Source organism: Anaerosolibacter sp. (assembly GCF_029240175.1).
Lineage (GTDB): Bacteria > Bacillota > Clostridia > Peptostreptococcales > Thermotaleaceae > Anaerosolibacter.
The window spans coordinates 1-115,343 of record NZ_JARBTM010000011.1; the positions used below are offsets into that span (position 1 = coordinate 1).

Sequence of the window (115,343 nt, forward strand, 5' to 3'; positions counted from 1 at the left end):
GTTGTAGAAACAGAGAACCATGGAGCAAAGAGTATAAAGTATGAAGTTAAGTATGGAGAAGAAGGTCAATGGGAAGTAGCAGACGAGTTTGATATATCTTCCAACGAGACTACATTTGTAAAAGTTACCAATACCTTTAGGAGTGATGGCGGCAACACCGATGACGATGATGACGATGGGACACCAAGTAAGCCAGAGAAGCCAGATAAACCTAAAACAGATCCACCAGTCATTGTAACCGAACCAGTTGAACCAAAGCCAGCCATACCAGCTGTAGAAGAGCCTGTAATACCAATCCCATCAATCCCTGCAGTAGAACCACCACAGCAGATGCCAGACTTACCAAATACAGGCGGGCCAGTATCACCAGATGCCCTTGTAGGCGGATTGGGATCATTATTGATCGCCGTGGGTGTTCTTTCTAGAAGAAGAAATAAATAATCTAAGTTAAATGGGAGTTGACCGAAAGCAACTCCCTTCTTTTCTAATAAGTGAGGGTGAGGCGGAGTGCTGAAGTTTATTAAATATAAGTGGAGAACAATACTTATCGTGCTAGGGAGTGTACTTCTGATCTACGCTGTTATTTCAGTGCATCAGTGGAGGATTCTCCAAACTAGATTAATTGAGGAAAAAGAAAAGGTTGGGGAGACACCTATCATTTCAGAGGAGCCTGACATACCAGTCTTGGAGGCCGAAAAGGAAGAACAAGAAACACCAGTATCAAATCAAGTACAGGAAGCCAAGCAAATAAAAAGGGGAGATTATCAACGGGGAGAAATGGTCATCCATATACCCAAAATTAACGTGAATGCTGCTGTCATGGAGGGGACCACTGGGACAATGCTAAAAAAAGGCCCGGGATTATATGAAATCAGTCCATTACCCTCTGATGACAACGGCAACGTCTGCATCGCTGGCCATCGAACTACCTATGGTGCATGGTTTCGTCATGTGGATCAGCTTGAAAAAGGTGATGAAATAGCATTGCAATTAGAAGGTCAGACCTATCTTTATAAAGTAGAGAAGGTATTTATTGTGGAAAAGAACGATTGGTCTGTAACAGAACCTACGGGATATGCAGTACTGACACTGACCTCTTGTCATCCGCTGCGATCCTCTAGACAAAGAATTGTTGTTCGTGCGAAGCGAGAGAAAGTTACTACTAATAGTCAATAAACAGATACTCCATTTTGATGGAGTTATTTTTTTGATTCTATAGTACCAGAAGCAAAAACATTACTGACATATTCAACAATAAAGTCTAATAAACTAACAAAATATATGGAAAGAAGAACAAAAAAGACAAGCTGTTATTACAAATTATTTTCCTTAGACCATTTATAATTTATGATATAGGTTTGACTGAGTAACAAAAGAAAACTCCATGACGGGGTATGGGGAGGATCACTATGTTCAAAAAAGTAGTTACTACAATGCTCATTAGCTGTCTAACATTCGTTATTTGCCTACCTATAGAAGCTACATATGCTGCACAGAATAATTCCGTTTTAAGCCTTGAAAATTCAAAACCCGTAAAAATTGCACATGTGCTCAACAAACTAGCCGAAAGGAAAAGTTATTTAGAAGAAGCAGAGAAGAAAATAATAGAAAATATCGTAGGACTTGAGTTGTATGAAGAACCTTCAACAGGTAATGATATAACTTCTGCTTTGCAGAAAAAATATTTCTTAGACTATGAACTAAATATGAAGTTGTTTACCTTAAGAGGCAGAGGAAAACATGTAGAGATCTGGGTGGCGAACGATTTATCTTATTCAGAAGGAGATGTAAGAAAAAGTGACGTTATCTCAGATGATGAAATAAAGAAAATAGAGAAGTATTTTGAAGATACAATTTACTCGTCTTTAAAGGGACAACATGAAGAAGTACAACTCCTTAAAGGAGGAAATTCATGGCTTGTGGAACAAGGATTTTTGCCTGAAAATTACTATGTTTCAGATTCAGATGAAGCAAGAACTATGATTTTGATCGATAACATAAAGGATGAATGGTATTATAACGAAAATCAAGAAACATTTATATCCGCATATTATTGGAATATACATAATAAATACATCAATAGAGATATCATTATGCTCAATAGTAAGGAATGGAAAACAAAGTTTGAAAGTGTATATTTGCCTGCGCTGCAAGAAGAATTTGCCGCATTGCTGGAAGACAACAAATAAGGCAAAATGAATAAGTGTTATAGACATTAACACTATCGGTATAAATCCTATAGTCTTCTTTTTTCTATGGTTTGAATATAGATGGATCAGGGTATTTCTAAATAGCATGGATATACTACTAATAGGGGCAAAAATATAAAAAAAGACATAAAGGTAGTCGGAGGGAATATATGACGCAAGATAAATTCATAAAATCGGACAAGATTGAGTTAAAGAAGAGATTGACCCCTATTCAATACAGGGTAACCCAGGAGAATGGTACAGAACCGCCTTTTCAAAATGAATTCTGGAATCATAAAGAAGAAGGAATCTATGTAGATGTCGTCACGGGAGAACCTTTATTTACTTCGAAGGACAAATTTGATTCAGGCTGTGGCTGGCCTAGCTTTACAAAACCCATAGAGCGGAGCATCATCAAGGAAAAAGCTGACTTTAGCCATAACATGCACAGAATAGAAGTGCGAAGCAAAGAAGGGGATTCTCATTTAGGCCATGTATTTAACGATGGACCAAAGGAGAAAGGCGGACTGCGGTATTGTATAAACAGTGCTGCTTTACGGTTTATTTCTGTGCAAAATTTAGAGAAGGAAGGATATGGAGAATATTTAGAGTTGTTTTCAGTGAAAAAAGATGAATAAACGAACTGTTATTGAAGAAATACTTTGAAAACATGAATTATCATAACAATCGAATGTTTTAGTTTCTTTAAGAAAGTGTAACAAATTCCATATATTATTGACTGTAAGTTGTCAGGGCTTTAGAATGAATAAGGCAAATAAATTCGACAAAAAAATAATATGTGGATGAAAATTATTGGAGATATTCTTTAGAATAACCGTAGGAGAAAGGGATAGATAGAGCTGACTATTTATCGCGAAGCTTTCAGGTCTGGTACAATAATTTGACACAACCCTGGAGAGACTGCAAAGGCGGCATCAAAGGAGCAACCTAATCAACATGTTAGGGAAACTTTCAGATAAAAGGACAGGGAGTAGACAGCGTGTTTTTGACATGCATTCTGCTCTCTGTTTTATATTTATACGATAAATGCTTTAGAACAGGTGGTGGTGAAACACTTAATAATCGTCATGCATTCGTGCAAATAGAAAAAATTGTTGTCTAAATATGGAGAGGATGGAGAAAAAGATGGAATCAATTAGCAAGTCTAAAATACGAGTAAATGATACAGTGAATGCTAGTGAGATAAAAGGACTAAAGAAGGAGATTGGATTGTTTGAGGCAATCGCCATCGTCATAGGCGTAGTGATTGGATCAGGGATATTTTTCAAAGCGTCCTTTGTTTTTAAAAATGCTGGATCACCAATGATGGGCATCATGGCTTGGATTGCAGGTGGGGTCATTACCATGGCGTCAGGACTTACAATTGCTGAGATTGCAACAGCCATACCGAAAACAGGGGGCGTATTTGTATATTTAAAGGAATTGTATGGGGAAAAGTGGGCTTTTCTATTTGGTTGGGTGCAATCAGTAATCTATGTACCAGGTGCGGCTGCTGCATTGGCCATTGTTTTTGCAACACAGGCAACCACATTTGTACCGTTAAATGATTTACAACAAAAATTACTAGCTATTGCAATGATACTTATCATCATGATTAGCAATGTGTTATCAACAAGGTTAGGCAGTAAGGTACAATTTATTTCTACCATCGGAAAGCTTATTCCTATCTTTATCATTATTGGATATGGATTGACAAAGGGCACTGCCCACGGGATTGTGGGGGCCACAACTAGTACAGTTACGATTACAGGCTTCGGTACAGCTATACTTGGAACACTCTGGGCCTATGATGGATGGGTAGGGGTAGGTAACATTGCAGGAGAGTTAAAAAATCCTAAAAGAGACCTTCCAAAGTCAATCATTTTTGGTGTAACGATGATTATTGCAGTATATGTTTTAATTAATCTCGCAATTATCCAAGTTATACCTGTAGAGGAAGTGATTGCTTCCAGCAAGCCAGCTTCAGATGCTGCAACTGTACTATTTGGCAGCGGCGGTGCGGCATTAATATCTGCCGGTATCTTGATTTCCATTTTTGGGGCATTGAACGGTTACTTATTGACTGGCGTAAGGATTCCTTTTGCCATGGCTCAGGACGGACTTATGCCTTATGCAAGTTTCTTCGGAAAAATTAATGAAAAATATCAAACTCCATTAAATGCATTTGTTTTAGAAGTAATTCTTGCTTGTATCTATGTTTTTTCTGGATCTTTCGAGATGTTGACCAATTTGGTGACTTTCATATTATGGATATTCTTTACCATGGCAGTTGCAGGGGTCTTTATCTTGAGAAAGAAGCATAAGCACATAGAAAGACCATATCAAGTGCCGCTATATCCTATTGTACCGATGGTTGGAATTATCGGAGGTCTTTATATTATTGTAAACACACTATTTACAGATACAACCAATGCACTATATGGTTTAGCTATTACAATTATCGGTCTCCCGGTATATATATACATTTCTAAGAAAAAAGAAATGATGAAACAATTTACAAAGTAAATACTCCGAAAAAGTCCTGTAATGAACGTAAAATAATTACAGGGCTTTTTTGCAGGAACAAGTGGAGTTATATAGAAATAAATATAAGGGAATGGAAGAAAGATTGACCAAGCATGATTTAGAGGGGGAACGATGAATGTTAAGTCAAAAGATGGAAAAAGTTATCTGTGAAGCACAAGGTAATATTGCTGTCGTTTTAAAAGACTTACAGAAGGATCAAAGGATTTATGAATATAGAGAAGATACTCAAATGCCTTCTGCGAGTATTATAAAATTACTAATCATGGTTGAGGCCATGAAACAGGTAGCTGAAGGGCGATTTGAGCTTGAACAAAAAATTACCATTCATCCGAAAGACAAAGTTCCCCATGGTGTCTTAACTGATCTTACAACCCAATCTTATACATTCTTGGACTTGATTATGCTGATGATCATTGTCAGCGATAATACGGCAACCAATGTGATTATCAATTTACTAGGGTTTGATCACATTAATCAATTGGCATGGACGTTAGGGTTAAAGAAAACAGTACTGGAACGAAAAATGATGGATACTGAGGCGGTAAAGAGGGGAAAACAGAATAAAACAACCCCTGGTGATATGGTACTCCTGCTAGAAAGCATCTATAGAAAGAAGATCCTGAAGCCAGAGCTGTGCGAATTGATGCTGGATATTATGAAAAGGCAAAAAGATCTTGCCATGTTGAAAAGATATTTACCAGAAGATCTGCCAGTTGCCCATAAAACAGGGAATCTTTTGAATTTAAATCATGACATTGGAATTTTCTACCTTCCTATGCATACATATCTTTTGTGCGTGTTTATAGCCGATGCTGAGAGCAACCTAAAGGCAAAACAGCTCATTGGAAAGATATCAAAATGTGTTTACGATCATTTTCAAATAGAAGAAGCACTTTAATTCTAGGGAGGTATAGTGTATGGATAGTCAAGTCAATGGGATGGCGATTTTAAAGAGTACAATTGTTCCAATTCTGAAGAATCCAAATTTTCAAAGTGAAGTAGCTGATGAAGGTCTCTATGGCATGGTTGTGAAGATTCTACAGGAAGAAAATGAAGATTGGGTTTATATTGAGACCCACTATGGGTACCATGGATATGTGCACAAAAACCATTTGATCTTTGGGTCTGATGCTGCCGTAACATGGCAGAAGAAAGCCCGGCATGTAATCATTCATCCTATCGTAGATGTCATGGCAGAACCTAAGTATGCAAGCTATTCTATTGCACTACTTACGAGAGGTGCAATTATTGTGAGCAGTGAAGAAATTGAAAATGATTGGATTCAAATTATCCTTCCCCAGGGTGAAAAAGGCTGGATAAGAAAAACATTTATTCAGAAGATGGAGCATATTTCTCCGAGGGAAGATGAGGATACTTTGAGGAAGAAGCTGGTAGAGTCAGCTTTATCGTATATGGGTACCCAATACCGTTGGGGTGGGAAGAGTCCCTTAGGAATAGATTGTTCTGGATTGTGTTCTATGGCCTATATGCTAAATGGGGTGATCATCTATCGAGATGCGGTACTGAAAGATGAGTATATGAGAAATATTGATAGAGCGCAGATGAAACCGGGAGATTTGTTATTTTTCCCTGGCCATGTTGCCATGTATATAGGTGAAGATCGTTATGTCCATTCAACGGGCAGAGAAGGAAGAGTGTTGGTCAACAGTCTAAATTCAAATCATGATGATTATAGAGAAGATTTAGAGAAAACCATAACCGGCATTGGAACAATATTTTAATTCATAAAAAAGACCCATGATAGGGTCTTTTTTACGTTCTACTCGTATTCGTTGGTTTTGGATAGCTTTGTTCGGTGCTCTGCCAAGAGAAGATCAACCATTCTTCCATAGCTATGAACCCCATCCTCTTGCATATTGGATTTTAAATATACATCATTCATTTTTGTATGAACTCTTTCAATTGGCCCCTCATATTGTTTCCAGTAGACAGTGACATTGGCTAGATCGCGCTGAAGTCCTTCATCGTATAAAAGCTTCAGTTTTTTATAGCTCGCAGAATCATGGGCGTATAGGGCATTCATGGAGTGAAGTAGAGCCAAAAGCACACCAGAATATTGAAAATCTGCATCAGGATGAATCGTTGAAGCTAGATATGCAATGTAATTGGCTTCATCTTCTCGTGCGAAACCTCTTTGATGAGCCATTTCATGGCAGGCTGTGCTAGGAATCATGGCATCGGGAATATCAATATTTACGTTTGCTTCGGCAGTAAAGGGGAAAAAAATACCTGAGATTCCCATGTAGGACATAGCTTTTGAAAAAATAACACCTTTCGGGCGACCATAGTTACCACCCAACGCAGGTATACTATGAGACACATTCATGAAACCTAGATGGGTTCTTGAAAATATATCTGATTTGTTTTTTGATAATTTCATAATCCCATCTTGATCTTCAAATGCCCTTTCCCGCAATGCGTTTGCTCGATCAATAAGGGAAACGCATAAGATGTTCAGTTCTTTAACAGAAGAAGGCTTCACATCAAGTCCAGCGATATGTGAAAAAGGCATGCGGTGATAATTAAGCCCCCAAATAAAAATAAAGACAAAATAAAATAAACTGATATGGAGAAGCAGGGCCTTTGAATAGCCAAGAATTGTTTCACGTCTATTTTGTTTTTCCCTAGCAACATGATATAGAAAAGAAATTATGTTAAAAGCAATGAATAAGATCAAACAAATTACAATAATTTCACCAATTGAAAATGGAAATACCCCAGTTATACAACTCAATGTTTGGCCTATCAATGGATAAATATTTTGTGCATAAAACCTTTCTACAATATCTGGGAAGCAGGAAGCAAGATATGAAATTATAACCGCAAATGGAAGCAAGAGAATGCTTAGTATATTCAGCTTTTTTACTTTTTTCATAGATCATCAAGTCCCCTAAGTTCGTTCACTCTTAATAGTATATTACAACAACAATATAAAATGTAAGTAGGAAGTTGTAGTTGTTTTGAAATATAAGATATTTTTCAAATATTTTTTTGATTCTTGTATATAGCCGCTTTGAATACACACTTTATTTGGTTTAACATATAATGTTTTAGGACAGGCGATAGCTTAATAAATTAGTATAGTATTTCACATGGGTGGTATTAAAGACTAAACAGAAAAAAACTTATTTATAGAGCTAAAATTAAGAAAGTATAGTTTGGAGTGATCATATGAGTATACATTTGGAAAAGGTAAGCCAGATATTCAATCGTTTAAAAGAACAGTGTCACAATAGTTTATTTAATGAAAATTTACTTTCCCAAAAGGCACTGAGAGATATGAATGTTATATGTATTTTAGATGAATTTAGCTATGAATGCTTCAAACATGAATGTAATTTAATACAGATTACGCCTGGTAACTATATGGATATATTAAACTCAACAGCGGTGGATATGCTCCTTGTTGAATCTGCTTGGATTGGTGATAATGGCAAGTGGTGTGATAAGATTGCAAATTTAGAGGATACCAATGATCCGAGTTTACGAGATTTAGTACATCAATGTAGGGAAAGAAGAATTCCCACTGTATTTTGGAATAAAGAAGATCCCATGTTTTTCAATAGTTTCATTGACGCGGCCAAATTATTTGACTATGTTTTTACCACGGATGAAAACAGTCTCGATAGATACAAATCAAAACTGCAGCACAGTCGTATTGAAGTTTTGCCATTTGCAGCTCAACCTAAAATTCACAATCCTATGGGCAGAAATCAACAAAGACTTGGAACAGTTGCTTTTGCAGGAACATGGTATGGTGGTGTGCCCCATAGGGTTAAAAGTATGGAGATGCTTTTAGAACCATCAATAGAGTATGGAATACACATTTATGATCGTATGAAGGGCCAAACTGAAGATAAGTCTTTTACATTTCCATCAAAGTATGAGCCATATATTAAGGGATGCTTATCTTATGAGGAAATAACAGAGTATTATAAATTTTATGATGTGTTTTTAAATGCAAATTTAATAATTGACAGTCCAACTATGTTTTCGAGGAGAGTATTTGAATTATTAGCCTGTGGCACAAATATCATTAGCAGTTATGCATTAGGCATTGAAAAAAATTTTTCTAGAATTGTAAAACAGTGCAATGATCGTGAAGATGTAAAAAAATATCTAGATATATTGTTAAACAATAAAGAATTACGTGATCGTATTTCTTTGATAGGGCAGCGAAAAATATTTGATGAGCATACCTATAGGCACAGATTGTATAGCATATTAAACAAAACTCAATTTTCATATAAGGAAGATACTGAGCCTGGCGTTTCAATCATTTCAATAGTAGATAAACCAGAATATATTGAAAAGGTAATGAAAAACTTTTATAGGCAAAGCTTTAAAAATAAGGAACTAATCCTCATGTTAAATTGCATAGATCGTATCAATGAAAAAGATTTAAAAAAACAATTAAGTGACGATATTCACGTAATTTTTCTGGAATCAAAACACAATTTAGGAACAGCCATAAACACTGCTGCAACACAAACTAAGTATGAATACCTATCTGTATTCGATCCCCAAGATTATTATGCGCCTAATTTTATTAAAGATTTGATGAATACCTTCAAATATTCGGAAGTCGATATAGCTTGTAAAGGGTCATATTATATTTATCTACCACGCTACAAAGCTTTGGCAATTCGAACTCCGAATAGAGAATATGAGTTTATTGATCAGTTAGATAGTTTCTCATTTATCTTAAAAAAGCAACGATGGAATCAGATATATTCCTCTGATAGAGAAGAGGATGTTCTTTCTATTCTATCTGAAAATTGTATTAGAGAAAATATAAGAGTTTTTTCTACAGATCGATTCAATTATGTTCACGTGTTACGATTTGCATCTGATAAATCTTACGAAGACGAGTATCTTCAGTCGTCAGAGATTGTTCTATACGTTGATGATTTTACTGCTTGTATAACAGTATAGATTTTAATGAGAAGGAGATTTTCTTATGATTATAAATTTAGAAACTGGTAAGCAGTTAAAGATTGCTTCTATCCTTGACAAATTTGGAGATGAGTGGATTAAACATGAGTGTCAGTTAATACCATTACCTATTATTAATTGGAAAACGATAATTGAAAACAATGGGACTGACCTATTGTTAGTTCAATCAGCTTGGCAGGGTAACAATGGCACATGGAAATATAGAATTACCAATCTTCAATCAAGACCTAACGATCTTGCGTTAAGAAATATTGTTAAATGGTGCAAAAAGCACGAGATTCCGACAGCATTTTGGAATATTGAAGATCCTTACCATTTCGAAACTTTTTTAGAGGCAGCTAGGCAATTTGATTATATATTTACGACGGATATAAATAGCATTCCCAGATATATCAGTCTGTTAGGTCATAACAACGTGTTTTTGCTACCTTTTGGCGTACAACCTAGATTGCACAATCCTATCAATAAAGATAAAGAAAAGTTTTCACCGATTGGATTTTCAGGCACATGGCATAGGAATGGCCATGAAGCTAGAAAGCAAGATATGAAAATCATATTAGAGCCAGCACTTAAATACGGAGTTCATATCTATGATCGTATGTATCACTATCATAAGGATAATAATTATCAATTTCCAGATATATATCAGCCTTTTATCAGAGGGACTGTTCCTTATGAAGAAACTGGATCCATTTACAAAAAATATAATGTTTTTTTAAATGTGAATACCGTACAAGACAGTCCAACAATGTTCTCCTGTAGAGTATTTGAAGTATTAGGTTGTGGTATCAACGTAGTAAGCGGGTATGCACTTGGCATAGAAAAAATGCTTCCAGAGATTGTTCGGTTAAGTAAAAATCAAAACGATACCATTAGGAATCTAGAAATATTGATGCATAATAAAGAATTAAGGGACCGTCTGTCTGTAAAGGGAGTGAGAGAAGTTCTAAATAATCACACTTATAATCAAAGGTTAAAAAGTGTATTAGATCGTATTGGAATAAGATATATGGATAATACATGCAAAGGGGTAACATGTATAGTAAGCACAAATCGTCAAAAGTTTATAGACAATGTATTTGATAATTACATGAGACAAACCTATGAGGATAAAGAGCTGGTTGTGGTTCTCAACAAAAACGATATGGACATGGAGCGTTGGTTGGAAAAGGCTCGAAACAATCCTAGTATAACTATTTATCATATAGATGAAAACCAAACATTAGGAGCTTGCTTAAATTTTGCAATATCAAAAGCTCGATATGATACTATTTCAAAAATGGATGATGATGATTACTATGGTCCCAATTATCTTTTAGACCTAATGAATACTTTTCAGTATACGAAAGCAGATATCGTAGGTAAGCATGCTTATTATATTTACTTCGAAGAAAGTAAGGCATTTGCATTAAAATTTAAGGACTATGAAAACTGTTATGTAAATCTCATAGCAGGAGCAACATTGACATTTAAAAAATCTGTTTTTTCAAAAATTCAATTTTCCACAGATAGAAAGGCTGGGTGTGATTCGAAATTTCTAATTGACTGTAAACAACATGGATTTAAGATATACTCATCAGATAGGTTTAATTTCTGTGTATGCAGAAGGGCGGATATAAAAGATCATACCTATCAGATTGATGAGGAAGAATATCTTAGAAAATGTCAACTTATCGGATATGTAGAAGATTTCCAAACACATGTGGATATATAAATTTCTAGAGAAACAAAATTGCTTAAATAATAAATTTTTTGGTTTCAAAGCGTATTAATTCTAAGGGTATTTTAAATATATGGAAAGAGAGGAATTAAAATGAGCCAGATTTTAATGCAAAAGATACGCGATAAGGAGGCTATCATTGCAGTCGTTGGATTAGGTTATGTTGGACTTCCAATGGCAATTGCAATCGCAAATGCTGGCTACAAAGTTTTGGGAATTGATATATCAGAGGAAAGAATAGATACACTTAACAAAGGTATATCCTATATAATTGATATAGAAAATGAAGAGATTGAAAAAGTAATTAACAAAATGTTATTTACATGTAAAGATTTTTCGGTTCTCTCATCTGCCGATGTCATTAATATTTGTGTGCCAACACCCCTTGACCAACTAGAAAAACCTGATGTTTCACATGTAGAGGATGTTATTAATCAACTTATTAAGTATATGAGAAACGAAACCTTGATTATTTTAACGAGTACCACATACCCTGGAACAACAGAAGAATTGATCATACAAAGAATCGAAGAAGAAACGCATTATAAAGTAGGCTCAGATTTTTTTGCATGTTTTTCACCTGAAAGGATAAACCCCGGTAGTGTAGACTTTAAGACTACAAACACACCGAGAGTGATAGGAGGTGCTACAAGTATTTGTTTAGACCTAGGAGTTGCACTATATTCTAAATTTACAGAATTTATATTTCCTGTTAGATCACTAAAGGTTGCAGAAATGTCTAAGTTGCTAGAAAACTCATTTAGATTTATAAATATTACAATGATAAATGAACTTGCTTTGATATGTGATGAAATGAATATCAATGTGTGGGAAGTGATCGAGGCTGCATCTACGAAACCTTATGGATTTATGCCATTCTTTCCTGGACCTGGTATTGGAGGACATTGTATTCCTGTTGATCCTATCTATCTATTGTGGAAAGCTAAAAGCTATAATATTGATTGTCGTTTCATTGAGTTAGCAGATCAGACGAATCGGAAAATGTCTACCTATATAGTTAAAAAGGTGTTGGAAATATTAAAGACAGCCGAAGTGGTACCTATAGATGCTATAGTGTACGTTATTGGCATAACATATAAAAAAGATATTGATGATCTAAGAGAATCTCCTGCTTTAGAAATAATGCAGCAGTTAATGAATAATAAAATTCATGTGAGATATTATGATCCTTATATTGACCAAATTGAAATAGCAGGAGAAATACTTTATGCGCAATATCTTGATGAAGATAGTATTAAGGAAGCAGATGTAGTGCTTATTGTTACAGAGCATAGTTGTATTAATTATGACCTTATTGTTAGAAATGGAAAGATTATATATGATACGAGGAATGCAACGAGAGGCATTGAAAGCAATAACATAATTCTCTTAGGCGGGAATAGGTAACGCTATTTTAAGAATATCTAAACCCATCAATCTAAGGCAATTTCACTTTCAAAATAGAAAATGATAATTTATTTTGAGTTTTTATTTTGTGAAAAATCAAATATAATTAGTTTATAATAATATTTATAATCATGAATTAAGGGAGGGTGCAGGTGTTTAACAGTAAAGAATTCTTGTTGAGTAATGGGATACAATTAACAACGATCCATAGAGAAACACAGATCTCATCTATACACGTTGGATTCAAGATGGGAGCAATGTATGAAAAAAAGAATGAAAAGGGAATATGCCATTTTATTGAGCATATGTTGTTCAAAGGAACCAAGAAAAGAAATAATCATCAAATCAATCAAGAGCTAGAAGAAAGAGCTGGATCGTATAATGCATATACAAACTATATCTCTACAGTTTTTTCTATAACGGCACTTACTGAGGAGTTAAGCCCATCTATTGAACTTTTATCTGACATGATGATAAACTCCACATTTCCGGAAGAGGAAATAGAAAAGGAAAGAAAAGTGATTCTTGCAGAAATAAAAACAGATTTAGATGATGTTGAGCAATATAGCTATAAAAAAATCAATGAGACGGCATTTAAAAGTGGACCACTGAGACATGCCGTAATAGGCAGTGAAAAAACAATAAAGGCGTTTACAAAGGAGCAGCTGGAGAATTATTATCATACCCATTATATTCCCAACCAGTGTTATATAAGTGTTGTTTCACCCTTACCCCATGAACAGGTGAAGGAAATGGTAGAAAAATATTATTTAAAATGGATGTCTAGGGAAAAGTCAGCTGTCAATGTAGTGATTGAAAAGAACAAAAACACTCGGAAAGTGTCTTACAAAACAAATATCGAACAAAGTACCCTTATTTACCTCTATACTTTCCATGGGTTTTCTAGAAGAGAAGAACTCGCATTAGAGATTTTAAACTATAAGTTTGGTGAAAGTGCAAACTCCGTTCTTTTTCAGGCATTAAGAGAAGAAAAAGGCCTTTCCTACGATATATATTCAGAAATCGACCCCACAGAGGCACTAAAAACTCTATATATTTATACAGCCGTAGCGGAAGAGGATATTGAGGAAGCACGCAATGCAGTAGATGATTGTATTCAAAGGATTAGGAATAGGGAAATATGCCTAGATGAAAAGACGATTCATCTCATGAAAAAGGTCCTCCGAACAGCTGTAGCTTCGATTATGGAGGATTCTGAGAGTTTAGGAAATTATGTGCTTCATCAAAAAATCATGGGTAAAAAAACAGATGCTTTTGTTGAAGATATGAAGGAACTTGACAATATCCATGCCAACGAAATCTATGAGGTGGCAGAGAAAATATTTAATGATCCTACAGTGCATACACTCCTAAATAGAAAAAAATAGAAAAGACAAACCATGACGAAGATATAATCATTGGATTCGGATAAGATAGTATCAACGAGCAGAGGTGCCATCTTCTGTTTACTTGTACCAATTTTTATGATAAAATTACAATGGTTTGATAAGCTGTTAAGAAAACAAGGAGTGGAAATATGGGAAGACATGGGACAATTGCGAATCGAAAAGAGAAACAGGATGCAAAAAGAGCACAAATTTTTACAAAGTATGCCAGAGTAATAACCGTAGCTGCAAGACAAGGCGGCTCTGATCCAGAATATAACGCAACATTAAAGACTGCCATCGACAAGGCCAAGGGCATCAACATGCCAAATGATAATATAGAGAGAGCCATCAAAAAGGGTGAGGGCGGACTAGACGGAGCCAATTTTGAAAGCATTGTTTATGAAGGTTATGGCCCAAATGGGATTGCAGTTATTGTTGAAGCTTTGACAGACAATAGAAATAGAACGGGTGCCAACATGAGATACTATTTCGATAAAAATGGTGGAAATCTTGGTACAACAGGCTGTGTTGGTTTTATGTTTGATAGAAAAGGGCAAATCATCATCGAAGCTGATGGAAAAATCAGCGAGGATGAATTGATGGAGCAAGCCCTTGAAGCAGGTGCTGAGGATTTTGTTTCTGAAGGTGGAGGCTATATCATTATCACAACACCTGAAGATTTATATACTGTAAAGGATGCTTTAGCAGAAAAAGGATATACATTTGTTTCTGCAGATGTAGCCATGATACCTCAAACTACCGTGAAACTGACAGACTCGGAACACATCAAGTTTATGAACAGACTTGTAGATATGCTTGAGGATGACGACGATATTCAAGAAGTGTTTCACAACTGGGAAATGGAAGAATAGAAAAGCCGCTCTGCTAGTAGAGATTTTAGACACTTTTATACCCTTATCGATTGCTACGTGGTATAAGAGTGTTTTTTTATAATATAAAAAACCTGGTGTATAGTGCATGAGAGAGATAGGTGGCATTCAGAATGTTTAATTTTATATTAGGAAAAAAGAGGAATGAGAATAAAAATTCAGTGCCCTCAGAAGATTCTAAGAGAATTAGGGAAATTGTATATAAAAAAGAAAACAAAAAAATCAGCAAGGTGTCCGATGATGTCCTTGCAAAGGCCATTAAGGATATACTAAAAAAATAAAGGCAGAAGGGGTTCGTTAATGAAAAGGGTTCATTGTGCCAGCTGTAAGTTTTATTATGTTACCTGGGATACGAATTTTCCCTATGGCTGTAAACTATATCAGATCAAATCTAAGCAATTACCTTCAATCTTGGTGATACAGTCCACGGGAAAGAAATGTGATCAGTACATCTCTAAGAATGATGGATTGCAGTAAGAACTTTCTAGACAATAATGGAGGATACATATGGCTATACAAATAGGTAAAGAAAATGAAGATTTACTGTATGTAAGTTTCAATTATGCACCTGACCGTATCGAGAAAATAAAAAAAATTCAGGGGAGCTATTGGGTACCCAAATACAAGCAGTGGCATATCCCTTATACTAGAGAAAACCTGTTGAAGATACTTCAGCTTTTTGATGACGAAGAAGTATGTACAGATGATGCATTGGGTAATATGCTGATAATGAAGTCACAATATAAATAACCTTGAAGATATACTCTGAGTGATAAAAGGAGTATATCTTCTTTTCTTTTTTAAAAAGTTTTAAGGAATGGATTACGATTCAATGAATTTGATATAATAAAAATATATACATGATTTTCCTATTGATGGAGAGGGGCGAAAAATTTGGATAAACCTAAGGTGTTAGTAACAAGAGAAATACCGGGGGAGGCTATACAGTTATTGAAGGAATACTGTGATGTTGAGATGAATCCCTATGACCGAGAAATGACACGGAAAGAACTGTTAGAGCGTGTTGCCGGCAAGGATGGTGTATTATGTTTATTGACGAATACAATTGATGAAGAAGTGTTAGATGCTGCAGGGAAACAGTGTAAGATATTTGCAAATTATGCTGTTGGATATAATAATATTGATATAAGCGGAGCTACAAAGAGAGGAATTGCGGTTTCCAATACACCAGGCGTGCTAGATAATGCTACTGCTGATTTGGCGTGGGCCCTTTTATTTGCAGTATCTAGAAGAATTGTTGAAGGAGATACATTTGTTCGGGAAGGTAGATTCACTGCATGGAGTCCTACGCTCTTGTTAGGGAGGGATATTTCGGGAAAAACCTTGGGAATCATTGGGGCAGGTCGTATTGGAAGTAACTTCGGAAGAAAGGCAAAAGCCTTTGACATGAAGATTCTCTATACAGCAACAAGGCCTAATCAAGTGTTTGAAGAAGAAACAGGAGGCAAATTTGTAAACAAAGATACACTGTTGAAAGAATCTGACTTCATTTCTGTGCATGTGCCACTGTCTCCAGCAACGAAGCATTATATTGGAGAGAGAGAGTTTGATATGATGAAGAGGACTGCAGTATTGATCAATACATCTAGGGGACCAGTGATCGATGAAAATGCCCTGGTTCAAGCATTGAAAGAGAAGAAAATTTGGGGGGCAGGGCTAGATGTATTTGAAAATGAGCCTGAGCTGGCAGCTGGGTTGACCCAATTAGAGAATGTAGTAATTGTACCCCATGTTGGATCTGCCACAATAGAGACCAGAGTAAAGATGGGAATCATGGCTGTACAGAATATTATTCAAGCACTTCAGGGAGAAATACCCCCTAATTGCATCAACCCTGAAGTATTTCAACACGAGTAATATTAGATGTGCAGCATTCCCTTTGATATTTCAACATTTGTCACGCCATCGAGGCCTAATAAATTTTCTATAATCGAAGATTTTTGCACTTTCTTTGGAATGGAGAGCTGGAGTTGAATAGATATAAACACATCATCCACGGGCGACATGCTTATATTCTTAATGGTAATATTTAAATCCCCTAGAGTGGTGCCAATTTTACCAATTTGACCTGGCTTATCAATGGATATTAGCTGAATAAAGGTCGTATGGTCAAACCGCGGAAGAAAGTTCCTTTCAAACTTGGAGAAAATAATTAGTGTTATCAACACAATAATGGTTGTGGCAATTGCCCCTATATAGAAGCCGCTACCGATGGCAATACCTATACCGGCTACAGCCCATAATCCCGCAGCGGTGGTTAATCCCTTGACGGAGGAACCCTCTCTTATAATAGTACCGGCACCAAGAAAACCAATACCACTGATTACCTGGGCACCAAGTCTCGCTGGGTCCATAGTTGTATAAGCCTTAAAACTATAAAATAAGTATAAGTTGACCAACATAATTAGGGTAGAACCAATACAAACCAATATATGAGTTCGAAAACCTGCTGGTCGATTGAGACTTTCTCTTTCAATGCCAATCAATCCACCTAATAAACACGAAAGACTTAGACGAATAATAATATCCATTGTACTAAACATACAGTACAACCTCCTTCTGTCTTGTCTAGTTTCAGAATTTTTATAGAAATATATACATTATGAATACCCTTAAACCATAGAATTAATTATTTTTTAGAGTTATAAGATCTCTTATGTGGATATTTAGATTATCAATAAGGGGGTATTTGTTAATAATAGTATATGTTCAGATAAAAAGAACGTTAGATTTTTTATATTCTCAATAATAAAATATAAGGAGTGAAAGCATGAAGAAAATTTTAATCACAGGAGCCTTAGGGCAAATCGGTTCAGAATTAACCACACATCTTAGAAATATCTATGGTGTTAACAATGTGGTAGCCAGCAGTAAAACTAGAGAAAAAGGAAGCAGTATCATTGAAGAAGGCCCATTTGAAATTGTAGATGTGCTAGATTCACAGCATATCGCAGAAACAGTGAAAAAACATAATGTTGATAGCATTATACATTTAGCAGCATTGCTATCTGCAGTAGGAGAAGGGAATCCAACGTTGGCTTGGAAAGTAAATGTTGATGGATTGTTTAATGTGTTAGAGGTTGCAAGGGAAACCAAGTGTGCTGTATTTACTCCAAGTTCTATTGCTGCCTTTGGTCCTTCAACACCACCTGATAAAACGCCTCAAGATACACTTCAAAGGCCGACGACTATGTATGGTGTTACAAAGGTGAGCGGAGAGTTATTATGTGATTACTACTATCAAAAATTTGGTGTGGACACCAGAGGGGTACGCTATCCAGGGTTGATTTCATATGTAACATTGCCAGGTGGCGGGACAACAGATTACGCTGTACACATCTATTATGACGCAATCCAAAAAGGGAAATTTACGTGCTACTTAAGAGAAGGAACAGCCATGGATATGATGTATATGCCTGATGCATTGGACGCAATTGTTCAGCTAATGGAAGCAGATCCAAACAAACTCATACATCGTAATGCATTTAATGTAACAGCAATGAGTTTTACCCCTGAAAAAATATTCGCTGAGATTAAGAAGCATATACCTGAATTCTCCATTGATTATCAAGTAGACCCCATAAGACAAGGAATAGCAGACTCTTGGCCAAATTCTCTTGATGATAGCGCTGCAAGGGAAGAATGGGGTTGGAATCCTAAATATGATTTGTCATCAATGACTGAAGATATGTTAACCAAGTTAAGAGAGAAGCTTTATTAATAATATATATTGCAATAGATACTAGGAAAGATAAGAAATGTATTTATGATCGAAGGATTCCCTTGGATTTATGTAGAATTAGTAATATCGTAAAATATTATATGGAGGTGTTATCTATGTTTGGTAAAAACCGTCATATATCTGCATATATTCAAGGGATCCAGTTTATTAATCAAGAGATCCAGTTTTTGAAAGAACGAATCCATGTAGTTTATGATAAAGATATGATTAATGACATTTATGATTCCATAAATATTCTAAGAGAATTCAAAAAAGATTTTTTTAAGCAGCTAAGCAATATGTAAAGATTAAAAATATTGAGCAAATAAATATGACAGACTCCATAGGCTGAGGAAGTTGAATACCTCATAGGAATAAAGTACTAACTTTCCGACAATGTGTTTTAAATATATGTTATATCATGTATAATTATGTTGAAAAATAGGTTGTTGGGGGATGGGTTTATGGATGAATTAACAAGGGAAGAACTAGATTATTTATATGACAAACCTAAAAAAAGTAATATGATTAGAAAGATAAATAGCTTTATAGGTATTACAACAGTTGAATTAATGGTGCTTTTGGGCCTGTTTATCTTTTTGTGGGATAGAGTTATAAAATATAATTGGTAGTAATCATTATGCAATCAAAGGTTTCGATTGCACAAGACTCCATGAAAAATTTGGAGAATAATGGTGTACGGTTTTTGCATCAAAGAAAAGGAATGCTGCCTCCTGTATAGAAATGTCAATAGCATAGGATAATTATAGGAGGAATTTATAAAAATGAGAACATATTATTGTTTTGCAAGTAAAGAATACATTGCAGCAGAAGACATCTCTTTGCCGTCTGTAGCTGAACAAGGTGATATATTCAGTTGTTTTGGTCTGTTATATCAAGTTGTGGGTGAATCCAAAATCGAAGAAAAGAAAGTGTATCAATTGAAGTTTATTTAAATATAGTCTAGATTGATTGCATTTGATTTTAAATGAAGATAATAGGGTAAGCAATTAGATGAAGGGAAGCATTATGCTTCCTTTTTTTATAACTAGGGCATGGTAAAATGCTAAGAGTTTTTCAGATTGTTGCTTCTATTTGAAATTAAAGGCAGTAAATTGAAGAAGAATGGAATAAAAAAGAAGCCTAAAATTCCTCCTAACAGAATTGACACATGGTGTTTTTTTGCAAAAATCATTCCGATGATGCTATGAATGAAATAAATAAAAAATGCAACCAGCATTTTAGTAGTATTCAAAAAATCATCTCCTTTCCTTTAATATCTTTATTGTATATCAAATTTAAGTAAATTATTTATAGAGCTAATAATTGATTTTAGGAATATTTCTTACAACACGGTCTTACTTGTAGTATAATCTTATTATCTGTTTTGGAGGATAAGAAGAATAGAAGGGAGCAAAATAATGAGAAACATCGATAGTGTCATGGTAAAGAAGGCGATTATCCATGTTTTAGACCGAAATGCTGATACGCCTATTTTGGCTGATTTTGAGCAAGAGATCGACGAGGAAATCCATGAGTTTCTAGAAAAGCATATCGTGAAGTCTTTGACTGACGATGAAAATAGAAAGGCCAAATTTAAAGAAGGAATGACCGTAGTCAAGAATGCATGTCAAACCATTTTTCAAGATGAAGATAGGTTTGTTGAGGCTTCTCAAGTAATCGCTCAGCATATGTTTAGAGCAATGAAAAATAACAATCAAATTTCATCCGCTGATTTAGTTGTGTGTCTATACTCTGCTCAAGAGGAGAATTATATTGCAATATTAAAGCTTGATTATAAAAAATCATTCATACATAATGTTGAGTTCATAGATGATCAATTGAGGATATCCATCCTGCCTCAAGCTATTGGACTTCCAGGGCTTGGTCAAAAACTGCAAAAATGTGCTTTTATTAAGCCTTTTACCGAAGGGGATGAGTTCGATTTAATTCTGCTGGATAAACAGAGCTATGGTAAAGATGATGATGCTGAGATTGCATTTTTCTTTGCAAATAATTTTCTATGCTGTGATATTCTAATGGATAGCAGAGACAAAACGAGGAACTTTAAAAACCTAACTGAAAAATGGACAAGAAAACACTTAAAAGAAGACTTTGAAAAGGCACAGGAAGTTAGAGAAGAAATGATTACAGCCTTAAAAAATTCAGCTGAAATAGATATTGAGAAGTTTACCCAGAATGTTTTTGGTAATGATATGGATATGCAGCAAAACTTTGTGCAGCACTTTCATAAAGAAGGGATACCCATAGATTCCTTCGATATCGACAAAGGTTGGGTGGAAAAGAAAATGAAAAAAAGAGTGATGAAAACAGATACAGGGATGGAAATAAGAGCAGAGTATGATGATTATGAAGACCGAATGAAGTTTGAAATTAAGAGAAATGGTGATGGGACTGTGGATCTTGTCATAAAAAATGTAAGAAGCTTTCAAGAAAGATAAAGGAAGGAGTGAAAAAATTGATAAAGTTTCTAAATATTTCAAAGCAAAATATAACAGTCTTAAAGGGGTTACCAATCCATATCAATGCCCATTTTATTACAGACACATCACAATCGTGGATATTTAGCAATACGAGAGCCCAAGAAGGTGTATGTGAGGCCCATATTCATTTCATATCTCCTGAAAATAACAAAAAAATGATGATGGAACAACCCTTATGGAGAGGTTATCTATGTGAAGAAATGCCAGACGAAAATATACGGCAGCAAATGTTAGATCACATCAATCAACCGATTATCCATGTGATTTTAAATGTGTACCAGGATTATAAATATTTAGCTGCAGATATGGTGGATTTTATTTATAGATTACTTAAAAAGAATAACGACAATGTTGAAGAAATAGTAGTAGATACATTTATCTATTCAGAAGTTATGGAATTTGAAGGTGATAATATTTAACAATAATGCCATATAAGGGTATCCTTAGATGGCTTTTCTTTTTTAAGAAAGTATGATACAATACATATTATGTAAACTATGCCCGTGTGTACATAACAGGAAAAGGGGGTATAGATATGAAAATTCGTATGAATAAAAAACTATTGATAACTGTTATGATCATTTTATCTTTAAGCTTACTGTCTGGTATAGCTTATTTTCAATTTATAGGGAAAGACAAGCCTGTAGTTCTTCTTTACAAAGATTTTATGGTTCAAGTGAAAGAAGGAAAAGTAGAGACTGTTTATTATGTTGATGAACCAAAGATTGAAGGTAAATTAGCAAATGGAAAAGAATTTATCACAGATAACCCGAGAACTGAAGGTTTCAAAGAAACTTTATTGATGCATAATGTAGAAGTTGAGGAAAATAGTGCAAATTCTATTATAACCAACATAATTGGACTTGTTGGCTTTATCGCGGTTTTCGCAGGAATGGCGATATTTATGTCAAAGCAATCTTCAAGGCAGACTTCCATGGAGTTCAATAAAATGTCAAATATCGAAGCTGCACCACAAGAGGAAATTAAAGTAACTTTTGCCAGTGTAGCAGGGAATGAAGAGGCAAAGGAGAGCATAATGGATCTCGTAGATTTTCTCCGAAACCCTGAAAAGTATGCAAAATACGGTGCACGAATTCCCCGCGGTGTAATTCTTTATGGTCCTCCAGGAACCGGTAAGACCTTATTGGCAAAAGCATTGGCAGGCGAAGCTGGGGTACCTTTTTATGCAGTATCGGGTTCTGATTTCGTTCAGATTTATGCAGGACTTGGAGCTGGAAGAATCAGGAGTCTTTTTAAAAAAGCAAGAGAGCATCAAAAATGTGTAATTTTTATTGATGAAATTGACGCCCTGGGTAAAAAAAGGGATGGAATGAATGGTAACGATGAAAATGATAGAACTTTAAATGCGTTGTTAACAGAGATGTCAGGGTTCAATGAGAATGAGGGTATTATTATCATCGCAGCAACAAACAGGTTGGATACATTGGATGAGGCGTTGTTAAGGCCGGGAAGATTTGATAGACAGATTGAAGTAGGGCTTCCGGATGTAAATGCACGTCATAAAATACTACAACTTCATAGTAATAGAAAACCCTTGGCACCAGGGATAGATTTGGGAAGGCTTGCCCACGAAACAGTATATTTCAGTGGTGCAGAGCTAGAATCCTTATTAAATGAAGCAGCCATATTGGCTGCAAAACAAGATGCAGAACAGATCAAGCATGAGCATATTGATAAAGCATATTATACTGTGATTGCAGGGGAAGAAAAAAAGGATCGTAGTATGATTTCTCAAGATGACAGGCGATTGATAGCCTATCATGAAGCAGGACATGCTTTGATTACTAAGTTGGTTGCACCGGAAAATAGAGTAACCAAGGTTACAATTATTCCTAGTACAAAGGGAGCTGGCGGCTTTAGTATGAATATCGCTCCAGATAAAATGTGTAGAAGTAAAAAAGAGATGTTAAACCAAATTAAGATATCTTTAGGTGGAAGAGCAGCTGAAGAGATTATTCTAGGAGAAGATAATATCACAACTGGGGCGAGCAATGATATTGAAAAAGCAACGGCTACTATTGTAGCCATGATGAAACGTTTCGGGATGAATCAATCAACTGGATTATTAAACTACGATGTCATGAATAATTATAGCAATGCAGGTGTAGACCGTGTAATGCTGGATGAATGTAAGAAGACAATGGATCAATTATATGAAGAAACCAAAATGATTTTACAGAAAAATGTCCATCTACTAGATGAGATTGCCGATACTTTACTAGAAAAAGAGACGGTTAATGAAGATATTCTTGATCAAATTATAAATGGAAGCCTAGTTGATGTAATATAAATTCAGCTTAATTTCTTGCAACAGAAAGATAGATGCATATCATTCAACAAAAAATTATGAAGATTACAAAATATAAGAAAGTAAGGATTATACAATGAAATCAATAAATCTTAGCATAATCAGTAATAAATGGGCAAAATGCTAGATTTATAGACTTTTCAATTTTGAAAGAATCATGTATAATAAAAACAGATGAAACCCTGGGATGTACGTGATGCCCTGTAAATTCAACCTACAGAATTTATTCGGGAGTCTGGGTTCCTTTATTGATGAAATGCCTCCTTTGAGTGGACTTCAGAAGTGAAGGGCAGGACACCCACCTAGTTGAGGCTAGGGTATGAATTTAGAGGCGTACGGCATTCTGGGAAAATAATAGACTGATTTAAAACTATGATCTAGTTTTAAATCAGTCTATTATTTTACTTATTTTTTAAATAGATACTGAACTGTTCTCCAATTGATACATCCTGTGAAAAATATGACGATTAAATAACTAGCTAAACCACTGCAGATACTGAGGATTAGTCGTAGGGCGATATGTATAGAAGTTAATGCCAGCAACTGATAGAGATTTACCATGAACAAAATCATGATCGTCGTGGCGAGTAAAGGTTTGAAGAAAGCATTCAATACATTAATCTTCAGTTTTACTGTTCTACACAGGCCTGAATAGTTAAGTACAAACATTGTAAAAGTTGCCAGAATAAACCCAATAATGAAACCATTGACACCAAATTGGGGATTTGCCACAAGGTAATATGTACACACCAATTGGAGGCCAGTACCGATTAAATAGTTAATCGTTGTCATGACTTGCTTTCCCATACCATGAAGAATACCAGAAACTGTGTGGTGTAAACTAAGAAAGATCATGGCATATGATAGCAGCGAAAGATATCTGCCCACTTCAACCTGTGCGTAAATAAACTTACAGATAGGATCAGCAAAAAAAATAAAAAGAGCAGTTAAAGGAATTGAAACTAATAAAGTCATTCGAATTGCTAGACTAGATTTAATGGCGATTTCCCGCCAATTTTTTTGAGCCATCTCTTCAGAAACATTGGGAATGATATTCACAACCAATGCTGACGTTACGATGAATGGTAGGAACAATAATGGCATGGCCATACCTGTAAGTTTTCCAAATACAGATAACGCTTCTTGTGAACTATAGCCTATGACTTGCAGACGCTGCGGAATCAATACTGCATTTAATGACTGCATAATCACACCAATCATTCTTGATAAGGTAATAGGAATAGAAATATAGATGATCTTTCCTAGGATGCTTAAACTTCCTTCTAGTAAAATATGGTAGCTTTTTTGCAGTTTAAGAGCCTCTATATATTTGAATTTAAACATGAGCCATAGCAAACCGATGAACTCTCCAAACGATATACCCATAATAGCAATTGTAGAAGCGTGAACAGCTGTCAGAGGCTTTAAAACAAATAATAAACCTACAACAAAAGCTACACGAAATATTTGCTCAAGAATCTGAGCTACTCCCGGCGGGTGAACATCTTTTAGTCCATAGTAATAACCCCTCAAAATAGAAGAGATAGTGATCAAGGGAACAGCAGGAATAAGGGCTATGATATTCACATAGGAATCTGGGCTCTTAAGAAAGTTTATACTAATATGTTTTGCAAAATAGAGTAAGAGAAAGGACATGACCATGCTAACTATAACGCCAAGCAATAAGGAAAGTCCAAGTACTCTGTTACAACCTCTTTTGTTATCAAGAGACTGATAAGAGGCAACAAGCTTTGAAACAGCCACAGGGATTCCTGCGGTTGTAAACGTAATAAATACCATTAAAATAGGGTGTACAAGATGAAACAAGCCAATGCCCTCTGGACCGATCATTCTAGACAAGATAATTTTATAAGCAAAACCTAGAAAACGAACGATAAAATTAACAATAATCAGCAGCAGGGTTCCGTATAAAAATGAGTTTTTCTTCAAGTCATCACCTTCTCCTATATTTCATTACTATTTATACATATTCCTAGATAAAATTTTATATTACTCTAAGGCGCTGCTAGTGAAGTATAGGAAATATTGAAGAAAATTTTTTGATTTAAAAATTATTAAAATAAATAAAGGGATAAGAAGGGAAATGTCTAAATATAATTAATAAAACATTTATAATATTTAGAATATTTTAAGGGGGAGGGTCTTTGAATGGGAAGAAAGCTAACCATTTCTGTGCAAGGAGATTTGACTCAAATTATTGATGCTCTTGCAGCAAGGGGGCACAGAGTCATCACGAATCATGAGGTAAGCAAAGAAACATCTGTGTTTATTATGTCGAATGTAGATGAAGATTGGGAGCAAATAAAATCATTAGAATGGCTAGACTTTGGTAACAATGAGTTTATATTAACCATGAATGCATCAAAGCTTACGGAAAAAGAGATCCTGGATGTAATTGATGGATTGGCATCGAAAGCTGATAAAAAGCTAGAAAAAATAGCCAAAGTCAAAGTGTCTGTAGATGAGTCTCTAGTAGAATTAAGGACACTCCTAGAAAATCAAGGATATGATGTAATCCCATCCTATAAAGTAGACCATGACGTAGCGGCAATCGTTTTCATAGGCGTCGATGAGATTTGGGAGACAATTAGTACCTGCCAAATGAGAGAGTATGGAGAATCAAAATATGTGCTCACCATGAATGCTTCTCATATGAGTAATGTTGAGATATTAGATACTTTGAATAGACTATGTAGTAAAAAAAGCTAAGGTCACCCTTGGCTTTTTTACACATATTTGAATGATCTCATCAATAATTAAAGACAAATTTTTATAATTGTTTTACAGTTTGATAGATGTTATCAATATTATCTTTTTGTATATCTATTAAGTTAAACTGTTCCTGGCTACGGATAAGGGAGGATTTTGTCTTATGTCCAATTTCATCTAAAGTATGGGCGAACTGTTGAATTGAAGACAAAAACTGCTGTGTTTTTGCAGAAATACTTTGGGAGTAATTTCTGATTTCTTCTGATTTTTTTGATGTGGTAGTAGAATGACTTGAAACACGGTCAGTAAGATGCTTGATATCATCAATATTGTGAACAATAGTTGAGAAAATTTCATTTACATCATCAAATACCTGAGTTATTTTTTTTGTTTCCTGAAGTGAGACGGAAGCAGTTTTTGTACTATGATCAAGCTTTGAGAGAGAAATATTTGTAAAGCCAATAAGATCACTGATAATAATCTCAATTTCATATGTATTTCTTGCTGATTGGTCTGCTAGAGACCGGATCTCTTCTGCCACGACGGTAAAGCCTCTGCCATACTCACCAGCACGGGCTGCCTCTATGGAGGCATTTAGTGCCAGGAGGTTTGTCTGCCTAGAAATGGAGGATATGGATGTTAGAATAGATCGGATATTATCCATCTTTATTGAAAGAATGGCAACCTCTTGCGACGTATTCGCAATCTCCTCCATGGCAGCATGTAAAAGGTCTACGACTTGGTGTACATCGTGTATATTATTGTCCAGTCTTTTGCTAAAATGATTGATATCATGCTGAGTTTGTGCCACGAAGTCGATCGCAGCAGCCGTTGAATCGCCAAGCTCTTTGTTCAATTCGGTAACCTGCTGAATACCTGTATCTATTCTAAGAATACTAGCAGCAATTTCATCGGTTCCAGATACAAGAAAATCTATGGTATTTGACATTCCAAGAATTTGCTCGCTGGATTGCTCTGCATCCAGCTTAACACTAGAAGAAATATGAGTCATTGTATCTGTTTCGCGGACAAGCTCTTGGGTTAAATCATGAATTTGATTTCTAAAAGAGACAACTTCTCTATATATTCGTATTGCGAAAAGCAATGCAACACCTAATGCGGCCAAAGCAATGATAATAGAAAAAAACATATATGTGCTGTTTCGCGAACTAATTTCTTTAAAAATTGGGATTGCGTGGGCTGATGTCGTTTCTTGTATGAGATTCGAAGATATAACTAATTTTTCAATTCGGTCTAGGGTTAGAAGTACAATACTATCCTTTGTAGGATCAGCATCAAATGGATATACGGTCGTTAATTTGCTATTATAATCTTGAATGCGTTTATAAATGTTTTCAAGATTATCTAATTCATTATGTATGCGCAATAAATGATTGTTACTCTGATCCATTTCCAAAGATTTTTTAAAAAGCTGAACCGTTTGATCAATTTCTTCAATCTTCTTTTCTAGGTCCGAAACAGAAAAATTACGCATAAGATATCTCTGATAAATTGTATTGAATTGCAAGCTTTGGACTTGGATTTGTGAGGAGAGAAGAATCTGATTGTTTACCATGGCTTCTACTTTCTTTAGACTACGGTTTGATAAAAGCAGTGCTGTATTTGTTGATGCTGAGACAAATAAAATTAAAATCATCATCAATATAAAAGCATTGGTAATTTTCTGATGGACAGTGGGATTCCTATACTTTTTATTTTTTTTGTGGGATAATAAATTTGGTAAACGAATATCACACATAAATCGATAAAACCAGTTTGCAAGGTATAGTTTTTTAAAAAAAATTGATACAGGATGAATAATTTTTGATTTTGAAAATAACTTTTCTGACACGCATATTCCTCCCTAATTGTTTCTAGTACTCTTCTATATTTTATCTATATTGGGAATTCTATGATTATAGGCATGTTAGAAAAGTGTTAAAATGGTGTTAAGTAAAGCAAGAACATTGGCGTATCTATCCATAGTTTTCGATAATTAAGTTGGGGTATTAAATAAATCTAAAACAAATAGAAACTAGTGTAGATAAGCTGAAAATACCAAAAGTGGAGGTCGGCCATGGAAAAGTTAGTGTACTTGGTTGCGATTCCAAAAGGAAGTTTACTATATTGCAGTCAAAAAATACAGAAATTTCTTTGGGATAAATATGCTTTGCATCAAGGAGAACTTCCTGAGATTCATCTTACCCTAGAGGCTATTGCGTACAAAGATCAAGAGGAAATACACGAAATTAGGAGAGCAATCGGGGAGCTATTGATAGATGTACGTCCTTTTGAAATGATGGCCAGTGGCTTTAGCCATATTCCCTGCCCTTACAATTGTATTACAATTCATATTGTAAAGACCAAAGAATTGAAAGAGATTTATCAACATATTCATGAGGGACTGAAAGAGAAAGGATTCCAAGTTCGAGAATTCTCCTCAAACGAAATAATATTTCATATTAGTCTAGCAGGTATTCATGGGCGACAATGGACAGAAGAAGAAAGTAGAGCCGCTTGGAAAGATGTGAAAGATTTTCATATTCAAAATAGTTCCCTCGTCGATGAAATCCAACTGTGGTTTCCAGATTTAAGTGCAGATAAAAAAGTAATAGACACGTTTGAATTAAGAGAAGGGGATATATAGAAAAAGAAGTGTAAATTGTATAAATTTAACTGAATTTTTTTTATTGGGCAACGAAAAATATGAAGGAAGAGAATTTTGATTGGAGGCGTTAAGATGGAACTAGTTTGCCCAATTTGTAATGCTATGGTGGCATACCTCTTTAAGTGTTCTACTTGTGGGAAACAAATGGAAAATGCAGGAGCTATTCAAGATTTTTTTGATGATTATAGTACATACCTCCCCATGAGTATTACCCAGCGAATTGATGATGCCGCTTATGACCAATGTGTCCATGTGTTTCATTGTAATCAATGTAATCATGATAAGCGTATTTCTATTGACAAAGTAATCGTGTAATGTTTGATAATGCCGCTTTTGTAAAAAAGCGGTTTTAATTTTATAAAAAAATCTTCTTACGTATTGACAAAAGAAGCAAAAGTGCTTATCATTAATTTATGCTTTAACACAATAAAGCGATAAACCAATAAATCAAGAGGTGGTTCTATGGAAAATTCCTTTGATTTTATTCCTGAAGGCGTAATGGATATTCATAGTGATGAATATGCTGCCAAAGAAAAGATCATTGATAGAATAAAAAAAAGTTTCAAAGGCTATGGATACCATCAGGTATCAACACCTGCTTTTGAATATTATGATACATTTACAGCATTGGGGGGGCTATCAAAAGAAAAAATGTTTAAGCTGATAGATCAAAAAGGGAGAATTCTGGTGTTGAGGCCGGATATGACAATTCCTATTGCCCGCATGGCGGCAGGTAAGAGCGGCTATCAGAAATACAGTTATGTATCCAGTATCTTTCGAATGAATGATAAGCAAAACGGAATGAAACGGGAGTTTATTCAAGCCGGAGTAGAGTTTCTTGGAAATGATAAGGAAGATGCAGATGGAGAGATCATTGCCATAGCAATTGAGATACTCCTCAAAAATGAAATAAGTGATTTTCAGATCGATATGGGTCATGTGGGGTTTTGTAAAGCCTTATTAAATGAATGCGAAATAAGCAAAGGGCAACAAACTCAGATTCAGTATCTAATAGAGCAAAAAAATTTAGCAGAGCTTAAAGACTATATAAAGGCATGCAAAATAAAGAATACAACTGCAAAAGCCATCCTAGAGATTCCTAGCCTTTATGGCTCAGCAGATAAAGTGATTGAAAGAGCCAGCAGTCTTATCCAGAATGATGAAATGAAAAAGGCCATTGAGAATTTAGAAAAAGTATACACTATTCTGAAAGATTACGGATATGACAAGTATATAACCATTGATCTTGGCGTAATCAATCCTATGCATTATTACACGGGTATTGTTTTTAAAGGTTATATCCATGATTATGGAAAGACCATATTGAGTGGTGGGAGATATGACCAGTTGATAAAAGCGGATGGAAGGGGATTACCAGCAGTAGGGTTTGGGCTAAATGTTGATAAATTGATGGAGGTGTTGGAAATGTATAATCTTAATGATAAACCATGTTATACGGATTTTCTAGTACTGTATAAAGAGGAGAATAGAAAGAGTGCATTTCGTATGGCAAGTGATTTGAGAGATAAGGGATTCATAGTGGAGACCGATGGGTGTAAAGAAAGCTTAAAGGAACAGATTTTCCATGCTGCTGCTAGAAATATCAAAGAGATTATTGAGATTAAAGGAAACATGTTGAAAGTTATAAGCTTAAAAAACAATCATGTATACGGTGGGGCCATTGATGAATTTATGAAACGAATTGAAATGGGCCAACTGTTTGGATCGATTCATTAGGAGGAGATATGGAAAAATATATCAATCTAGCTGTAGCAAAGGGAAGACTCGCAGATACAGCTGTAAAGGCTTTAGGCGGAATGGGGATAAGCTTTGATGACTATACATCCAGCAGCAGAAAGCTGATTCATATAGATCATAAAAGTGGAGTAAGATTAGTATTGGTAAAAGCTGATGATGTTCCTACGTATGTGGAGCAAGGGGCGGCAGACGTTGGAATTGTTGGCAAGGATACATTGATGGAGTCTATGGCCAGTGTGTATGAAATGATGGACTTAGAATTTGGAAAGTGTAAGTTTGTAGTAGCAGCTTTGAAGGATCGTGTTGAAAATAAGCAAAAAAAATCCTATGTAGCAACAAAATATGTGAATGTGGCGAAGGAGTTTTTCAAAAGTAAAGGAAAATCTGTAGAAATCATTAAGCTTAATGGTTCTGTAGAGTTAGCGCCACTTGTGGGGTTAGCAGATACGATCGTGGATATTGTTGAAACAGGTACGACATTAAAGGAGAATGGCTTGGTTATTGTTGAAGAAATATGTCCTGTGAGTGCGAGACTCATCGTGAATAAAGCAAGTTTAAAAACAAAAGGGGATATTATTGAAAATATGATCCAACAGCTGTGCCCGAATCAAAAAGAGAGGAAGACTGACCTATGAAAATCGTTTGTTTGGAGGATATAAACAGAAATGATTTAAATAACAAATATCTTAATCGTGGCGAGATGGCCTATGAAGAAATTGATGTAATTGTGGATCAAATCTTAAGTGAGGTGAAGTGTCGAGGAGATGCTGCTTTGCTGGACTATGCATTAAAGTTTGACGGTGCAATGCTTAAGGATATAGCGATATCGGTAGAGGAAATTGAAGAAGCACTTTTAGCGGTTGAGCCAGAATTTATTTCAATTTTAAAGGAAGCCAAGGATAATATTTGGGATTATCATGAGAAACAAAAACAAAACTCATGGTTTAGTAATCAAGGTGAAAATATTATTCTTGGTCAAAAGGTTACACCCTTGGAGAGAATTGGCATATATGTACCTGGAGGTAAAGCAGCTTATCCATCAACGGTGCTGATGAATGCAATTCCTGCTTTGGTTGCTGGTGTTGATTCTATAGCCATGGTATCACCTCCAGACAAAGAGGGGAAAATCAATCCATATGTTTTGGCAGCAGCCCGTATATGCGGTATCACTGAAATCTATAAAGTAGGAGGCGCACAAGCTATAGGTGCTCTAGCCTTTGGAACGGTAACAATAGCTTCTGTAGACAAAATAGTGGGTCCTGGAAATACTTATGTGGCAAGGGCTAAAAAGAAAGTATATGGATCTGTAGATATTGACATGATTGCAGGCCCCAGTGAAATATGTATATTAGCCGATGATGAATCAGAACCAGTTTATATAGCTGCTGATTTGCTTTCGCAAGCTGAGCACGATGAAGAAGCAGGTGTGATATTAGTAACTACGTCACAAGTCTTGGCTGAGGAAGTAGTAAAGGAAGTGAAAAGACAGTCAGCCTTATTAAATAGAAAAGAAATTATTTATAAATCACTGGAGAACCATGGTTACATCTTTGTCGTGCCAAACCTTGAGACCGGATTTCATGTTGTGAATAGTATTGCTCCTGAACATCTGGAATTGATGGTTGCTTCTCCATTCGATGCATTGCCCAAAGTTAGAAATGCTGGTGCGATTTTCTTAGGAGCATATTCCCCAGAACCACTGGGTGATTACTTCGCTGGCCCTAATCATACTTTACCTACGGGTGGTACAGCAAAGTTCTCTTCTCCTCTTGGTGTCGATGATTTCATAAAAAAATCCAGCATTATTTATTATAACAGAAAAGCATTGGAAAAAGTTAGGGATCAGGTTATCTATTTTGCAGAGAAAGAAGGATTAACCGCCCATGCCAATGCCGTCAGAGTGAGGGAAAAAGGATGAAAAATTTGATTAAAGATTCAGTTCGAGTCATCTCACCCTATAGTCCGAGTAAAAACAACTATAACGTAAGGTTGGATGCCAATGAAAACCCGTTTAATTTAGTATCAGAACTCCAGGAGGAAATCGCTGAGATCATTCGTGATATGAAGATGAATAGATATCCCGATACCGATTGTGTTCGCCTAAAGGTGGGTTTGTCCAAGTATGTAGGAATGAAGCAAGAGAATATTATTTGCGGCAATGGATCAGATGAAATCATTCAAGTCATTATTCAAACCTTTGTGGATAAAGGAGATGCAGTGGTTACACATATACCTACTTTCTCCATGTACAGTATTTTTACAAAAATTGCTGGGGGAAGGATCATTGAAATTCCTTCTAAAGAAGATTTCAAAATAGATGTGGAAAAGCTTATTGAAGCGTCTATTCAAAACAAGGCGAAGCTGATATTTCTGTGTAATCCTAATAACCCTACAGGTGCTACCATACCATACTGCGACATTATAGAAGTACTTAAAAGAACTGATGCCATGGTTGTCGTTGATGAAGCATATTATGAATTTTTCGGAGAAACCATTGCAAGTCATGTAAATGAATGGGATCGACTTATTGTTTTAAGAACCTTATCAAAGGCTTTTGGGCTGGCAGATATACGACTTGGGTATGGTATAGCAGGAGTGAGCACTATTGAGATTTTAAATCGCGTATTGCCACCATATAACTTGAGTAGTTTTTCTCAAGCTATGGGTAGCCTGGCACTTCGTCATGCTGACAAAGTACTAAGTTATATAAAAACGATCAAAGCAGAAAGAGAATATGTACTGGATAAACTGCAGGAAATTAAGAAAATAAACATTTACCCTTCAGCTGGAAACTTTGTGCTGGTAACGTCTGAAAAGCTAAGTGAAATCGCAGATTTCTGCGATAAAGAAGGCATTGGCATACGTGTATTTAGAAATGACCCAATGTTGAAAAATGCCATGAGAATCACCATAGGATCGAGATTAGAGAACGAACGAATGATTGAGACAATAAGAAAAGTGGTGGGTTGATATGAGAATGTCGAGCATTGAGAGAAAAACATCGGAGACAGATATAAAAATGACACTACAGATCTATGGAAAAGGAAGGCGCAGCATATCTACAGGAATAGGTTTCTTTGATCATATGTTGGATACAATGTGCAAGCATGGATTTATGGATATTGACCTATTATGTACAGGGGATCTACATGTGGATGATCATCATACAGTGGAAGATGTAGGCATTGTTCTAGGAGATGCTTTTCGAAAAGCATTGGGTGATAAACAAAAAATCAGGAGATATGCAACGGTCTATACGCCAATGGACGAGTCCCTTTCTCGTATCTCTATAGACATAAGTGGAAGAGCCTATTTGCATTATGATGTATCGTTCTTACAGCAAAGTGCGGGGCAGTTTGATGTTGCTCTTGTAGAGGAATTTTTCAGGGCTTTTGTAAATCATGCACAAGTAACCCTCCATATCACCATGGAGTATGGGAAAAACAGTCATCACATGATTGAGTCGATTTTCAAAGGCTTTGGAAGGGTATTAGATCAGGCAAGTGTAGTTGATCATAGGATTATTGGCGTACTGTCAACGAAAGGGCAGTTATAGTTGGAATTTTGGAACTTCAAGGAGGGGTGCAAGATGATTGCCATCGTAGATTATGGTGTTGGGAATTTAAAAAGTGTAAATAAAGCCTTTCAATATCTAGGCTTTCAATCGCTTATTACATCCGACCCAAAAGAGATTGATAAAAGTGATGCTATAGTATTACCAGGCGTAGGTGCATTTAAAGATGCCATGGAACAGTTAAAGAAAAACGATTTAGCACAGTGCATAAAAGAGAATGTAGGAAAAAAGAAGCTAATATTAGGTATATGCTTGGGCATGCAGCTCCTTTATGAGAAAAGCTATGAGGACGGTGAATGGGAGGGGTTAGGGCTCCTAAAAGGTGAGATCGTAAAATTTAACTCCCAGTTGAAGATACCCCATATGGGTTGGAATAAGCTATCAAAGCGTTTTGATGATGATCTCGGAAGAGGAATTGAAGATGGGGAATATGTGTATTTTGTCCACTCGTACTATCTGGACACCCATGCGAAGGATGACATTCTATTTAATACCCAATATGATGTAGATGTTCCTGCAGTTGTAAGAAATGGAAATATTATAGGTATGCAGTTTCACCCAGAGAAAAGCGGTGGCACAGGGCTAAAATTATTAAGGAACTTCGGGGAGTTGATAAAATGATTATTTTTCCAGCAATAGATATTCTAGGTGGAAAGTGTGTAAGATTGGAGCAAGGAAGATTCGATAAGGAAGTGATCTATTTTGATGATCCCGTAGAAATTGCAGGACTGTGGGCTTCTAAAGGCGCAACCCATCTTCATGTTGTTGACCTTGACGGGGCAAGGGATGGTTTTGGCAAAAATAAAGATACGATTAGAAAAATAATTCAAGCGTCAGATATACCTGTCCAGGTTGGAGGCGGATTTCGAACCCTTGGCGTTATAGATGAAATGCTTGAGCTCGGTGCAGCAAAAGTTATTATAGGTACCTCAGCGGTTATGATTACTGACTTCGTTGACCAGGTTGTTAAGGAATTTGGAGACAATATCATCGTTTCGCTGGATGCGAGAAACGGTAATATTGCAGTAGAGGGTTGGACGAAGATACTTAATCAACCGGCCTTGGCATTTGCACAAGAGCTTGAAGATAAGGGAATACAATCTGTAGTTTATACGGATATTGCAAAAGACGGGATGCTTCAAGGCCCAAATTTTAAAGAATTAAAACAACTCAAAGAAATGACGCAGCTAAATGTAATCGCATCGGGAGGAATTACTACGGTGCAACATATTAAAGAATTAGAATCCTCTGGGATGTACGGTGCAATTATTGGCAAGGCTTTATATGCTGGTGCGATTACACTAGAGGAGATTCAGGAGGTGATTCTATGATCGCCAAAAGAATCATTCCTTGTTTAGATGTGGATGCAGGTAGAGTTGTAAAGGGCAAGAAGTTTCAAGACCTTTCAGATGTTAATGATCCAGTCACTTTAGCTAAATATTATAATGATGAGGGTGCGGATGAATTAGTGTTCTATGATATCACAGCAACCAGTGAAAAAAGAGATATTTTTCTTCAGATCGTAGAGCAGACAGCTGAGTCAGTGTATATACCGTTGACAATAGGTGGTGGTATTCGAACAGTAGAAGATTTTAAGCGGGTATTAAGAGCAGGCGCCGATAAGGTTTCAGTAAACTCGGCTGCTGTAATAGATCCTCAACTCATTACCGCAGCGGCATTAAAATTTGGAAGACAATGTGTAGTGCTTTCCATGGACGTAAAAAGGAACGAGGATAAAGGTTGTACTATATATACCCATGGTGGAAGGATAAACACGGGAATAGATGCATTGGAGTGGGCTGTAAAAGGTGAATCTTTAGGAGCCGGTGAAATCGTGGTCAATTGTATTGATACCGATGGCATTCGAAATGGATATGATCTTGAAATTACCAGAAAGATTTCTGAGGAAGTACGTGTACCTGTTATTGCTTCAGGTGGGGCAGGTAAAAGTGAAGATTTCTATCAAGTGCTACAGCATGGTAAAGCGGATGCAGCATTAGCAGCATCGGTATTCCATTATGGGGATATTCGCATAAGGGAACTGAAGAGTTACCTTGACAATAAAGGTATTCATGTAAGGAGATGTTGATATGAGCGAATTTCTTTCAGAATTAAAATATGATGAAAATGGCCTTATTCCAGCTATTGTTCAAGATGCTGCAAGCAAAGAGGTATTAATGCTTGCTTATATGAATCAAGAAGCTTTATACAAGACCTTCGAAACAAAAAAAACATGGTTTTATAGTAGAAGTAGAAAATGTCTATGGAACAAAGGCGAGACATCAGGAAACTATCAAGCGGTAAAAAAAATTTCATATGATTGTGATAAGGATACGCTGCTCGTTGAAGTAAAACCGTTTGGAAATGCATGTCACACAGGTGAGAAAAGCTGCTTTTACTCCGTCCTATTTAAAGATTCAGCTGAAGAGGAAGATTCACAAATCATATCATCATTGGTTGAAAGGTTAAAAAGCAGAAAAAGAAATCCTCAACAGGGTTCCTATACAAGTTATTTATTTGAAAAAGGACTAAATAAAATACTAAAAAAAATTGCTGAAGAAGCGGGAGAAGTAATTATCAGCGCAAAAAATGAAAGCAAATCGGAGATGATATTGGAGCTGAGTGACTTACTTTATCATTCTTTAGTGTTGATGGTTGAAAAAGAAATTGATGTGACTGATATTAAAAATGAAATGATAAAAAGGTATAAAAAGTAAAAATATATAAAAATTCGACGGTATCAAAAAATTCATTGGACTCATCCTATAGATAGGAGGTGTTTATATGATTACAAAGGATACAATGATCAAAGATATATTAGCAGATCATCCTGAAGCAGAGTCAGTTTTTAATCAATATGGGATTCGATGTTTTGGATGAGGCGGTGTGTTATATAAAAGCGTAGGTTACGCTGCACAACGATATGGAATCGAAGAAGATAAATTGCTTAATGAATTAAATAAGCATAAGCATTAGTTAGCAGAGTTTGATTGGACATTGAATCACATGTAATAATTTGGATGATATTTAAAGAAGACAATTTTGAGAATTGTCTTCTTTTTATGTATAATGAAATAGAATAAACTTTAACTGAAAGAGGTTGAAAACATGGTTATTGAATTAATGAATAGTTTGATGAATAGGGGTGCAATGATAATTATACTTGCTTTCCTATTGTCAAAGAGTAATTTGTTTAAAAGATTGGTACTGAAAAAGGATGTAACGCTCATTGAAAAAATAGCCATGGGCATTTTATTTGGAATCTTTGGCATCATTGGCACCTATTCTGGAATACCTGTAAATGGAGCTATCGCCAACTCGCGGGTGATTGGTGTTTTCGTGGGTGGTTGGCTTGGGGGCCCCGTGGTTGGAATTCTAAGCGGCATCATAGCAAGCGGACATCGATGGGCAATCGATATCGGAGGATTTACTGCTGTAGCCTGTGCAATCTCTACAATCGTAGAAGGCGCCATTGGAGGATATGGCAGTCGAATGTTTAAAGACTTGAAGACTAGTTGGGTTGGAGCGCTGATAATGGGAGCGGCAGCAGAAATTATACAGATGATCATCATTCTAGTGGTGGCCAAGCCATTTCCGGATGCCCTGAATCTAGTGGAACTAATCTGGTTCCCTATGGTATTTGTGAATGCTGTAGGAATTTCAATATTTATAGCGATGACACAAAATATCTTTATTGAACATGAACGAATAGGTGCAGCCCAGGCGCACCTAGCATTAAAGATTGCCAATGAGACATTGCCTGTTTTACGGAAGGGTTTTCATAAGGACTCCATTAAAAGAACAGCAGAGATTATCTATGAGATGACGAACGTTGCAGCTGTGGCCATTACAGATACAGATCATATACTAGCCCATATTGGGGAAGGCAGTGATCATCATCTAACTGGGAGTCCAATCTTGACCCAAATCACCAAAGATGTTATCGATTCTGGAGCGTATCGTGTAGCTAGAACACCTGAAGAAATAGATTGTAACGGAAAAGAGTGTAAATTGTTATCGGCGGTTATTGTACCACTTTTTGATAGAGATAGAGTAGCGGGCACACTGAAACTATACAAAGCTGATAAATTAGGTATCACAAGTACGGATATCCAATTGGCCCTAGGATTGGCTCAGTTGTTTTCTACCCAAATAGAGATTAGTAAGCTAGAGTATCAGAATAAATTATTGGCTAAAGCTGAATTGAAAGCGTTACAAGCACAAATTAATCCCCACTTTTTATTTAATGCATTAAATACCATCGCATCTTTTATTCGAACGAAACCAGAAGAAGCCAGGGCGTTGATCATTCATTTAAGTGACTACTTTAGACAAAGTCTGCAGTTTACCAGTGGAGACATCGACTTGATGCGTGAGATTAAAAACATTGAATCTTATTTGGCTTTAGAACGAGCTCGGTTTGGAGAAAAATTAAAGATAATTTATGAAATACCAGAGAATATTACCTGTGTGATTCCATCATTAATTCTTCAGCCCGTAGTTGAGAATGCAGTAAAACATGGCATTTTTAATAAAGTGGAAGGTGGTACAGTAATCATACGAGCTTCTGACAATAAAGATTATGTAGAGTTAGTTGTTGAGGATGACGGAATTGGGATGGATCACAGCAAACTACAGTGCCTTTTCAGTGAAGAGGGAAATACGAATCATATTGGATTAATGAATGTAAACAAAAGACTAAAAACGAAATATGGAGCTGAATATGGCTTGAATATCGGTAGTCAAGTAGGTATAGGAACAAAAGTTACGATGAAAATCCCAAAGGAAAAACAATAGTGGAGGTGTAGTGATGCGTTGCATTATAGTTGATGATGAAGCACCGGCTCGGGAAGAAATAAAATATTTGCTTCAAAAATATAGTGATATTGAAATTGTTGGTGAGGCAGATGACGGGAAACAGGCTTGCGAGCTTATAATGAAGGCTAAGCCTGATGTACTATTTCTCGACATTCAAATGAGAGGTATGAGTGGATTTGATGTGGCCAACGAACTCTACAAGCGAGAAATATATCCCCTGATTGTATTTATTACTGCATATGATCAGTATGCAATCAAAGCATTTGAAATCAATGCCATTGATTATCTGCTAAAACCAATTTCGGATGAGAGACTGTCCAGTACGATTGAACGTATTCAAAATACTCAAAAAAGGAATCAAAATGCCAATAAAATTGATATTGAAGATATTTTAAAATATATAAACAAACCTAAGCTTGTCCAGAAAATTTCTGTTTATTGCAATGGGAAACATATCCCTTTAGATCCAGCCGAAATCACGTTGATAGGCGTTGAGGGGCGTAATACGGTGATTAAATCCAGGAAAGGAGAGTATGTTTCCAATCTTAGCCTAAGCGAGCTAGAAGAAAAACTAAGGGATTTTCCTTTTTTTCGAAGCCACCGTAGTTTTCTGGTAAATCTTGAAGAAATTCAAGAGATTGATCAATGGTTTCACGGTACTTATCAAATAACGATGAAAGGATTCCCAAAGGATAAAATTCCGGTAAGCCGAAGTAATGCCCATAAATTTAGAGAAATAATGAACCTATAGATGAGGGAGTCAAGCTGGCTTCCTTTTTTATTGGGAAAATGTTATGAGCACCGCCATTCGACAATTCAAACATAAAATCCGACATCCTAGACAGATCATATATTCATTGGTTAAATTAATCGGTATAATTCATTTGAAGGATTACTTTCATAACATTACACAAGAAGGAGGATAAAAAATGATCAGTTTTATTGTAGCAATTATTGTTCTTATTTTAGGGTATTTTACCTATGGAAAATTTGTTGAGCGCGTTTTTGGTGTAGAAGAAGATAGACCTACGCCTGCTTTAGCCATGGAAGATGGCGTTGATTATGTACCCATGAGTTGGAAACAAATATTTCTCATCCAATTTTTGAATATCGCAGGATTGGGACCGATTTTTGGTGCCATAATGGGTGCACTATACGGTCCTGCGGCATTTTTATGGATTGTATTTGGCAGTATATTTGCAGGTGCAGTACATGATTATTTTTCAGGAATGCTCTCACTCAGACATAATGGGGAAAGTATTTCAGAAATTGTGGGATATTATCTAGGGGATTCTGCAAAGAAAATTATGAGAGTGTTCTCAGTTGTATTACTGATCCTTGTTGGAACTGTATTTATGACAGGACCAGCTGGATTGTTGAGCAGTCTTAAATTATTTGGTATAGAAAATGTAAAAGTATGGCTGGCGCTCATCATCGTTTACTACTTTTTAGCAACGATTATGCCAGTGGATAAAATCATTGGGAAAATATATCCCTTATTCGGAGCAGCATTGTTAATTATGGCAGTGGGAATAGGGAGCATGATGATCATTAAGGGTTATCAAATTCCTGAAATCACTTTAGAAAGTATGCATCCAAAAGGACTTCCTCTTTGGCCAATGCTTTTTGTCACTATAGCCTGTGGTGCAATTAGTGGATTTCATGCCACTCAATCTCCTATGATGGCTCGATGTATGACCAATGAGAAATATGGACGTCAAGTGTTTTATGGTGCCATGATTGCTGAAGGAATCATTGCCCTCATTTGGGCTGCTGCTGCCATGACTTTCTTTAATGGAATCCCTGGATTAAATGAAGCATTAGGAAATGGCGGTACGGGAGCAGTAGTCAATACGATTTCTAAATCACTTTTAGGACCAATTGGTGGACTTTTGGCGGTGCTAGGGGTAATTGCATGCCCAATTACTTCGGGTGATACAGCTTTCAGAAGTGCCAGATTGGTTATCGCCGATGCAATTGGGTTTGAACAAGGGAAGATAAGCAAGAGATTATTGTTGGCATTACCTCTATTTGCAGTAGGTTTTGGATTAACGCTGATCGATTTTAACATTATTTGGAGATATTTTGCATGGTCAAATCAGACCTTGGCGATGATTGTATTATGGGCTGCAGCAGTTTATCTAGCGATTAAATCAAAGATACACTGGATTGCTTCTATTCCGGCTACCTTTATGACAGGCGTAAGCATAACTTATATCTTGATGGCTCCAGAAGGTTTTAAACTCTCTGCGGCAATTGCTTACCCAGTAGGGGGCGGAGCAGCACTATTCGCGTTGATATTCTTTATGGTAAAAGTCAGAAATAGAGTTAATACAATTGAACAGGAAGCATAAATATAAAAGGGAATCCACGGATTCCCTTTTATATTTATGTGTAAAGTATAGCAGTAAAGATAGATTTCGTGTAAAATGAATAGAAAGAAGTTAAGAGCTGGAGGGATATATGTTTAATACAAAAAGCTTGAGGTTTAAGATACCTGCTTTGATTATTATCTTGGTAATGATTACGATAGCTGGGGCGAGTTATATGTCTTACGAGATATTCACCCAAGATATCCGCCACCAGATTATTCAAAAGAACGCTGTCATTACGGAAATGATTTCGGACCAAATTAGTCAATATCTCATTGCAGCCCAAGACACGGTAGAGTATGTTGCAAAATATGCTTCCTATAATGATATGCCATCCATAAAAAGAAGCATAGATCGGATTTATGGCAGCTATAAGTGGATGGATCTGATGTTTTATATGACGACAGATGGTAAGATAACATATAGTAACCCACATAATGATATAATTTATCAAAGAGATTACGTGGAAAGAGAATATTTTCAGCATATTACGAAGTATAAAGAAACGTACATAAGTAAAGTTTTTATTAGCAGTATTCTAAACCAACCTCATATTATTATCGTATCACCAATTATTGATCCCCAGACTGGTGAAATGAAGGGGATTATAGGTGGGGGAGTTCCCCTTAATAGCCTGCAGAAGATCGTTGAAAAGACGCAGCAATCCTTCGATGGAAGAATATATGTGGTAGATATGGATGGTACAACCCTTGTTAGTCCCAATGAGAGTGATATCACCAACCGAGTAGTACTCAATAGACGTGTGAAGATAAGCGGTGAAGAACAAGAACTTTCGGACATCATGGAAAGATATACAGAAGGGATCGGGGAGTATAAAAGTGATCTAGATAGGGTGTATGTATCCTTTAGCAAGATTCCTAACTATAAGGGTCTGGTTATTGTTGAACAAAATGAGCAGTATATACTAGGGCAATTAGGCGAAATCAAATCTAGATTTTTTTCGGGTATTGTATTTGTCATGATCTCTGTTTTGATTTTAAGTATGTATTTTGCCCATACCATAACGAGTCCAATTGAAAACCTCGTTAATTTTGTAAGACGACTCAGTAGTGATATCGACAGTGGAACAAAAGAGGTGGAGATCACTGCTTCAGACGAATTAGGTGAATTAGAAAGAGCGTTTCACCATATGGGCAGAGAATTAAGCTTAAAGATGGAAGCTTTAAAAAACCTTCATAAAAGAGAATACGATATTAAAAAATACCTTAATAATATTTTAAAAAGCGCAGCCAGCGGAATTATTGTCATTGATTACTATAATAAAATATCAATATTTAATACTGCTGCAGAAGAGATTACGGGGTATAGAAGTCAATACTTTATAAATAAGCCATTGGAGTTTTTAGCTAGTCATATTGGACTTCCATTAGAAATCTTTAAAAACTATATAAATGGCGAAGAAAATACTGTAACTGAACGAGAATGTTTGATCAAAAAGAATGATGGGGTAATGATACCATTAAGTATATCTTTATCTCCCGTTTACGATGATGAAGGACAAGTGATCAGTACTGTATGTTTGATCAAGGACTTGACAAAGATAAAAGTCTTAGAAGAGCATCTGAGGCGTGAGGATCGTCTAAAAACCATTGGGGAAATGTCATCATCCATCATACATGAGATTGGAAATCCACTGGCAGGAATGTCAAATCTCTTGGAAGTTCTTAGGGATCATGTTGAGGATATAAATCTACGAGATGAGTTATTAACTGCTTTGAGTGAGGAAGTGAATATGCTGAATAATCTGGTGATCAACTTCTTAGATTTTACAAGAACCCATAAAAGTTTGCCAATCACCACAAATATTCTGGGTGTCATTAACAGTGCCTTAAATATATTGAATTCAGAAATCATGAATAAAAACGTAAATATTGTCAAGAAATATTCTTCATCGGTGCCTTTGGTAAAGATTGACCCTGCCACAGTGCGGCAAGCATTTGTAAATCTTCTGAAAAATAGTGTTCAAGCGGTAGATGAAAATGGAAAGATCACAATCGAAGTAAAAACTGTGGAGGAAGACTATAGAAGGATACTGTGTATTTCTATTCTAGATAATGGTGAGGGCATATCTGAAGATAAAATTGAACAAATTTTTAATCCATTCTATACAACGAAACAAGATGGTACCGGGTTAGGGTTGGCGATTGTGCATAAGATTATAAGGGATAATAATGGTACAATTTCTGTAAAAAGCGAAGTTGGGGCTAGTACAGAGTTTATCATCTGCTTTGAGGGGGAAATAATTGATGAAGCTACTAATTATTGACGATGAAAAAAGTATTCGATTGTCTTTACAAGTAGGATTAGCAAAAACGGGCGTGAAGATATATACAGCTGCATCAGGGGAAGAAGGATTAGAACTTTTTCGTAATATAAATCCTGATATAGCCGTGATCGATATCAAATTGCCAGGAATTGATGGCATTGAAGTTTTAAGGAGAATCCGTAAGGAGAATGATAACTGTATTGTAATCATGATTACCTATATAAGTGAAGTAAGGCTGGCAGTAGAAGCTATGAAGCTCGGTGCCAATGATTACTTTACCAAACCATTTAACATTGAAGAAATTAAAGATACCATTGAAAATAACCTTAAATATTTAAAGCTGAAGCGTGAATTAAGCCAAGATCAATACGAAGATTTTACAGAAATTGTCGGAATAAGTGATCAAATCAAAGAGATAAAAAAAGTCGTTCAAAAAGTGAGCAATCTTCCTTATAATACCTATATCCTTGTACAAGGGGAGAGCGGCACTGGGAAAGAAATCGTGGCAAAAGCTATCCACTATAACGGTATAAGAAAGAATACGCCCTATGTGGCTTTAAACTGTGCTGCCATACCCCAAAATTTGCAGGAGAGTGAATTGTTCGGCTATGAGAAAGGTGCCTTTACAGAGGCTAAGACGTCGAAAAAGGGTCTGATTGAAGAGTCCCATGGAGGAACCTTGTTTCTTGATGAAATTGGAGACATGGATATATTACTACAAGCAAAATTACTAAGGGTTTTACAGGAGAAAAAGTTTAGACGATTAGGTGGTGTAAAAGAAATTGATTTTGATGCCAATATTATTGCAGCCACCAATAAGAACCTTCTCGAAGAAGTAAAGAATGGAGCATTTAGAGAAGATTTATATTATCGATTGAATGTGGTACCAATTTTTACGACACCTTTAAGAGAAAGAGTGGAGGATATTCCTCCCCTCATTGATTCGTTTATCCGATTGTACAACAGTCAGCTCAATAAAAACATTATAGGTATGACCGATGCTGCTATGGAAATATGCAAAGCCCATCAGTGGAAGGGAAATGTGCGTGAATTGAAAAATGTGATAGAAAGGATCATCATATTTCAGGAGAATGAATGCATTGATATTGATGATTTGCCCCACAGTGTGATCAGCGATATCCATATGATCAATGATAAAAATATCATCGACATGGGAAATAATAATCTAAATTTAGAGATAGTAGAAATGGAAACGATAAGTCGAGTTTTGAAACAAAACAACTGGAATATTTCAAGAACTGCCCAAGAATTAGGAATATCTCGATTAACTTTAAGACGTAAAATTGAAAAATACAGCATTATGAAATGAATTATTGGTAACTATTGATACAACGTGGTAAAAAAGTTACCAGTCAAATGAATGTGAAAAAAATCACACTGCAATATTAACAATATGAAGAAAAATTAACAATTGCAATAGGTACAAAAGAAAAAAGAAAAATCTGTAAGTATTTATTTTAGAAAAGCGGTAACTATGTTACCGCTTTTTTATGTATTGGAAAAAATCAAAATAGAAGAAACTAGCGTTTTCAATGTTTCATTATAATAATAATTTTGGCATGGTACTTGCTTAATATAGATTTGAAATCAAAATTAATAGGAGGTGAGAGAAGAAAACGTTTCACTTAATTGCCGTAAGTGTTTTAGATCAAGCGTAAAATTAAAAGGAGGGCAACAAACATGAATATGGGACTTATATCTTTATTGGTTTTAGTAGCTGCAATATTCATTGGTTTCAAGAGAAATGTTAATACTGGTCTTGTAAGTATTGCATTCGCATTCTTGTTAGGTTTCTTCGTAATGATTAATATTTCAAAAGACCCAGCTGTAGCAAAAATGGTAGCAATGTCTTCTGCAGATGCAAAAGGTACAGCATTGGTAGCTGGTTGGAATACTTCATTATTCTTTATCCTTGTAGGTATGACTTTCTTGTTTGCAGTTGCAAAAGTGAATGGTACACTTGAGCTTCTTGCAAGAAAAGCTGCTTTTATGGCTGGCGGAAACAAAAAATTAATTCCAATTCTTTTCTTTATCTTTTCAACTGTCTTAGCAGCGATAGGACCTGGTAATATTGCTGTTTGTGCATTAGTATTACCAATCGCAATGGCAGTAGCCCGTGAAGAAAAGATTAACTCATTATTAATGGCTGGTATGGTAATTGCTGGTTCAAATGCTGGTGGTCTTTCACCTATCGCACCAACAGGAATTATCGGTGTTCAGTTAGCAGAAAAAATTGGCTTCCAAACAGGGCAGCACGTGTTTATGAATATGTTAATTGCTCAAGTAGTTATGGCGGCTGTAATGTATGTTGTTCTTGGTGGTCTTAAACTTAAGGCAGATATAGGGGCAACAAAGGAAAAACCAGCTGGATTCAATACTATACAAATTCAAACCCTTGTTGTTATTGCATTGGTAGTAGCAGCGATTATCCTGTTAAAATTACACATCGGTATGATTGCATTCTTAGGTGGAGCTACATTGCTACTGTTAGGTGCTGCTGATGAGAAGAAAACAATTGCATCTATGCCTTGGAGTACATTGCTACTTGTTTGCGGTGTTGGGGTATTGGTAAACGTTGTTGATAAAGCGGGTGGTATCTCTTACCTAACAGATACATTATCTGCATTCATGGGACAGAAAACAGCTGCACCAATCCTAACAATCGTTGGTGGATTAATGTCTTCAGTGTCTTCTGCATCTGGTGTTGTAATGCCAACACTAATTCCTACAGTACCAGGTATCGTAGAAACTATGGGTGGTGCTGTAAAGGGAGAAACACTAATTTCAGCGATCATCCTTGGTGCACACTTTGTAACAAACTCTCCATTATCAACATTAGGTGCTTTAGCTATGGCATCTGCTGATGAATCAGAATCCGAAAAATTATTTGGTCAGTTAATGATCTTAGGATTTGGCGGAATCTTATTTGGAGCGTTATTGGTATTTATTGGTATCGTGAGATAATAAAAAATGATAGAAAGAGGCCTAAGGGCCTCTTTTTATTGTATTTAGGGGAATTGTTCATAAAGATGAGTGCCCTTCATTTTGTCGAAAGTTAGAATTATTAAGAAAAAAATATTTGACGAATGAAAAAAAATCTGTTATTTTTATAAAGCATGTATAAATGACAGGAGGGTTCTTATGAACACAAACCAAACGCAAAATATTAAAATCACTAATGCAGATCCTTCGGCCCTAGGACTATTTGGACTTGCCATGGTTACCTTGGTTGCATCCTCACAAAAGCTAGGATGGACTGAAGGACTATCATTTGCTATTCCATGGGCTATCTTTTTAGGTGGGTTTGCTCAATTATTTGCTTGTATTGAAGACTCTAAAAGACACAATTTATTTGGAACAACAGCTTTTGGCGCATATGGATTATTTTGGATTGCTGTAGCCGCTTCTTGGCTTACAAAACTAGGCGTTTTTGGTGAAGCAATGGCTGCGAGCGTGGATGGAAGACAATTGGGTTTTGCATTTATTGGATATCTTATTTTTTCACTCTTCATGACGATTGCAGCTACAGAAACAAATAAAGTGTTGTTCAGTATTCTTGTATTGATAGATGTATTGTTTTTGGCTTTAGCCATGAATTCTTTTGGAATCATGACTGAATTTTCTCACAAGCTTGGCGCATGGACCGAGCTAGTTATCTCGATGATTGGTTTCTATGGATCAGCTGCGGCTATGTTAAATGGACAGTTCGGCAGGGTGTTTCTACCTGTAGGAAAGCCAATGGGAATATTTAAAAAAAGCTAGTGACGTTAAAGTTGCTAGTAAAGTAGTGTTATAGACAAAATATTTGTGAGAGGTGCCATCAGGCACCTCTTATTATTTTTTAAAAATTAAAAATCGATGATGCCCATGAGCAGGACCGAAGTATGAAGCTTCTGGTAGATTTTCATGAGAGAATAAGAAGACTCTGGATCGGAAACAATGGAAGTAGACCAGACAGTATGGGGTGTGATCATGGAAAAGGATAGGAATAAAGTACTTAGAGCGGTAGATATGAGTAAATGCATTGGCTGCTGCTCCTGTATGCTGGCTTGTGCGCGGAATGTACATGGAGATTATTCACCTGTTAAAAGTGCAGTCCGCATTCATAGCAGCGGAGGTTTTCAAGGAAGATTTGTCGCAAATATATGTAGGGGTTGTATACGCCCAGCATGTGCTGAGGTCTGTCATTCAGGCGCCCTTAACGAAAGAAGCGGTGGGGGCGTTAAGCTAGTAAAAGAGAAGTGTATTGGTTGCAGAAAATGTATCGGCGCATGTAGCGTACAAGGTATTATTTTTGATGAACAAGAAAATAAGCCAATTGTGTGTTTGCAATGCGGATCATGTGTAAAAAACTGCCCCCATAATGTGTTAAGTATGGAGGTGAATAACAATTTCTATGAAGAATTCAATAAAAGTTTTGATGATTGATTTAAATAACCAGAAGATTGAGATCGAGAATAGAAAAGATTTAACTGCATTTCTTGGCGGCGTGGGAACAGGCATAAAGTTGTTGGAAGAAAATCTAATTGATGAATGGGACCCATATCATGAAGGACAACCGATCGTATTATCCATAGGACCAATGGAGACCATCTTTCCTGCCGTAACAAAGGTAGTTGCCCTATTTAAATCACCATTAACAGGGGAGTTGGGGGAAAGTTATGCGGGGATGAGACTTGGTATGGCTATGAGATTTGCTGGATACGATGCCATTGTCATAACTGGTAAGGCCAAAAGACCGATGTACTTATATATTAGCAACCATGAAATTGAATTCAAAAATGCAGAGGCCTTATGGGGACTCGATACAGAGGAAACAGGGAGACTAATGCGTGATATCGAAGAAGGTGCTGGTTTAAGATCTATCATGAGAATTGGTGTCTCGGGTGAAAGGAAAATACCATTTGCAGGTGTAAATGTAGATACCTATCGGCATTTTGGCCGTTTAGGACTAGGTGCAGTGTTTGGCAGTAAACTTTTAAAGGGCATTGTGATCCATGGAAATGGAAATGAGATAATCCATAATAAAAAAGAATTCAAGGGAGTATATGATGGAATCTACGCAAAGGTTGTAGAAACGGATCATATGGAAAAGTATCATGGTTTAGGAACATCCATCAATATTATGCCGCTTAATAATATGAACGCTTTACCCACGAGAAATCTTCAAAAAAGTAGTTTTGAATATGCAAATGAGATTAGTGGAGAAGCATTTGCCCAGGAAAAACTGTTTAGAAAGTTAGCTTGCGCAGGTTGTCCTATAGGATGTATTCATGTTGCGATTCAACGGAAAAAGTTTGGAGACCCTGTGGAATATTCTTGGGCAGGAATTTCCTATGATCACGAGTTAATATTTGCTGTGGGTTCATTTTTAGGCATTGGCAACAAGGAAGATATATTATCGCTTATTGAGACCATAGAGCTATTGGGATTAGACTGTATGAGTACTGGTGTGCTCCTGGGCTGGGTCACCGAGGCTTATGAAAGAGGGCTAATCACAAAAGACCAAATTGGCAGAGCAGTGAAATTTGGCGATGTAGAAGGATACCAATATATTATTAAAAATATGATTCAAGGGAGTAATAATTTCTATAAAACGATCTCCAAGGGAACTCACCATGCATCTGAGGTGTATGGAGGAAAAGAATTTGCAGCGGTATTGGGTAAACACGAAATGGCTGGTTATCATACAGGCTATGGAAATCTTCTTGGCATGACCATGGGGGCAAGACATTCTCATTTGGATAATGGAGGTTATTCCTTAGATCAAGCAATGAAAGATTTAGATAAGAATAAATTAATAGATGACCTGATTCAAGAAGAGATTGAGAGAAATATTCAGAACTGCCTCGTGATATGTTTATTTTCCCGCAAAATTTATGATTTAGATACCATCATAAATGCACTCAAAGTGATTGGTATAGAATATGACACAGAACAACTTATGGCATTAGGGAAAGAGATATTCAAAATGAAAGTGCGAGCAAAGAAAAAGTTAGGTTTTGATTATAGTAGCATAACATTTCCAAAGCGCTTTTTTGAAACGGAGACGCTGCATGGTAAGTTAAATGAAGACGTAGCCAATGAATTACTAGAAATATATATTGGGAAAATGGAAGAACTGTGTAAAGAGCATATTAATTTGTTTTCACAAATAGAAGGTGAAAAAAAGCTCGTCTAATATATTTATAATAATTGCACATAATAATAATTGCCAAGATAAAATTATTAGATTAACAGGAGGTGTAGCATTATGGAAATGAATACTCGAGATACAGTGATGAAAAAATTATTAGATGCACAAGAAAGTGTACGGGATTATGAAATGTTTTCAAAACAAGTAAGTGATGATGAAGTAGCAGGATTATTTAAGCGATTCGCAGAAGAATGCGGAATGCAAGCAAGAAAACTTCAAGCATTGATGGATAAATATGATAGACATTAAAAGTGCGGAATATCCGCACTTTTTCATTTTATTTTGTACCATGAAATAAGTGGTTATGGGTGGCATTATGGCAAATGATTTTGTATAATGAGTATATCAAAACAGAGAGGTAGCAAACGTCTATGCATTTTTCATATTTTAGAACAGAAGCTTTGCAATTGGAGATCCAATATCTCACAAGTCATTATGTACAATCTTTAAGTGTAGAGAAGAAAAATCTAATGCAAGACATTCCAGAATTACCAGGTGTATATTTCATGAAAAACGCTGAAGAAGAAGTAATCTATATTGGTAAATCTAAGAATATTAGAAAAAGACTACAATCCTATTTTATAAAATCCAATCAAAATAACAAGAAAATTATGAAGATGATTGTTCAAGTGAAAAAAATTGATTATGTTATAACCGGAACAGAGTTAGAGGCGTTATTGCTTGAGTCAAAGCTTATCAAGGAGAAACTGCCAATATATAATAAACAATTAAAAAACTATAATTCTTATGGCTACATAAAAATTACACAAAATGAAATTTATCCCAGACTCTCAAGTGTGCAATATTTGAAAGATGATGGTGATATTTATTATGGACCCTATAGTAATTATCGTGAAATTGAGTTAATTATTGATGCTTTATGTGTTTCTGTAGGCATAAGGCGGTGCCATGAGAATTCTAATGCGTTGAAATCCTGTATATATCATGAAATTGGGGATTGTTTGTCTCCATGCAACACAGAAAACTGTAAAACGAGATATGATGAGGCGGTTAATCAAATCAAACTGTTTTTAGATGGACAAAGTAAAGAACCCATTAGGGCACTAGAACATAAAAGAGATGATTATGTATCAAATCTAAGGTTTGAAAAAGCAGGTGAAACTCAAAAGCATATTGATTGTCTTAGAAAATTTTATAACTATTGCACAAGCTATATCTATAATATCGAAAAGCGGAATATGATCCTGTTTTTACCATCGACGTCGGAACACACGATCGCTATTTTATTGATTCTGCATGGGCGAATATGGAAGAACTATCATTACGACATCAATGTATTAAACGAGAGCACAGTACAAGCTATAAAAGAAGTCATTCGGTCAGGAATGCCCGAAACATATATATGGACTACCAAAAAAGACGTCGATGAGATAATTATCATTGGAAGATGGCTTAAAGAAAATCAAGATTACCCCTATATAATCCCATTAGGAAAGAATCTTGAATATGCTGATCAAGATTTTACAGATATTTTAGCGATGTTGACCCCATAATTTTGTGATAAAAACATATTTACGAAATATAAGTTTCTTATTGTTTAGAAACCAATATAAGACACTTGGTTTTGTGAAATAAGGAGGATTAAAATGGATCCTTTTCAAAAGATTCGTATCGATAAAGAATCAAATGAACATATGTATATGCAAGTATATAAGTCTATAGTGGATCTAATTAAGCAAGGTATGATAAAATCCAATGAAAAGCTGCCGCCCATTCGTAATCTAGCGGATCTGTTAGGTGTAAATAATATCACCATTGTAAAAGCCTATGACATTTTAGAGAAACGAGGTTATGTGTATAAAAAAGTAGGAAGTGGAACATTTGTGAATCTTATAGATTGTTATGAAGGATTCCATGAGACAATAGAAGGGATGGACAGTGGCTTTGATCAGATGGATCGGGGGCAAATTCAGATTCATACAGATATGATAAGTTTTTCTAGCGCAACGCCAACGCCTGATTTATTCCCAGTAGAAGACTTTAAAACACTGCTGATAGAAATATTAGATAGAGATGGAGGCAGTGCCTTCGGTTACCAAGAGAGTCAAGGGTACTATCCATTGAGGGAATCGCTTGTTAGTTATCTTAAACAATATGGAATTAACACGAGTAGCAGCCACATACAGATTATTTCTGGTGCCCAGCAAGGTATTGACGTAATTTCAAAAGCTTTTGTCGAACATGGAGATGTGGTAATTGTTGAATATCCCACCTATACGGGTGCCATTGCTACCTTGAAGTCAAGGGGCGCGAAAATCATAGAAGTACCGATTCTTCCCGATGGAATAGACATGGGTAAATTAGAGGAGAAAATCAGAGCGTATAAACCAAAGCTCATTTACACGATGCCAAACTTTCAAAACCCAACAGGTTACTCTTATAGCAATCAGAAAAAGGATCAATTGCTTCGTCTTGCACATAAGTATAACGTATTAATTGTTGAGGATGATTACTTGAGTGAGCTAGATTTTAATGGTTATCCCACAACAACACTAAAGAGCATGGATACTCAGGATGTGTCTATATATATTAAGAGTTTTTCAAAGGTTTTTATGCCAGGGTTAAGGTTGGGCTTTCTAGTAATTCCTTCAAAGCTACATCCACAAGTATTAGCCGCTAAGCATGCATCGGATATTTCAACCTCTGGATTGAATCAGCGGGCGTTCGACCTTTATTTAAGAAAAGGTATCTGGAAACGGCATATTCACTTTATGAAAAAGGTCTATGAAGAAAGATTTGAAATTATGACCCGCTGTTTAAACAAATATATTATCCCACTAGGTGTTCATTGTTCTATACCACAGGGAGGACTGAACTTTTGGCTTTGTTTACCACCAGGATGCTCATCCCTTGAATTATATAAAAAATGTGAGGAAAACAATCTATTGATTTTGCCAGGGTCTATTTTCTCGCCCTACGAGAAAGAAAGTCCCTGCTTTCGATTAAGCATTGCTGGGGTCTATCCCAATGAAATTGAAACTGGAATAAAAAAGATGTCTGAAATTATTAGTCGTATGATAAGCGGGGAAGATTTATTAAGTAAGCATCCTTATTTTCCAATATTATAGGTGGCTTTAAGGTATATTCAAGAGCTTTAATTAATAAGAATATACCACCATGAATAAATGAGGAGGATGAAGGGATGAAGATCGGTATACCTAAAGAGATGGCAAATAGCGAATATAGAATAGGTATGACCCCTTTAGGCGTCAAGCAGATGACAGAGGCTGGACATCAGGTGTTTGTTTGTAGTGGTGCAGGTTTATATAGTGGGATAAATGATCAGCAATATAGAGACGCAGGGGCATTCATCCTTGAAGATTCTGCACGAGTTTATTCAAACAGTGATGTAATCGTGAAAGTTAAACCCCCTATAGATGATGAATTTGGATGGATTCGGGAGAAACAGATTATTTTTTCATACATTTTACCGGAAAGACATCAAGAATTATGTAATCATTTTATAGAAAAAAAGGTTACTGCATTTGGGTATGAATCAGTAGAAGATCAACATGGTGGGAAGCCATTGCTTGCACCCATGAGCGAAATAGCTGGAAAAATGGCTGTGTTAGTAGGGAGTAAATTTTTGCAAACAAATTATGGTGGAAAAGGATTAATGCTTGGATGCATGTCAGGTATAGCACCGGCAGTTGTAGTGATTATTGGCGCTGGGACTGCAGCGCAAGGTGCGGCATTTATAGCAACAGGATTAGGGTGCAATGTAACGATACTGAATCGAAGGCTTGCTCGGCTTAAGGCTTTAGAGCAAAGATTCGGTAGAAACGCCGCCTATTTGACCCTATCTCATGAAAATCTATTAAAATCTATCAGCAGGGCAGATCTTGTTATCAATACTGTTGATCAAATGGGCGAAAAGGAGACTCATTTGATTTCCAGAGCAATGTTAAAGGAAATGAAACAAGGTGCTGTAATTGTTGATGTTGCATGTGATAGAAACGGTACAATTGAGACATCCATGCCTACCACCCATAAGGACCCTATCTATGTTATTGACGACATTATTCATTGTGCAATTCCTAACTTACCTGGAGCTGTACCTCAAACGTCGACCCTCGCGCTGACAGAGGCGACTTTGCCGTACGTTTTGAAGCTTGCAAATCAGGGTTATAAAAAAAGTGTGCTCAATGACATAGGATTAAGAAAAGGTCTATGTTTCTATGAAGGCTGCTTACTCAATAAGAAAGCAGCAGAAAACTTTGGATTAAATTATAGTTCATTTGAAAGTAGTTTCATGCATATTGAAGAGTGAAATGTTGGAGAAACTCTAGATATTAAAAAAGCAAATGCATAATTTATGCATTTGCTTTTTTAATATCTAATTTCTTTATTTTTTCGCCTTGAAGAGAAGTATCTTTCATTGAACATTTTCCTTCAAATAGTGCTTTTTCTTCTACAACGAAGCTAACAACATGAATGTCACCGGAAAGCTTCCCAGTAGATGTAATTTTAAGTAGACCAAGAGCTGTAACGTTTCCTTGAATGCTTCCAGCGTTGAAGATATCATTGGCTGTGATATTACCTATAACATTGCCTTCCTCTCCAATAAATACATTCCCCTTAGCAAAAATATCACCTTGAAAGTGTCCATCTATACGTATGGTTCCATCGGCAGTAAGTTTGCCTTCAAAAGTTGAATTAGCTCCAATCAATGTGTCAAATTTTTCAATTTGGGAAGTAGATGAATCATTCTTCTTAAACATACGATAAATCTCCTTTACTTTCGAATTAAAATATTTTCTGGGTTAATTTGCTCGCCCTTAGAGTGGACTTCGAAATGCAAGTGTGGACCAGTACTTTTGCCTGTACTACCCATTTTTGCAATAATATCCCCTTTTTTAACTTTTTTACCTGCTTCAACTAAGTTTTCATTATTATGGGCATATACACTGCGATATCCATTTCCGTGGGAAATGATAACAGTTTTACCATATCCAGCATTCCAGCCTGAGAAAGTTACTATGCCTGTGCCGGCGGCATAGATAGGAGTACCTTTGTCATTAGCAATATCGATGCCTTGATGAAACTGTCGTTTCCTTGTGAAGGGGGAAGTACGATAACCAAATTTTGAAGTTACTTTGCCGTTAGTTGGTACTAAATCAGGACGAGCTTCCAATACTTTAAGTTGATCATCCACATCTGTAATTAGATCAGAAAAATTATCAATTTTGTTATCCATTTCAGCTGCTAAAACCTCTAAATTGGCATCAGAATCTTCAGCTATGAGTTCATCGGCATCTGTACCATAGGCACTTCTATCAAAAGAACGCGAGGTCGTCGTAGGTGAAGCAGTCTGTGCTGGCATTTTTAAACCTACCATAGATCGGACCTTTTCCTCTAACTCACCGAGGGCAGTAAGTTTTTGATTGATAGTGCTTGTACGGTTCTTGAGATCATCAATTTCTTGTTTTTGTTGATTGCTAAGCTGTTCCAATTGATAGACATTATCTAGGCTAGTATGAAGGGCGTAGTTCGTATTGGCCAAAGAAATAACTAAAACCACAAGTGTAAAACAAATGATAGTAGAGATTCCTAAAATGGCATATAACATAACCTTATTAAATTTGAATTGTCGTGTTCCTTTTCCTGAATGTGGGATTACCACAAAGGTGAAATATTCTTTTCGAAGTTCTCTTAATTTTACAAAAAAGTTCATGGATCAAATACCTCCAAAAGATAATCAAATAACCTATTCTACATTTATATCTAAAACCCTTTTATCTGTTCAAAGATATTTGATAGAAGATAAAACACAGTGAATAATTCAAGCAGGAAAATCACTGAATATACAGAATTACATATCATATGGTTAAGAAATTTCAACTGAATCAAAAAGAAAAGTAAGCCTAGGCTTACTTAACAATTAGAAAGTGCTTCTTTTATAATTTCCGATATGAACTTTCCATCAGCTATTAATTCACCATTAACCAGGTGAAATTTAAAGAAATTAAGAATAATCTTATTGCCTTGGATTTCAACGGTTTCAAAAGGTGTAGGTACAACGATAATTTCAATCGAGGTAATTTCGTTGTTTGTGCATAAATCACCAATGGAATCTAGAATATCATTGATCCTGATTCCTTTAAAAGCATCAATTCTTTCCGGCAAGGTGTCGATATATTCTAAAATCATTAGATTTCTACTATAAAATCGATTTTCTGCTTTATTTCCTGTGAAGGGTTCTTTGTTAGATAAAGCACTTAAGCATCGTCGTACAGATTCTGGGCCAAATTCATCAGTATATGTAAGTTGATATGGTTCTAGGGCAGCGGTATCTAGGATAAATTTCTCTGAAAGTTTTTCTTTCGATGCAATGGAAGACCAGAAAAAGTTCATTGTCTCGATGGCATTTAAGTTTAGTGAACCGTGTTGGATCATATATTTACCTCCTGACAAAATAGTTATATAATGTTAATAATAAAAAAGTAGGTAAAGCACATATTGAATCTGTACTTATTATACCACAACATTTTCAATAATAAAGGCTATTTACAAATTCGCATAGGGAGGTAACAATGGGCACAGATAATTTTCCAAAAAATATTATAGAACTTGAGAGATTGCTCAGGTGGGTTTGCACATCCATAAAGAGAAAAGGTAGGGAGATATTAGCAGACTTTGAGATTACACCTCCACAGTTTGATGCTTTGGTACAATTGATTAAACACGGAGATTTGACAATCAGTGAGCTGAGTAACAGAATGTTTCTAGCATGCAGCACCATAACGGATTTAATAGATCGAATGGAGAAAAATGGTCTTGTTGAAAGAGTTAGGGATTCGAAAGATCGAAGAGTAGTTAGAATAAGGGTACTTGATAAAGGAAACAAATTGATTGATGAAGTTTTAGATGCAAGAAGAATGTATTTAGAAAGGGTTCTCTCAGATGTAACTGGAGAACAGAAGGATGGACTAATATTAGCACTTAAACTAATTCATGAGAGAACAGAAGCAGAATGTGATTGGATAAAAGAATAATCGATTCAGTGAGGGTGTGAGGGAATGGAGTTAATCAATGGTAGATACAAAATTCTGAATCATATAGATAAGGATTCATTTTCAGATTCCTTTGTGGCCTTAGATTTATATAATGACAATCAGAAGACGACGATAAGGTTATTTAGACCCGAGTTTTCCAAGAGCAATTTGATACAGTATTATATTGATGAGTTTATTGTATTAACTTCATTTTCCCACAATTATATTTTTCAGGATAAGTCATTTGATATTGTACAGTCCATAGATAATAGGCCTGTAAGAATAACCCAGTTTTTTTATACGAGAGAATATATCAAGTATATACCAATAAAGTATACAGAATTATCACCAAAAGAGATCCTAGATGTATTTATAAAAATATGCAGTGCCATACACTATTTGCATTTTAGAGGAATATATTATAAGTTTCTCAATTTTGATCATTTCATAATTTATAGGGATGAAAAAGAAATACAGGTGAAATTGGCAGATCTTGCGTTTTTGAAGCAAATTGAATTTGAAAAAGGAAAAATATCGGACAATCATCAACAGTTTATAGCACCAGAAGTTCAATTGGGATTTGAGAGTGATGCTAGGGGAGATATCTATTCATTAGGAATAGTCCTTTTTTATATGTATTATGGAATTTCGTTTAGAAATATTGAGTTTAAATATGCGTTTGAACAAATAAGAAACAATAGAAATGAAGACCTGGATAATATAATTAAACGAATGGTTACTCCTGATATGGATGAACGAATAAAAAATATAGAGCATTTGATTTATGAAATCAATAAGATTTCCATGGCCCAGGACAATACATTTCATATTCAAGAGGACTATAGCAGACTAAACTTCAATACAAAATTGGTCAATAGAGAACATGAAATGGAAGTCATATGGAGGTCTTTGGACGAGTTAAAAAGAGAAAACACAATGAAGACATTGTTAATCAAAGGAGAATCTGGAATTGGCAAGAGTCGCCTTATCAAAGAGAGTATGTATCGTTTTCGAATGTCTAATGTGATAACTTTTTTTGCTTCATGTGATGAACCAAGTACCATGCATTATAAACCAATTAAGGAAATACTAAAGCAAATCCTTAAGAATACGGAATATGATCTCATAAAGAAATATGGTTCAGAGTTAGTAAAACTTTTACCTAGTTTGAGCAATACATGGGAGCTTAAAGCTTCACCTGTACTATCAGAAGAAAAAGAATGCCTCCGAATGCATGATCGAGTATTGCATTTTATTGGAGATAGTCTGGCTCAGCAGGTAGGTGTTTTTATTATTGAAAATATCCATTATGCAGATAAAAGTACATTAGACTTTCTTCGATTTCTCTTGAAAAGTGGAAGCAACCTTCCAATATTACTTATATTAACGTATAGAACAGATGGACAGAAAGAAGCTTTGCAATACCTGATCAGTGATGATATACAGAATAATATCTTGCAACTGCAAATGAGTAAATTTAATCTAGAGGAAACTGCTGCATTGATTCAAAATTTACTAGGAATGCCCTGGAAGCCGCTGAAACTTGCGACAAGGATTATAAAGCTTACAGATGGAAATCCAAGATATATAGAAGAGATTATCAAAAATCTATATATAGAAGGGACCCTCACCATTGGTGAGAATAGCAAATGGATGATTAAAGGGGATGGAATTGGAATCGATAACGTACAACTCCCTGCTAATATTGATGAAGCCCTCAATAGTCAAATAAAGTCGTTGAATAAGCCCTACCTATCTTTATTGAAAGTAATATCAATATTTAATACCCCAGTTTCTATTGATATTATTGGTAGAATGTGTGAATTTGGCATGAATAACTTGGAGAATTTGCTATATCAGCTAGGTGAAATGAAAATTATTGATGAAAAGTTAGAAGATTGGGGTTATACCTATGATTATGAAAACCGTCGGTTAAAACACCATATATATCAAATGATGGATCGGGAAGAAAAAAAACTGTTACATCAAGAAGCTGCAGCAACGTTAGAAATTGCCTACCTGAGTGAAGATAGAGAAAACAAAGATGAATTGGTTTACCAGTTGACGAAATGCGGAAGCTTCCATAAAGCCATTGATTATTGTATGGAGTCTGCAAGAAAAATGTTTGCACTGAATCTTTATATGCAATCATTAGAATTTATCGAAAAAGTTATGGAGCTCTTTACTCGAAATACTGAGGATATAAGGAAAATTGAAGCCTTACTAATGATGGGTGAAATCTATTTCAATATTGGAGAAACGGATAAATCCCTTGCTTCCAACGAAGAAGCTATTAGAATTTCAGAAAAATTTGATTTAAACAAAAAAATCATTGAGGGAAAGAATAGAATATCGAATATATATTTAATAAAGAAAAATTATGATGTGGCTAAAGAAATTATTGATGAAACCATAGCTCTGGCCAATAGGACAGAATACGTGGAGGGGCTTTTAGAGGCGGGATTTTTGCTCAGTAGACTGTATATCGATCGAGAAGACATATCAAATGCTGATGAAGTTACAAATGAGTTCTTGAAAAAGAGCATAGTTTTTGTAAATAAGCACTATATCGGATGTTTCCTCAATCAAAAAGGGCGAATTTTCAGCTACCTGGGACAATATGATGAAGCTATGATGGCATTTATCAAGAGTATTGAGTATTTAGAAGGCGCAAAGAGCTATATAGATACAATTAAACCTATCAACAATATGGGTGTATTGCTTATCGAATCCGTACAGAATACAAGCTTAGCAAGAAAATATTATGAAAGAGCATTAAAATTAGCTGAAAAGTATAATTTGATAGCTGGAACATCTACATACTACCTTAATATTGGAGAAACTTATTTGGTAGAGGATCAGTATCAATTGGCGTTAGAATATTTTACTAAGACCATTCAAATTGCTGAACTAACTGGAGAAAAATCGAATCTACCATGGGCCTATGGATATCTTTGTAGAATATATCTAAATCTCAATGAGTACACAAAAGCATACAATTACCTGAAGAAGCTTGAAGATGAAATATCGAATGATTCAGAGACTATTCGAATTGCTTCACAATACCACTTGTTGAAGGTCTATTACTGTGCTTTTATCGAGAATTCTGACTCTTTCGCAGACATTCAATATATAGAACAGTCGATTTCTTGTCTTGATGTTGTAAATAGATTTGAATTTAAAGGCCTGAAGCTTCTCTTGGAAATCAAAAATATGAAGACCACAACGGAGAAAGACATAATCCAGTTAGTAGAAGAATATGGTTCATATGGTTTCCATAAAGAAAAGAGGGCATTATTGCTAGATGCTGCAATCTATTTTGTAGAAACTGGAAATATGCAAAGCGCGTTGATCCTGCTTACTTTTGAACAATCACTTATGGGCGAATTTGACAGCATGATCTTACAGCATAAGCGAAGATTTATTGCTTCTTTCTTTGATGGAGATATCATCGAATCTTTTGAAGCGATGTTAAAAGCCATAAGTGGATGTGGATTGCTTGAACTTGAATGGAAAGTTCTAAGACATCTAGGGGAATCCTACTTTGAAAATGAGGACTATTATAAAGCGGTGAACGCATATATCGCTTCTTTAGATATACTAAGAAGATTAACCAGCAAGGTTCCTAAAAATGCACAATTATCATTTATCAATAATGATCGAAACAAAAGGACACTTAAACATAAAGTTCAGATACTAAAGCAGCTTATCATAATGGATACAAGGGCGGAAAACAAAAAAATAATTTATGAAGATATAGATAATATAGATGATTTGACAAGCTACTTTGACTTTTCAGATTTACAAACACTGTTTCACAATCAAAAATTTTTGGCTTCAGCATTAAAGGAATATGCAAATTTATTACCTTCGAAGATTAATAATTTAAGAGATTTAGTTGCATTATTATCTTGGGATCATAAAGAAAATATTGAATTCATTCTAAAGTATTGTGTACAAGTAACCCTTGCTACCCGAGGCTTTATATTGCTTACAGATGAGTTCGGCGCTACGGCAGAGTTTGTTAAATTACATCCTTATCATAGGATGCCATCTATTGACTATATCATAGAAAGAGTCAATCACAAACAAGATGGTATTCTTATCAAGAGAATATCTGACTTAGGGCAGACTGATGAATACAATTATTTGCCTGACGATGCAAAATCTGTAATTTGTATTCCTATATGTGCTAGAAGTAAAGATAGTAAAGTCTTGTCATATGAGAAAAGGAAAAATTGGAGACTTGCTGAAAAAGAACAAGTGCTTGGATATCTTTATCTAGATACGGATAAAGTATTTAATAATTTTGATTGGGCAGCATACAAAACGTGTTATGCACTATCTAGTCTACTATATGTACTTTTAGATAATTATCATTTAAAGATTACAGCCTCTATTGACCGACTAACAAATGTTTTTATTAGAAAATATGTTGAAAAAAAATTTAATAGTGAGCTAATAAAAGCCGAAATAGATGGTAATGAATTTGCTGTTGTCATGTGTGATATTGATAGGTTTAAATTAGTGAATGATAATTATGGACATCAAAAAGGTGATGAGGTTCTTCGCTGTGTAGGGGAAATATTAAAGAAAAATTTACGAGAAAGTGATATCGTAGGCAGGTATGGAGGAGAAGAGTTTATCATACTTTTACCAAACACAAATAGCAAAGATGCTCTGGCAGTTAGTGAAAAGCTTCGTAAAGCAATTGAAGAAGCAGTACTATTAAGCAATGAACTGGCAGTTACTATGAGTTTTGGAATATCAAATTATCCTGAGCATGGGAATTCACAGGAAGAATTGATCGAGAAGGCAGATCAAGCTTTATATAGAGCAAAGGATACAGGACGAAATAGATCTGTCATTTGGAATCAGCATATTGGGGATAATAGAAAGAGGTTAGATAAGCTTGCGGGAATTATTTCTGGAAATACAACACAAGACCATCGTAATGTCCAAGTTATTGTTGAAATAATAGAGTTATTGAAAGAGAAAAAACCGTTTCAAGAAAAAATCTTTGAAATACTAGGACGTTTGATAGAAATTATTGAAGCAAAGCAGGGAACTCTTATAAGACTTGATAGAGGTCGAATATTGGAGATGTATAGTAGGGAAAGATATAAGGAATATTGGGTTAGCGAAGTGAAGATGAATGAAAAAATCATAAATAATATTTTAGAAAAAAAGATTGGTGATTACTTTATTGATTGGGAAAGTATTCATGAGATAGATTCTTTAACTGGCACACCAGATTGGCAATCACTCATCGTATTACCCATCATCTATCAAAATGAAGTCCATGGCATTTTACAATTAAGCGTGCCTATTCGGGAAAAAGAATTTGATTTTAATCATTTTAATTTTGTGAACTCCATTGGCGGCGTTATTGGTGCAATGCTGCAGGTAGGCAGTGATGAAACAGAAAAAGTCAAATAATATAAATTTTAGATTGTTGAGGTGATTACAATGAGTGTGACAATTAAAGATGTTGCCCAGAGAGCAGGTGTTTCAATTTCAACGGTTTCAAGAGTAATTAATAACTCTAAACCTGTTAGCAATGAAATAAGACAACGTGTGTTACAGATTATTGAAGAAACGGGTTATACGCCAAATCCTGTAGCTAGAAGTCTTGTAATGAAGAAAAGTCAATTAATAGGTGTAATCGTACCAGACATTTCAAATTTCTTTATTGGTGAAATATTGAATGGCATTGAAGAAATCGGAAAGATGTATACCTATGATATTCTTCTCTGTAACACTTATGGTGATTTGGAACAAGAAATAAGATATTTAAAACTTTTACAAGGAAAACAAGTGGAAGGTATTGTCTTGATGACTTGGGATTTACAAGATAAACTGATTGACTATCTTGCAGACTGCGAGATACCTGTTGTACTTATTAATCGAAATACAAGTAGGCTGAACATTCCATCAGTATCTATTGACAATTTCCAAGCATCATATGATATGACGAACTATCTTATTGAAAATGGGCATAGGGAAATTGGATTGATTCGTAATAGGTTAGACAGCAATTCATTTTGTATGGATCAATATAATGGTTATAAAAAAGCTCTTGAAGAAAAGGGGATATCAGTCAACGAGGATTTGGTGGAGTTTGGAAACTTTAAACTAGACAAAGCCTATGAGATTGTAAAGCGTTGGATTGATGCAGATATATTACCTACAGCTATTTTTGCAACCAGTGATACTATGGCGATTGGTGCAATAAATTGCCTGCTGGATCATGGTTTCCAAGTACCAAATGATGTTTCTGTAACAGGGTTCCATGATACGAAGATGGCTTCATTTTATAGGCCAACGCTTACCACCATCAGACAGCCTTTATATGATATGGGTGCAGTAGCCATAAGAATGATTATTAAAATAATCAATAAAATGGAAATCAATGAAAAAGTAGTTATTTTGCCCCATGAGTTAATTGAAAGAAAAAGTAGCGGCCCTGCGTATTTAATGGATAGATAATGATATCTAGTATATAGAAGTAAAATGGCATATATATCGTATAAATTCCTTCTACTGTACAAATAATAGTGATGTAAAGGTGTACATTAGGAGGTGCTTAATAAAATGAAAAAAGTAGCAGTTGAAAGATCTTTGGGAAATGTTCGAAATTATTTACAAGAGCAAGGGTTTACAGTTACAGATTTAGAACCAAATAATAAAAACTTTCAGAACTGTGATGCGATCGTTGTTTCAGGTCAAGATAGTAACTTCCTTGGCATGGAAGATGCTATGACAAAAGCTCCCGTTATCAATGCTGAGGGAATGACAGTTGAGGATATATATAAACAATTAAAGAGCAGACTGAGCTAAAAAAACCTCCTTTGGAGGTTTTTTTATAACACATAGGAAAATATGAACATTAAATAAATGTGATAACTTCATAATTTCCGTTATGTGTTTCAAAAAAGTCTTCCTTAAAAATCTTCCAATGGAAGACTTTTTTATAGCTGATATAGTGATGAATAATAAGTTTTGTAACCTATAAGAATCTTTGATACAATAAGGCTATTGAAAATATGAGAGTGAGTGAACAATGTGGATAAACAAAGATTTTTACCAATTGATAGAGAAGACATGAACAGCAGGGGATGGTCACAACTGGACTTTATAATTATATCAGGAGATGCCTATGTTGACCATCCAAGCTTTGGTACGGCAGTAATTGCACGTGTTTTAGAGGATGCAGGCTATAAGGTGGGAATTATTCCCCAGCCAGATTGGCGTAGTATAAAGGATTTTAAGAGCCTGGGAAAACCAAGATTAGCTTTTCTAGTGACATCAGGAAATATTGATTCAATGGTAAATCACTATACGGTGAGTAAACGCAGGAGAGAAAAGGATTACTATTCACCTGGTGGAAAAATGGGATTACGACCAGACCGAGCGACCATTGTCTACTGTAACATGGTCAAGCAAGCCTATAAAGGTATTCCCATAATCATTGGAGGCATAGAAGCAAGCTTAAGAAGGTTTGCCCACTACGATTACTGGAATGACAAGGTACGAAGATCTATACTATTTGATAGTGAGGCTGATTTACTAGTATTTGGAATGGGAGAGCGACAGATTCTTGAGATTGCAGATAATCTTAATAGCGGTTTTGACATAAAGTATATGCATCATATTCCAGGGACATCATATAAAGTAGATACTCTAGATAATATCTATGGATATATTGAAATTCCATCTTTCGAAGAAGTATCAGAAGATAAAACGGCATATGCTCGAGCTTTTAAGGTACAATATGAAGAACAAGATCCTATTAGAGGGAAGGTGATGATACAGAAGCATAATGAACAATTTATTGTCCAGAATCCTCCCGCTATGTCTCTGTCAAGAGTCGAGTTGGATCGAATTTATAACTTACCCTATGCTCGAGATTATCACCCAATTTACGAAAAAGATGGGGGGATTCCTGCTATAGAAGAAGTGAAATATAGCATTATTAGTTCTAGAGGATGTTTTGGAAGCTGCTCGTTCTGTGCCTTAACCTTTCATCAAGGAAGAACCATTCAAAGCAGAAGTCATGAATCTATTCTAGAAGAGGCAAAAAAAATAACATCAGATAAAGATTTTAAAGGATACATACACGACGTGGGTGGCCCAACAGCTAATTTTAGGCAGGTTGCCTGTGAGAAACAGTTGAAAGAAGGAACGTGCAAAAACAAACAGTGCCTTTTTCCTAATCCCTGTAAAAATCTTAATGTAGATCATGATGAATATCTTCAACTATTGCGTAAACTGAGAAAAGTTGAAGGTGTAAAAAAGGTATTTGTTCGATCAGGCCTTCGATATGATTATATCGTAGCTGACAAGAGTGATAACTTTTTGAAGGAACTATGTGAGCACCATGTCAGCGGCCAACTCAAAGTAGCACCTGAACACATATCCTCTAAGGTACTGGACCTCATGGGTAAACCTAGAAGAGATGTTTATGAGAAGTTTGTAAGTAAATACTACAAACTTAACGAAAAGTTAGGAAAAAATCAATTTTTGGTACCCTATCTAATGTCGAGTCATCCAGGTAGTGATCTTCATGCAGCAATTGAAATGGCGGAATATTTAAGAGACATTAGATATAGCCCTGAGCAAGTTCAAGATTTTTATCCTACGCCAGGTACTTTGTCAACTTGCATGTATTATACTGGTCTCGATCCAAGAAATATGAAATCGGTGTATGTTCCAAAGGATCGTATGGAGAAATCTATGCAAAGGGCATTGCTTCAATATAGAAATCCTAAAAACTATAATTTAGTCCGAGATGCGTTGCTGTTAGCTGGCAGAGAGGACCTAATTGGATATGGACCGAAAGCATTGATTAAACCCAAAGAGGGTGAGAAAGACAGGCCATATAAAAAAAGAAAAACAAATGTGCGTGAAACAAAAGGGAACAGAGTGGAGCGAAAAGATACTAGCAAGAATTCTATAAAAAAGAGCAAAAGAACGAAGCGATCAAAATAAAGAAGGGAAACCTTCTTTATTTTGATGTTTGCGTGATTCAAGTGATTCAGCACTTTATCAAAGTGAATTTATAAATTGCTAAAATATTTTGAAGGGTTAAAAAAATTTTGTAAAACAAGAAGGTAAAAGGTAAAATAAAAAGAATATTTATTGTATAATATAAACATGTAGATTATATAAAAAGGAGCGTTGCACCATGAACAAAATTTATATCGATGGTAATAGCTTGACGATTGAAGACGTCATTAAGGTTGCAAGAAATGGATATGAAGTTGAGATTACAGAGGAATCTTCAGAAAGGGTAAAAAAATCAAGGGCAGTCGTAGATGATTTCATTGAAAAAGGGAAAGTAGTCTACGGTATAACCACAGGCTTTGGAAAATTTAGCGATGTGGTGATTACAGGAGATGAAACAAGGGATTTACAGAGAAATCTTATCATTAGCCATGCTTGTGGAGTAGGAAACCCTTTTCCAGAGGAAGTTGTCCGAGCTATTATGCTCTTAAGAGCCAATGCTTTATCAAAAGGATTTTCAGGTATACGATTAAGTACTTTAAATACGCTAATTGAAATGTTGAACAAAGGTGTGCACCCTGTAGTACCCGAAAAAGGGTCACTTGGTGCCAGCGGTGACCTAGCACCTTTATCCCATATGGTGCTAGTGATGTTGGGAGAAGGGGAAGCTTTTTATAAAGGAAAGAGATTATCTGGTAAAGCAGCAATGGCAGAAGCAGGGATAGAACCTATTCATTTGACGTCCAAAGAAGGGTTAGCCCTAATCAACGGAACCCAAGTCATGACGGCGGTGGGTGTTCTCACAATCTATGATACAATCAAGTTGATGAAGCTGGCAGATATCAGTGCTTCTCTAACACTTGAAGCATTAAATGGAATAACCGATGCATTTGATCCTCGTGTTCATGCGGTAAGACCTCATCAAGGACAGCAGACCACAGCAAAGAATATTCTTACCTTAACGCAAGGAAGCAAAGCAACAACAAAACAGGGTGAGATAAGAGTTCAAGATGCTTATACCTTGAGATGTATACCACAGATTCATGGGGCTAGCAGAGATGCAATTGATTATGTTGTAAATAAGATTAATATTGAAATCAATGCTGCAACAGATAATCCGCTTATTTTCGCCGATGATCAAACCGTTATTTCTGGAGGAAACTTTCATGGTCAGCCCATGGCTTTAGCTTTTGATTTTTTAGGTATTGCCATCGCAGAACTAGCCAATGTTTCTGAAAGAAGAATAGAAAGACTTGTAAATCCACAGTTGAGTGGATTACCAGCTTTCTTAACAGCAAAAGGAGGGCTTCATTCAGGTTTTATGATTGCTCAATATGCTGCTGCAGCTTTGGTATCTGAGAACAAGGTTCTTGCCCATCCTGCCAGCGTAGATTCAATTCCATCATCAGCAAATCAAGAAGACCATGTGAGCATGGGTACTATTGCTGCACGAAAAGCAAGAGATATATTGTTTAATGCTACAAATGTGCTGGCGATTGAACTTATGGCTGCTGCTCAGGCTATTGATTTCAAAGAACCTGAGGCATTAGGGAATGGAACGAAGATTGCATATACAAAAATCAGGGAGCAGGTTGAGACGCTTCATGAGGATCGCATCATGTATTTAGATATAAATAAATGTGCAGACTTAATAGAAAGCCATCAGATCGTTGATGCAGTAGAGAATACATTAGGCATATCATTGTAATACGAAAGGGGCATACTTTGTGTGCCTCTTTCGTATTTATTCGTGTTCAGAATATTGTCTTTGGTACACAAATAGGCTTAACATTTGACGGATACGAGTTTTTTCTATATAATTTATTACTAGAGTAGATCATAATGAGGAGTGTAGGAAATGGTAGGACAAGAGAAACTAGATAGAATTAATTATTTGGCGAAAAAATCTAAAGCTGAAGGCCTTACGGAGGCAGAAAAGACAGAACAAAAGAAGCTTCGAGAAGAATATTTACTTGCTTTCCGTGAAAGCTTCAGAAAGCAACTAGATAATATTGAAATTGTTGACTAGTCAATCGTTAGGGATCGAAGGGAGAATAAATTTAAATTTATTCTCCTTTTTTTTGTATCTTGAAGAGGAAAAATATATAACATCTCGAATATATATATAAAGTTTGACAAAAAACTACAAGAATTACCATAGATGAATAGAGGAGGGATAAATATGGCTGAAAGACAGTATGTTATATTTAAACTAGGTAACGAAGAGTATGGTGTTGATATTATGAATGTGAAGGAAATCAGCGAATACAAGCAAAGTGTCAAGGTACCAAACACGCCGAAGTTTGTTGACGGAATTATTAACCTTAGGGGTGACATCACGCCGATTATTAATCTAAAGAAGAGATTCAATTTAGATGAGGCATCCATTGATTCAGATACCAGAATTATTGTAATTAATATCAAAAATAGACAAGTAGGATTTGTCGTAGACGAAGCTTCTCAGGTACTTAGATTAAGTGAAGAGGATATTGAACCAGCACCAGAATTGGTTACGGGTGTAGATAAAAAATATATAATTGGCGTTGGTAAGTTAAAGGACCGAATTGTTTTACTATTAAATCTAGAAGAAGTGCTATCGGAGGATGAAAAAGAAAAAATTCAGAATATCCAATAAAACGAGTTCTAATGATGAAATAATTTGTCTTAGACAGATAAAACTGTAGGAAAAGACAAAATAAATGATGTTTATGTAGAGAAAAAAACGCATTTGACAACAGTAATAGCCAAATTTCATACCATTCATTGTGTATAATTAAATGCATGATACAATATATAGGGGGATGGAATATGAAAAAGGCATTGCTGTTTTTTTTAGCAAGTATTATTCTAAGTTTACACGTACATAGCATCTTTGCAAGTGGACAAGCTGATCAAATTGTCTCAGATGAATTTCTTGATGAAAAACAAATAGTACAGCAGTTATTTCACGAAAGAGCAAACCTATGGAACACCCTTTATGAAGTACCAAAGGATATAAGATATTATGAGACAGAGCTGCAACGATTTTCAATAGATCCTCTATATACCTTTGATCTTGAATCTTTTCGTAATGCTATTGAATACCCTCATGATCTAGAGAAAGTGATTGCTGTGAATGTGCTTGATATAAATAAAGCTGAGTATGGAAATAGTGTTCTAAGAGTAGAAGCCGTTATCCTATGGCGAATGCAGGGATTAAATTCTAATTATGAACAAGAAATGAATTATGAGATTTTCCTTAGAAAAGAGGATGATATCTGGAAATTGAGTGATTATTCTATAAGCCAATGAGACTGTCGGTTGACAGTCTTTTTTCCTATTTAAAAGGTTAAATTTATAGATACAAAGTACTATTTTCATTATTTGACAATTATGTCGAGAAGGATAATGACAGAGATATGAAGAAATAGAATCTATATGATTGATATGTAAAATTAGATGGGGTGCAAATATGAACAACAGATCACAAATGGATATAAAAAAAATTAATGAAATTGTAAAAAATACAATTGATGCTGTTGAAAAAGGGAAAAACGAAATATTTGAAATTGCAGAGCGAGCAAGAATCGAGTGCAAAAATATAGAATTATTGGTGGAAGAAATAAAGAAAAAGACAGCTATTGTCATTAAAGAGGTGGATCAGCTAGAACTACAGGAAAAGGATAGTCGAAAAAAGCTGGTCAGTGTTAGCAAAAACTTTTCACAATATAGTGAAACAGATATAAAATCGGCCTATGAGAATGCAAAGAATCTTCAAATAAAAATCACATTAAAAAGGCAAGAGGAAAGAGAGCTAATCCGTCAAAGAACTGATCTAGAGAAAAGGTTAAAGAACTCCTATGAAGTCGTAAAAAAAGCTGAAAACCTCGTTTCTCAGGTAGGCGTTGTCATGGGTTATCTCAGTGGAAATTTACAAGATGTGGTAGGTCAGCTAGAGGATATACAACAACGTCAAGTTATGGGAATTAAAGTGTTGAAGGCTCAAGAAGAAGAAAGACAACGGATTGCTAGGGACATCCATGATGGACCAGCTCAGTTAATGGCCAACTTAGTCATTAAAGCTGAAATTTGTGAAAAGCTAATTGATAGGGATGTTGATAAAGCTAAGTTTGAGTTAGGACAATTAAAGAGCATTGGCAGGGAATGTCTAAAGGATGTCAGAAAAATCATATATGATTTAAGACCCATGTCTTTAGATGATCTTGGATTGGTGCCTACTATTCAACGATTTATTTTAAATTTTGAAGAAGAAACCCATATAAATGTAAGCTTCTCCGTAATTGCTAAAAATGAGATAATAAATTCTACAGTACAGTTATCTTTATTTCGTATCATACAAGAAGCATTAAATAACGTTAGAAAACATGCCCAAGCTTCTACGGTAGTCATTAAGTTAGAAATAATCAATAAAACAATTAATATATTAATTTTTGATGATGGGATTGGGTTCAATGTGGAAACGAAGATGAAATCATGTAAGGAGGAAAGTGGTTTTGGACTACTTGCCATGAGGGAACGGGCTGATTTGTTAAAAGGGAATATAGAAATAGATAGTAATTTAGGTACAGGTACACGCATCAAAATTTCAATTCCTGTAGGAGATGAGGAGGAAAGTTATGAATAAGGCAAAAATAAAGGTGCTGATTGCAGATGATCATTCACTTATGAGACAAGGTCTGAGACAGATTTTAGAACTGGAAGAGGATATTGAAGTCGTTGATGTGGCTGTTGATGGAGAAGATGCCATTAAAAAATCCCAGTTGTTGAAACCCCACATAATTCTTATGGATATTAACATGCCCAAAATGAATGGGATCCAAGCACTAAGAAGACTTAAGGATATGGGTGTTGATGGCAAAGTTATTATGCTTACAATTCATGAAGACAAAGAGTATCTCTTTGAAACCATCAATATTGGTGCGTCTGGCTATGTATTAAAAGATGCAGAATCATCAAGTTTAATCAAGGCTATACGCGATGTGCATGCTGGTGAATCATATATTCACCCATCCCTTGCAGCATCACTGGTGAAAGAATTTAATAAAAAGGGAAAGATGGATGAAGATGAGTTCAAAAAAGAGAGATTAACTAGACGAGAATATGAGGTTTTAAGTTTAATCGCGGAAGGAAAGAACAATAAGGAAATAGCAGACACACTATTTATCAGTGAGAAGACCGTAAAGAATCATGTTTCAAATATTTTTAAGAAAATCGATGTAAATGACCGTACACAAGCTGCTATTTATGCATATAAGCATAATATAAAGAAGATTTAGGAGAAATCCTAAATCTTTTTGTTTATATCGAGGAAATTATGTTCTTCAATTTCCTTGATATAGGGGATTTTTAAAGGGGTTCACCCCTTTATTTCTAATATTTGGAGGGTTACAGCGAAGCGTCATAGGGAACTATTAGTTCCCTGTGAAGAACAAAAACATTTCCATAGATTTTGAGCATGAAATGTTTTTGTTCTGTGGTATTTTTATGGGATATTTAATATACATTAACCATAAACCTTAATTGAGGTGAGAAAATGGGAAATGAAGAATTAACATGTAAGGATATCAGGAGATATATGGTGCTATGTAGGAAAAAGAGAGAATGCTTAGCCCATGAGGTGGAAGAACTGTCAAATATCCTAAATGGTCTGACAAATTCATATAGAGTACTTGTAGATGCAGCAGAAGAATTCAACCATATCTCTTTTTCAAGTAAGGATGATGTGAATGATGCAGTTGATAGAGCAGATGATGTAGGAGAATTAATAGATGAAGTAATTGATACATTGGGATATAAGCTAAAGAACTATCTTAAAGATATTCGGAAATCAGAGCTATGTAAAGAAGAATACATCAATCTTGAAATTATGGATGAAAATATATATCCGAAAGATAATTATAAGATATTTGGAGAAGAATATCATCATATAGAAGATGCATTGGCGAAGGAATAATCGTGTATCCATTGACAAGCTTGGAAATGAAAGATATGATATTTATATTATATATAAAAATTTTACATTACGGAGGAGTGGATTGGCTTGCAAGAAGTAGATGGCTTACAGAAAAAAGTTACATATGAATTTAAAAATGCTTGGGATTGTCTTACAGAGCAAGATAAACATATGGTCTATCGGTTAAATGAAGAATATAAGAACTTCCTAGATAGAGGAAAAACTGAGCGAGAATGTATAGATGAAATTATAAGTATGGCAGAAAATCATGGTTTTATAAATATTGAACATATTATTTCCGGAGAGTCAAAAGCTGTCCCAGGCACTAAGATTTATGCAAATAACAAGGGGAAATCCGCAGTCCTTTTTGTTCTAGGAAAAGAGACTTTAGAAAAAGGAATGAATATTGTAGGTGCCCATGTAGATGTGCCAAGATTAGACTTAAAACCATTCCCCTTATATGAAGATGGAGGAATGGCCCTTTTGAAGACCCATTATTATGGTGGAATCAAAAAATACCAGTGGGCGACAATTCCTCTAGCGTTACACGGAGTGGTGTTTAAAAAAGATGGGGGAAAAGTAGAGATCACTATAGGTGAAGATGAAAATGACCCTGTGTTTTTTATTACAGATTTACTTCCTCATTTGGCAAAGGATCAGATGGAAAAGAAATTAAATGAGGGAATCACAGGTGAAGGTCTTAATATTCTTATCGGCAGTATGCCATGTGCAGATGTGTCAGAAAAAGAAAGAGTAAAGATGTATGCTATGCAGTTAATACACGAAAAATATGGGATAAATGAGGATGATTTCCTTACAGCAGAAATTGAGATCGTACCTGCTGGAAAAGCAAAGGATGTAGGGTTCGATAGAAGCATGGTTGGTGCGTATGGACATGACGATAGAGTATGCTCTTATACGGCACTTCAAGCAATTCTCGAAGTAGAGAACCCAACAAAAACTGCCGTAGCGCTATTTGTGGATAAAGAGGAAATTGGAAGCATGGGAAATACGGGTATGGAATCAAGATTTTTCGAAAATATAGTTGCCGAATTGATCTCTATACAGTCAAAAAGCTATAGTGATTTGTTAATCAGAAGAGCCATGGCCAATTCAAAAGTGCTATCAGGAGATGTCGGTGCGGGATTTGATCCTAATTTTCCTGATGTCTTAGATAAAAGAAATGCAGCATTTATGGGGAAAGGTGTAATCCTTGTTAAGTATACAGGGGCTAGAGGCAAGTCAGGGTCCAATGATGCAAATGCAGAGTTTTTGTCTGAAGTTAGGAAAATATTTGATGAGAATCAAGTTGTATGGCAGATTGGTGAATTAGGAAAAGTTGATCAAGGCGGCGGCGGCACAATAGCTTACATATTAGCGAATTATGGTGCTGAAGTTGTAGATTGCGGCGTGCCAGTATTAAGCATGCACGCACCAATGGAAATTGTGAGTAAGGTAGACGTATATATGACATATAAAGCTTATAAAGCTTTCATGGAAGCATAAAAAATCGGGATTTTTCAGTCCCGATTTTTTTAATAAATACAAAAGCATAGTTCCACAGGTGGAGAATATGATTTATTACTAGAGGAAGTTTAAAAGACCATGATTAAAGATTATTTTTTTGAAAAAGGTCTTTGTTTTCCAATACAAAGTTTTTAAATGCTTCCGCCAAAGGAGAAAGTGATCTATATTTATGAAATACAAAGTAAAAACTACGTTGGATATCAACATCCTTAATTTTCATTGATTTTAAGAGATTATGCTTTACTTCATCAATCACTGCAAGCTTTGAAAGAATAGAAATACCCAATCCTTTTCGCACACACTGCTTAATAGACTCCGTACTCTCGATATATGCCATGATGTTTAGATCATTAATCGTTTTGTTATGGGTATTTAGGACCTGTTCAAAAATTTTTCGCGTACCAGAGCCTTCTTCTCTCATGATAATATTCTCTTGGAGTAAGTCTTCAATCGTGATCTCATCCATTGATTTATAGCGATCAGAGTAAGGGGTAATTACGAGCATGGTATCTTCCATTATCTCCAAGTAGTTTAAGTGCTTAATATCATTTTGTGCACCTACAATCCCAAAATCAATCTCTCCGTTCAATATACTAGTCACAACCTGTTCTGAATCGGAATGCAGCACATTAAATCGAACGTCAGGATAAAACTTGTGAAAGGAATTTAGGAGTATAGGGAGAATATATTGTTCTGGGATACTGCTTGAGGCAATTTCCAAAGTGCCTTCTATTTTTCCTTTGAACTGCTCTAAAGAGAATAGTGTCTGTTCTTTTTTATTTAAAATGTCCATAGCGTGGGTAAAGAGAATTTCTCCAGCCTTTGTCAGTGTTATCTGTTTGTTTGATCGATTAATTAAAATTGTACCCAATTCCTTTTCTAAATTTTGTATATGATTACTTATGGTAGGTTGTGTTAAAAAGAGAAAATCTGCAGCTCTTGAAAAGCTTTTTAGCTTTGCGATGGTTACAAAGGTTTCTAACTGTCTAAAATCCATAATATCACTCCAGCTTCAGTTTGTAATAAGCTAATATTATCACTTTACCATAGGATTATCAAATAATTAGGTGTTTTTGAGGGTAATAGAAAATATTTATGAAGATACTTGAGATTATAAAAAAAACAAATAGAGTTGAGCCTTGTGGTTCCTCTGAATAATAACATAGGCAAATTGAGTTTCTAGCATGAAGGGAGGAATGATTATATGGATATCCAGAGATTAAAAATGTTATTAAAGCAAGAGGAAGCAAGTAAGCTAGATTTCAAAGAGACTTTATTACTCAATACTGAATCCGAGAAGAAAGAACTAGCAAAAGATATCATTGCGATTGCCAATAGCATAGGTGGAAGGGGTCATATAATTATAGGTGTTAAGGATAAGAGCAAGGAAATAGTAGGAATAGACCCTGGAGAACTCAACGAAGAAAGAATTCAACAGATTATGAGCTACCGGTGTGATCCGCCGATTAATCTAAGAGTAGAGTATATTGAAATAGAGCACACATGGGTATGTGTCATAACCATATTCAAAAGCTACCAACGACCTCATCAAATGAGACAAACAGGAGCCTTCTATATTCGGAGGGGATCTACAACTGACTTTGCAAGAAGGGACGAAATTGCTAGGATGTTTCAAGAAGTAGGATTAATCAGTAATGAATTAATCCCATTATATAATTTGGATATTTCAGTATTAGATAGAGATTTGATTTATAACTATCTTAATAAAATTAGCTTGATTCCTAGTAAAGATCTGGAAAAGAACGTTTGGCATAACGTGGGAATTATTCATCATGATGTTGAAACAGGGAAAATCCATCCAACCATGGGTGGGATGCTGTTGTTTTGCAATAATCCTCAGAGGTATCTACCCTACTGTTCTATTAATATAATACACTATGAAAAGAATGAACAGATAACCCAGTCAATTCAGGGTGACATTATTGAAATGCTCAATCGGTGCTATGACTACATCAACAAAATCCTTGAGGATCAACGCTACCCAATCGAAGCGATATTTGAAGGAATTGCCAATGCAGTCCTCCATCGTGATTATTTTGATTTGACTAGAAATATTGTGGTGTTCATTAGCAATGATAAGATCGAAATAAGCAATCCTGGGAATTTGCCAAGGGGACAAAATATGTATACACTTCGCAGTGAACGAAATCCTGCTCGAAGAAATGGTTGGCTATACGATAAACTTGTGATTCTGGATGAGAATAACAGATTTTTAAGAACGGGATTTGGAATCGACCAAATCAGTAAAATTTTCGATGGAATAGGAAAGGTGAAACTGCTAAATATTGAAAAAAGAAATCTGTTTAAAATAATACTACCCGGCCTGAAAAGATATAAAGACAAAGAAAGAAGTTAAAACTAATCTTCCTTTGTCTTTGTGTTATTAAAATCAGCATTCGTATTATCGTAGACACCGCATGGATTGACATGGATAAAAACATCCTTGGTATTCTCTATATTGCTCAATATAGAATGCTTGGCTTTACCAGCTAGATTATGGCCTTCTGCAACAGATATATATTGGTCTACGCAGATTTTCATGTCAACAAAAATTTGATTACCTAATTTTCTAGCTCTAATATCTTGAATGTCATGAATACCATGGATTTCCATGGTTAACTTACGTATATCTTCAATAACTTCTTTTGATGGTGCAGGATCCATTAGTTGATTGACAGCATCCCAATACACAGAGAAACCGGCTTTACCGATCATTCCTGCCACTACAATACCAGCAAGGGGGTCAAGAATAGGATAACCTAAAACAGCACCTGTAATTCCGATTAATGCCGCAACAGATGAGAAAGCATCTGTTCGTTGATGCCAAGCGTCAGCAATTAAGGCTGGGCTGTCGATTTTCTTTCCGACTCTAACTGTGTAACGATACATCCATTCTTTAAAAACAATAGATATCAAGGCTGGCCATATGGCGATCGAGCTTGGCGCTTCAAGGTTGGGATTTCTAATGGTTTTGATAGCAGATAGGCCAATACCAAAAGCCGTTAAGAATAGAAGTATAGCAATAATTTTTGCCACAATCGATTCAGCTTTACCATGACCATAATGATGTTCTTCATCAGGTGGTTGATTTGAGATTTTTAAACCATGAAGAACGATGACATTTCCTACCAGATCAGATGCTGAGTGGAATGCGTCAGCAATCATAGCGGTACTGCCAGCTATAAAACCAATAAACGCCTTAACAGATGTTAGCGCAATGTTGCCTATGATGGCAACCCAAGAGGCACGTTTTCCAATGGAAAGACGTTCATTATTAGACATTTAAAGCATTCCTTTCTATAAAAGATTTTGTTCTATCTATAGACTTATTATTTACAGGTATTCAATTTTGTATGAAAAAAAAGATTTATGATAAGAATGAAAATAAAATCATATAGAATGAAATGAAAAACTATTTGTAATAAGATGTGGTATAATTTTTCTATACTATATATGAATTATTAGGAGGAATACATCTTGGAATTTATTAGAATGCCATATTTAGAAAGATTTATCGGATATGCCGATGAAGTACATATGAGTGATAACTTAGACAAAGTAAAACTAGGATCAGAAGATGAAATGGAATTCGTATTTAAAGATGAAGAGGATGGCGCTGCATATTGTGTCATTGGTGTATTTAAAGGAAAAGAAATATTAATGAAAGAACCTTATAGAGAAGACGATTTGCAGTATCTACTGGGGCAAAGGGATGATCTTATTACCTTGTTGGTTATTGATGAAGAAGAAACAAGGGTCTTTGAATATGATGAGAACAATGAAGTAGATGCCAATAACAAAATACATGAAATATTGAAAAAGTATAGAAAAACAGACCGATAAACCGGTCTGTTTTCAAATAGATATTGGTTTGTTTTCGAAATTAGAATCCTATGCCCCCAAAGAAGCCGCCTGAGAATAATACGATGAGCAATAGAAAGAAGAATAACAAGCTTGAATCATCTCCAAACCCTATTACTGATCCGAATATAGGACCACCAAATAGCACGACCAACAACAGGAAGAAGAAAAGCAAACTGTCATTCCCTCCTAAAAAATCACCAAAACCAGCTTTTTTATCAGTCATAAATTCCACCTCCTCTACAAAACTTTCATAAATGCAGAACTCCTACAAATTGTTCTTCTAGTATACACTATGAATTAAAGAGGATATGTGTTACAGTCCCAAAGTGAATAATCGATGTGTAATCGGATAGTAGGGCATGAATTTAAATGAGGTCAACTGGAATAGTGAGAGGTTCAATGGAAATAAAAAAGTATTTACAATGAAAAAATCCTATGCTATCATAAGGTAAATGAATAAGAACTTATCAAGAATTAGGGTAGAGAGTTAGCTCCATGACCCTATGCCAACCTGCTAGAAATAGCAAGGTGGTCCTGCTAACAACGATAGGGAGGTATAGAGACTTTACTATACGGGAATGTAATCCTTCTTAGCGCTGTTAAGAAGGATTTTTTAATTCATTAACAATTAAATATTCTTATCTAGAGAGGTGGAGGGACTGGCCCGATGAAGCCCAGCAACAGCTAATTTGAAGATTTGCTTTGAGTTAGAAATGTGCTAATTCCTGCAGCGTTTTTGCTGAAAGATAAGAGGCAAGTATGGACAACAACGTTGTTTGTTGCGGAAACCGCTTCTTTATTTTAGGATGCGGTTTTTTTATATTTATAAAGACCATAAGTAAATTCATTAAAGAGGGGAGAAAAAATATGAAAATTGGTTTATTGGGATGTGGAACAGTAGGTACAGGCGTGTATGAAATGATTTATAACCAGAAGGAGAGGATAGAAGAGCTTTACGAAGAAAGTGTAGAAATTAGTAAAATTCTTGTAAAAGATAACATGAAGTGCAGAGATATCGAAGATATTGATCACCTCATAACCATAGATCCCTATGAGATTCTAGATGATTCGTCCATTCATCTAGTTGTAGAAGTCATTGGCGGTGTCACTGAGGCATATGAATACATTACCTATGCCCTGAATAATGGAAAACATGTAGTGACTGCCAACAAAGCGGTGGTAGCCAAGCATATGAAAGAGTTTCTTGAATTAGCAGAAAAAAATAGAAGGGCATTGCTCTTTGAAGGAAGCGTTGGAGGAGGAATTCCATTATTAAAACCTCTAAAACAGTGCACATTGTTGAATGAGTTTTCAGAGGTGAGAGGAATCCTCAATGGAACCAGCAACTTTATTCTTACAAAGATGATGCAGGAAGATCTAGAGTTTAAGGACGCCCTAGGTATTGCCCAAGGGCTAGGATATGCTGAGGCAGATCCCACTGATGATATAGGCGGTGCTGATGTAGCAAGGAAATTAGCAATTTTAGCAACAATTACTTTCAAAAACGATGTGAATCTGGATGAGGTATCGTATAGGGGTATTGAGCAAATCACGAAAGCAGATATTCGATTCATTAGGGAAATGGGGTATTCAGTAAAGTTGTTAGGTAAAGCGGTTGTAGATAATAGAGCTTTTTCTGCGCTAGTGGAGCCTGTACTTTTCAAAAACACGACGCAGTTTGAAAAAGTGGACAATGCATTTAATATGGTCTCAGTCAAGGGAAACAACTTAAAAGAACTAAGGTTTTATGGAGAAGGTGCAGGCAGGAAGGCTACAGCAAACGCAGTTGTATGTGACATCTTAGATGTACTTAGCGGTTCCTATCGGAAGGACGTGGTACATAGAGGTAGAGATATAGCGGCGTTTGGGACTAAACTTATCCAAGGAAAGTATTATATCCGAATCACCCTTACTAGTGGAGCAGAGGAAAGTTTAGTAAAGGATGCCTTTCGGAGAAGAAAAGTGGACTTTCACAAGTTGAAAGTAGAAAAAGAATTAATTCTGTTGACAGAAAAAATAGGTGCAGATATGGCAGAAGATATTATAAAAGAACTAGAGAGATATAACCTTTCTTGTTTCTACTGTAGAATAGAAGCTGAGTAATTTATGAAATACATAATGAAACAAAAAATAAGAAAGCCCAAGTTACATAACCTGGGCTTTCTTTACTGGTGCCGAAGGAGGGACTTGAACCCTCACGGGTGTTACCCCGCCGGATTTTGAGTCCGGTGCGTCTGCCATTCCACCACTTCGGCGCGCTTACAAATAATATATTACCACATAGGAAAATAGATTGCAAGGACTTTTTTAATAGACATAATTATCGAAATATATTGATGAACATGGGGTATTATGGTAAACTAAGATGAACAAAAAACTATTGTGGTGGTGAATAAAATGGATCCAGTTACCCATGGTGTTATCGGGTTGGCTATTTCAGCATTTAGTGGAAACCCGGTAGCCCTAAGCAATCCAGTAAGTCTCGGTTGTGCCATAGGAGCCATGGCTCCTGATATTGATATTATTGGAAAGATGTGGGGAGATTTTGTATATTTAAAGCATCATAGGGGAATTACCCATTCAATACCTGTATTGGTAGGATTAGCCGCGATTATTACAGGCGGATTGTCTTTTTTCTATGCTGATTTTTCGAGTCTGCAAGTTTTTTTCTGGACTTTTGTAGGTTGTTTATCCCATACACTTTTTGATATTTTGAACTCCTATGGAGCGAAGCTCCTCATGCCGTTTACAAAGAAGAAGAGCAAGATAGGAATTCTGATGTTATATGATCCTGTTATAACCGTACTAGCGTTTTTACTAATATTCAATAAGCAAAATACACCTTGGTTTCTTCTATTGGTCTCAAGTATTTTTATCCTATATTTAGGCTCGAGGTGGCTAATAAAACAGCAGCTCATGAAGTTTATTGAAATATACTATTCTCATGGATATAAGGTAGTTAACGTTGAAATGTTGCCGGCCTTATTGGCTTTTTACAAATGGGACTTTATCGTTAATACCAATAGTCACAATATTGTTGGTCAGATTAATATGATGACTAAAAAAATTACAGAAAGAAAGAAGTTTAAAAGGCCAGATCAGGAGACGATTGAATTGTTTGAAGAGACAAATATCGGTAAGTACTTTAAAGATTTTTCTACCAATTATCATATTCTCCGAGCAAATGAAGGAGACCAAATTGTACTAAAATCCATAGATTTAAGATACTTTCTGAAAAACAACTTTATGCATCATGCTACTGTGATCTATGATAGAGAACGAAATATTCGTCACTCTTTCTTTCATCCATACAAAATCCAACGAAGAATTCTTGTAAGTGAAGTTGAATAACCACAGCAAATCTACTGGTGACAGTAGATTTGTTGCATATTTGCCCTAGTACTGCCATAGATATTAAGGTATCAGTTGGTGGAGGGGTGACAGCAATGGTCAAGAAAGTCATAACTTTGCTGCTAATGATGGCTGTGTTTGGTGGAAGCTTCAACATAGGAAATAGCCAAGAGTCACTGATGAATAAAATTGTAATTAATATACCTTCCAGAACGTTGACCTATTATGACGGTATATCTTCTAAAATCTATCCAGTAGCTGTAGGCAAGGCAAATACGAGAACTCCAACGGGAAGTTTTACCATTCAAAACAAAGTGGTGAATCCATATTACTCAAAAAAGAAAATTCCCGGAGGAAGGGCTGATAATCCATTGGGAATAAGGTGGATGGGGTTTAAAGGCAATTATGGGATTCATGGAAATAGTGCACCTAACTCCATAGGAACAATCGCTTCAGCGGGCTGTGTACGAATGTTTAATTATGATGTGAAGGAACTATATGAAAAGGTAACCCATAAAACTCCAGTCGAAGTGACGTATAACTTGTTTCAAGTACTTGAACAAGATAGAACAAAGGAAAAGATGTTAATGGTTTATCCTGATGTGTACAAGAGGGAAAGATATTTAAAGGAGGCAATAAAAAATCATCTAGATGCAGCTGGACTAAAAAGTGAAAGAACATGGAGTAAAATTGATGGGGCGGTAAAACTAACAAAGGATCAAATGTTAGTTATAGGAGAAAAATGGGTTTTGATAATAAATCAGCAGCATGTTACCACTGAAATTATCAAAGATAGCAGCAAATTCTATATTGGTGAAGATGTACTGAACGATTATTTTGGATTAATCCTTGATAGAACTGTCGAAGGTTACTTGTCTATACAAAATACGCCCGTCGAATATAGAATTTTCGATAGTAGATGCTATGTTTCTTTGGAAAGTATACAGCAAATCTTAGGTGGAAGCATCACCGTAGATGATACCGTAGAAAACTTATGGTATGATGTTTCCTTTGTAAAGCTAAACGGTACTTTTTTAGAAACAAATCATAGTAAAATTGCTACTCACAGACCTATGATTCCAGTAAGAACGCTATCATCCATCGTATTGCCGATAGAATCCATTGGAAGCAATGTGGAAATCATAGAAAATGTTGAGCATATGGAAATTGAAGAAGCACAAAGCTTGTTTGGTTTCCGATATGATATGAACTCCATAGAGAAAAAGGTTGAGTTATTCATAAAACCAACTGTAGCGTTCGAACCAAATAGCCAAGTTCCGGAAGAAATTTTTGATCATGTTGATGCATGGTTGAAGTCTATGGATTTTCATGATATTTCTGCTTTTGAAACAGTTCATTTAATGGAAAATGTGAGCGACCAGTATGAAATCCTTTGGAATCCTTATAAAACAAAATTATCGCTGAAGATTAAAGAAGCGCAGAAGACTGAAAGTATAAATGAAGTTGAAACGAGTATTGTCCTAAGAAAAAAATAATCTAAACAAGGAGGAATCCCGATGAGTGAAATGGGTTTTCTCCTTGTTTATTTAATAGTGAAAGAAGGTATATTATAATTGAATTTAGATAAATAATTGGAGGAAATGGAACTTTTTTATCGAATACACGTCTAATGCAATGGTTATTTTTTAGGAAAGGAGTGAATGGAAGTGGAAGAATTTGAAATTGAACTGATTGAGAAGAGTAAACGGGGAGATGTTGAAAGCTTTGAAATACTGATTAGATCACATCAGACCCTTGCTTATAATATTGCCTTCAGAATGTTAGGGAATGTTGAAGATGCCAACGATGCCACGCAAGAAGCTTTGGTCAAAGTTTTTAAATCGATACAATCGTTTCATGGACAATCCAGTTTCTCTACCTGGCTTTACCGGATTGTTACCAATACTTGCTTGGACGAGTTACGGAAAAGAAAAAGACAGCAGGTTTATTCATATCATAATCCTATGGAAATGGAAGACGGTCAGATTGACCGGGATGTCGTTGATCCAAGCAGCAGTACCGAAGAAATCCTAGAGAAAAAAGAAGAAATTAAAAATATTCAGGATGCGATTCAAGCATTGCCTGAGCAGCATAGAATAGTGATCGTTCTTAGAGATATTAAAGGACTTAGCTATGAGCAGATTTCTGAAATATTAGACTGCCCCCAGGGGACGATAAAGTCAAGAATAAGTAGAGCCAGGCTGGCTTTAAAGGAGATTATAACGAATAGGGAACTTTACCAAAAACCATACGTCTAAAACATAGAAAGGAGGGGTTATATGAATTGTACAGAAACTATGGAGTTGATATCTCTTTATATAGATGGACTATTAGATGAGCATACTGAACAAATGCTTCAAAAACATTTTAAAGAATGTGCAGAATGTAGACAGGACTATGAAGAGCTTTTGAATATAAAAAATATGTGTAGTGAATTGCCTATGCTTGAATTGCCTCCTGATTTTGAAGTGAGCTTACATGAAAAATTAGTACGTGCTACAGAAAACGTACAAGTAATAGACATAGGACGTAGCGAAACTTTCAATAAAAAGTTTAAATGGAAAAATTGGAAAGTATATGGATCTATGGCTGCAGTATTCATTGTCTTGATTCTCGCTTCGTCTCTGTTAAATGAAGCTAGATTTAACGGAAGCCAAATGAAGGAGAATGTAGGTATGGAGTCTCCTAACATGGAATTTGCAGGAAGTGCTCCCGCTCCTGAGGCGCCCAAAATGAAAGTAGGTACTGCTGCAAGAGATGAAAGCTATGGAGCCGAAGAGCGTCTGCAGACAACACAAGACAATGGTTCACCAGAAAACCGTGTAATGGATCAAAATAATCAGACGACTCAGTTTACAGCTTTAGAGGCTGAATCAGATAGAAAGGTTATTAAGAGCGGATATGTTGATCTCAATGTTGAGGAATACGATGACAAGTTTAGCCAAATCACAAGAATTACCGCTGAACGGGGCGGGTTTGTGGAGAATAGTAATACCTATTATAAGCAATACAATGAGGTGAATCCTGAAGAGTCTCTAAAGCAGGGAAGCCTAGTAATCCGTGTTCCTGAGAATCAATTTGCCGAAGTGCTAGATCACATTAAATCTTTAGGGACTGTTACCAACACGAGTATAAGCGGACAGGACATTACGAAGGAATATAGAAGTACTGTAGATGAAATTGAGAATTTAAAGGTTCAAGAAAAAAGCCTTAGGGCAATTATGGAGAAGGCCACGAGTGTGAAGGATATTCTAGAGGTTGAAAGAGAACTATCTAGAGTTCGTGGGGAGATCAATCGAATGTCGGGAGATGTGAAGCGTTGGGATGATTTGGTGGACTTATCAACCATTCATGTCACGCTCAATGAGATGTCTTCAAAAGATAAAGAAATTTATCCAATTCGTGATAATGTATGGCTTCGGGCACAAAAAGGGTTCATAAAAACAGTGAATGAAATGATACAATTTGCGGAGAATGTATTTATTCGGATTGCCAGCACATTACCCGTGATACTTGTTTTATTCATTATGGGTATTCCTTTGACTATCTATTTATACAGATGGACCAAAAGAAAAAAGAATAAACAAGAATAAATATAAGGATCGGTGTATGCCTCATAAAAATAACTCTTCCCCCGGGGGAAGAGTTATTTTTATGAAAATAGGGTAGTTAATCATTAAATATGAATCATCATTTTCTAATATCAACAACTTGTCCATTATTAGCGTCCAAGAGAGCTTTCGGAGACATTCTCACAAGTGAATTTTGAGAACCACCACCAGAATAGACGATGGTATTTTCCATGACCTTTGTATCGATGAGGAAAATTGCTTCGTAGCCAAAAGAGGGAATACCCCCGCAGATATATCCCGAATGCTGAAGGATTTCATCTGCTGTGGCAGTTCTGAGTTTTTTAACCCCCAGCAAGTTTTTTATCTTGGAAAGATCCATTTTGTCTTCCCCTTTAATTATTGCTACAATCAGTTGCCCCTGTTCGTCTAAGATACAAATGTTCTTGACGATGTCTTGAGGGGCTGCATTGGCAGCGTGGGCGGCTTCGGCCACAGAATGACAGGACTCCATAAAAACAAGGTGCTCAGCATTAACGCTATTTTCTGAGATATATGCGATCAATTTTTCATCGAAGCTATTCATTTTATTACCCCCATTTTATCATTATATAGGTTATTATAACAAAAGTTCTGATTATTTTCAGCGATTGAATCTAAGTTGTTTTTCCTAATTTTATAAGATTTACATCCCATAGAAGAACTGGCTCTGGTATAATACAATTGAAAAAGAGGATTTTAAGATTAGATTAAGAATATAGTTATGTGGATTGATTAGGGAATAATTTGGGAAATATAATGATGTATCGTGTGGGCACGATAACCTAAAGGAGAGGATAAATATGACATCAAATAAGATGGTTATTATAGATGGTAATAGTTTAATAAATAGAGCATACTATGCATTGCCGCTGCTTTCGAGTAAAAGTGGTGATTACACAAATGCAGTATATGGTTTTGTAAATATGCTCTATAAGATTATGGATGATTATAAACCAGATTATATCAGTGTTGCCTTTGACCGAAAAGCACCAACCTTTCGACATGTAGAGTATGAAGAATACAAAGCAGGCAGAAAAAAGATGCCAAGCGAACTGGCACAGCAGCTACCACTTTTGAAAGAAGTGCTAGATGCATTAAAAATTCATAGAATCGAATTGGATGGATTTGAGGCTGACGACTTGATTGGAACCCTTGTTAAATATGCAGAAAAAAAGGAATTGGAAGTTTTTGTTGTTACAGGGGATAAAGATGCACTTCAGTTAGCCTCTGATAAAACAAAAATACTGATAACCAAAAAAGGTATTAGTTCATTAGAAGAATATGATGATAAAGGTGTAATGGATAAATATGAAATTACACCGGATCAGTTTATCGATTTAAAAGGGCTAATGGGGGATCAGTCGGACAATATTCCTGGGGTTCCTGGTGTTGGTGAAAAAACAGCAATCAAATTGCTAAAAGAATTTGGTAGTGTTGAGGGTCTTATCCAGCATACGGAAAAAATCTCAAGCGCCAAACTTCGAGAAAAGATAGAAGAATTTGCGCAACAAGCAGTATTCAGTAAACGTCTTGCAACCATTATGGTGGACGTTCCTGTGGAGATTTCTTTAGATGAATTGAGGAGAGAAGAGCCAGACGCAGAAAAACTTTTAGCTTTATATAAACGCCTTGAGTTTCATAGTTTGATGGGGCGAGTTGTATTGAACAGCAAAGCAGAGACAAAAAAGAACGATTATGCCGATGAAAAAGCTACTGTTATCATTAATAGTTGGAAAGATCTTAAAGACAAAGTAAAGGGCATAGGTGAAATGTGTATTCGAACCTTTACAGATGGCGGAGATATCATTCAGGATGATATTGTCGGTGTACATATGAGCTGTGGTGGAGAACACTTCTATATTAAGAAAGAAGATATGTCTATAGCTTTACAGGAACTAAAAGAGGTTTTTGAGAATTCTGAAATCAAGAAGATTGGACATTCTTTAAAAAGGGATAGAACAGCTTTTAAAAGATATGGGATTACGCTGAATGGAATGATGTTTGATTCTGCCATCGCTTTGTATCTTATTGATCCTACCAGAACTACATATGAGGTACAAGATATATCTTTAGAGTTCTTAAATAAAAAAATTGACAGTGAGGAAGATGTTTTAGGGAAGGGTAAAAATAAGCATAGCTTTGCTGACCTTGAAGAGGAAAAATTAATTGATTTTGGGAGAAGCTGGTGCGAAACTGTAATGGGTGTAAAAGATGTATTGATGGAAAAACTGAAGGAGTCTGAATTGGATACACTTTTCAGAGACGTTGAAATGCCTTTAGTGGAAGTATTGAGTGATATGGAATATAACGGATTTAAGGTTGATAAAACAATATTAGATCAACTGGGGATAGAATTAGATGAGAAAATTCAACATATTACACAATTCATTTTCAGTGAAGCAGGAGAAACTTTCAATATCAATTCACCTAAGCAGCTAGGAGAAATATTATTTGAAAAATTAGAACTGCCTGCAATTAAAAAAACAAAAACGGGTTTTTCTACAAATATAGAAGTGCTAGAAAAGCTTCAGAAAAAGCATCCTATTATTTCGATGATTATTGAGTATCGACATCTGGTAAAACTAAAGTCTACCTATATTGATGGACTAAAAGCCGTGATCAACAAGGAAACCCATAAGATCCATTCAAGCTTCAATCAGACTGTTACTGCAACTGGACGGATCAGTAGTACAGAGCCAAACCTGCAGAATATCCCAATTAAATTTGAGTTGGGAAGGGAAATAAGAAAAGTATTTATTCCTTCAAATGAAGAATATTTATTATTGGATGCAGATTATTCTCAAATTGAGCTCCGTGTTTTGGCGCATATATCTAAGGATGACAATCTCATAGAGGCATTTCATCAAGATTTAGACATACATACTTCTACAGCCTCAAAAGTATTTGGTATACCAATGGAAGAGGTCACTTCTTTACAGCGAAGCAGGGCGAAAGCAGTGAACTTTGGGATTGTGTATGGTATCAGTGATTACGGTTTGTCAGAGAATCTCCAAATCACACGTAAGGAGGCACAAAAATATATAGATGAATATTTTAATCGGTTTACTGGCGTAAAGCGTTATATGGAGGAAATTGTTGAAGAGGGAAAGAAACTCGGTTATGTTACAACCCTTCTAAAACGCAGAAGATATATTCCTGAGATTAATGCCACTAATTTCAATCTGCGGTCTTTTGGGGAAAGAACTGCAATGAACACGCCAATTCAAGGGAGTGCTGCAGATATCATTAAGTTAGCAATGATTAAAGTAGATCATGAATTGAAATCTAGAAAACTAAAATCTAGACTTATTTTACAGGTGCATGATGAACTGATCGTAGAAGTTCATAAAGATGAAGTCGATGAAGTGAAGAAAATCGTAAAGCAAGAAATGGAAAATGCATTGGATGTCGATGTGCCGCTAAAGGTAGATATGAATCTTGGTAAGAGCTGGTATGATACCAAATAAGGAGGATACTGCAGCTTATGAGAGTTATAGGACTTACAGGGGGTATTGCATCAGGTAAAAGTACTGCTACAAATATACTAAGAAAGTATGGGTATCCTGTTATTGATGCGGATATTATTGCGAGAGAGATAGTTGAGGTGGGTGAGCCTGCTTTAAAGGAAATTGTTGATTATTTTGGAAATGAGATATTAAATTGTGATGGTTCATTGAATCGTAGACAATTAGGAAAAATCGTTTTTAGTGATCAACATAAATTGAAAGCTCTGAATCAAATAACCCATAAAAGAATAAATGATAGGATTAAGCATACAATTGAAACATATGCAAAGCGCAAAGCGTATGATGTGGTTTTTCTAGATGCAGCTTTACTTATTGAGATGAATATGAGAAAATTAGTTGATGAATTATGGCTTGTTTCTGTTAATCCAGAAATTCAGTTAAATAGACTAATGGAGCGAGATGATTTAAATTTAGAGGAAGCTAAAAACAGAATTAATTCTCAAATGACGTTAAAAGAAAAGCAGAAATTTGCAGATGTAATTATCGATAACAGTGGAAGCTATTCAGAATTAGAAGAACAACTAAAAATTGAACTTAAGCGTTTTCATAGTTAGCGTTCCGGAGGGATTATATTGGTAGTTGTAAATCTGAAAAAATACAGAAGATTATTGGTTGTCATGATAATAGTAATGATTGTAGGAGCGGCAGCAAGTAGTACCAATTGGTTCTTGAAAATAATATATCCAATTCACTATAAATCTCTTGTGGAAAAATACGCGAATGAGTATGATTTGGATCCATTTTTGGTAGCGGCGATCATTAGGACCGAAAGTAAATTTAATGAGAAGGCTAAATCACCGAAAGAAGCCAAAGGGTTAATGCAGATTGCACCTATAACAGGAGAATGGGCGGCAAAAGAACTAGAAATAAATGATTATACAGAAGATATGTTATATATACCAGAAATAAATATACGTATAGGATGTTGGTATATTGATAGACTAAGGGGGGAGTTTGATGGAAGACTCCAACTCATACTTGCAGCATATAATGGTGGCAGCGGAAATGTAAACAAATGGCTTAACAATCCAGAATATAGTCAAGATGGAGTTACTCTAAAGGAAATTCCCTTCTGGGAAACGCGAGCATATGTTGATAAAGTATTGAAAAGTTTTAAAATTTATAGCATTTTATATAGATAACAGCAAAAAAACTGTTATCTATATATTTATTCTAGTATTTTATTGAACAATCTGCAGATGTTTTTTATAATAATATGGCGAGGTTGAATGTATTTTACTGGGACAAGTTCATACATATAGTTTGAAAGATAATGTTTTTCCAGTAGCGTCAACCCATGAAAAAGAAAGGAATGTGAATTTATGGAACATATGAAAAGTCTTGAAGATATAAAAAATATAAAAATCGATCCGAATCGATTCATTCATTCCAGTACCCATGAGGAGATACTGAAAGGAAGTACAACAGATGTCTATTTCTTAAGAACCATGGATATTTTAAGAGAAATGAACCTTGAATCCCAAATTGTTACAGCAGAAATCTTTGCAAGAAAATCTGGCGTGTTTGCAGGTGTTCAAGAAGTAATAAATATGCTGAAGGATAAGCGTGTAGAGGTATGGGCTGTTGATGAGGGAGAGTCTTTTAATGCAAAAGAAACCTTAATCAGAATAAAAGGATCTTATAGTGAATTTGGCGTTTTTGAAACGGCGATGTTAGGCAGTTTAGCGAGTGCCAGCGGTTGGGCTACGGCATCAAAAGAAGTAAAAGAAGCATGCGGAGACAAAACATTCCTCTGCTTTGGTGCAAGACATGTACACCCTGCAGTAGCTCCAGTAATGGAACGTGCAGCTGTTATTGGTGGTGCAACAGGTGTAAGTTGTGTATTAGCTTCCAAGCTGCTTGGAATAGAGGCATCAGGCACACTTCCCCATGCAGCCATGTTGATTGCAGGTGATACTTTAGAAGTAGCCAAGGTGTATGATCAAGTTATGCCTGAGAGCCATAAAAGAACAGTATTAGTGGATACATTTAAAGATGAAGTAGAGGAGAGTCTCAGAATTGCAGAATCATTGGGAGAACGTTTATATGGTGTGCGATTAGATACACCCAGTGAGAGAGGTGGTGTAACACCACAGCTTGTAAATGAATTAAGACATAAATTGGACCATAAGGGATATAATCATGTTAAAATTTTTGTATCAGGTGGTTTGACACCAGAAAAAATAAGAATATTAAAGGATGCAGGGGCTGACTCTTTTGGTGTTGGCAGCTATATTTCTGGTGCATCGGCCATAGACATGACTATGGATATTAAGGAAGTAAACAATAAAGCAGTAGCAAAACGAGGTAGGATTCCTGGACTTGTGGAAAATGAAAAATTAAGAAGGGTACTATAGACTTACGTATAAAGAGTGGTAGAAGAATAGATGGAGGTATTCCGTTGAGCAGCAAGAGAATAAATATGTGTATTATACTGTTACTACTATTATCTATGATATTCTTCGGGTGCAGCAAGCCTGTTGAAGATAGTGAAAATCCTGAGCAATCAATTGAAAAGGTGACAAACCCTATGAAAGGTGGAGAAATAGTTCTCCCCATAACTCAGTTTAATACCCTGAATCCAATACTGAATAGAAATGAGAGTATATTCTATTTTAATCAATTAATCTACGATGGATTGGTCTCTTTAGATAATAAATTAGAGGCACAACCTGCATTGGCAACAGGGTGGACTGTCACTGATAATGGAGATGGGTGGATTTTTCAGCTGAGGGATAATGTTTCATGGCATGATGGGCAACCATTTACTGCAGAAGATGTAAGATTTACGATAGACGTTTTACGGACAAATAGTGCTAGTGCAGGGAGTTCTATATATAGCGGATTTGTAAAGAATATAAAGAACGTTACTGTACTAGGTTCCCATAAGATCGCCATTGAAACAAATTCAGCAGCGGGAAATCAAATTGAAAAGTTTCAATTTCCAATTATACCTAAACACAAGTATCGGGTCCCTGATGACGTATTCAAAGAGCCGAAGGATATTCTAGTAGGGACAGGTAGATATAAAATTGAAAGCTACACGAAACCAAGTCATATTGTTCTTAAGTTGAATGAAAACTACTGGGATACCAGTGCGTATGTGCCCAGGATCGTTGGGAAAATTGTCCCCGACTCAGAGACTGCTCTTTCCACGGTTGAAGCCAATGAAGCTTCTCTCAGTAAGGCAACGGATTTCGATTGGGAGAAGTATGAAGAGGATAAAACATTAAAAACCTATGCATATACAGATTGGGATTACGAGTTTATAGGTTTTAACTTCAATAAGAACATCACCTCGGACAAGGTTATTCGTACTGCCATAGCTTATGGTATTGACAGACATGAGATTGTAAATGATGTATATTTTGGGCATGCTACCGTTACGGACACCCCTATTCATCCAGATTCATGGCTAAAGGATGAGTCGGCGCAAAAGTATGGCAAAGAGCAAGACAAAGCAAAGAAACTCTTAGCAGATGCAAATTGGAAGGACGAGAATAAGGATGGCATTCTTGAAAATGAACTCAATCAAAATTTATCCTTAAAGCTATTAGTAAATAATGATAATAATCACCGGCTGGAGGCTGCGGATAAAATTGCGGCACAGCTAAAGGATATAGGAATTGAGGTCATTGTTGAAAAAGTAAACTGGGAAGAATATCAGTATAGACTAAACGCAGGTGGCTTTGATATGATTTTAGGCGGATGGAAGATGTCTGTGGACCCTGATCTTAGTTTTATCTTTCACTCAGCATACAAAGGAAATACAAATTTCATTGCCTATGAAAATCCTCAATTAGATCAACAACTAATAGAAGCTGCCTTGGCAAAATCACCGGAAAGTAGAAAACAGAAGTATGCAGATGTGCAAAAAACTATTTTAGAAGAAATACCTTACTATAGTTTGTATTTTGAAAATAGCGCTTTGGTTGTAAAGGATTATGTAAAGGGAGAAATTGATCCCAAACCTCATAATATCTACAACAGCATTGGTCAGTGGTATGTGCTTGAGGAAAGCAAATAGTACATCACTCAACTGAATGCATCACAGGGTAGTGAAAACATTTTAATAAAGACCAATTGACAAAGGCAAAGAAATATGATATTATATTTAAGTGACTAAATGCGGGCGTGCTGGAATCGGCAGACAGGCACGTTTGAGGGGCGTGTGTCAACAGACGTATGGGTTCAAGTCCCATCGCCCGCACCAAATAATAGATACGAAAGTATCTACTTCTTTTTATTGTGTACTTATATACAATGATCTTTACCAGCCATCGATGATTAAAATGTTTCAAGGCGATCTAAATTGTCAGAACTTTTATCATTAGGGTTGCTACGAAGGTATTCTTGTCCATTTTTCGCTTTACCCACATTCACGCCTTCAATTTTATGATCCTTAGCCAGTTCAATTGCGTCAGTAATGGAATACACATTTCCGTCATTCAACATTACATCAGTGATATCGCCTTGGCTATTTTTCCTAACCTTCAATATTTTTCCTTGATCTCCCATGAATATCCCTCCTTTTGAATAGTTTTCTCAGTAAGGCGAATAATATTCAAGATGCGGTTTATTCCACTTTTATCAGTAGGAGCTAACGGTCAATCCATATTTAGAAGGAAAGAATATAAAATGAAAATCTTGAACAAATTACAGCAAAGAGTACATCGGCTTGAGCAAGCGATTGGTGATTTTGAGGAAATGTTGAATAATGAAGAGGTAAGAAAACAACTAGATGCTATAGCGTATATAAGTCGAAAGCTAAAGGATTTAAATGAAAAAAGAGAAGAATATATCGTCTGTATTCAAGCTATAACATACTTAGAAGAGCATCTGAAAAAAGATGACTTCCGGAAGATTATTACGATTGACGAGGATGTTATTGACTAAGATTTGCGTATGTTGTATGATTATATTGTAATAACATAATAAGAAACATGCGAGATTAACTCAGCTGGTAGAGTACTTCCTTGACGTGGAAGGAGTCAGGGGTTCGAGTCCCTTATCTCGCACCAATTTTAAAAAACTGCTCATGGGATGAGCAGTTTTTTAAAATTGGTGCGAGATAAATAACTAAATAAGGCAAGCTTGGTTTTGAAGTGGAAATTATTTCATAAAGAGAAGAAGGATTTTTCTTTTTTTTGGAGAAAATATACAGAAAATTAAGAAAAATAGGAGCGGATAGCTATGAGTGATAAATTAGAAAGATTTCATCAAGAACTTGAAGACCTAAACGAAATATTTGAGCAACTTGACGAATTAAATCAAAAAAGATTAGAAGAAGCGATTATCATGTTAAAGACAAAATTTGCTGATAGACTTAAAACTTATGATTATTAGGGGTGTGTGCCCTGGTTCTATACCTTAGACCAAATAAAACAAATTTCTCCCCAGAATTGGGAAGGTTTTTTAGATTTTGTGTAGAATTATATATTTAAAGAATCTAGTTGCTATTACATTTGTTTTATTCGAAGGATGTATTTATAGGTTTTAGGAAATAAATTTTAAAAATGAATAATAGCAAAGCGTAATATATTGGAACAAATGATTCGACACCGTAATATTTTATATCGAAAAGGTGGACATATTCAAAGCAGATACTTTTGGACTATGGCTGAGGGGGTTAATTAAATGGGTAAGGGCATCAAACGAATGATTATTTTAACACTGATTTTATTGTGCGCGCTTTTAATGGTGACAGTTGCTAATGCAGAAGAGTCTGCAAAGGGAGTTGTTATAGCTAAAGATGTAAATGTTAGAAGTGGAGCAGACGCTACTTCATCAGTGATAGGTACCTTAGCCCTAGGAGAATATGTTCAAATTCTTGACAGTGAGGATGACTGGTACCTTATACAGTTGAACAATGGCAGTCAAGGTTGGGTGTATAATGATTTAGTTGTTCCTATGAATGACAATAAAGAGTTAGTAAAAAGAGGCATTATAAACGGTGATGGTGTCAATGTTAGGGATTTACCTAATTTAGATGCAAATATTCTACAAGTGCTTAATAAGAATGTGGAAATAAAAATTATTGGTGAAAACGCTGAATGGTATGAGATTGTCATTAGCGATCAGTTGAAGGGATGGGTTCATTCAGATTTTGTTGAATTATCACAAAATTATGGCGCTGGCAGGGTAGCTGGTTCAAAAGTCAACATGAGAAAAACACCTGCACTTGATGGTGAAATTCTTGCTACTCTTGGAATGGACAGCCCTGTTTCAATCAAGTCTTTTGAGAATGGTTGGTATAACATCATTACCCAAAACGGTATTGAGGGATGGGTTCATCAAGATTATATTACAATAGTATTAGATGGAAACACAAGTGCGGATGTATCTAGATCAGCTGAAAGAATGCCAATAATGAGTAAAATTGTTGATGTAGCAAAAAAATATTTAGGGATACCATATAGATATGGATCAAATGGGCCAAGTAGTTTTGACTGTTCGGGATTTACATCTTATGTATTTAAGAGTGCTGGATACTCTATCTCTAGATCTTCAAGAGATCAGGCACATAACGGAGAAAAGGTCACTAAGTCCGATCTAAAAGCAGGTGATTTAGTTTTCTTTGATACTTCAGGAAAGATCGATGGAAACATATCCCACGTAGGTATTTATATTGGTGATGGAAGGTTTATACATGCTTCTTCAGGTAAGAGCGCGAAGAAAGTAGTTATTTCAGAACTAAATGAAGGATATTATAAAGACCGATTCGTTACAGCAAGACGAATAATCTAATAAACAAACCCCCTACATTTCAAATGTAGGGGGTTTGTTATACTACTCTTCGGATTCAGCTTTAATATAATCGCTTTGTTTTGAAAGAACCTTTTTAACATAATTCTGTGTTTCCGAAAATGGTGGGATACCATTATATTTATCAACATTTCCAGGACCTGCATTGTATGCAGCAAGGGCAAGGTTTACGTTGCCCTTGTAGCGGTTCAACATATCACGAAGATATTTTGTACCCCCTTCAATATTTTGAGCTGGATCCCACGGGTTCGAAACACCCACTGACTTTGCTGTCTGGGGCATTAATTGCATAAGACCTTGTGCACCAACTTTAGAGAGGGCGGTTGTATTGAAATTGGATTCTACATTCATAACAGCTTTGATCAAGTTCTTATCTACATTATACCGATCAGCTGCATTTTCGATGAGCGGGTCTACAGCATCTGCGCCAATCTCAGTGCTTAAGTGCTTTTCAACCTCAGTATCGAAAATATCCTGAAAGTCACCATTTGGTTCTTCTTTTATAATATTTACTCCAGCAGGCAATCTGCTTTGAATTTCTGATAGTTTTTGATGAATGATACTTTGAATATTTATATGATTCATATATTTACTCCTTTGGCATAGATAGAATGAAACGAATTGTCTAATATAACAATTATCGGCAAAAACAGCTGTCTTCTTTATGATATAATGAAAAAAATTGCTTTATTTATAAATCATTTATATTTATTGAGGTGAATGATGGATGGGTGAAAGACAAATAATCCATGTGGATATGGATGCATTTTATGCTTCGGTCGAACAAAACGATCATCCTGAGCTAAGAAATAAGCCAGTAGCAGTAGGTGGAAATCCTGATAGAAGGGGTGTTGTATGTACCGCATCCTATGAAGCAAGAAAGTTTGGTGTGCGCTCTGCCATGGCTTCTAAAAAGGCACAGCTGCTATGTCCCCACTTAATTTTTGTGCCAGTTCGAATGGAGCGATACACTGAAGTGTCTCGGAAAATTTTAGGAATTTTTGAAGACTATACCGATTGTATCGAGCCATTATCGATCGACGAGGCTTTCCTCGATGTAACCGGTAAAAATGGGATTAGAATTGGAAAAGAAATAAAGGATAGAATAAGAACAGAACTAGCCTTAACTGCATCAGTGGGAATTTCGGTAAATAAATATTTGGCTAAGCTAGCATCAGACTACCAAAAGCCCAATGGATTTATGATTATTACGGAAGAAGAAGCGGGCAAGTTTTTATTGCCTTTACCAGTGAGAAAACTTTGGGGAGTTGGACCTAAAACTGAAAATGAACTGAACAAATTAGGCATATATTATATTAAGGATTTATTAAACTATGATCAGAATGTTCTTATAGATAGGTTCGGAAAAAAAGGAATTGAATTATTAAGTTTAGCACAAGGAAAAGATGATAGGCCTGTAGAAAATAAACACAGACGGAAGTCTATTGGTGAGGAAATGACCTTTGAAACAGATATCGATGATATGAATATTCTGCTCAAATATGCGAAAGACTGTTCCTTGATTTTAGGAGATAGGCTTAAGGAGAATGGTTTTAAGGCAAAAACTATTACTTTAAAGGTGAAATTTGAAGACTTTGTATGTGTAACGAGAAGCATTACATTACCAAACTTTACTGATATGGGTCAAGAGATTTATCAGCATGCATCAAATATAATACAAAATAAAATTAGCAAGACGAAAAAAATACGATTGTTAGGTATTCAAGTTTCAAATATAAGATATCCAGATGAACCACAACAGCTACTAATGGATTTTGAAGGATTATTTTAGGGGGGAAGGAAATGAGAATTACAAGAAGGAAGCTAAAACAGGAATATAAGAGCAAAAGCGTTGGACTTACAGTGGCTTTTACTATCTTATTGCCTATGCTCTCGATTTATTTAGGGTATACGGCTTTTAAGCTTTTCATCGTGCCAGGTATGCAGCCAAAGGAACAACCGCAGCAATCTAGCGTCATGCCATCTGAACAAGCTGTTGTAGAAACCCAAAACAGCAGCGAGGCTATTCCTGATGAAGAAGTATCAGAAGAAGCATTTGTAACAACTTTTGAATTAGAAGGCTTAAATTTCTATAGCATTCAGACCGGAAAATTTACCACCACTGAAAATGCAGAAACTATGAAAACAGAATTGAATAGGAAGGGATATCAGGGATATGTATATCAAAATGATGGATATAAAGTGATTGCAATTTCATCTCTATCTCGCACTGGGATAGAGGTAGAACTCCAAAAGATACGTAAAGCGTATCCTGACGCATATATTACATCAATAAATATACCTGCCCAACAGATAAAGTATGAGAAGGATGATGGAAAAAATACACTAAGCATTGAAACACAGCGTGATAAATTCATAGATATCCTTTTGGAAATGTCTGAACATGGAGATCAAATGCTAAAGGAAAATGTCGATGCTGAACGGATAAGGACTATAGCCAATGAAAACATAACTGCACTTGAAAGTATCAAGAACGAATTGAACAATATTTCGACAACGTCGAGTGTGGGAGAATTAACTCAAAAACTTATAAAAGTAATTGATGTAGGTCTAATACATTTAAATGAGGCAAAACAGTCAGGAAGCAATTTTGATTACCAAGGAGCTTTAAATGAGATTTTATATGAATACTTGGCTTTTACCATGAACAGTAAATAGAAGCAGAAAATTCATGATTAAAAAGATGCACTATTATCTAAGAAAATTAAACGATATAGGGATTCTGAATTGTTCTAGAAAGAGAGGTGGTTAGAAATGGAGAATAAAATATCTTCGGAAAGTCTAAAACTGGAATTTGAGGTGGCGAAAGAAGATTTTTCAAGGGCTGGGGAAGCATCAAGCAATATTAAGAAGGTTCTTAGACAATTGGGAATCGATGCACAGATTATCCGGAGAGTTGCAATTGCTACCTATGAAGCAGAAATCAATATTGTAATTCACTCAGAAGGAGGTAAAATCACATTATATATCTATCCTGAATTCATTCAGATTACAGCAGCAGACAAGGGACCTGGTATTGAGAATATTGAACTTGCTATGAAAGAAGGTTTCTCTACAGCATCTAACAGAGTGAGGGAACTTGGCTTTGGTGCAGGGATGGGTCTTCCTAACATGAAAAGATGTTGTGATACATTTACGATTGAATCTGAGAGAGGTAAATCAACAGTAGTAACAATGCTGATAAATATGAACAAAGGTGGAGATAACCATGATAATCATTAAAGATTTAGTTGATAAATACGATTTTCGCATAGTAACAGGGGAAGAGCATATAAATCGTGAGATTAGAGGTTTATACTGCTGTGATCTGTTAAGCTGGGTAATGTCACATGCCAAGCAGCAAGATGCATGGATTACTGTACAAACACATACCAATATTGTCGCAGTTGCAGCGCTGTTAGATATTGGTTGTATAATTATACCTGAGAATATCACAATTGAAAGTGAAACAATATCTAAAGCGGTTGAAGAAGGTGTTGTCATCTTGCGAACACCATTAAGCGCATATCATATTTTTTGCTGTTTTCAAGAATTAGGACTCAAATGATATGAAAATTGCTATAGATTTCCATATACATACAGCCCTTTCACCATGTGGTGATGAGGATATGACACCAAATAACATCATCGGTATGAGTGTCCTTAAAGGCTTGGATGCTATTGCAATAACAGACCATAATACCATTGAAAATTGTGATGCATGTATGACTGTAGGTCTCAAACATAATCTCATTGTAATCCCTGGAATGGAGCTGCAGACAAAGGAAGAAGTACATCTTTTATGTCTATTCAAGAATTTATCAGCAGCGAAAGAATTTCAAAACAAGGTATATGAAAAAATGAGTATAAAGGAGAATTTATCGGAATTATTTGGAAAGCAGATAATATATGATGACAAAGACCAGCCTGTAGGGGAAAATAGACGAATGTTAATTTCATCTGTCAATATGTCACTCGAGGAAGCATTTAGAGATGTAGATTTACTAGAAGGGGTTGTTATTCCAGCCCATGTAGATAAAAGTTCCTATAGTATTATCGCAAATCTTGGATTTATTCCCCCGAATTTACCCATATCTATAATAGAAATATCAAAAAATGGCAATCATGGAGCATTGATGAAGAAGTTCCATTTCTTGCAAAGATATAAATCCTTAAGGAATTCTGATGCTCATTATTTGCATGACATTTTAGAGAGAGAAAGCTTTATAGAAGTGGAGGAAAAAAGCATTTTTGGCATATTGGAGGCACTAAAAGCTGGAAATATTATTGGAGGCAGCTAAGGATGAGAGAGCTATCATTACATATTTTAGACATTGCTCAAAACAGCATAACAGCAGAATCAACTTTTATTGAAATTGAAGTGCATGAGGATACGATAAATGATGAGATCATCATAAATATCATAGATAATGGCAAGGGAATGGATGAGAGTTTTTTGAAAAGTGTAGCAGATCCCTTTGTTACAACAAGAAAGACTAGGAAGGTAGGATTAGGAATTTCATTATTTAAAGCTGCTGCTGAGATGTGCAATGGCAGGTTTGAAATACATTCAAAGCTTGGCAGCGGCACTACTGTTACGGCACGATTTCAGCGCAGTCATATCGACCTAGTACCGTTGGGAAATATGGCGGAGACGATGATCACATTAATCATGGCAAATGAAATGATTGATTATGTATATAAACATATTTTTGATGGAAAAACATTTGTTTTTGATACGAGAGAGGTGAGACTGGTATTGGAAAGCGTGCCGTTAGGAGATCTTGGAGTATTGCAATGGATAAGAGACCATATTGATGAAGGAATTTGTGAAATAAAAAGAGTCTACGTTGAATAGAGCAGCGAGTGGGAATGAAACAATGTAAGATATCCCTGAGGTGACTCATCATTTATTGACATAATTCTTCGTAAGTTATATCATAGAAGTAAGGTTCATGTTAAGTAGTTTATTTTTTTTTATATGAGCTTCTATATTTTTTTGAATGATTCTAATTTATTTTTACTAACGCATGGTGTATACAGTAGACAAAAAAATGAGTTAGTATTTTAACAATGCAGGATATTCAAAAAAGGTATAGAAATATTTTTATTTGTGGCAATACTTAGTTATATAATTTTTTAATAATGAGGGGTGAAAAAAATGGGTTTCTTGTCCTTTAGGGGTGGAGTACATCCACCACATTTTAAAGAAGCGACTACTCGCTTAAAGGTAGAGAAAGCTAAGGAACCAGCAGTTGTTACTATTCCTCTTCAGCAGCATATCGGGGCACCTTGTGAGCCGATTGTTAAAGTTGGAGATCAGGTAAAAGTAGGACAAAAGATTGGCGAGACATCTGCATTTGTATCTACACCAGTGCATAGTAGTGTATCAGGTACGGTAAAGCAAATTGCACGTATGCTTACACCAACTGGGGAAGCTGTCTGTATAGTTATTGAATCGGATGGATTGAACACTGTTCACGAAAACGTTATCCCGAAAGGGGATATTTCGAATCTTTCCGGTAAAGAGATTTTAAGCATTATAAAAGATGCTGGAATTGTTGGGATGGGTGGAGCTGCATTCCCAACCCATGTAAAATTGTCTCCTCCACCAGAAAAGAAGATAGAAGAAATTGTTCTTAATGGTGCAGAGTGTGAACCTTATTTGACGGCTGACCATAGGTTAATGCTTGAAAATCCTGATGATATCATCTATGGGTTAAAAGCGATGATGAAAGTTCTAAATGTTACAAAAGCTTACATTGGTATAGAAGATAACAAACCTGATGCCATTGAAAGCATGAAAAGAGCTGTTGAGAAAGAATCAGGCATCCAAGTTGTAGGACTTCATACAAAGTATCCTCAAGGTGCTGAAAAACAGTTGATTTATGCATGTACAAAAAAAGAGGTTCCATCTGGCGGACTTCCAATGGACGTTGGTGTTGTCGTAAATAATGTAGGAACAGCTGCAGCGATTGCTAACGTGATTAAGACTGGAATGCCTTTGGTTGAAAGAATTGCTACGATTACAGGAAAAGGTATCAAAGATCCTAAAAACCTGTTAATTAAGATTGGAACTCCATTTAAAGAAATTATTGAGCAGTGCGGTGGCTATAATGGAAATCCCGGGAAGGTTATCATGGGGGGACCTATGATGGGGCTAGCTCAATATACTGATGAAATTCCTGCGATTAAAGGAACATCAGGAATATTAGTATTATCACAAGAAGAAGCTAGATTACCAGAACCGAAACCATGTATTCGATGTGGAAAATGTGTTGAAATTTGTCCGGCGTTTATTCAGCCGTTGTATATCAGTGCATATGCTCTGCAAAACATGCATGAAACAGCAGAGAAGTATAACGCCCTTGACTGTATAGAATGTGGCTCTTGTTCTTTCATATGTCCTTCAAAAAGGCCATTGCTACAGTCAATAAGAGTATCTAAGCGTGAAATTATCGCGAAGAAAAGAAAGACGAAGTAATGGAGGGGATTCGTATGGATAATAGATTAATTGTATCTTCATCTCCCCATTTGCGGGCAGATGATTCAATTAACCGCATTATGCGGGATGTTGTAATTGCACTACTTCCGGCTACATTAGCAGGTATTTATTTTTTTAGAATGGGCGCAGTAAAAGTAATTCTTGCAGCAATAATAGCTGCTGTTGTTACTGAGGCTGTGATTCAAAAAGTGAGGAAACAGCCTGTTACGATTAACGATTGGAGTGCTGTGGTAACAGGATTACTTCTGGCATTTAATATACCAGCTACAGCACCCTGGTGGTTACCTGTAATTGGTTCTATTTTCGCTATTGCTATCGTAAAACATACTTTTGGCGGTTTAGGCCACAATTTTATGAATCCAGCTTTGGCAGCTCGTGCTATGCTTTTGGCATCCTGGCCTGTACCTATGACTAATTGGGTTACACCTGGTGCAGACGCTGTAAGCACAGCGACACCGTTAGCCCTGATCAGTGGTACTGAAGCGGCGGGACAGGCACTGCCTTCAATGGTAGATTTACTCATAGGGAATGTGGGTGGATGTATCGGAGAAACCTCTGCTATACTTTTAATACTAGGTGGCGTATATCTGATTTTTAGGGGTGTAATCACACCGAGAATTCCAGTGATTTATATTTCAACAGTTGCAGTGTTAACATTCGTATTGGGTGGAGGATTTAGTCTCCAATATATGATCTATCAAGTGTTAGCTGGCGGATTGATGCTTGGTGCTTTCTACATGGCTACCGATTATGCATCTTCACCTGTAACACCTAAAGGGCAAGTGATTTATGCTTTAGGATGTGGTATCCTAACAAGTATTATAAGACTTTATGGAGGATATCCAGAGGGAGTATCCTACTCAATACTGTTAATGAACGTGGCTGCGCCGCTTATCGATAAGTATACCAGCCCAAGAGTATTTGGGGAGGTGAAGTAAATGCGAGATATAATAAGATTAGGATTAATATTATTGCTCATTACAGCTGTGGCAGCAGCAGTACTTGCATGGACCAATGATGTGACGATGGAGCCTATCGCGGATCAAGTGCTTCAAGCGAATATTACTGCCCGCCAGAGTGTCCTATCGGATGCCAGTGAATTTGAAGAGATGTCAACAGATACGTTTGCAGGTTATGCGAATGTTTTAGAAGTATATAAAGGCCTTAAAGATGGGCAAGTGGTTGGATACACTATAAAGACGAATCCTAGTGGATATGCCGGACCAATAGAAGTGATGATCGGTATTTCTGTAGATGGAGTAATCCAAGGTGTTAGCGTAGGAAATCATTCCGAAACACCTGGATTAGGCGCAAAAGCATCCGATGACCAATTTAAGAATCAGTATAATGACAAGAAAGCTGAAGGCCAAATTGATGTTATCAAAGCTGGAACACCGAAAGATAATGAAATTATTTCAATTTCTGGCGCAACAATTACTTCCAGAGCCGTTACAGCGGGTGTAAATGCTGCTATTCAATTATATAATGAAGCACTGAAATAGAATGTGGGGTGGTAAAATGAAAATTGGCAATACATTTCTAAGAGGAATTCTATATGACAATCCGATTTTTATACAATTGCTAGGTATGTGCCCAACCCTTGCAGTTACAACTTCTGCTGTAAATGGAGTGGGTATGGGTCTTGCGACAACAGCAGTATTGTTAGGATCAAATGTGGTTATTGCGATGATAAAAAAGTTCATACCTGCTAAAATTCGTATACCTGCTTACGTTGTTGTAATAGCAACCTTTGTAACTGTTATCGGTTTATTGATGAAGGCATTTGTTCCAGCATTGGATAAAGCACTAGGCTTGTTTATCCCGTTAATTGTTGTTAACTGTATCATTTTAGCAAGAGCAGAGGCATTTGCTTCTAAGAATTCAGTGCTTTTATCTGCAGTTGATGGAATTGGTATGGGGTTAGGATTTACAATCTCCTTAACAATACTAGGTTCAGTGAGAGAGATCCTTGGTGCAGGTTCTATATTTGGAAAAGCAATATTTGGCGCTTCATATCAACCTGCTTTGATCATGATTTTGCCTCCAGGAGCTTTCCTTGCTTTAGGATGCTTACTTGCTCTATACAACTGGACGGTTTCTAAAAAAGCAAATCAATTTTAAGGGGGGATATTGATGTCAGCAAGTGGATTATTTATTATATTTGTCAGTGCATTACTTGTTAATAACTTTGTTTTATCAAGGTTTCTAGGGATATGTCCTTTTTTAGGTGTTTCAAAACAGGTTGAGACGGCTGCGGGTATGGGAATGGCCGTAACCTTCGTTATGACATTAGCCTCCATCATCACCTATCTTGTTCAAATCTTTATTTTAGATACAATGGGCCTAGGCTACCTTCAAACAATAGCTTTTATTCTTGTTATAGCAGCATTGGTTCAATTTGTTGAGATGGTTATTCAGAAAACCAGCCCAACCCTCTATCAAGCTTTAGGGGTGTATTTACCTCTAATCACTACAAACTGTGCTGTTTTAGGGGTTGCGTTATTAAATATTCAGTCTGAGTTTAATTTAATAGAAACGATTGTAAATGCGATCGGTGCATCATTAGGATTCTCACTAGCGATTATCCTATTTGCAGGGATAAGAGAAAGATTAGAGATTGCAGACGTGCCAGCTGTTTTTAAAGGCTTTCCTATTGCACTCATAACAGCGAGTCTAATGTCGATTGCTTTCTTAGGCTTTACTGGACTCGTTTAGACAGGAGGGATACGAGATGGATTTAAATACATTATTACTTCCGGTTGCAGGATTGGGAGGATTAGGCTTGGTTTTTGGAGCTGGATTGGCATATGCTTCTCAAAAATTTGCTGTTGAGGTAGACCCAAGGGTCGAGGCTATTCGGGATGTACTTCCAGGGGCTAACTGTGGTGGATGTGGCTATCCAGGATGTGATGGATTTGCCAATGCAGTTGCTGCTGGAAATGCACCTGTAACTGGGTGTCCAGTTGGCGGGGCAGATTGTGCTAAAAATATTGCAGAGATCATGGGTGTAGAAGCTGGAGATGCCGCAAAAAAGGTTGCCAGAGTTATTTGCAGCGGAGACACAAAAAACTGTAAAGAGAAATTTGACTATTTCGGAATTCAGGATTGTAAAGCTGCTGCAATGGTATCAGGTGGAAGCAAAAGTTGTGCTTATGGATGTTTAGGACTTGGAACATGTGTAAATGCATGTCAGTTCGATGCCATCGAAATAACGGATGGAAGAATAGCTAGAATTATTCCAGAACGATGTACTGCATGCGGCAAATGTATTGAAGTTTGTCCAAAATCTGTGATTCACTTTGTACCCTTTGAGCAGGATGTGATCGTAGATTGTAACAACGAAGAAGTAGGTAAGGTCGTTCGGCAAAAATGTAATGTAGGGTGTATAGCTTGCCAGATTTGTGTTAAAGCATGCCCTTTTGATGCCATGGAGTTTTCAAACAATTTGGCAAAGATCAACTATGAAAAATGTACAAATTGCATGATTTGTGCCGAAAAGTGCCCGACAAAAGCAATCTATGCGGATTTCGAAAAAAGAAGAAAGGCTGAGATTATTGAAGAAAATTGTATAGGTTGTACAATTTGTAAAAAACAGTGTCCAGTCGATGCTATTGAAGGAGAATTGAAACAAGTACACAAGATTTTAGAAGATAAATGTATAGGTTGTGGAGCTTGTGAAGTGAAATGCCCTAAGAAAACGATTAAAATGAAATAAAATGAAATAGAACATGCTCGCAGTGGGCATGTTCTATTTTTAAGATCGAGTAATTATGGTATTTATATGAAAAAAATACTACTTGTCATTGAAATATCAAAATGTTAAACTTAAACTGTGTTTAAAGGAAAAACATAGTTTTCCTAAAAAAATCTCCCTATTCTTGAGTAAACTAGTTATAGAGTATGTAGATTTTGGAAAAATTATTAGTAAATGTGAGTTGATGAGTGTGACAAAATGGGACAAAATTTTGATCGTTAGTATCGTCATGTTCAGTATGATTGGATTATTTATTGTCAAAGAAATTAGTGTGAATAGTGGTAACTTATATCTAGTGATTGAGGTGGAGGGCAAGGAATACAAAAAGATATCCCTTGATGCCAATAAAGAGAAGGAATTGATTGAGATTAACTCAGAAGAGGGACATAATCTAATTGAAATTGAAGGATCGAGTGTAAGAATTACAGAAGCTGATTGTAAAGATCAACTATGTGTGAAAATGGGTTGGTTAGATAGAGCCAATCAAATCAGCATTTGCCTGCCGAACAGGGTATCAATAAAGCTAATTACCAATAAATCAGATGTTGATATTATAAGCTATTAGGGTGTGATATGATATATGAAAGTTAAAAAGCTACTGTATTTGTCGATGATCGTTTCTATCGGAATAGCGTTGCACATTATAGAATCTTCTATACCAATTCCTTTCATCGCTCCAGGGGCGAAGTTAGGGCTTGCGAATATAGTGAATTTAATTACCTTGGTAGTATTCGGGTATAAACATGCCTTTGCGGTGGCAGTTATCAGATGTTTGGTAGCTACCCTTGGTACTGGCGCTGTAACAGGACTTCTATATAGCCTATCAGGTGCATTGTTAAGTACCTTGGTAATGTGGCTGGTATACAGAAAATTTTCTCGATATTTTAGTCTTATTGGTGTCAGCGTATTTGGAGCTCTTGCCCATAATATTGCCCAATTAACTGTGGCAAGTATTATGATTCATAATGCTTTGATTTTTACTTATCTTCCAGTAATGATGTTAGTCAGTTTGTTCACAGGTTATTTTGTGGGACTCACATCAAATTATGCAACTGTTCATCTAAAAACTATACTATCAAGAAGTAACAGTTCGTCAAAATTTATTATGTAAGAGCAAGGGGGAGCATAAATGAAGGCAATGGGCAAAAATCCATTTTTACTATTGCTGCTGGTAGCGGTAGGCGGTATCATTGGAGGCATAATAGGTGATATTTTCAGGGACAGTGTCAAAATATTAAGCTATGGGAAGACCATTGGTTTTAGTCCGATGACTATAGATTTAAGTATTTTAAAGCTTACCCTTGGATTTGTTTTAAGTTTAAATCTTGCTAGTGTTTTAGGCATCATACTAGCTATTATAAATTTTAGCAAACTGTAGGTGATTTTCATGTCTAAGCTTATTCTAGCTTCTGGCTCTCCAAGGAGGGCAGAGATACTAAAAAATTTTAATATACCTTTTGAAGTCATTCCATCTACTATTGAGGAAAAGGTTCATGAGGGAGAAACTCCGGAACAAATAGTTATGGCTCTAGCTTTAGAAAAAGCCCATGATATTTCTAATAGCTGCTGTAAAGGCGATATTATCGTTGCAGCTGACACAGTCGTTGTGAAAGGAGATGTTCTCGGTAAGCCTCAGAGTTACGATGAAGCCTATAATATGTTAGCGAAGCTTCAAGATGATGTTCATGAGGTGATTACGGGCCTTGCAGTTATTCAGGCAGGCAGTCTTAGAAAAATAGTAACATTTGAAAAGACAACGGTTAAGGTCAAGCCTCTGACAGATGCTAAAATAAGAAGATATATCGATACAGGAGAAGTCTGGGACAAGGCAGGGTCTTATGCTATCCAAGGAATAGGATCAGCAATAGTGGAATGGATAGCGGGGGATTATTTTAATGTAGTTGGGCTGCCCATCAATAAATTGGAGTCTATCTTGAGTAATTATTTTTATATCGAATTACTTTAATAGAGAGCATTTATGTGAAACTACCAATAGAATGATCAATAAGCTAGGGATGTGGTTGAGGTGCATGGAGACCAAGGACACATATTAATTAAAGAAATGATAGAGAGTGAACGTCCTAGGGAAAAAATGATTCAGTTTGGCGTAGGAAATCTTTCGAATGCAGAGTTGCTTGCAATACTTATTCGTACAGGAACAAAAGAGGCATCCGCCATAGAGCTGGCTCAGCGGATACTTTCTTGTGATCCAACTGGAATCCACTATTTGACAAGCTGTACGGTTGAGGAACTGAGTCAAATAAAAGGGATTGGTTCAGCAAAAGCATGCCAATTGATTGCTGCTATTGAATTAGGAAAGAGAATTGCTGCATCAAAAGAAACTACCAGACCATGTATAAAAACCCCAAGTGATATTGTAAATATCTATATGGAAGAAATGAGGTATTATAAAAAAGAGTATTTTAAAATTGTTCTATTAAATACAAAGAATGAAATTATTTCTTCAGAAAATGTCTCCATAGGAAGCTTAAATGCATCTTTAGTGCATCCTAGGGAAGTATTTATTACAGCGATAAAGAAGAGTGCTGCATCACTGGTGCTTTTGCATAATCATCCTAGTGGAAACCCTCAACCTAGCAAAGAAGACATATCTATCACAAAAAGATTGTCAGAGGCGGGTAAAATCATTGGGATTGATATTATTGATCATATTATTATTGGAAATGGTTCGTATATAAGTTTAAAGGAACAATCTATTCTATAATGGACAAGATACTATACAAGGCAATTAACAGGAAGGAGTATTCAAATGGGTGTTTTTAATTTTCTTTCAAAAGATATGGGTATAGACTTAGGAACTGCAAATACATTGGTATACGTAAGAGGAAGAGGTATTGTCGTTCGCGAACCATCTGTTGTAGCGATTCAAGAAGATACAAGGCAAGTCCTTGCAGTTGGACAAGAAGCTAAGCAAATGATCGGGAGAACCCCGGGAAATATTGTTGCCATTAGGCCGCTAAAAGACGGTGTAATTGCTGATTTTGACGTTACACAGAGCATGTTAAAATATTTCATCAAAAGAGCGTATCCTAAGAAGTCACTTTTTTTTCAGCCACGAGTTGTCGTAGGGGTTCCATCAGGGGTAACAGAAGTTGAAAAGAGGGCTGTTGAAGAAGCTGCTCTACAAGCTGGTGCTAAAGAAGCCTACTTGATCGAAGAGCCTATGGCAGCTGCTATTGGTGCAGGTCTACCAGTTGAAGAGCCTACTGGAAGCATGGTTGTAGATATCGGTGGTGGAACCACAGAGATAGCTATTATCTCCCTAGGCGGAATTGTAACCAGCAAGTCTGTTAGGATTGGTGGAGATGAATTAGATGAATCCATTGTGCAATACATTAAGAAAGAATACAGTTTAATGATCGGTGAAAGAACTGCAGAAGAAATAAAGCTTAATATCGGATCTGCATACCCTAAGAACAATGAGCCTAAGATGGCAATTAGGGGAAGAGATTTAGTATCAGGACTTCCAAAAACTTTAGAAATTTCATCATCTGAAATCCTTGATGCATTGCATGAACCGGTGAATTCTATCATTGACGCAATAAAATATACTTTAGAGAAAACACCTCCGGAGTTGGCTGCGGATATCATGGAGTATGGAATTGTATTAACTGGCGGGGGAGCACTACTAGATGGACTGGACAAGCTCGTTCGAAGAGAGACGGGTATGCCTGTCCGTATTGCTGAAGAACCCCTGGATTGTGTTGCTTTAGGAACTGGTAAAACCATAGAAGAAATAGAAACATTAAAAAGAGTATTGATTTCTCCAAAAAGATTGAGATAAAGTGGTGAGACTGGATGGGAAAATGGTTGAAAAGGGGAGTATTAATGATAGTAACTACGGTTACTATCATTCTCATTATATTAATGGGAATTAGTCTAGGTGGGAGAATGAAAGTCTCTTCACCAGAAAACGTAATTGGTAATATTTTCACACCTATTCAAAAAGCGTTTTATAAGGTTGGACAGGCCGTTGAAAATACCATAACACCTATTTTTCGTTTTAAATCCATAGATCGCGAGAATAAAGAACTAAAATTAGAGGTAGAAAAGCTTCAAAAAGAAGTTGTGCAATATAAGCTTATGGAAGACGAGCTGATCGAGCTTAAGGAGCTTTCTAAAGCCTTGGAGTATACCAGTGGATATGGTCAGATCAGTTATACTGCAGCAAGTGTTTCCGCAAAAGATCCTGGCAACTGGTTCAATACATTTACCATTGATAAGGGAAGCAAGCACGGGATAAAAAAGGAAGACCCAGTACTAAATGGCAGTGGATTAATTGGCAGGGTTTATGAAGTAGGAGACAATTGGGCAAAGATTATTACGATCATAGACAACAAAAGCTCAGTTAGCTTTGAGGTTCTGCGTAACAATGAATATATTGGCGTTATTAGAGGAAGTGTACATGCTGATCTATCAGGATATCTAATAGACCCCCAAGCTGAGGTTTTAGTCGGCGATAAATTAATTACTTCAGGGTTAAGTACCTACCCCAAAGGCATTTTAATTGGTGAAGTAAAAGAAGTGGTTAAGAAAAAGGATGAGCTATTAAAGACGATTATCGTTGAGCCAGTGGTTAACTTCAAAAAGATAGATAAAGTGCTGGTTATCGTATCAGATAATTAATGGAGAAGGTGTATTGAATATGAACCAACTATCGATTGCTGTCATTTTGGTCTTTAATCTCATATTGCAAACAACAATCCTTCAGCACTTTAGAATATTTGGGATCATCCCAAATACTACCTTGATATTGCTCGTCGTTATTGCAATCTTGTTTGGAAGAAAGAAAGGTGCAGTGATTGGACTGATTGCAGGTCTACTACAAGATATCCTCATAGGGAGAATTTTAGGTGTCAATGCATTGGTATATATGTTGATTGGACTTGGAATAGGATCTTTTGAAAATAAAATATTCAAAGATCATGCAGTAACGCCTATTTTCTTTACATTATTGGCTACGCTATCCTATCATTTGATGCAGTACCTAATTATGTATACTGTCAATGATAGAGTAGATATATTACTACTTTTTACAAAGGTTATAGCCATAGAAGCGGTCTATAACAGTGCTATTGCAGGTTTTGCTTATGGCTGGATATATAACTTTCTTTATCATTCCAAGACAAAAATAAAAACTAGGTGATCTTATGTTTGAAAAACTAAAAAATCGATATAATCAGATTCTTTTATTCTTTGGAATTTTTCTATGTATTCTTTTTGTCAGATTATTTACCTTGACAATTGTTGAAGGAGAAAAGTATAAAGAGTTATCGGATAATATTAGAATCAAAAAAATTCCTATATCTGCCCCGAGAGGTGAGTTGCGAGACCGTTATGGAAGGCTTCTAGCAGGTAATCAACCAAGTTTTACAGTTCAAATTATGAAAAATGAATTAATAGATAGTGAGATAAATACAATCGCAGTAAAATTGCTTAACATACTCAAAGTGAATGGAGATAAACATGTAGATAATTTTCCTATTGCTATAGAAAATGGCAGGTATTCTTTTACCTATGATAAGGAAATAGAAAATTGGCTTATTACTCAGGGTTTAGAGGGATTAACTACTGCCGATGATGTTTTTGAAACCTTAAGAGAGAGGCTGGAGATAGATCCAGCTTTGGATGTTTTTGAGGCACAAACAATCATGCAGCAAGATCATGGAATATATCCGCCTATTTCTGTAAAAACGATGAAATTTATTCCCCAAATGCAAAAAGAGAACTTCTTACAAAAATATACTTTAGAAGAAAATCTAAGTGCAGACGAAGCATTCCAAGCATTACGAGAAAGATATGAAATTCCTGAAACTGTAACAAATGAGGATGCGAGAAAGATTTTAATCATTCGTCATGAGTTAAGGGAGCAGGGGTATCGTCAATATCAGCCTGTAACTATTGCTTTTAACGTTTCAGCTAAGACGGTATCTGAAGTAGAAGAACGAATTATGGAAATGCCAGGTGTCAGTGTAGAGGTAGAGCCCTTAAGGTATTATCCAGGAGATAACTTGGCCGCTCATATATTAGGCTATCTAAGTAAAATTTCTGATACTGAAAGAGAAAAATATGTTAATGAGCTAGGTTATGATCCTAATGACTTAATCGGTAAGGATGGAATTGAGCGGGTCTTTGAAAAAGAGCTAAAGGGTAAAGACGGGGCAAAATATGTTGAAGTAGATGTGTATGGTCGATTGATCAATGTCTTAAGGGAAGAGGCGCCTCAAAAAGGTGAAACCGTATATCTATCCATTGATGCAAAACTTCAGAAAGTTGCTGAAGATGCCTTAAGTCAAGCACTACAACAAATACAAGTAGGCGGCACTTTTACAAGCAAGTGGGGAGATTATAAGTACGGTGAAGTATTTAGAAATGCTACTACTGGAACAGTTGTAGCATTAGATGCGAAGACGATGGAGGTCTTAGCTCTGGCAAATTACCCAAGTTATAATCCGAATCTTTTTTCTACAGGAATAACTTCGAAGGACTGGAATGAGTTGCTTGATAAAAACCCTAGAGATCCTTTGTCTCCAATTCCTCTTTTTAATCTAGGAGCAAGAGCAGCCATTCAGCCCGGTTCCACATACAAAATGATTACTGGTCTTGCTGCAATAGATAATGGTATGAACCCAAATACAAAGCTGTTTGATAATGGATTTATTCCCTACGGGGGGAGAAATTTCGGATGCTGGCTTTGGAATACAAAAAAACAAAAACATGGATGGGTGGACTTGTATAAAGCACTAGAGGTATCCTGCAACTATTATTTCTATAATGTTTCAACAGGATGGGATCATTTTAAACAGCAGTCCCTAGGAATTGCGATGAATGTCAATAAATTGTTAGAGTATACTAAATTATTGGGATTAGACGAGCGTACAGGAATTGAGATAGGTGAGAATGCCTACGGTGTACCCAATCCTCAGAAAAAAACTGCTGCTATTAAGGCTATGTTAAAGAATCATATCCAGGCACGAGCAAAGGATTATTTCGAACCTGAGGTATTTGAAGACAAAGAGTTATTAGAGAATACTATTGCGGAGATCATCAACTGGGCAGAAGAAAATCCATCTAGAGGTGAATTGATTAATCGTACTGGAAAATTAGGTGTAAAAAAAGATAAGATTGAGTCTTTGGTAGATACAGCTAAATTTACTTATTTTAATCAAGCTAAATGGACGAAGGGGGATACTTTTAACTTATCTATCGGACAAGGTGAGCATGCTTATACACCCCTTCAAATGGCCCGTTACATTGCTGCAATTGCCAATGATGGTTATTTAAATGAAGTAAGTGTGGTTAAGAAAATTGGTAGTGAAACACCAAATGTCGAAAAAGAGATGGGTAAGAGAATCGAATTAAATAATTACGAGAATTTAAAACACGTAAGACAGGGGATGTCCAACGTAACCCAAGAAGAAGGCGGTACCGCGAGAGCAGTATTTGGAAAATTCCCAGTTAAGGTTGGGGGAAAAACTGGAACTGCGCAGCGATCAGGAAAAATTAATCCGAAAGATGAAGCGGAATACCTAAGAAAATATTGGAAGTGGATTGCACCATCATTAAGCTTGTCCGATGTGGAATCAAAGGCCAAGGAACTTATGGCTGCCCAAAAAGATCGATATAGAGATGAAGGGGATGCCATGCGTGATGCCATAAAGCAATTGAGTAATAACAAAATTACCAATGAGCAACTGGATCAATTTAAGGATAATTATGATAACTTTGCTTGGTTCGTTTCCTATGCACCAATAGATGATCCGCAAATCGTTGTCGTTAGTTTGATTTTTCAAGGTGGACACGGTGGGTATGCATCACCAGTTGCCCGGGAAATCATAGCTGAGTACTTGGGATTAAATAAAGAAGCTGAAAATCTTAATTTAGAAAATGCACTCACTAGATAGACTATACAGTGGGTGCATTTTTTATCTAAATTTCGAGTTATTTAGCAATTTATACCTTTTCATATAATGATTTCAAGGGACTTTTTTTAGAAAAAAAAAGGATTTAGTACTGATATGAAGAATAAATATAATGTTACAGATTTATTTGCAAGTCATGGAGGTAATTTCATAATGCCCAAAAATAGTACTGTATCTTTTAAAGGAAATAAAGATGGAATATCTATATATTTGAGTCCTCATATTGATTACAGCGATATTAAAGTACAATTAGTAAAAAAATTAGAATCTACAAAACAGTTTTTTGAGGGTGCAAAGGTAATAGGATTTGAGGGAAAAGAATTATCTGAGGATGAAAAAGCTGAAATTAAAGAAATTATTCAGCATGGCTACAGTATGATCGTAGTAGAGGAAGCTAAGAATATAGTACATGAACCTGAAAAAAAAACAAATCTAGTTTTTACTGGAATTGAAGAAGGTATGACTAAGTTTGTAAGGACAACCGTTAGGTCAGGTCAAAAAATTATTTTTAATGGTAATGTTGTTGTTTTAGGGGATGTAAACCCTGGGGGGGAAATTATTGCTGCTGGTAATATTATTGTGATGGGAGCCTTACGCGGTTTGGCCCACGCTGGATCTAATGGGAATAACCGTGCTTACGTTGCAGCTATTAGTCTTCAACCTACCCAATTAAGAATTGCAGACACCATCACACGGTCACCAGATAATGAGGTTGTAAGGCCAATGATGCCAGAATTGGCTTTAATAAAAGATAATATGCTTGTTATTGAACCATACTTACCAAATAGATAATAAAAATGAATCCTATGATAGGGGGAGTAGTAATGGGTGAAGTAATTGTAGTGACTTCAGGAAAAGGTGGCGTTGGAAAAACAACGACTACTGCTAATATTGGGACTGGCTTAGCACTTTCTGGTAAAAAGGTAGTAGTGGTGGATGCAGATATTGGACTACGAAATTTGGATGTAGTTATGGGGCTTGAAAACCGGATTGTTTATGATATCGTTGATGTGGTAGATGGGGTCTGTAGATTAAGACAAGCCTTAATTAAGGATAAAAGATATGAAAACTTATTTCTTCTTCCAGCTGCACAGACGAAGGATAAGAATGCAATCAATCCCCAGCAAATGCAAGACTTATGCAACGAATTAAAGGAATCTTTCGATTTTGTTATCGTTGATTGTCCAGCAGGAATTGAACAAGGATTTAAAAATGCTATTGCTGGTGCTGATCGAGCTGTTGTTGTTACTACGCCTGAGATATCAGCTGTGAGAGATGCGGACAGAATCATTGGACTTTTAGAGGCAGCAGAATTAAGAAACCCAGTATTAATTATTAATAGAATTCGTGTGGAGATGGTGAAAAGAGGAGATATGATGAATATTGAGGATATGATTGATATATTGGCAATCGACCTCTTAGGCATTGTACCAGATGATGAAGCTATAGTTATTTCCACAAATAAAGGAGAACCTGCTGTGACAGATGATAAGTCTCTAGCTGGCCGTGCCTATAAAAATATCACCAAAAGAATCATGGGAGAAGAAGTACCTTTCTTGCAACTAGAAGGAGAAGATAGTTTCATGACGAAACTAAGAAAACTGTTTGGAATTGGTAAATAATTCTGAAAGGGGGATAAGTAATGATGGATCTATTTAAATTATTTAGCAGAGAAGACGCCTCCAGTAAGAACGTAGCGAAAGAAAGGTTGAAGTTGGTACTTGTTCATGATAGAACCAATTGTTCTTCCAACTTTCTTGAAATGCTTAAAGGTGATTTATTAAGCGTAATTTCTGATTATGTTGAAATTGATGAGGATGGTTTAGATATAAGAATAACGAAAACGAAAAAAAGTACGGATGATTCAATGGTTCCAGCATTAATTGCCAACATACCAATTAAAAAAATGAAATCTAGATAAGAAGAAAACGAGAAACCGGTTAAAAGGTTTTTCGTTTTCTTTTTGTTTGGAAAAATATGGAGGTAAGATTTTATATATATTTCCTTATAATCTTTTGATTGAAACTATGTTTTATTGAGATATTAGCTTTAAATATGTTATAATTTTAAATAGAACAATTAGAAGAGGTGCATCAATGATCGATAAGAAATTACTAAAGAATATTGACTATACTTTGATTATAACGATAATTGCTATTTTCTGTATCGGATTAGTTATGATCAGCAGTGCAACCCATGTTACTCAGGATGGTCTAACGCGACAGGTAAAAGTTCAGGCAATCGCCTTCGCTTTAGGATTTGTATCTATTTTAATCATTTTGTTGATAGACTATAATTTTTACGGAAGCTTTGATAAAGGCATTTATGTAGTTTCAGTTTTATTTCTGCTGGCAGTCTATATTCCTGGTATAGGAAAGTCGCT

General features: G+C 35.9%; 114 protein-coding genes, 3 tRNA genes, 1 other RNA gene and 2 riboswitches (1 of these 120 running past the window's edge). Of the genes, 104 read left to right on the forward strand and 14 right to left on the reverse strand.

The window, feature by feature from the left end; translation table 11 throughout:
- The 7 genes from K0R93_RS09065 to K0R93_RS09095 form a co-directional block, all read left to right on the forward strand.
- The coding region (locus K0R93_RS09065) for an LPXTG cell wall anchor domain-containing protein (RefSeq protein WP_300300228.1) at positions 1-441 on the forward strand (441 nt) is incomplete at its 5' end.
- 66 nt (positions 442-507) lie between these two features.
- Positions 508-1,176, forward strand: coding sequence for a sortase (locus tag K0R93_RS09070; RefSeq protein ID WP_300300230.1), 669 nt, complete (start codon positions 508-510; stop codon positions 1,174-1,176).
- Between the two features lie 233 nt (positions 1,177-1,409).
- Entirely contained in the window at positions 1,410-2,189 is a 780-nt protein-coding gene (locus K0R93_RS09075) for a hypothetical protein (RefSeq protein WP_300300232.1), read from the forward strand.
- Positions 2,190-2,359: 170 nt separating this feature from the next.
- Positions 2,360-2,827 (forward strand): peptide-methionine (R)-S-oxide reductase MsrB, encoded by a 468-nt coding sequence (gene msrB / locus K0R93_RS09080; RefSeq protein WP_300300235.1) that lies wholly within the window; start codon positions 2,360-2,362, stop codon positions 2,825-2,827.
- A gap of 264 nt (positions 2,828-3,091) precedes the next feature.
- A riboswitch (glycine riboswitch) is annotated at positions 3,092-3,187 on the forward strand.
- A gap of 148 nt (positions 3,188-3,335) precedes the next feature.
- Complete coding sequence (locus K0R93_RS09085) at positions 3,336-4,715, forward strand: APC family permease (RefSeq protein WP_300300238.1); 1,380 nt, start codon at positions 3,336-3,338, stop codon at positions 4,713-4,715.
- Between the two features lie 136 nt (positions 4,716-4,851).
- Positions 4,852-5,634: a serine hydrolase gene (locus K0R93_RS09090; RefSeq protein ID WP_300300240.1), complete on the forward strand. Its 783-nt coding sequence runs from the start codon at positions 4,852-4,854 to the stop codon at positions 5,632-5,634.
- A 19-nt stretch (positions 5,635-5,653) separates the two neighbouring features.
- Positions 5,654-6,478 carry a C40 family peptidase gene (locus K0R93_RS09095; RefSeq protein WP_300300242.1) on the forward strand — a complete coding sequence of 275 codons (825 nt, stop codon included), beginning with the start codon at positions 5,654-5,656 and terminating at the stop codon, positions 6,476-6,478.
- Between the two features lie 38 nt (positions 6,479-6,516).
- Here the strand turns inward: K0R93_RS09095 and K0R93_RS09100 are convergent, their stop codons facing one another.
- Positions 6,517-7,632: a DUF3810 domain-containing protein gene (locus tag K0R93_RS09100; RefSeq protein WP_300300244.1), complete on the reverse strand. Its 1,116-nt coding sequence runs from the start codon at positions 7,630-7,632 to the stop codon at positions 6,517-6,519.
- Positions 7,633-7,940: 308 nt separating this feature from the next.
- Between K0R93_RS09100 and K0R93_RS09105 the strand changes: the two genes are divergently transcribed.
- The 9 genes from K0R93_RS09105 to K0R93_RS09145 all read left to right on the forward strand — a co-directional run bounded on the left by K0R93_RS09105 (position 7,941) and on the right by K0R93_RS09145 (position 16,996).
- Positions 7,941-9,692 (forward strand): glycosyltransferase family protein, encoded by a 1,752-nt coding sequence (locus K0R93_RS09105; protein WP_300300246.1) that lies wholly within the window; start codon positions 7,941-7,943, stop codon positions 9,690-9,692.
- Positions 9,693-9,717: 25 nt separating this feature from the next.
- Positions 9,718-11,427 carry a glycosyltransferase family protein gene (locus K0R93_RS09110; RefSeq protein WP_300300248.1) on the forward strand — a complete coding sequence of 570 codons (1,710 nt, stop codon included), beginning with the start codon at positions 9,718-9,720 and terminating at the stop codon, positions 11,425-11,427.
- Positions 11,428-11,526: 99 nt separating this feature from the next.
- Positions 11,527-12,840, forward strand: a complete 1,314-nt coding sequence (locus tag K0R93_RS09115) for a nucleotide sugar dehydrogenase (protein WP_300300251.1) — start codon at positions 11,527-11,529, stop codon at positions 12,838-12,840.
- Between the two features lie 152 nt (positions 12,841-12,992).
- The gene (locus tag K0R93_RS09120) at positions 12,993-14,228 is read left to right on the forward strand and encodes a M16 family metallopeptidase (protein WP_300300253.1); all 1,236 of its coding nucleotides are present in this window, start codon (positions 12,993-12,995) and stop codon (positions 14,226-14,228) included.
- Positions 14,229-14,377: 149 nt separating this feature from the next.
- Complete coding sequence (locus K0R93_RS09125) at positions 14,378-15,100, forward strand: YebC/PmpR family DNA-binding transcriptional regulator (RefSeq protein ID WP_300300255.1); 723 nt, start codon at positions 14,378-14,380, stop codon at positions 15,098-15,100.
- A gap of 131 nt (positions 15,101-15,231) precedes the next feature.
- The gene (locus K0R93_RS09130; protein WP_300300257.1) at positions 15,232-15,399 is read left to right on the forward strand and encodes a hypothetical protein; all 168 of its coding nucleotides are present in this window, start codon (positions 15,232-15,234) and stop codon (positions 15,397-15,399) included.
- A 19-nt stretch (positions 15,400-15,418) separates the two neighbouring features.
- Complete coding sequence (locus tag K0R93_RS09135) at positions 15,419-15,595, forward strand: uracil-DNA glycosylase (protein ID WP_300300260.1); 177 nt, start codon at positions 15,419-15,421, stop codon at positions 15,593-15,595.
- A 30-nt stretch (positions 15,596-15,625) separates the two neighbouring features.
- Complete coding sequence (locus K0R93_RS09140) at positions 15,626-15,868, forward strand: hypothetical protein (RefSeq protein ID WP_300300262.1); 243 nt, start codon at positions 15,626-15,628, stop codon at positions 15,866-15,868.
- A 144-nt stretch (positions 15,869-16,012) separates the two neighbouring features.
- Positions 16,013-16,996, forward strand: coding sequence for a 2-hydroxyacid dehydrogenase (locus K0R93_RS09145; RefSeq protein ID WP_300300264.1), 984 nt, complete (start codon positions 16,013-16,015; stop codon positions 16,994-16,996).
- Positions 16,997-16,998: 2 nt separating this feature from the next.
- On the opposite strand, the gene K0R93_RS09150 is transcribed toward K0R93_RS09145, so the two are convergent.
- Positions 16,999-17,682: an MgtC/SapB family protein gene (locus K0R93_RS09150; RefSeq protein WP_300300266.1), complete on the reverse strand. Its 684-nt coding sequence runs from the start codon at positions 17,680-17,682 to the stop codon at positions 16,999-17,001.
- 227 nt (positions 17,683-17,909) lie between these two features.
- Between K0R93_RS09150 and K0R93_RS09155 the strand changes: the two genes are divergently transcribed.
- The 8 genes from K0R93_RS09155 (at position 17,910) to ssrS (ending at position 24,047) form a co-directional block, all read left to right on the forward strand.
- Positions 17,910-18,860 carry an L-threonine 3-dehydrogenase gene (locus tag K0R93_RS09155; RefSeq protein ID WP_300300268.1) on the forward strand — a complete coding sequence of 317 codons (951 nt, stop codon included), beginning with the start codon at positions 17,910-17,912 and terminating at the stop codon, positions 18,858-18,860.
- 116 nt (positions 18,861-18,976) lie between these two features.
- Positions 18,977-19,165, forward strand: a complete 189-nt coding sequence (locus K0R93_RS09160; protein WP_300300270.1) for a hypothetical protein — start codon at positions 18,977-18,979, stop codon at positions 19,163-19,165.
- 159 nt (positions 19,166-19,324) lie between these two features.
- Complete coding sequence (locus K0R93_RS09165; protein WP_300300272.1) at positions 19,325-19,492, forward strand: hypothetical protein; 168 nt, start codon at positions 19,325-19,327, stop codon at positions 19,490-19,492.
- Between the two features lie 153 nt (positions 19,493-19,645).
- Entirely contained in the window at positions 19,646-19,816 is a 171-nt protein-coding gene (locus K0R93_RS09170) for a hypothetical protein (protein ID WP_300300274.1), read from the forward strand.
- 465 nt (positions 19,817-20,281) lie between these two features.
- Positions 20,282-21,322 carry a nucleoid-associated protein gene (locus tag K0R93_RS09175; RefSeq protein ID WP_300300276.1) on the forward strand — a complete coding sequence of 347 codons (1,041 nt, stop codon included), beginning with the start codon at positions 20,282-20,284 and terminating at the stop codon, positions 21,320-21,322.
- A gap of 17 nt (positions 21,323-21,339) precedes the next feature.
- Entirely contained in the window at positions 21,340-21,783 is a 444-nt protein-coding gene (locus K0R93_RS09180; protein ID WP_300300278.1) for a hypothetical protein, read from the forward strand.
- 116 nt (positions 21,784-21,899) lie between these two features.
- Entirely contained in the window at positions 21,900-23,675 is a 1,776-nt protein-coding gene (locus K0R93_RS09185) for an ATP-dependent metallopeptidase FtsH/Yme1/Tma family protein (RefSeq protein WP_300300281.1), read from the forward strand.
- Between the two features lie 194 nt (positions 23,676-23,869).
- Positions 23,870-24,047, forward strand: a non-coding RNA gene (gene ssrS, locus K0R93_RS09190) — 6S RNA.
- A gap of 51 nt (positions 24,048-24,098) precedes the next feature.
- Here ssrS and spoVB read toward each other — a convergent pair.
- The gene (gene spoVB / locus K0R93_RS09195; RefSeq protein ID WP_300300284.1) at positions 24,099-25,643 is read right to left on the reverse strand and encodes a stage V sporulation protein B; all 1,545 of its coding nucleotides are present in this window, start codon (positions 25,641-25,643) and stop codon (positions 24,099-24,101) included.
- Positions 25,644-25,862: 219 nt separating this feature from the next.
- Here spoVB and K0R93_RS09200 point away from each other — a divergent pair, with 219 nt between their 5' ends.
- Positions 25,863-26,423 (forward strand): hypothetical protein, encoded by a 561-nt coding sequence (locus K0R93_RS09200; RefSeq protein WP_300300287.1) that lies wholly within the window; start codon positions 25,863-25,865, stop codon positions 26,421-26,423.
- Positions 26,424-26,484: 61 nt separating this feature from the next.
- On the opposite strand, the gene K0R93_RS09205 is transcribed toward K0R93_RS09200, so the two are convergent.
- Entirely contained in the window at positions 26,485-28,275 is a 1,791-nt protein-coding gene (locus tag K0R93_RS09205; RefSeq protein WP_300300292.1) for a methyl-accepting chemotaxis protein, read from the reverse strand.
- A 225-nt stretch (positions 28,276-28,500) separates the two neighbouring features.
- Here K0R93_RS09205 and K0R93_RS09210 point away from each other — a divergent pair, with 225 nt between their 5' ends.
- The 24 genes from K0R93_RS09210 (at position 28,501) to K0R93_RS09325 (ending at position 54,408) form a co-directional block, all read left to right on the forward strand.
- Positions 28,501-29,070, forward strand: a complete 570-nt coding sequence (locus K0R93_RS09210; protein WP_300300296.1) for a 2'-5' RNA ligase family protein — start codon at positions 28,501-28,503, stop codon at positions 29,068-29,070.
- A gap of 93 nt (positions 29,071-29,163) precedes the next feature.
- Positions 29,164-29,406, forward strand: a complete 243-nt coding sequence (locus K0R93_RS09215) for a hypothetical protein (RefSeq protein WP_300300299.1) — start codon at positions 29,164-29,166, stop codon at positions 29,404-29,406.
- A gap of 147 nt (positions 29,407-29,553) precedes the next feature.
- A complete protein-coding gene (hisZ, locus tag K0R93_RS09220) occupies positions 29,554-30,828 on the forward strand; it encodes an ATP phosphoribosyltransferase regulatory subunit (protein ID WP_300300303.1) in 1,275 nt (424 codons plus the stop codon).
- A gap of 8 nt (positions 30,829-30,836) precedes the next feature.
- Positions 30,837-31,484, forward strand: coding sequence for an ATP phosphoribosyltransferase (gene hisG / locus K0R93_RS09225; RefSeq protein ID WP_300300306.1), 648 nt, complete (start codon positions 30,837-30,839; stop codon positions 31,482-31,484).
- Positions 31,481-32,767: a histidinol dehydrogenase gene (gene hisD / locus K0R93_RS09230; RefSeq protein WP_300300309.1), complete on the forward strand. Its 1,287-nt coding sequence runs from the start codon at positions 31,481-31,483 to the stop codon at positions 32,765-32,767. The genes hisG and hisD overlap by 4 nt, the downstream gene beginning before the upstream one ends.
- Positions 32,764-33,819 carry a histidinol-phosphate transaminase gene (gene hisC, locus K0R93_RS09235; protein WP_300300312.1) on the forward strand — a complete coding sequence of 352 codons (1,056 nt, stop codon included), beginning with the start codon at positions 32,764-32,766 and terminating at the stop codon, positions 33,817-33,819. Before hisD ends, hisC begins: the two co-directional genes overlap by 4 nt.
- A 1-nt stretch (position 33,820) precedes the next feature.
- Positions 33,821-34,405 carry an imidazoleglycerol-phosphate dehydratase HisB gene (gene hisB, locus K0R93_RS09240; protein WP_300300315.1) on the forward strand — a complete coding sequence of 195 codons (585 nt, stop codon included), beginning with the start codon at positions 33,821-33,823 and terminating at the stop codon, positions 34,403-34,405.
- Positions 34,406-34,438: 33 nt separating this feature from the next.
- Positions 34,439-35,044, forward strand: coding sequence for an imidazole glycerol phosphate synthase subunit HisH (hisH, locus tag K0R93_RS09245; protein ID WP_300300318.1), 606 nt, complete (start codon positions 34,439-34,441; stop codon positions 35,042-35,044).
- Positions 35,041-35,754, forward strand: coding sequence for a 1-(5-phosphoribosyl)-5-[(5-phosphoribosylamino)methylideneamino]imidazole-4-carboxamide isomerase (gene hisA / locus K0R93_RS09250; protein ID WP_300300321.1), 714 nt, complete (start codon positions 35,041-35,043; stop codon positions 35,752-35,754). The genes hisH and hisA overlap by 4 nt, the downstream gene beginning before the upstream one ends.
- Positions 35,751-36,512, forward strand: coding sequence for an imidazole glycerol phosphate synthase subunit HisF (gene hisF / locus K0R93_RS09255; RefSeq protein WP_300300324.1), 762 nt, complete (start codon positions 35,751-35,753; stop codon positions 36,510-36,512). Before hisA ends, hisF begins: the two co-directional genes overlap by 4 nt.
- A gap of 1 nt (position 36,513) precedes the next feature.
- A complete protein-coding gene (gene hisIE, locus K0R93_RS09260) occupies positions 36,514-37,140 on the forward strand; it encodes a bifunctional phosphoribosyl-AMP cyclohydrolase/phosphoribosyl-ATP diphosphatase HisIE (protein ID WP_300300327.1) in 627 nt (208 codons plus the stop codon).
- 391 nt (positions 37,141-37,531) lie between these two features.
- A complete protein-coding gene (locus tag K0R93_RS09265; RefSeq protein ID WP_300300330.1) occupies positions 37,532-39,220 on the forward strand; it encodes a sensor histidine kinase in 1,689 nt (562 codons plus the stop codon).
- Between the two features lie 13 nt (positions 39,221-39,233).
- A complete protein-coding gene (locus K0R93_RS09270) occupies positions 39,234-39,992 on the forward strand; it encodes a LytR/AlgR family response regulator transcription factor (protein WP_300300333.1) in 759 nt (252 codons plus the stop codon).
- Positions 39,993-40,170: 178 nt separating this feature from the next.
- Entirely contained in the window at positions 40,171-41,595 is a 1,425-nt protein-coding gene (locus K0R93_RS09275) for a carbon starvation CstA family protein (protein ID WP_300300336.1), read from the forward strand.
- A gap of 109 nt (positions 41,596-41,704) precedes the next feature.
- Positions 41,705-43,900 carry a PAS domain-containing sensor histidine kinase gene (locus K0R93_RS09280; protein ID WP_300300339.1) on the forward strand — a complete coding sequence of 732 codons (2,196 nt, stop codon included), beginning with the start codon at positions 41,705-41,707 and terminating at the stop codon, positions 43,898-43,900.
- Positions 43,881-45,230, forward strand: coding sequence for a sigma-54-dependent transcriptional regulator (locus K0R93_RS09285; RefSeq protein WP_300300342.1), 1,350 nt, complete (start codon positions 43,881-43,883; stop codon positions 45,228-45,230). Before K0R93_RS09280 ends, K0R93_RS09285 begins: the two co-directional genes overlap by 20 nt.
- Before the next feature lie 371 nt (positions 45,231-45,601).
- A complete protein-coding gene (locus K0R93_RS09290; RefSeq protein ID WP_300300345.1) occupies positions 45,602-46,885 on the forward strand; it encodes an SLC13 family permease in 1,284 nt (427 codons plus the stop codon).
- Positions 46,886-47,062: 177 nt separating this feature from the next.
- The gene (locus tag K0R93_RS09295) at positions 47,063-47,683 is read left to right on the forward strand and encodes an acetate uptake transporter (RefSeq protein WP_300300348.1); all 621 of its coding nucleotides are present in this window, start codon (positions 47,063-47,065) and stop codon (positions 47,681-47,683) included.
- 210 nt (positions 47,684-47,893) lie between these two features.
- Positions 47,894-48,349, forward strand: a complete 456-nt coding sequence (locus K0R93_RS09300) for a 4Fe-4S dicluster domain-containing protein (protein ID WP_300300351.1) — start codon at positions 47,894-47,896, stop codon at positions 48,347-48,349.
- Positions 48,318-50,102: an aldehyde ferredoxin oxidoreductase N-terminal domain-containing protein gene (locus K0R93_RS09305; protein WP_300300355.1), complete on the forward strand. Its 1,785-nt coding sequence runs from the start codon at positions 48,318-48,320 to the stop codon at positions 50,100-50,102. The genes K0R93_RS09300 and K0R93_RS09305 overlap by 32 nt, the downstream gene beginning before the upstream one ends.
- A gap of 72 nt (positions 50,103-50,174) precedes the next feature.
- Complete coding sequence (locus K0R93_RS09310) at positions 50,175-50,366, forward strand: hypothetical protein (RefSeq protein ID WP_300300358.1); 192 nt, start codon at positions 50,175-50,177, stop codon at positions 50,364-50,366.
- 122 nt (positions 50,367-50,488) lie between these two features.
- Positions 50,489-51,631: a GIY-YIG nuclease family protein gene (locus tag K0R93_RS09315; RefSeq protein WP_300300361.1), complete on the forward strand. Its 1,143-nt coding sequence runs from the start codon at positions 50,489-50,491 to the stop codon at positions 51,629-51,631.
- A gap of 93 nt (positions 51,632-51,724) precedes the next feature.
- Positions 51,725-53,206 carry a MocR-like pyridoxine biosynthesis transcription factor PdxR gene (gene pdxR, locus K0R93_RS09320; RefSeq protein WP_300300364.1) on the forward strand — a complete coding sequence of 494 codons (1,482 nt, stop codon included), beginning with the start codon at positions 51,725-51,727 and terminating at the stop codon, positions 53,204-53,206.
- Positions 53,207-53,280: 74 nt separating this feature from the next.
- Positions 53,281-54,408 (forward strand): alanine dehydrogenase, encoded by a 1,128-nt coding sequence (locus K0R93_RS09325; RefSeq protein WP_300300367.1) that lies wholly within the window; start codon positions 53,281-53,283, stop codon positions 54,406-54,408.
- 43 nt (positions 54,409-54,451) lie between these two features.
- Here the strand turns inward: K0R93_RS09325 and K0R93_RS09330 are convergent, their stop codons facing one another.
- The 3 genes from K0R93_RS09330 to K0R93_RS09340 form a co-directional block, all read right to left on the reverse strand.
- Complete coding sequence (locus K0R93_RS09330; protein ID WP_300300372.1) at positions 54,452-54,859, reverse strand: bactofilin family protein; 408 nt, start codon at positions 54,857-54,859, stop codon at positions 54,452-54,454.
- Between the two features lie 14 nt (positions 54,860-54,873).
- Complete coding sequence (locus K0R93_RS09335; RefSeq protein WP_300300375.1) at positions 54,874-55,812, reverse strand: M23 family metallopeptidase; 939 nt, start codon at positions 55,810-55,812, stop codon at positions 54,874-54,876.
- A 200-nt stretch (positions 55,813-56,012) separates the two neighbouring features.
- Positions 56,013-56,534: a hypothetical protein gene (locus K0R93_RS09340; RefSeq protein ID WP_300300378.1), complete on the reverse strand. Its 522-nt coding sequence runs from the start codon at positions 56,532-56,534 to the stop codon at positions 56,013-56,015.
- 137 nt (positions 56,535-56,671) lie between these two features.
- Here K0R93_RS09340 and K0R93_RS09345 point away from each other — a divergent pair, with 137 nt between their 5' ends.
- The 13 genes from K0R93_RS09345 to K0R93_RS09405 all read left to right on the forward strand — a co-directional run bounded on the left by K0R93_RS09345 (position 56,672) and on the right by K0R93_RS09405 (position 73,598).
- Complete coding sequence (locus K0R93_RS09345) at positions 56,672-57,133, forward strand: MarR family winged helix-turn-helix transcriptional regulator (protein WP_300300381.1); 462 nt, start codon at positions 56,672-56,674, stop codon at positions 57,131-57,133.
- Positions 57,134-57,157: 24 nt separating this feature from the next.
- Complete coding sequence (locus K0R93_RS09350; protein ID WP_300300383.1) at positions 57,158-62,572, forward strand: diguanylate cyclase; 5,415 nt, start codon at positions 57,158-57,160, stop codon at positions 62,570-62,572.
- A gap of 30 nt (positions 62,573-62,602) precedes the next feature.
- Entirely contained in the window at positions 62,603-63,622 is a 1,020-nt protein-coding gene (locus K0R93_RS09355) for a LacI family DNA-binding transcriptional regulator (RefSeq protein ID WP_300300385.1), read from the forward strand.
- Positions 63,623-63,727: 105 nt separating this feature from the next.
- The gene (locus K0R93_RS09360; protein WP_300300387.1) at positions 63,728-63,973 is read left to right on the forward strand and encodes a YkuS family protein; all 246 of its coding nucleotides are present in this window, start codon (positions 63,728-63,730) and stop codon (positions 63,971-63,973) included.
- A 225-nt stretch (positions 63,974-64,198) separates the two neighbouring features.
- Positions 64,199-66,124: a YgiQ family radical SAM protein gene (locus K0R93_RS09365; protein WP_300300390.1), complete on the forward strand. Its 1,926-nt coding sequence runs from the start codon at positions 64,199-64,201 to the stop codon at positions 66,122-66,124.
- A gap of 196 nt (positions 66,125-66,320) precedes the next feature.
- Positions 66,321-67,847 (forward strand): histidine ammonia-lyase, encoded by a 1,527-nt coding sequence (gene hutH, locus K0R93_RS09370; protein WP_300300392.1) that lies wholly within the window; start codon positions 66,321-66,323, stop codon positions 67,845-67,847.
- A 150-nt stretch (positions 67,848-67,997) separates the two neighbouring features.
- Positions 67,998-68,168, forward strand: coding sequence for a DUF896 domain-containing protein (locus K0R93_RS09375; protein ID WP_300300394.1), 171 nt, complete (start codon positions 67,998-68,000; stop codon positions 68,166-68,168).
- 153 nt (positions 68,169-68,321) lie between these two features.
- A complete protein-coding gene (locus tag K0R93_RS09380; RefSeq protein ID WP_300300396.1) occupies positions 68,322-68,774 on the forward strand; it encodes a chemotaxis protein CheW in 453 nt (150 codons plus the stop codon).
- Between the two features lie 173 nt (positions 68,775-68,947).
- Complete coding sequence (locus tag K0R93_RS09385) at positions 68,948-69,430, forward strand: hypothetical protein (protein WP_300300398.1); 483 nt, start codon at positions 68,948-68,950, stop codon at positions 69,428-69,430.
- A gap of 160 nt (positions 69,431-69,590) precedes the next feature.
- On the forward strand, positions 69,591-70,763 hold the full coding sequence (locus K0R93_RS09390) for a sensor histidine kinase (protein WP_300300400.1): 1,173 nt from the start codon (positions 69,591-69,593) through the stop codon (positions 70,761-70,763).
- Positions 70,756-71,415 (forward strand): response regulator, encoded by a 660-nt coding sequence (locus tag K0R93_RS09395; RefSeq protein WP_300300402.1) that lies wholly within the window; start codon positions 70,756-70,758, stop codon positions 71,413-71,415. The genes K0R93_RS09390 and K0R93_RS09395 overlap by 8 nt, the downstream gene beginning before the upstream one ends.
- Before the next feature lie 302 nt (positions 71,416-71,717).
- Positions 71,718-72,092: a hypothetical protein gene (locus K0R93_RS09400; protein ID WP_300300404.1), complete on the forward strand. Its 375-nt coding sequence runs from the start codon at positions 71,718-71,720 to the stop codon at positions 72,090-72,092.
- A gap of 87 nt (positions 72,093-72,179) precedes the next feature.
- Positions 72,180-73,598 carry an aminopeptidase gene (locus K0R93_RS09405; RefSeq protein ID WP_300300406.1) on the forward strand — a complete coding sequence of 473 codons (1,419 nt, stop codon included), beginning with the start codon at positions 72,180-72,182 and terminating at the stop codon, positions 73,596-73,598.
- 103 nt (positions 73,599-73,701) lie between these two features.
- On the opposite strand, the gene K0R93_RS09410 is transcribed toward K0R93_RS09405, so the two are convergent.
- A complete protein-coding gene (locus tag K0R93_RS09410; RefSeq protein ID WP_300300408.1) occupies positions 73,702-74,616 on the reverse strand; it encodes a selenium metabolism-associated LysR family transcriptional regulator in 915 nt (304 codons plus the stop codon).
- Between the two features lie 207 nt (positions 74,617-74,823).
- Here K0R93_RS09410 and K0R93_RS09415 point away from each other — a divergent pair, with 207 nt between their 5' ends.
- Positions 74,824-75,996 carry an RNA-binding domain-containing protein gene (locus K0R93_RS09415; RefSeq protein WP_300300410.1) on the forward strand — a complete coding sequence of 391 codons (1,173 nt, stop codon included), beginning with the start codon at positions 74,824-74,826 and terminating at the stop codon, positions 75,994-75,996.
- 2 nt (positions 75,997-75,998) lie between these two features.
- Here K0R93_RS09415 and K0R93_RS09420 read toward each other — a convergent pair whose 3' ends face one another.
- Positions 75,999-76,922 (reverse strand): cation diffusion facilitator family transporter, encoded by a 924-nt coding sequence (locus K0R93_RS09420; RefSeq protein ID WP_300300412.1) that lies wholly within the window; start codon positions 76,920-76,922, stop codon positions 75,999-76,001.
- A gap of 195 nt (positions 76,923-77,117) precedes the next feature.
- Between K0R93_RS09420 and K0R93_RS09425 the strand changes: the two genes are divergently transcribed.
- Entirely contained in the window at positions 77,118-77,483 is a 366-nt protein-coding gene (locus tag K0R93_RS09425; protein WP_300300414.1) for a hypothetical protein, read from the forward strand.
- A gap of 40 nt (positions 77,484-77,523) precedes the next feature.
- Here K0R93_RS09425 and K0R93_RS09430 read toward each other — a convergent pair whose 3' ends face one another.
- Complete coding sequence (locus tag K0R93_RS09430) at positions 77,524-77,727, reverse strand: hypothetical protein (protein ID WP_300300416.1); 204 nt, start codon at positions 77,725-77,727, stop codon at positions 77,524-77,526.
- A 412-nt stretch (positions 77,728-78,139) separates the two neighbouring features.
- Positions 78,140-78,257, forward strand: a riboswitch (SAM riboswitch).
- A 114-nt stretch (positions 78,258-78,371) separates the two neighbouring features.
- Between K0R93_RS09430 and K0R93_RS09435 the strand changes: the two genes are divergently transcribed.
- A complete protein-coding gene (locus tag K0R93_RS09435; RefSeq protein ID WP_300300419.1) occupies positions 78,372-79,607 on the forward strand; it encodes a homoserine dehydrogenase in 1,236 nt (411 codons plus the stop codon).
- A gap of 66 nt (positions 79,608-79,673) precedes the next feature.
- On the opposite strand, the gene K0R93_RS09440 is transcribed toward K0R93_RS09435, so the two are convergent.
- Positions 79,674-79,759 (reverse strand) — tRNA-Leu (locus K0R93_RS09440).
- A gap of 142 nt (positions 79,760-79,901) precedes the next feature.
- Between K0R93_RS09440 and K0R93_RS09445 the strand changes: the two genes are divergently transcribed.
- The 4 genes from K0R93_RS09445 (at position 79,902) to K0R93_RS09460 (ending at position 84,448) form a co-directional block, all read left to right on the forward strand.
- On the forward strand, positions 79,902-80,855 hold the full coding sequence (locus K0R93_RS09445) for a metal-dependent hydrolase (protein WP_300300422.1): 954 nt from the start codon (positions 79,902-79,904) through the stop codon (positions 80,853-80,855).
- A 95-nt stretch (positions 80,856-80,950) separates the two neighbouring features.
- Positions 80,951-82,351 carry a L,D-transpeptidase gene (locus K0R93_RS09450; RefSeq protein WP_300300424.1) on the forward strand — a complete coding sequence of 467 codons (1,401 nt, stop codon included), beginning with the start codon at positions 80,951-80,953 and terminating at the stop codon, positions 82,349-82,351.
- A gap of 171 nt (positions 82,352-82,522) precedes the next feature.
- Positions 82,523-83,113, forward strand: a complete 591-nt coding sequence (locus K0R93_RS09455; protein ID WP_330685127.1) for a sigma-70 family RNA polymerase sigma factor — start codon at positions 82,523-82,525, stop codon at positions 83,111-83,113.
- 21 nt (positions 83,114-83,134) lie between these two features.
- Positions 83,135-84,448, forward strand: a complete 1,314-nt coding sequence (locus K0R93_RS09460) for a DUF4349 domain-containing protein (RefSeq protein ID WP_300300429.1) — start codon at positions 83,135-83,137, stop codon at positions 84,446-84,448.
- Positions 84,449-84,545: 97 nt separating this feature from the next.
- On the opposite strand, the gene K0R93_RS09465 is transcribed toward K0R93_RS09460, so the two are convergent.
- Positions 84,546-85,010 (reverse strand): aminoacyl-tRNA deacylase, encoded by a 465-nt coding sequence (locus tag K0R93_RS09465; RefSeq protein WP_300300431.1) that lies wholly within the window; start codon positions 85,008-85,010, stop codon positions 84,546-84,548.
- 256 nt (positions 85,011-85,266) lie between these two features.
- On the opposite strand from K0R93_RS09465, the gene polA reads away from it, so the two are divergent.
- The 6 genes from polA (at position 85,267) to K0R93_RS09495 (ending at position 92,206) form a co-directional block, all read left to right on the forward strand.
- Positions 85,267-87,933: a DNA polymerase I gene (polA, locus tag K0R93_RS09470; protein ID WP_300300433.1), complete on the forward strand. Its 2,667-nt coding sequence runs from the start codon at positions 85,267-85,269 to the stop codon at positions 87,931-87,933.
- A gap of 17 nt (positions 87,934-87,950) precedes the next feature.
- Positions 87,951-88,547 (forward strand): dephospho-CoA kinase, encoded by a 597-nt coding sequence (gene coaE, locus K0R93_RS09475; protein WP_300300435.1) that lies wholly within the window; start codon positions 87,951-87,953, stop codon positions 88,545-88,547.
- 18 nt (positions 88,548-88,565) lie between these two features.
- Positions 88,566-89,135: a lytic transglycosylase domain-containing protein gene (locus K0R93_RS09480; RefSeq protein ID WP_300300438.1), complete on the forward strand. Its 570-nt coding sequence runs from the start codon at positions 88,566-88,568 to the stop codon at positions 89,133-89,135.
- A 180-nt stretch (positions 89,136-89,315) separates the two neighbouring features.
- Entirely contained in the window at positions 89,316-90,350 is a 1,035-nt protein-coding gene (locus K0R93_RS09485) for a nicotinate phosphoribosyltransferase (RefSeq protein WP_300300441.1), read from the forward strand.
- Positions 90,351-90,394: 44 nt separating this feature from the next.
- Positions 90,395-92,020, forward strand: a complete 1,626-nt coding sequence (locus tag K0R93_RS09490) for a peptide ABC transporter substrate-binding protein (RefSeq protein ID WP_300300443.1) — start codon at positions 90,395-90,397, stop codon at positions 92,018-92,020.
- A 101-nt stretch (positions 92,021-92,121) separates the two neighbouring features.
- Positions 92,122-92,206: transfer RNA gene (locus K0R93_RS09495), tRNA-Leu, on the forward strand.
- 74 nt (positions 92,207-92,280) lie between these two features.
- Here K0R93_RS09495 and K0R93_RS09500 read toward each other — a convergent pair.
- Positions 92,281-92,511, reverse strand: coding sequence for a DUF3892 domain-containing protein (locus K0R93_RS09500; protein WP_300300445.1), 231 nt, complete (start codon positions 92,509-92,511; stop codon positions 92,281-92,283).
- Between the two features lie 120 nt (positions 92,512-92,631).
- Between K0R93_RS09500 and K0R93_RS09505 the strand changes: the two genes are divergently transcribed.
- From K0R93_RS09505 to K0R93_RS09520, 4 genes are all read left to right on the forward strand, one after another.
- Positions 92,632-92,889 (forward strand): hypothetical protein, encoded by a 258-nt coding sequence (locus K0R93_RS09505; RefSeq protein ID WP_300300448.1) that lies wholly within the window; start codon positions 92,632-92,634, stop codon positions 92,887-92,889.
- 49 nt (positions 92,890-92,938) lie between these two features.
- Positions 92,939-93,014 (forward strand) — tRNA-Val (locus K0R93_RS09510).
- 172 nt (positions 93,015-93,186) lie between these two features.
- Complete coding sequence (locus K0R93_RS09515) at positions 93,187-93,339, forward strand: hypothetical protein (protein WP_300300450.1); 153 nt, start codon at positions 93,187-93,189, stop codon at positions 93,337-93,339.
- A 291-nt stretch (positions 93,340-93,630) separates the two neighbouring features.
- Complete coding sequence (locus K0R93_RS09520) at positions 93,631-94,740, forward strand: C40 family peptidase (RefSeq protein ID WP_300300453.1); 1,110 nt, start codon at positions 93,631-93,633, stop codon at positions 94,738-94,740.
- A 42-nt stretch (positions 94,741-94,782) separates the two neighbouring features.
- Here the strand turns inward: K0R93_RS09520 and K0R93_RS09525 are convergent, their stop codons facing one another.
- Positions 94,783-95,343 (reverse strand): lytic transglycosylase domain-containing protein, encoded by a 561-nt coding sequence (locus K0R93_RS09525; RefSeq protein ID WP_300300456.1) that lies wholly within the window; start codon positions 95,341-95,343, stop codon positions 94,783-94,785.
- A 142-nt stretch (positions 95,344-95,485) separates the two neighbouring features.
- Between K0R93_RS09525 and dinB the strand changes: the two genes are divergently transcribed.
- The 25 genes from dinB to rodA form a co-directional block, all read left to right on the forward strand.
- On the forward strand, positions 95,486-96,550 hold the full coding sequence (dinB, locus tag K0R93_RS09530) for a DNA polymerase IV (protein WP_300300458.1): 1,065 nt from the start codon (positions 95,486-95,488) through the stop codon (positions 96,548-96,550).
- Between the two features lie 11 nt (positions 96,551-96,561).
- Complete coding sequence (locus tag K0R93_RS09535) at positions 96,562-97,437, forward strand: SPOR domain-containing protein (RefSeq protein WP_300300461.1); 876 nt, start codon at positions 96,562-96,564, stop codon at positions 97,435-97,437.
- A gap of 96 nt (positions 97,438-97,533) precedes the next feature.
- Positions 97,534-98,001 (forward strand): ATP-binding protein, encoded by a 468-nt coding sequence (locus tag K0R93_RS09540; RefSeq protein ID WP_300300463.1) that lies wholly within the window; start codon positions 97,534-97,536, stop codon positions 97,999-98,001.
- Complete coding sequence (locus K0R93_RS09545; protein ID WP_300300465.1) at positions 97,988-98,326, forward strand: AraC family transcriptional regulator; 339 nt, start codon at positions 97,988-97,990, stop codon at positions 98,324-98,326. The genes K0R93_RS09540 and K0R93_RS09545 overlap by 14 nt, the downstream gene beginning before the upstream one ends.
- A 1-nt stretch (position 98,327) precedes the next feature.
- Positions 98,328-99,059, forward strand: a complete 732-nt coding sequence (locus tag K0R93_RS09550; RefSeq protein WP_300300467.1) for a PHP domain-containing protein — start codon at positions 98,328-98,330, stop codon at positions 99,057-99,059.
- Positions 99,060-99,061: 2 nt separating this feature from the next.
- Positions 99,062-99,616 (forward strand): ATP-binding protein, encoded by a 555-nt coding sequence (locus K0R93_RS09555; protein ID WP_300300469.1) that lies wholly within the window; start codon positions 99,062-99,064, stop codon positions 99,614-99,616.
- 303 nt (positions 99,617-99,919) lie between these two features.
- Complete coding sequence (gene rsxC, locus K0R93_RS09560) at positions 99,920-101,242, forward strand: electron transport complex subunit RsxC (protein ID WP_300300471.1); 1,323 nt, start codon at positions 99,920-99,922, stop codon at positions 101,240-101,242.
- A gap of 14 nt (positions 101,243-101,256) precedes the next feature.
- Entirely contained in the window at positions 101,257-102,201 is a 945-nt protein-coding gene (locus K0R93_RS09565; RefSeq protein ID WP_300300473.1) for an RnfABCDGE type electron transport complex subunit D, read from the forward strand.
- Positions 102,202-102,765: an RnfABCDGE type electron transport complex subunit G gene (locus tag K0R93_RS09570; RefSeq protein WP_300300475.1), complete on the forward strand. Its 564-nt coding sequence runs from the start codon at positions 102,202-102,204 to the stop codon at positions 102,763-102,765.
- Between the two features lie 16 nt (positions 102,766-102,781).
- Positions 102,782-103,384, forward strand: coding sequence for an electron transport complex subunit RsxE (gene rsxE, locus K0R93_RS09575; protein WP_300300477.1), 603 nt, complete (start codon positions 102,782-102,784; stop codon positions 103,382-103,384).
- A 12-nt stretch (positions 103,385-103,396) separates the two neighbouring features.
- Positions 103,397-103,978 (forward strand): electron transport complex subunit RsxA, encoded by a 582-nt coding sequence (gene rsxA / locus K0R93_RS09580; protein ID WP_300300505.1) that lies wholly within the window; start codon positions 103,397-103,399, stop codon positions 103,976-103,978.
- Positions 103,979-103,994: 16 nt separating this feature from the next.
- A complete protein-coding gene (locus K0R93_RS09585; RefSeq protein WP_300300507.1) occupies positions 103,995-104,978 on the forward strand; it encodes an RnfABCDGE type electron transport complex subunit B in 984 nt (327 codons plus the stop codon).
- 229 nt (positions 104,979-105,207) lie between these two features.
- Positions 105,208-105,582 (forward strand): NusG domain II-containing protein, encoded by a 375-nt coding sequence (locus K0R93_RS09590; protein ID WP_300300509.1) that lies wholly within the window; start codon positions 105,208-105,210, stop codon positions 105,580-105,582.
- 15 nt (positions 105,583-105,597) lie between these two features.
- On the forward strand, positions 105,598-106,128 hold the full coding sequence (locus K0R93_RS09595) for a Gx transporter family protein (RefSeq protein WP_300300511.1): 531 nt from the start codon (positions 105,598-105,600) through the stop codon (positions 106,126-106,128).
- A gap of 18 nt (positions 106,129-106,146) precedes the next feature.
- Positions 106,147-106,395 (forward strand): DUF4321 domain-containing protein, encoded by a 249-nt coding sequence (locus K0R93_RS09600; RefSeq protein WP_300300513.1) that lies wholly within the window; start codon positions 106,147-106,149, stop codon positions 106,393-106,395.
- A gap of 9 nt (positions 106,396-106,404) precedes the next feature.
- Entirely contained in the window at positions 106,405-106,983 is a 579-nt protein-coding gene (locus K0R93_RS09605; RefSeq protein ID WP_300300516.1) for a nucleoside triphosphate pyrophosphatase, read from the forward strand.
- A gap of 96 nt (positions 106,984-107,079) precedes the next feature.
- Positions 107,080-107,742, forward strand: a complete 663-nt coding sequence (radC, locus tag K0R93_RS09610) for a RadC family protein (protein WP_300300657.1) — start codon at positions 107,080-107,082, stop codon at positions 107,740-107,742.
- 45 nt (positions 107,743-107,787) lie between these two features.
- Positions 107,788-108,822, forward strand: coding sequence for a rod shape-determining protein (locus K0R93_RS09615; RefSeq protein ID WP_300300518.1), 1,035 nt, complete (start codon positions 107,788-107,790; stop codon positions 108,820-108,822).
- A gap of 44 nt (positions 108,823-108,866) precedes the next feature.
- A complete protein-coding gene (gene mreC, locus K0R93_RS09620; RefSeq protein WP_300300520.1) occupies positions 108,867-109,664 on the forward strand; it encodes a rod shape-determining protein MreC in 798 nt (265 codons plus the stop codon).
- Positions 109,665-109,683: 19 nt separating this feature from the next.
- Complete coding sequence (gene mreD, locus K0R93_RS09625) at positions 109,684-110,184, forward strand: rod shape-determining protein MreD (RefSeq protein ID WP_300300522.1); 501 nt, start codon at positions 109,684-109,686, stop codon at positions 110,182-110,184.
- 4 nt (positions 110,185-110,188) lie between these two features.
- Positions 110,189-112,942, forward strand: a complete 2,754-nt coding sequence (locus K0R93_RS09630) for a penicillin-binding transpeptidase domain-containing protein (RefSeq protein WP_300300524.1) — start codon at positions 110,189-110,191, stop codon at positions 112,940-112,942.
- A gap of 114 nt (positions 112,943-113,056) precedes the next feature.
- On the forward strand, positions 113,057-113,752 hold the full coding sequence (gene minC, locus K0R93_RS09635) for a septum site-determining protein MinC (RefSeq protein WP_300300527.1): 696 nt from the start codon (positions 113,057-113,059) through the stop codon (positions 113,750-113,752).
- A gap of 32 nt (positions 113,753-113,784) precedes the next feature.
- On the forward strand, positions 113,785-114,582 hold the full coding sequence (gene minD, locus K0R93_RS09640) for a septum site-determining protein MinD (protein WP_300300529.1): 798 nt from the start codon (positions 113,785-113,787) through the stop codon (positions 114,580-114,582).
- Between the two features lie 20 nt (positions 114,583-114,602).
- A complete protein-coding gene (gene minE, locus K0R93_RS09645; protein ID WP_300300532.1) occupies positions 114,603-114,881 on the forward strand; it encodes a cell division topological specificity factor MinE in 279 nt (92 codons plus the stop codon).
- 175 nt (positions 114,882-115,056) lie between these two features.
- Positions 115,057-115,343: the 5' portion of a rod shape-determining protein RodA gene (gene rodA, locus K0R93_RS09650; RefSeq protein ID WP_300300534.1), read on the forward strand. The gene runs 820 nt beyond the window's last position; only the first 287 of its 1,107 coding nucleotides appear in the window; the start codon lies at positions 115,057-115,059; its stop codon lies off the right edge, out of view.

Excerpts from the sequence above, each read along its gene's own strand:
- K0R93_RS09075 (WP_300300232.1), top strand. The coding sequence starts at position 1,410 with ATGTTCAAAAAAGTAGTTACTACAATGCTCATTAGCTGTCTAACATTC.
- msrB (WP_300300235.1), top strand. The coding sequence starts at position 2,360 with ATGACGCAAGATAAATTCATAAAATCGGACAAGATTGAGTTAAAGAAG.
- K0R93_RS09085 (WP_300300238.1), top strand. The coding sequence starts at position 3,336 with ATGGAATCAATTAGCAAGTCTAAAATACGAGTAAATGATACAGTGAAT.
- K0R93_RS09090 (WP_300300240.1), top strand. The coding sequence starts at position 4,852 with ATGTTAAGTCAAAAGATGGAAAAAGTTATCTGTGAAGCACAAGGTAAT.
- K0R93_RS09095 (WP_300300242.1), top strand. The coding sequence starts at position 5,654 with ATGGATAGTCAAGTCAATGGGATGGCGATTTTAAAGAGTACAATTGTT.
- K0R93_RS09100 (WP_300300244.1), bottom strand. The coding sequence starts at position 7,632 with ATGAAAAAAGTAAAAAAGCTGAATATACTAAGCATTCTCTTGCTTCCA.
- K0R93_RS09110 (WP_300300248.1), top strand. The coding sequence starts at position 9,718 with ATGATTATAAATTTAGAAACTGGTAAGCAGTTAAAGATTGCTTCTATC.
- K0R93_RS09115 (WP_300300251.1), top strand. The coding sequence starts at position 11,527 with ATGAGCCAGATTTTAATGCAAAAGATACGCGATAAGGAGGCTATCATT.
- K0R93_RS09125 (WP_300300255.1), top strand. The coding sequence starts at position 14,378 with ATGGGAAGACATGGGACAATTGCGAATCGAAAAGAGAAACAGGATGCA.
- K0R93_RS09130 (WP_300300257.1), top strand. The coding sequence starts at position 15,232 with ATGTTTAATTTTATATTAGGAAAAAAGAGGAATGAGAATAAAAATTCA.
- K0R93_RS09135 (WP_300300260.1), top strand. The coding sequence starts at position 15,419 with ATGAAAAGGGTTCATTGTGCCAGCTGTAAGTTTTATTATGTTACCTGG.
- K0R93_RS09140 (WP_300300262.1), top strand. The coding sequence starts at position 15,626 with ATGGCTATACAAATAGGTAAAGAAAATGAAGATTTACTGTATGTAAGT.
- K0R93_RS09150 (WP_300300266.1), bottom strand. The coding sequence starts at position 17,682 with ATGTTTAGTACAATGGATATTATTATTCGTCTAAGTCTTTCGTGTTTA.
- K0R93_RS09155 (WP_300300268.1), top strand. The coding sequence starts at position 17,910 with ATGAAGAAAATTTTAATCACAGGAGCCTTAGGGCAAATCGGTTCAGAA.
- K0R93_RS09160 (WP_300300270.1), top strand. The coding sequence starts at position 18,977 with ATGTTTGGTAAAAACCGTCATATATCTGCATATATTCAAGGGATCCAG.
- K0R93_RS09165 (WP_300300272.1), top strand. The coding sequence starts at position 19,325 with ATGGATGAATTAACAAGGGAAGAACTAGATTATTTATATGACAAACCT.
- K0R93_RS09170 (WP_300300274.1), top strand. The coding sequence starts at position 19,646 with ATGAGAACATATTATTGTTTTGCAAGTAAAGAATACATTGCAGCAGAA.
- K0R93_RS09175 (WP_300300276.1), top strand. The coding sequence starts at position 20,282 with ATGAGAAACATCGATAGTGTCATGGTAAAGAAGGCGATTATCCATGTT.
- K0R93_RS09185 (WP_300300281.1), top strand. The coding sequence starts at position 21,900 with ATGAAAATTCGTATGAATAAAAAACTATTGATAACTGTTATGATCATT.
- K0R93_RS09200 (WP_300300287.1), top strand. The coding sequence starts at position 25,863 with ATGGGAAGAAAGCTAACCATTTCTGTGCAAGGAGATTTGACTCAAATT.
- K0R93_RS09210 (WP_300300296.1), top strand. The coding sequence starts at position 28,501 with ATGGAAAAGTTAGTGTACTTGGTTGCGATTCCAAAAGGAAGTTTACTA.
- K0R93_RS09215 (WP_300300299.1), top strand. The coding sequence starts at position 29,164 with ATGGAACTAGTTTGCCCAATTTGTAATGCTATGGTGGCATACCTCTTT.
- hisZ (WP_300300303.1), top strand. The coding sequence starts at position 29,554 with ATGGAAAATTCCTTTGATTTTATTCCTGAAGGCGTAATGGATATTCAT.
- hisG (WP_300300306.1), top strand. The coding sequence starts at position 30,837 with ATGGAAAAATATATCAATCTAGCTGTAGCAAAGGGAAGACTCGCAGAT.
- hisD (WP_300300309.1), top strand. The coding sequence starts at position 31,481 with ATGAAAATCGTTTGTTTGGAGGATATAAACAGAAATGATTTAAATAAC.
- hisC (WP_300300312.1), top strand. The coding sequence starts at position 32,764 with ATGAAAAATTTGATTAAAGATTCAGTTCGAGTCATCTCACCCTATAGT.
- hisB (WP_300300315.1), top strand. The coding sequence starts at position 33,821 with ATGAGAATGTCGAGCATTGAGAGAAAAACATCGGAGACAGATATAAAA.
- hisH (WP_300300318.1), top strand. The coding sequence starts at position 34,439 with ATGATTGCCATCGTAGATTATGGTGTTGGGAATTTAAAAAGTGTAAAT.
- hisA (WP_300300321.1), top strand. The coding sequence starts at position 35,041 with ATGATTATTTTTCCAGCAATAGATATTCTAGGTGGAAAGTGTGTAAGA.
- hisF (WP_300300324.1), top strand. The coding sequence starts at position 35,751 with ATGATCGCCAAAAGAATCATTCCTTGTTTAGATGTGGATGCAGGTAGA.
- hisIE (WP_300300327.1), top strand. The coding sequence starts at position 36,514 with ATGAGCGAATTTCTTTCAGAATTAAAATATGATGAAAATGGCCTTATT.
- K0R93_RS09265 (WP_300300330.1), top strand. The coding sequence starts at position 37,532 with ATGGTTATTGAATTAATGAATAGTTTGATGAATAGGGGTGCAATGATA.
- K0R93_RS09270 (WP_300300333.1), top strand. The coding sequence starts at position 39,234 with ATGCGTTGCATTATAGTTGATGATGAAGCACCGGCTCGGGAAGAAATA.
- K0R93_RS09275 (WP_300300336.1), top strand. The coding sequence starts at position 40,171 with ATGATCAGTTTTATTGTAGCAATTATTGTTCTTATTTTAGGGTATTTT.
- K0R93_RS09280 (WP_300300339.1), top strand. The coding sequence starts at position 41,705 with ATGTTTAATACAAAAAGCTTGAGGTTTAAGATACCTGCTTTGATTATT.
- K0R93_RS09285 (WP_300300342.1), top strand. The coding sequence starts at position 43,881 with ATGAAGCTACTAATTATTGACGATGAAAAAAGTATTCGATTGTCTTTA.
- K0R93_RS09290 (WP_300300345.1), top strand. The coding sequence starts at position 45,602 with ATGAATATGGGACTTATATCTTTATTGGTTTTAGTAGCTGCAATATTC.
- K0R93_RS09295 (WP_300300348.1), top strand. The coding sequence starts at position 47,063 with ATGAACACAAACCAAACGCAAAATATTAAAATCACTAATGCAGATCCT.
- K0R93_RS09300 (WP_300300351.1), top strand. The coding sequence starts at position 47,894 with ATGGAAAAGGATAGGAATAAAGTACTTAGAGCGGTAGATATGAGTAAA.
- K0R93_RS09305 (WP_300300355.1), top strand. The coding sequence starts at position 48,318 with ATGAAGAATTCAATAAAAGTTTTGATGATTGATTTAAATAACCAGAAG.
- K0R93_RS09310 (WP_300300358.1), top strand. The coding sequence starts at position 50,175 with ATGGAAATGAATACTCGAGATACAGTGATGAAAAAATTATTAGATGCA.
- K0R93_RS09315 (WP_300300361.1), top strand. The coding sequence starts at position 50,489 with ATGCATTTTTCATATTTTAGAACAGAAGCTTTGCAATTGGAGATCCAA.
- pdxR (WP_300300364.1), top strand. The coding sequence starts at position 51,725 with ATGGATCCTTTTCAAAAGATTCGTATCGATAAAGAATCAAATGAACAT.
- K0R93_RS09325 (WP_300300367.1), top strand. The coding sequence starts at position 53,281 with ATGAAGATCGGTATACCTAAAGAGATGGCAAATAGCGAATATAGAATA.
- K0R93_RS09330 (WP_300300372.1), bottom strand. The coding sequence starts at position 54,859 with ATGTTTAAGAAGAATGATTCATCTACTTCCCAAATTGAAAAATTTGAC.
- K0R93_RS09335 (WP_300300375.1), bottom strand. The coding sequence starts at position 55,812 with ATGAACTTTTTTGTAAAATTAAGAGAACTTCGAAAAGAATATTTCACC.
- K0R93_RS09340 (WP_300300378.1), bottom strand. The coding sequence starts at position 56,534 with ATGATCCAACACGGTTCACTAAACTTAAATGCCATCGAGACAATGAAC.
- K0R93_RS09345 (WP_300300381.1), top strand. The coding sequence starts at position 56,672 with ATGGGCACAGATAATTTTCCAAAAAATATTATAGAACTTGAGAGATTG.
- K0R93_RS09350 (WP_300300383.1), top strand. The coding sequence starts at position 57,158 with ATGGAGTTAATCAATGGTAGATACAAAATTCTGAATCATATAGATAAG.
- K0R93_RS09355 (WP_300300385.1), top strand. The coding sequence starts at position 62,603 with ATGAGTGTGACAATTAAAGATGTTGCCCAGAGAGCAGGTGTTTCAATT.
- K0R93_RS09360 (WP_300300387.1), top strand. The coding sequence starts at position 63,728 with ATGAAAAAAGTAGCAGTTGAAAGATCTTTGGGAAATGTTCGAAATTAT.
- hutH (WP_300300392.1), top strand. The coding sequence starts at position 66,321 with ATGAACAAAATTTATATCGATGGTAATAGCTTGACGATTGAAGACGTC.
- K0R93_RS09375 (WP_300300394.1), top strand. The coding sequence starts at position 67,998 with ATGGTAGGACAAGAGAAACTAGATAGAATTAATTATTTGGCGAAAAAA.
- K0R93_RS09380 (WP_300300396.1), top strand. The coding sequence starts at position 68,322 with ATGGCTGAAAGACAGTATGTTATATTTAAACTAGGTAACGAAGAGTAT.
- K0R93_RS09385 (WP_300300398.1), top strand. The coding sequence starts at position 68,948 with ATGAAAAAGGCATTGCTGTTTTTTTTAGCAAGTATTATTCTAAGTTTA.
- K0R93_RS09390 (WP_300300400.1), top strand. The coding sequence starts at position 69,591 with ATGAACAACAGATCACAAATGGATATAAAAAAAATTAATGAAATTGTA.
- K0R93_RS09395 (WP_300300402.1), top strand. The coding sequence starts at position 70,756 with ATGAATAAGGCAAAAATAAAGGTGCTGATTGCAGATGATCATTCACTT.
- K0R93_RS09410 (WP_300300408.1), bottom strand. The coding sequence starts at position 74,616 with ATGGATTTTAGACAGTTAGAAACCTTTGTAACCATCGCAAAGCTAAAA.
- K0R93_RS09415 (WP_300300410.1), top strand. The coding sequence starts at position 74,824 with ATGGATATCCAGAGATTAAAAATGTTATTAAAGCAAGAGGAAGCAAGT.
- K0R93_RS09420 (WP_300300412.1), bottom strand. The coding sequence starts at position 76,922 with ATGTCTAATAATGAACGTCTTTCCATTGGAAAACGTGCCTCTTGGGTT.
- K0R93_RS09430 (WP_300300416.1), bottom strand. The coding sequence starts at position 77,727 with ATGACTGATAAAAAAGCTGGTTTTGGTGATTTTTTAGGAGGGAATGAC.
- K0R93_RS09435 (WP_300300419.1), top strand. The coding sequence starts at position 78,372 with ATGAAAATTGGTTTATTGGGATGTGGAACAGTAGGTACAGGCGTGTAT.
- K0R93_RS09445 (WP_300300422.1), top strand. The coding sequence starts at position 79,902 with ATGGATCCAGTTACCCATGGTGTTATCGGGTTGGCTATTTCAGCATTT.
- K0R93_RS09450 (WP_300300424.1), top strand. The coding sequence starts at position 80,951 with ATGGTCAAGAAAGTCATAACTTTGCTGCTAATGATGGCTGTGTTTGGT.
- K0R93_RS09460 (WP_300300429.1), top strand. The coding sequence starts at position 83,135 with ATGAATTGTACAGAAACTATGGAGTTGATATCTCTTTATATAGATGGA.
- K0R93_RS09465 (WP_300300431.1), bottom strand. The coding sequence starts at position 85,010 with ATGAATAGCTTCGATGAAAAATTGATCGCATATATCTCAGAAAATAGC.
- polA (WP_300300433.1), top strand. The coding sequence starts at position 85,267 with ATGACATCAAATAAGATGGTTATTATAGATGGTAATAGTTTAATAAAT.
- coaE (WP_300300435.1), top strand. The coding sequence starts at position 87,951 with ATGAGAGTTATAGGACTTACAGGGGGTATTGCATCAGGTAAAAGTACT.
- K0R93_RS09485 (WP_300300441.1), top strand. The coding sequence starts at position 89,316 with ATGGAACATATGAAAAGTCTTGAAGATATAAAAAATATAAAAATCGAT.
- K0R93_RS09500 (WP_300300445.1), bottom strand. The coding sequence starts at position 92,511 with ATGGGAGATCAAGGAAAAATATTGAAGGTTAGGAAAAATAGCCAAGGC.
- K0R93_RS09505 (WP_300300448.1), top strand. The coding sequence starts at position 92,632 with ATGAAAATCTTGAACAAATTACAGCAAAGAGTACATCGGCTTGAGCAA.
- K0R93_RS09515 (WP_300300450.1), top strand. The coding sequence starts at position 93,187 with ATGAGTGATAAATTAGAAAGATTTCATCAAGAACTTGAAGACCTAAAC.
- K0R93_RS09520 (WP_300300453.1), top strand. The coding sequence starts at position 93,631 with ATGGGTAAGGGCATCAAACGAATGATTATTTTAACACTGATTTTATTG.
- K0R93_RS09525 (WP_300300456.1), bottom strand. The coding sequence starts at position 95,343 with ATGAATCATATAAATATTCAAAGTATCATTCATCAAAAACTATCAGAA.
- dinB (WP_300300458.1), top strand. The coding sequence starts at position 95,486 with ATGGGTGAAAGACAAATAATCCATGTGGATATGGATGCATTTTATGCT.
- K0R93_RS09535 (WP_300300461.1), top strand. The coding sequence starts at position 96,562 with ATGAGAATTACAAGAAGGAAGCTAAAACAGGAATATAAGAGCAAAAGC.
- K0R93_RS09540 (WP_300300463.1), top strand. The coding sequence starts at position 97,534 with ATGGAGAATAAAATATCTTCGGAAAGTCTAAAACTGGAATTTGAGGTG.
- K0R93_RS09545 (WP_300300465.1), top strand. The coding sequence starts at position 97,988 with ATGATAATCATTAAAGATTTAGTTGATAAATACGATTTTCGCATAGTA.
- K0R93_RS09550 (WP_300300467.1), top strand. The coding sequence starts at position 98,328 with ATGAAAATTGCTATAGATTTCCATATACATACAGCCCTTTCACCATGT.
- K0R93_RS09555 (WP_300300469.1), top strand. The coding sequence starts at position 99,062 with ATGAGAGAGCTATCATTACATATTTTAGACATTGCTCAAAACAGCATA.
- rsxC (WP_300300471.1), top strand. The coding sequence starts at position 99,920 with ATGGGTTTCTTGTCCTTTAGGGGTGGAGTACATCCACCACATTTTAAA.
- K0R93_RS09565 (WP_300300473.1), top strand. The coding sequence starts at position 101,257 with ATGGATAATAGATTAATTGTATCTTCATCTCCCCATTTGCGGGCAGAT.
- K0R93_RS09570 (WP_300300475.1), top strand. The coding sequence starts at position 102,202 with ATGCGAGATATAATAAGATTAGGATTAATATTATTGCTCATTACAGCT.
- rsxE (WP_300300477.1), top strand. The coding sequence starts at position 102,782 with ATGAAAATTGGCAATACATTTCTAAGAGGAATTCTATATGACAATCCG.
- rsxA (WP_300300505.1), top strand. The coding sequence starts at position 103,397 with ATGTCAGCAAGTGGATTATTTATTATATTTGTCAGTGCATTACTTGTT.
- K0R93_RS09585 (WP_300300507.1), top strand. The coding sequence starts at position 103,995 with ATGGATTTAAATACATTATTACTTCCGGTTGCAGGATTGGGAGGATTA.
- K0R93_RS09595 (WP_300300511.1), top strand. The coding sequence starts at position 105,598 with ATGAAAGTTAAAAAGCTACTGTATTTGTCGATGATCGTTTCTATCGGA.
- K0R93_RS09600 (WP_300300513.1), top strand. The coding sequence starts at position 106,147 with ATGAAGGCAATGGGCAAAAATCCATTTTTACTATTGCTGCTGGTAGCG.
- K0R93_RS09605 (WP_300300516.1), top strand. The coding sequence starts at position 106,405 with ATGTCTAAGCTTATTCTAGCTTCTGGCTCTCCAAGGAGGGCAGAGATA.
- radC (WP_300300657.1), top strand. The coding sequence starts at position 107,080 with ATGATAGAGAGTGAACGTCCTAGGGAAAAAATGATTCAGTTTGGCGTA.
- K0R93_RS09615 (WP_300300518.1), top strand. The coding sequence starts at position 107,788 with ATGGGTGTTTTTAATTTTCTTTCAAAAGATATGGGTATAGACTTAGGA.
- mreC (WP_300300520.1), top strand. The coding sequence starts at position 108,867 with ATGATAGTAACTACGGTTACTATCATTCTCATTATATTAATGGGAATT.
- mreD (WP_300300522.1), top strand. The coding sequence starts at position 109,684 with ATGAACCAACTATCGATTGCTGTCATTTTGGTCTTTAATCTCATATTG.
- K0R93_RS09630 (WP_300300524.1), top strand. The coding sequence starts at position 110,189 with ATGTTTGAAAAACTAAAAAATCGATATAATCAGATTCTTTTATTCTTT.
- minC (WP_300300527.1), top strand. The coding sequence starts at position 113,057 with ATGAAGAATAAATATAATGTTACAGATTTATTTGCAAGTCATGGAGGT.
- minD (WP_300300529.1), top strand. The coding sequence starts at position 113,785 with ATGGGTGAAGTAATTGTAGTGACTTCAGGAAAAGGTGGCGTTGGAAAA.
- minE (WP_300300532.1), top strand. The coding sequence starts at position 114,603 with ATGATGGATCTATTTAAATTATTTAGCAGAGAAGACGCCTCCAGTAAG.